General features: G+C 29.7%; 89 protein-coding genes and 1 tRNA gene. 52 read left to right on the top strand and 38 right to left on the bottom strand.

The features are described from left to right. Nucleotides 1–51: 51 nt before the first annotated feature. Genes FGQ49_RS01890 through hslO form a run of 3 tightly spaced genes read right to left on the bottom strand, consistent with a single transcriptional unit; the run spans nucleotide 52 to nucleotide 2356 of the window. Nucleotides 52–636, bottom strand: coding sequence for a hypothetical protein (locus tag FGQ49_RS01890; RefSeq protein ID WP_138268234.1), 585 nt, complete (start codon nucleotides 634–636; stop codon nucleotides 52–54). Nucleotides 637–660: 24 nt separating this feature from the next. Further along, nucleotides 661–1479, bottom strand: a complete 819-nt coding sequence (locus FGQ49_RS01885; RefSeq protein ID WP_138268233.1) for a PHP domain-containing protein — start codon at nucleotides 1477–1479, stop codon at nucleotides 661–663. A 1-nt stretch (nucleotide 1480) separates the two neighbouring features. Continuing rightward, entirely contained in the window at nucleotides 1481–2356 is an 876-nt protein-coding gene (gene hslO, locus FGQ49_RS01880; protein WP_138268232.1) for an Hsp33 family molecular chaperone HslO, read from the bottom strand. Nucleotides 2357–2517: 161 nt separating this feature from the next. Between hslO and FGQ49_RS01875 the strand changes: the two genes are divergently transcribed. Further along, a complete protein-coding gene (locus FGQ49_RS01875) occupies nucleotides 2518–3513 on the top strand; it encodes a dipeptidase (protein ID WP_138268231.1) in 996 nt (331 codons plus the stop codon). A 26-nt stretch (nucleotides 3514–3539) separates the two neighbouring features. Here the strand turns inward: FGQ49_RS01875 and FGQ49_RS01870 are convergent, their stop codons facing one another. The 4 genes from FGQ49_RS01870 to ftsE all read right to left on the bottom strand — a co-directional run bounded on the left by FGQ49_RS01870 (nucleotide 3540) and on the right by ftsE (nucleotide 7617). Further along, nucleotides 3540–4781: a murein hydrolase activator EnvC family protein gene (locus FGQ49_RS01870; RefSeq protein WP_138268230.1), complete on the bottom strand. Its 1242-nt coding sequence runs from the start codon at nucleotides 4779–4781 to the stop codon at nucleotides 3540–3542. An 85-nt stretch (nucleotides 4782–4866) separates the two neighbouring features. Beyond that, a complete protein-coding gene (locus FGQ49_RS01865) occupies nucleotides 4867–6027 on the bottom strand; it encodes a murein hydrolase activator EnvC family protein (RefSeq protein WP_138268229.1) in 1161 nt (386 codons plus the stop codon). 11 nt (nucleotides 6028–6038) lie between these two features. Then, complete coding sequence (gene ftsX / locus FGQ49_RS01860) at nucleotides 6039–6968, bottom strand: permease-like cell division protein FtsX (protein WP_138268228.1); 930 nt, start codon at nucleotides 6966–6968, stop codon at nucleotides 6039–6041. Then, nucleotides 6937–7617: a cell division ATP-binding protein FtsE gene (gene ftsE / locus FGQ49_RS01855; RefSeq protein ID WP_138268227.1), complete on the bottom strand. Its 681-nt coding sequence runs from the start codon at nucleotides 7615–7617 to the stop codon at nucleotides 6937–6939. The genes ftsX and ftsE overlap by 32 nt, the downstream gene beginning before the upstream one ends. Nucleotides 7618–7935: 318 nt before the next feature. On the opposite strand from ftsE, the gene FGQ49_RS01850 reads away from it, so the two are divergent. Continuing rightward, complete coding sequence (locus FGQ49_RS01850; RefSeq protein WP_138268226.1) at nucleotides 7936–8637, top strand: response regulator transcription factor; 702 nt, start codon at nucleotides 7936–7938, stop codon at nucleotides 8635–8637. After that, on the top strand, nucleotides 8612–10648 hold the full coding sequence (locus tag FGQ49_RS01845) for a sensor histidine kinase (RefSeq protein ID WP_138268225.1): 2037 nt from the start codon (nucleotides 8612–8614) through the stop codon (nucleotides 10646–10648). Before FGQ49_RS01850 ends, FGQ49_RS01845 begins: the two co-directional genes overlap by 26 nt. 27 nt (nucleotides 10649–10675) lie before the next feature. Here the strand turns inward: FGQ49_RS01845 and FGQ49_RS01840 are convergent, their stop codons facing one another. The 6 genes from FGQ49_RS01840 to glmU form a co-directional block, all read right to left on the bottom strand. Beyond that, complete coding sequence (locus FGQ49_RS01840; RefSeq protein ID WP_138268224.1) at nucleotides 10676–12280, bottom strand: CTP synthase; 1605 nt, start codon at nucleotides 12278–12280, stop codon at nucleotides 10676–10678. Nucleotides 12281–12290: 10 nt separating this feature from the next. After that, nucleotides 12291–12962, bottom strand: a complete 672-nt coding sequence (locus FGQ49_RS01835) for a TVP38/TMEM64 family protein (protein ID WP_138268223.1) — start codon at nucleotides 12960–12962, stop codon at nucleotides 12291–12293. Beyond that, nucleotides 12962–13897, bottom strand: a complete 936-nt coding sequence (locus FGQ49_RS01830; protein ID WP_138268222.1) for a transketolase family protein — start codon at nucleotides 13895–13897, stop codon at nucleotides 12962–12964. The genes FGQ49_RS01835 and FGQ49_RS01830 overlap by 1 nt, the downstream gene beginning before the upstream one ends. Continuing rightward, nucleotides 13897–14733 carry a transketolase gene (locus tag FGQ49_RS01825; RefSeq protein WP_279222100.1) on the bottom strand — a complete coding sequence of 279 codons (837 nt, stop codon included), beginning with the start codon at nucleotides 14731–14733 and terminating at the stop codon, nucleotides 13897–13899. The genes FGQ49_RS01830 and FGQ49_RS01825 overlap by 1 nt, the downstream gene beginning before the upstream one ends. A gap of 5 nt (nucleotides 14734–14738) precedes the next feature. Next, nucleotides 14739–15692 (bottom strand): ribose-phosphate diphosphokinase, encoded by a 954-nt coding sequence (locus FGQ49_RS01820; protein WP_138268220.1) that lies wholly within the window; start codon nucleotides 15690–15692, stop codon nucleotides 14739–14741. 104 nt (nucleotides 15693–15796) lie between these two features. Continuing rightward, complete coding sequence (gene glmU, locus FGQ49_RS01815) at nucleotides 15797–17158, bottom strand: bifunctional UDP-N-acetylglucosamine diphosphorylase/glucosamine-1-phosphate N-acetyltransferase GlmU (RefSeq protein WP_138268219.1); 1362 nt, start codon at nucleotides 17156–17158, stop codon at nucleotides 15797–15799. A gap of 113 nt (nucleotides 17159–17271) precedes the next feature. Between glmU and FGQ49_RS01810 the strand changes: the two genes are divergently transcribed. From FGQ49_RS01810 to FGQ49_RS01800, 3 genes are all read left to right on the top strand, one after another. Next, a complete protein-coding gene (locus tag FGQ49_RS01810) occupies nucleotides 17272–17763 on the top strand; it encodes a peptidylprolyl isomerase (protein ID WP_138268218.1) in 492 nt (163 codons plus the stop codon). Nucleotides 17764–17794: 31 nt separating this feature from the next. Then, nucleotides 17795–18484, top strand: a complete 690-nt coding sequence (locus FGQ49_RS01805) for a formate/nitrite transporter family protein (RefSeq protein ID WP_256476328.1) — start codon at nucleotides 17795–17797, stop codon at nucleotides 18482–18484. A gap of 101 nt (nucleotides 18485–18585) precedes the next feature. Beyond that, nucleotides 18586–18756, top strand: a complete 171-nt coding sequence (locus FGQ49_RS01800) for a YjzC family protein (protein WP_138268216.1) — start codon at nucleotides 18586–18588, stop codon at nucleotides 18754–18756. Nucleotides 18757–18892: 136 nt separating this feature from the next. Here FGQ49_RS01800 and prmC read toward each other — a convergent pair whose 3' ends face one another. Then, a complete protein-coding gene (gene prmC, locus FGQ49_RS01795) occupies nucleotides 18893–19729 on the bottom strand; it encodes a peptide chain release factor N(5)-glutamine methyltransferase (protein ID WP_138268215.1) in 837 nt (278 codons plus the stop codon). A 1-nt stretch (nucleotide 19730) separates the two neighbouring features. Then, nucleotides 19731–20864: a THUMP domain-containing class I SAM-dependent RNA methyltransferase gene (locus FGQ49_RS01790; RefSeq protein WP_138268214.1), complete on the bottom strand. Its 1134-nt coding sequence runs from the start codon at nucleotides 20862–20864 to the stop codon at nucleotides 19731–19733. Between the two features lie 184 nt (nucleotides 20865–21048). Here FGQ49_RS01790 and FGQ49_RS01785 point away from each other — a divergent pair, with 184 nt between their 5' ends. Genes FGQ49_RS01785 through FGQ49_RS01770 form a run of 4 tightly spaced genes read left to right on the top strand, consistent with a single transcriptional unit; the run spans nucleotide 21049 to nucleotide 24271 of the window. Then, on the top strand, nucleotides 21049–22263 hold the full coding sequence (locus FGQ49_RS01785) for a S41 family peptidase (RefSeq protein WP_138268213.1): 1215 nt from the start codon (nucleotides 21049–21051) through the stop codon (nucleotides 22261–22263). A 16-nt stretch (nucleotides 22264–22279) separates the two neighbouring features. Next, nucleotides 22280–22927 (top strand): HAD-IA family hydrolase, encoded by a 648-nt coding sequence (locus FGQ49_RS01780; protein WP_138268212.1) that lies wholly within the window; start codon nucleotides 22280–22282, stop codon nucleotides 22925–22927. Between the two features lie 23 nt (nucleotides 22928–22950). After that, the gene (locus FGQ49_RS01775) at nucleotides 22951–23598 is read left to right on the top strand and encodes an HAD-IA family hydrolase (protein ID WP_138268211.1); all 648 of its coding nucleotides are present in this window, start codon (nucleotides 22951–22953) and stop codon (nucleotides 23596–23598) included. Between the two features lie 16 nt (nucleotides 23599–23614). Beyond that, on the top strand, nucleotides 23615–24271 hold the full coding sequence (locus FGQ49_RS01770; RefSeq protein ID WP_138268210.1) for an HAD-IA family hydrolase: 657 nt from the start codon (nucleotides 23615–23617) through the stop codon (nucleotides 24269–24271). Nucleotides 24272–24283: 12 nt separating this feature from the next. Here FGQ49_RS01770 and FGQ49_RS01765 read toward each other — a convergent pair whose 3' ends face one another. The 6 genes from FGQ49_RS01765 to lspA all read right to left on the bottom strand — a co-directional run bounded on the left by FGQ49_RS01765 (nucleotide 24284) and on the right by lspA (nucleotide 28846). After that, nucleotides 24284–25060, bottom strand: a complete 777-nt coding sequence (locus FGQ49_RS01765; protein WP_138268209.1) for a TatD family hydrolase — start codon at nucleotides 25058–25060, stop codon at nucleotides 24284–24286. After that, nucleotides 25053–25424, bottom strand: coding sequence for an FtsB family cell division protein (locus FGQ49_RS01760; protein ID WP_138268208.1), 372 nt, complete (start codon nucleotides 25422–25424; stop codon nucleotides 25053–25055). Before FGQ49_RS01760 ends, FGQ49_RS01765 begins: the two co-directional genes overlap by 8 nt. Further along, entirely contained in the window at nucleotides 25333–25908 is a 576-nt protein-coding gene (gene yabQ, locus FGQ49_RS10780) for a spore cortex biosynthesis protein YabQ (protein ID WP_138268207.1), read from the bottom strand. Before yabQ ends, FGQ49_RS01760 begins: the two co-directional genes overlap by 92 nt. Next, the gene (gene yabP / locus FGQ49_RS01750) at nucleotides 25908–26189 is read right to left on the bottom strand and encodes a sporulation protein YabP (RefSeq protein ID WP_138268206.1); all 282 of its coding nucleotides are present in this window, start codon (nucleotides 26187–26189) and stop codon (nucleotides 25908–25910) included. Before yabP ends, yabQ begins: the two co-directional genes overlap by 1 nt. An 80-nt stretch (nucleotides 26190–26269) precedes the next feature. Further along, nucleotides 26270–28258, bottom strand: a complete 1989-nt coding sequence (gene uvrB / locus FGQ49_RS01745; RefSeq protein ID WP_138268205.1) for an excinuclease ABC subunit UvrB — start codon at nucleotides 28256–28258, stop codon at nucleotides 26270–26272. Nucleotides 28259–28384: 126 nt separating this feature from the next. Continuing rightward, the gene (gene lspA, locus FGQ49_RS01740) at nucleotides 28385–28846 is read right to left on the bottom strand and encodes a signal peptidase II (RefSeq protein WP_138268204.1); all 462 of its coding nucleotides are present in this window, start codon (nucleotides 28844–28846) and stop codon (nucleotides 28385–28387) included. Nucleotides 28847–28979: 133 nt separating this feature from the next. Here lspA and FGQ49_RS01735 point away from each other — a divergent pair, with 133 nt between their 5' ends. Then, complete coding sequence (locus FGQ49_RS01735; protein ID WP_138268203.1) at nucleotides 28980–30188, top strand: AI-2E family transporter; 1209 nt, start codon at nucleotides 28980–28982, stop codon at nucleotides 30186–30188. 7 nt (nucleotides 30189–30195) lie between these two features. Here the strand turns inward: FGQ49_RS01735 and FGQ49_RS01730 are convergent, their stop codons facing one another. Then, nucleotides 30196–31509: a CCA tRNA nucleotidyltransferase gene (locus FGQ49_RS01730; protein ID WP_138268202.1), complete on the bottom strand. Its 1314-nt coding sequence runs from the start codon at nucleotides 31507–31509 to the stop codon at nucleotides 30196–30198. A 157-nt stretch (nucleotides 31510–31666) separates the two neighbouring features. Here FGQ49_RS01730 and FGQ49_RS01725 point away from each other — a divergent pair, with 157 nt between their 5' ends. From FGQ49_RS01725 to FGQ49_RS01660, 14 genes are all read left to right on the top strand, one after another. Beyond that, nucleotides 31667–32686 carry an alcohol dehydrogenase catalytic domain-containing protein gene (locus tag FGQ49_RS01725; protein ID WP_138268236.1) on the top strand — a complete coding sequence of 340 codons (1020 nt, stop codon included), beginning with the start codon at nucleotides 31667–31669 and terminating at the stop codon, nucleotides 32684–32686. Between the two features lie 165 nt (nucleotides 32687–32851). Next, a complete protein-coding gene (locus FGQ49_RS01720; RefSeq protein ID WP_138268201.1) occupies nucleotides 32852–33160 on the top strand; it encodes a hypothetical protein in 309 nt (102 codons plus the stop codon). 45 nt (nucleotides 33161–33205) lie between these two features. Next, nucleotides 33206–33991 carry a glutamate 5-kinase gene (proB, locus tag FGQ49_RS01715; protein WP_138268200.1) on the top strand — a complete coding sequence of 262 codons (786 nt, stop codon included), beginning with the start codon at nucleotides 33206–33208 and terminating at the stop codon, nucleotides 33989–33991. Between the two features lie 5 nt (nucleotides 33992–33996). Further along, on the top strand, nucleotides 33997–35250 hold the full coding sequence (locus FGQ49_RS01710; RefSeq protein ID WP_171020556.1) for a glutamate-5-semialdehyde dehydrogenase: 1254 nt from the start codon (nucleotides 33997–33999) through the stop codon (nucleotides 35248–35250). A 166-nt stretch (nucleotides 35251–35416) separates the two neighbouring features. After that, nucleotides 35417–38842 carry a pyruvate carboxylase gene (locus tag FGQ49_RS01705; protein WP_138268199.1) on the top strand — a complete coding sequence of 1142 codons (3426 nt, stop codon included), beginning with the start codon at nucleotides 35417–35419 and terminating at the stop codon, nucleotides 38840–38842. 124 nt (nucleotides 38843–38966) lie between these two features. Continuing rightward, nucleotides 38967–39434: a tRNA (adenosine(37)-N6)-threonylcarbamoyltransferase complex ATPase subunit type 1 TsaE gene (gene tsaE / locus FGQ49_RS01700; protein WP_138268198.1), complete on the top strand. Its 468-nt coding sequence runs from the start codon at nucleotides 38967–38969 to the stop codon at nucleotides 39432–39434. Continuing rightward, nucleotides 39427–40137 carry a tRNA (adenosine(37)-N6)-threonylcarbamoyltransferase complex dimerization subunit type 1 TsaB gene (tsaB, locus tag FGQ49_RS01695; protein WP_138268197.1) on the top strand — a complete coding sequence of 237 codons (711 nt, stop codon included), beginning with the start codon at nucleotides 39427–39429 and terminating at the stop codon, nucleotides 40135–40137. The genes tsaE and tsaB overlap by 8 nt, the downstream gene beginning before the upstream one ends. A gap of 1 nt (nucleotide 40138) precedes the next feature. Further along, a complete protein-coding gene (rimI, locus tag FGQ49_RS01690) occupies nucleotides 40139–40582 on the top strand; it encodes a ribosomal protein S18-alanine N-acetyltransferase (protein WP_138268196.1) in 444 nt (147 codons plus the stop codon). A gap of 15 nt (nucleotides 40583–40597) precedes the next feature. Then, nucleotides 40598–41998 carry a hypothetical protein gene (locus FGQ49_RS01685; protein WP_138268195.1) on the top strand — a complete coding sequence of 467 codons (1401 nt, stop codon included), beginning with the start codon at nucleotides 40598–40600 and terminating at the stop codon, nucleotides 41996–41998. After that, entirely contained in the window at nucleotides 41991–42995 is a 1005-nt protein-coding gene (tsaD, locus tag FGQ49_RS01680; protein ID WP_138268194.1) for a tRNA (adenosine(37)-N6)-threonylcarbamoyltransferase complex transferase subunit TsaD, read from the top strand. Before FGQ49_RS01685 ends, tsaD begins: the two co-directional genes overlap by 8 nt. 274 nt (nucleotides 42996–43269) lie before the next feature. Continuing rightward, complete coding sequence (gene alr, locus FGQ49_RS01675; RefSeq protein WP_138268193.1) at nucleotides 43270–44397, top strand: alanine racemase; 1128 nt, start codon at nucleotides 43270–43272, stop codon at nucleotides 44395–44397. Between the two features lie 196 nt (nucleotides 44398–44593). Next, entirely contained in the window at nucleotides 44594–44878 is a 285-nt protein-coding gene (gene groES, locus FGQ49_RS01670) for a co-chaperone GroES (RefSeq protein WP_138268192.1), read from the top strand. A gap of 36 nt (nucleotides 44879–44914) precedes the next feature. Continuing rightward, nucleotides 44915–46528 carry a chaperonin GroEL gene (groL, locus tag FGQ49_RS01665; RefSeq protein ID WP_138268191.1) on the top strand — a complete coding sequence of 538 codons (1614 nt, stop codon included), beginning with the start codon at nucleotides 44915–44917 and terminating at the stop codon, nucleotides 46526–46528. A 131-nt stretch (nucleotides 46529–46659) separates the two neighbouring features. Beyond that, nucleotides 46660–47364, top strand: coding sequence for a metallophosphoesterase (locus FGQ49_RS01660; RefSeq protein ID WP_138268190.1), 705 nt, complete (start codon nucleotides 46660–46662; stop codon nucleotides 47362–47364). Between the two features lie 109 nt (nucleotides 47365–47473). Here FGQ49_RS01660 and FGQ49_RS01655 read toward each other — a convergent pair whose 3' ends face one another. Then, nucleotides 47474–48331, bottom strand: coding sequence for a putative manganese transporter (locus FGQ49_RS01655; protein WP_138268189.1), 858 nt, complete (start codon nucleotides 48329–48331; stop codon nucleotides 47474–47476). 190 nt (nucleotides 48332–48521) lie between these two features. On the opposite strand from FGQ49_RS01655, the gene nadA reads away from it, so the two are divergent. From nadA to FGQ49_RS01635, 4 genes are read left to right on the top strand one after another with little or no spacing between them, the layout of a single operon-like run. After that, nucleotides 48522–49433 (top strand): quinolinate synthase NadA, encoded by a 912-nt coding sequence (gene nadA / locus FGQ49_RS01650; protein WP_138268188.1) that lies wholly within the window; start codon nucleotides 48522–48524, stop codon nucleotides 49431–49433. A gap of 10 nt (nucleotides 49434–49443) precedes the next feature. Continuing rightward, on the top strand, nucleotides 49444–50733 hold the full coding sequence (locus tag FGQ49_RS01645; RefSeq protein ID WP_138268187.1) for an L-aspartate oxidase: 1290 nt from the start codon (nucleotides 49444–49446) through the stop codon (nucleotides 50731–50733). Then, complete coding sequence (gene nadC, locus FGQ49_RS01640) at nucleotides 50717–51571, top strand: carboxylating nicotinate-nucleotide diphosphorylase (RefSeq protein WP_138268186.1); 855 nt, start codon at nucleotides 50717–50719, stop codon at nucleotides 51569–51571. Before FGQ49_RS01645 ends, nadC begins: the two co-directional genes overlap by 17 nt. Before the next feature lie 11 nt (nucleotides 51572–51582). Then, a complete protein-coding gene (locus FGQ49_RS01635; RefSeq protein WP_138268185.1) occupies nucleotides 51583–52101 on the top strand; it encodes a transcription repressor NadR in 519 nt (172 codons plus the stop codon). A 12-nt stretch (nucleotides 52102–52113) separates the two neighbouring features. Here FGQ49_RS01635 and FGQ49_RS01630 read toward each other — a convergent pair whose 3' ends face one another. The 7 genes from FGQ49_RS01630 to thiS all read right to left on the bottom strand — a co-directional run bounded on the left by FGQ49_RS01630 (nucleotide 52114) and on the right by thiS (nucleotide 57408). Beyond that, nucleotides 52114–52935, bottom strand: coding sequence for an SDR family oxidoreductase (locus FGQ49_RS01630; RefSeq protein WP_138268184.1), 822 nt, complete (start codon nucleotides 52933–52935; stop codon nucleotides 52114–52116). Between the two features lie 112 nt (nucleotides 52936–53047). Next, the gene (locus tag FGQ49_RS01625) at nucleotides 53048–53917 is read right to left on the bottom strand and encodes a LysR family transcriptional regulator (RefSeq protein WP_138268183.1); all 870 of its coding nucleotides are present in this window, start codon (nucleotides 53915–53917) and stop codon (nucleotides 53048–53050) included. Between the two features lie 127 nt (nucleotides 53918–54044). Then, on the bottom strand, nucleotides 54045–54614 hold the full coding sequence (locus FGQ49_RS01620; RefSeq protein WP_138268182.1) for a thiamine phosphate synthase: 570 nt from the start codon (nucleotides 54612–54614) through the stop codon (nucleotides 54045–54047). Continuing rightward, nucleotides 54598–55773, bottom strand: coding sequence for a 2-iminoacetate synthase ThiH (thiH, locus tag FGQ49_RS01615; RefSeq protein ID WP_138268181.1), 1176 nt, complete (start codon nucleotides 55771–55773; stop codon nucleotides 54598–54600). Before thiH ends, FGQ49_RS01620 begins: the two co-directional genes overlap by 17 nt. A gap of 10 nt (nucleotides 55774–55783) precedes the next feature. Beyond that, nucleotides 55784–56560 (bottom strand): thiazole synthase, encoded by a 777-nt coding sequence (locus FGQ49_RS01610; RefSeq protein WP_138268180.1) that lies wholly within the window; start codon nucleotides 56558–56560, stop codon nucleotides 55784–55786. A gap of 12 nt (nucleotides 56561–56572) precedes the next feature. Next, entirely contained in the window at nucleotides 56573–57214 is a 642-nt protein-coding gene (gene thiF / locus FGQ49_RS01605; RefSeq protein ID WP_138268179.1) for a sulfur carrier protein ThiS adenylyltransferase ThiF, read from the bottom strand. Then, complete coding sequence (gene thiS / locus FGQ49_RS01600; protein WP_138268178.1) at nucleotides 57214–57408, bottom strand: sulfur carrier protein ThiS; 195 nt, start codon at nucleotides 57406–57408, stop codon at nucleotides 57214–57216. The genes thiF and thiS overlap by 1 nt, the downstream gene beginning before the upstream one ends. A gap of 208 nt (nucleotides 57409–57616) precedes the next feature. Here thiS and FGQ49_RS01595 point away from each other — a divergent pair, with 208 nt between their 5' ends. The 13 genes from FGQ49_RS01595 to FGQ49_RS01535 all read left to right on the top strand — a co-directional run bounded on the left by FGQ49_RS01595 (nucleotide 57617) and on the right by FGQ49_RS01535 (nucleotide 71468). Continuing rightward, nucleotides 57617–58048: a MarR family winged helix-turn-helix transcriptional regulator gene (locus FGQ49_RS01595; RefSeq protein WP_138268177.1), complete on the top strand. Its 432-nt coding sequence runs from the start codon at nucleotides 57617–57619 to the stop codon at nucleotides 58046–58048. Nucleotides 58049–58064: 16 nt separating this feature from the next. Beyond that, nucleotides 58065–59900: an ATP-dependent zinc metalloprotease FtsH gene (gene ftsH / locus FGQ49_RS01590; protein WP_138268176.1), complete on the top strand. Its 1836-nt coding sequence runs from the start codon at nucleotides 58065–58067 to the stop codon at nucleotides 59898–59900. A 71-nt stretch (nucleotides 59901–59971) separates the two neighbouring features. Beyond that, nucleotides 59972–60661, top strand: coding sequence for a hypothetical protein (locus FGQ49_RS01585; protein WP_138268175.1), 690 nt, complete (start codon nucleotides 59972–59974; stop codon nucleotides 60659–60661). Between the two features lie 12 nt (nucleotides 60662–60673). Further along, nucleotides 60674–61519 (top strand): aldo/keto reductase, encoded by an 846-nt coding sequence (locus FGQ49_RS01580; RefSeq protein WP_138268174.1) that lies wholly within the window; start codon nucleotides 60674–60676, stop codon nucleotides 61517–61519. A 14-nt stretch (nucleotides 61520–61533) separates the two neighbouring features. Then, nucleotides 61534–62013, top strand: a complete 480-nt coding sequence (locus FGQ49_RS01575; RefSeq protein WP_138268173.1) for a DNA-deoxyinosine glycosylase — start codon at nucleotides 61534–61536, stop codon at nucleotides 62011–62013. Nucleotides 62014–62067: 54 nt separating this feature from the next. After that, complete coding sequence (sigK, locus tag FGQ49_RS01570) at nucleotides 62068–62766, top strand: RNA polymerase sporulation sigma factor SigK (protein WP_138268172.1); 699 nt, start codon at nucleotides 62068–62070, stop codon at nucleotides 62764–62766. A gap of 196 nt (nucleotides 62767–62962) precedes the next feature. Next, entirely contained in the window at nucleotides 62963–63982 is a 1020-nt protein-coding gene (locus FGQ49_RS01565; protein WP_138268171.1) for a methionine ABC transporter ATP-binding protein, read from the top strand. Nucleotide 63983: 1 nt separating this feature from the next. Continuing rightward, nucleotides 63984–64643 (top strand): methionine ABC transporter permease, encoded by a 660-nt coding sequence (locus FGQ49_RS01560; RefSeq protein WP_138268170.1) that lies wholly within the window; start codon nucleotides 63984–63986, stop codon nucleotides 64641–64643. A gap of 26 nt (nucleotides 64644–64669) precedes the next feature. After that, nucleotides 64670–65488, top strand: coding sequence for a MetQ/NlpA family ABC transporter substrate-binding protein (locus FGQ49_RS01555; protein WP_138268169.1), 819 nt, complete (start codon nucleotides 64670–64672; stop codon nucleotides 65486–65488). A gap of 78 nt (nucleotides 65489–65566) precedes the next feature. Further along, nucleotides 65567–66436, top strand: coding sequence for a methylenetetrahydrofolate reductase [NAD(P)H] (gene metF / locus FGQ49_RS01550; protein ID WP_138268168.1), 870 nt, complete (start codon nucleotides 65567–65569; stop codon nucleotides 66434–66436). Nucleotides 66437–66444: 8 nt separating this feature from the next. After that, nucleotides 66445–67092 carry a vitamin B12 dependent-methionine synthase activation domain-containing protein gene (locus FGQ49_RS01545; RefSeq protein WP_138268167.1) on the top strand — a complete coding sequence of 216 codons (648 nt, stop codon included), beginning with the start codon at nucleotides 66445–66447 and terminating at the stop codon, nucleotides 67090–67092. Nucleotides 67093–67096: 4 nt separating this feature from the next. Then, nucleotides 67097–69478 (top strand): homocysteine S-methyltransferase family protein, encoded by a 2382-nt coding sequence (locus FGQ49_RS01540; protein ID WP_138268166.1) that lies wholly within the window; start codon nucleotides 67097–67099, stop codon nucleotides 69476–69478. A 403-nt stretch (nucleotides 69479–69881) separates the two neighbouring features. Then, nucleotides 69882–71468 (top strand): hypothetical protein, encoded by a 1587-nt coding sequence (locus FGQ49_RS01535; protein WP_138268165.1) that lies wholly within the window; start codon nucleotides 69882–69884, stop codon nucleotides 71466–71468. 50 nt (nucleotides 71469–71518) lie between these two features. On the opposite strand, the gene thiC is transcribed toward FGQ49_RS01535, so the two are convergent. Continuing rightward, nucleotides 71519–72826: a phosphomethylpyrimidine synthase ThiC gene (gene thiC / locus FGQ49_RS01530; protein WP_138268164.1), complete on the bottom strand. Its 1308-nt coding sequence runs from the start codon at nucleotides 72824–72826 to the stop codon at nucleotides 71519–71521. Between the two features lie 211 nt (nucleotides 72827–73037). Then, a complete protein-coding gene (locus FGQ49_RS01525) occupies nucleotides 73038–73409 on the bottom strand; it encodes a PH domain-containing protein (protein ID WP_138268163.1) in 372 nt (123 codons plus the stop codon). Between the two features lie 453 nt (nucleotides 73410–73862). Here FGQ49_RS01525 and hisS point away from each other — a divergent pair, with 453 nt between their 5' ends. The 4 genes from hisS (at nucleotide 73863) to FGQ49_RS01505 (ending at nucleotide 79551) form a co-directional block, all read left to right on the top strand. Continuing rightward, nucleotides 73863–75137, top strand: a complete 1275-nt coding sequence (gene hisS / locus FGQ49_RS01520) for a histidine--tRNA ligase (RefSeq protein ID WP_138268162.1) — start codon at nucleotides 73863–73865, stop codon at nucleotides 75135–75137. 1 nt (nucleotide 75138) lies between these two features. Further along, nucleotides 75139–76926, top strand: a complete 1788-nt coding sequence (gene aspS / locus FGQ49_RS01515; protein WP_138268161.1) for an aspartate--tRNA ligase — start codon at nucleotides 75139–75141, stop codon at nucleotides 76924–76926. Then, nucleotides 76926–77144 (top strand): DUF896 domain-containing protein, encoded by a 219-nt coding sequence (locus FGQ49_RS01510; RefSeq protein ID WP_138268160.1) that lies wholly within the window; start codon nucleotides 76926–76928, stop codon nucleotides 77142–77144. The genes aspS and FGQ49_RS01510 overlap by 1 nt, the downstream gene beginning before the upstream one ends. A gap of 199 nt (nucleotides 77145–77343) precedes the next feature. Beyond that, the gene (locus tag FGQ49_RS01505; protein ID WP_171020555.1) at nucleotides 77344–79551 is read left to right on the top strand and encodes a leucine-rich repeat protein; all 2208 of its coding nucleotides are present in this window, start codon (nucleotides 77344–77346) and stop codon (nucleotides 79549–79551) included. A 66-nt stretch (nucleotides 79552–79617) separates the two neighbouring features. Here FGQ49_RS01505 and FGQ49_RS01500 read toward each other — a convergent pair. From FGQ49_RS01500 to FGQ49_RS01480, 5 genes are all read right to left on the bottom strand, one after another. Beyond that, a tRNA-Ser gene (locus tag FGQ49_RS01500) sits at nucleotides 79618–79710 on the bottom strand. A 124-nt stretch (nucleotides 79711–79834) separates the two neighbouring features. Then, nucleotides 79835–80395 (bottom strand): elongation factor P, encoded by a 561-nt coding sequence (gene efp / locus FGQ49_RS01495; protein WP_138268158.1) that lies wholly within the window; start codon nucleotides 80393–80395, stop codon nucleotides 79835–79837. A 71-nt stretch (nucleotides 80396–80466) separates the two neighbouring features. Continuing rightward, entirely contained in the window at nucleotides 80467–81132 is a 666-nt protein-coding gene (locus tag FGQ49_RS01490; protein WP_171020554.1) for a TIGR03936 family radical SAM-associated protein, read from the bottom strand. Beyond that, on the bottom strand, nucleotides 81122–82906 hold the full coding sequence (locus tag FGQ49_RS01485; protein ID WP_138268156.1) for a TIGR03960 family B12-binding radical SAM protein: 1785 nt from the start codon (nucleotides 82904–82906) through the stop codon (nucleotides 81122–81124). The genes FGQ49_RS01490 and FGQ49_RS01485 overlap by 11 nt, the downstream gene beginning before the upstream one ends. A 105-nt stretch (nucleotides 82907–83011) precedes the next feature. Then, complete coding sequence (locus FGQ49_RS01480; RefSeq protein ID WP_138268155.1) at nucleotides 83012–83227, bottom strand: helix-turn-helix domain-containing protein; 216 nt, start codon at nucleotides 83225–83227, stop codon at nucleotides 83012–83014. 336 nt (nucleotides 83228–83563) lie between these two features. Here FGQ49_RS01480 and FGQ49_RS01475 point away from each other — a divergent pair, with 336 nt between their 5' ends. Continuing rightward, the gene (locus FGQ49_RS01475) at nucleotides 83564–85480 is read left to right on the top strand and encodes an aconitate hydratase (protein WP_138268154.1); all 1917 of its coding nucleotides are present in this window, start codon (nucleotides 83564–83566) and stop codon (nucleotides 85478–85480) included. Nucleotides 85481–85560: 80 nt separating this feature from the next. Next, nucleotides 85561–86190, top strand: coding sequence for a hypothetical protein (locus tag FGQ49_RS01470; RefSeq protein WP_138268153.1), 630 nt, complete (start codon nucleotides 85561–85563; stop codon nucleotides 86188–86190). A 132-nt stretch (nucleotides 86191–86322) separates the two neighbouring features. On the opposite strand, the gene FGQ49_RS01465 is transcribed toward FGQ49_RS01470, so the two are convergent. Continuing rightward, complete coding sequence (locus FGQ49_RS01465) at nucleotides 86323–87288, bottom strand: NAD(P)H-dependent glycerol-3-phosphate dehydrogenase (protein ID WP_138268152.1); 966 nt, start codon at nucleotides 87286–87288, stop codon at nucleotides 86323–86325. Between the two features lie 218 nt (nucleotides 87289–87506). Here FGQ49_RS01465 and FGQ49_RS01460 point away from each other — a divergent pair, with 218 nt between their 5' ends. From FGQ49_RS01460 to FGQ49_RS01445, 4 genes are all read left to right on the top strand, one after another. Next, nucleotides 87507–87758, top strand: a complete 252-nt coding sequence (locus FGQ49_RS01460) for a putative signal transducing protein (RefSeq protein ID WP_138268151.1) — start codon at nucleotides 87507–87509, stop codon at nucleotides 87756–87758. A 12-nt stretch (nucleotides 87759–87770) separates the two neighbouring features. Next, nucleotides 87771–89015 carry a glutamate-cysteine ligase family protein gene (locus FGQ49_RS01455; RefSeq protein ID WP_138268150.1) on the top strand — a complete coding sequence of 415 codons (1245 nt, stop codon included), beginning with the start codon at nucleotides 87771–87773 and terminating at the stop codon, nucleotides 89013–89015. A gap of 1 nt (nucleotide 89016) precedes the next feature. Next, nucleotides 89017–90345, top strand: a complete 1329-nt coding sequence (locus FGQ49_RS01450; protein WP_138268149.1) for a glutathionylspermidine synthase family protein — start codon at nucleotides 89017–89019, stop codon at nucleotides 90343–90345. A 98-nt stretch (nucleotides 90346–90443) separates the two neighbouring features. Next, nucleotides 90444–90859 (top strand): helix-turn-helix transcriptional regulator (locus FGQ49_RS01445; RefSeq protein ID WP_138268148.1); only part of this gene is annotated, 416 nt, incomplete at its 3' end.

The raw sequence follows: 90859 nt of genomic DNA, 5'->3' as shown, positions 1-90859 counted from the left end.
ATACTAAAAATAATATCATTAAAATAAATAAGAACTTTTTCATTGTTTTACCTAAAAGAAATATATATATCTTTCTTTACTTTCCAAAAACATTTCTTCATATTGTCCCATTATATTATTGGAGAAAAGTTCTATTGCATCAATTATTTCATCTGTATTTCTTAAAATTAAAGGAGTAGAAAGTGTATATTTTTTATTCACATAAATACCTGATACATCTAAAAATTCTATATTTTCAGGATTATTTACTTCAACATTTTCCTTTTTAATATTGTCAAGTTCATTTTTAATGGCTTTTGCAAGAATTATTGAAGCATCTTTAGGTGCTAATTTTTTTAATGTATATTCATTTGCTATGTCTTTAAATAATTCCTCAAAAATGGTTTCACATTCGTTTTTTGAATAATTAAAGTCGTTTAATTCTTCTTCCCATAATGTGTTTTTTAACCAAAGTCCTAAAAAGACTTCAACAGGCAATAAAGATTTATCTTTTTTTGCAATATATATATTTACTCCGCTGCCATATCCTTCATTTGATATATATGTTATTCTTTTTACTTTTAAATTTTTAGCTTTAATAAAAGCATTAATGATAAACTCCTTATTCTTATCTATGTTTCTTAATTCATTTAACATTATTTTTCTCCTTATTAAAATAAATTAAATATTATTATGGTAATTTATTATTTGATTTAAATATTTATCAGTAAGATACGCACTGGCAAGTTTATTTTTACCTTTCATTTTAAGACCGTGAAAATCACTACCTCCGCTTATTAGAAGGTTGTTTTTTATTGCTAAATCATAAAAAAACTGACGTTGTTTTTCAGAGTGTTTAGGATAGAATACTTCTATTCCTTCTATGCCATACTTTAGAATTTCTTCATAACTTTCCATATCTTTTATTAATCCAGGATGAGCTAAAAAGCTTATACCTCCGGCATTTTTAATTAAATTAACGGCTTCTTCTATGGTAAGTTTTTCGTTTCTAACAAAACAGGGAGAATCATCTCCTATATATTTTTCAAAAGCATCTGCAATATTTTTGACATAATGTTTTTCAAAAAGTTCTTTTGCTATATGAACTCTTCCAATGGCACTTTTAGGATTTTTTCTCTTTATTTCTTCATAATCTATATTTATTTTCTCAATTTCTTTCAGCTTTTCAACCATTCTTTTTGCTCTTGTTTTCCTTTTTTCTCTAAGAAATTTTAGTTTTTCGTTTAAAGCTTTATCTTCAGGATTAATATAGTATCCCAAAATATGCACGCTCTTATTGTCAAAGGTTGTGGAGAGTTCAATACCGTTTATTATGTTTATATCATATGAAGAAGGGATATTTTGTAAGGCTTTTGTAGTGTCATGGTCAGTGATTGCTATAGTTGTGATACCTCTTTTTTTGCACATTTTTATAAGCTCTTCTACAGTATGCATACCGTCTGACATTATTGTATGGACGTGTAAATCAGCTTTATTCATGTTAAGCCTCGTTTAATAAATTATTTAATTCTTCTTCTGATAAAGTATATTCCTTGCCGCAGAAATGACATTTTAAAGTTATTTTATGATCTGTTGCGATAATGTCTTCAAGTTCTTTTTTCCCAAGCGCTATTACAACTTTTTCTATTTTTTCTCTTGAACAGTTACAAAAATAAACAACATCTTGTTTGTCTGTTATTTCAATTTCTTCATCACTGAAAATTTCTTTAATAATGTCTTCGGGAGTTTTTCCTTCGCTTAAGAGTGTAGTCATATATTTTAAATGAGAAACTTTTTCTTCAAGATATTCAATATCTTCCTCTGTATTACCGGGAAGCAATTGCATTATAAGCCCTCCCGCGTGTATTATGTCAAATTTTTCTTTATCAACTAATACACCTAAAGATACAACACTTGGGGTTTGTTCACTCATTGCAAAATAGTAAGTGTAGTCCTGCGCAATTTCACCGCTTACAATATCTGTTTCTCCTACGTAAGGTTCTCTTAAACCTATATCTTTTATTACCCTTAAAGTCCCGTTACCAACGACTTTTTTTACATCTAACTTTCCAAGTTCATTTAAATATATATTTGTTTTTGGATTTATTATGTCGCATTTTACCTGTCCTTTGTTGTTTGCTGTGCAAGTAACTTTTCCAATTTCTCCGTCACAGTTTAAAATTGTAGTAACTATATCGTCATCATTTTTCATTGTATATCCGATTAAAGCCGTTGCCATTAAACTTCTTCCTGCACAGGCAGAAGCGTTAGGCATTGCCTCGTGTATTTGTCTCATTTTTTCTATTGTATCTTTTGCAGAAATAACAAAAAATCTTATTGGTCTATTTTTTAAATTTCCTCTTATCATGTAGTCCATATAATCACCTCGTTAGATTTAGTATACTATTTTTAATAATTTTTTTCAAATCATCTTGTGTTTTGATAATGTAATTATTTGTGTTTTATGTGAGATATAATGATATAATATATAAGCATATATTTCAATAAAAATATAATATATATTAAAAAGGTGGTTATATGAAGTTAATAGATTTGCATTGTGATACTTTTTCTAAAATGTATTATGAAAATATTTTAGATTTTGATAGTAATAATTTACATATTGATTTAAATAAACTTAAAAAGGCTGATTCTTTTATTCAGGTATTTGCATTATTTGATGAAAAAGAAAAATCTGATTATAAAATTGATAACTATAAAAAGTTAATAGATTTTTCTCATAGAATGATAAAAGATAATGAAGAAAAAATAAACTTTATAAAAGATATAAAACACATAAATGACAATAAGCAGAATATAATACTCTCAAATGAAGATATGGGTAGTGTAGATAATAGTTTTGATAATATTAAATATTATTATGAGTGTGGAATTAGAATGGCTGCTCTTACATGGAATTATGAAAACTGTATAGGTTATCCAAATACAATGGAGCAAAGCTTAGGGCTTAAAAGATTTGGCAGGGAAGCAGTAGAATATATGAACGAACTGGGTATGATTGTAGATGTATCTCACTTAAACGATGGAGGATTTTATGATGTATATGATATAAGCAAACATCCTTTTATAGCTTCTCATTCCTGTGCCAGAAGTTTATGCAATAATTCAAGGAATTTAACAGATGATATGATAAGAAAAATTGCAGATAAAGGGGGAGTAATAGGGATAAATTTTTATAGTTTATTTTTAAGGGATATAGATGAAGAAACTAAAAAAAGTTTATTTTCTCTTTTAAATAAAAAAGACTATGATGCTTTGGATAAATTAATGTCAACTTTTGAAAGCAAAAACGAAGATATTGTAAGACATATTGAATATATAAAAAATGTTGGAGGAAGCGATGTTATTGCTCTTGGAAGTGATTTTGACGGCATAAGCTGTAAACTTGAAATGAAAGATTGTTCAGGTGTTCCAATACTTATTCCTATTCTTGAAAAAAGAGGATTTAATATATACGAAATAGAAAAATTATTTTATAGGAATGCACTTAGAGTTTTTAACGATGTGTTATAAAAAAAAGAGGTTTTAAACCTCTTTTTTTATAACCAATTTCTTGGATTTTGAACTACTCCATTGGCATGAACTTCAAAATGACAATGAGGACCTGTTGCCCATCCTGTTGCACCTCCGTATGCAACAACTTGTCCTTTTTTTACTGTTTGCCCAACAGATACTGCGGCTCTTGAGTTATGAGCTAATAAAATAGTAACATGTTTTCCGTTTATTTTCCCGCAGTCAATAGATATTGCAATTCCATATCCATCGCCATAATCAGAAGCTCTTGTTATTTTTCCACTTGCGGGAGCAACTACTTTATCACCATAGCTTAAACCTATATCCATTCCTGAATGGTATTTTTCATATCCGAATATTGGATGAATTCTCCAGCCTTGTTCGCTTGTTACAGTGTAATTTCCTGGTGTAGGCCATAAAAGCTTGCTGCTTGAACTGCTTGAAGAACTTCCTGAACTGCTTGAACTTCCGCTTGAAGAACTTCCCGAAGAACTGGAACCATCATTTTTATTACTGTTTGTATTTTCTTCATAAACAGTATCTGTATCTGTTGCGCTGTCGGCAGATAATTGATTACTATAAGATTCCTGTTTTGCTTCAAGGTTTTCAATTTCTTTCTTTAAGCTGTTTATATCACCATTTACATTTTGTAAATCTGCATTTTTAGCAACTTTAACCAAGTTCATTGTTTGCTTGTTTTTTTCTAAATTAGAAACTAATGTGTCAAGTTCTTTTTTATCAGATGCAACTTGATTTGTCTTTGTATTTATTTCACTTTCAATCTTTTCAAGTTCAGAAATAATATTTTGGTCATAACTTACAAGAGATTGTATTGTTATGATTCTGCTTATTAAATCAGAAAAACTCGTTGAAGAAAATATTAATTCAAGATATCCGGTATTTCCGTACATGTACATTGTTTCCATTCTTTCAGAAAATAAATCTTGATATTTTACTTTCTTATCTTTTGCTTTTTTTAAGTCTTCTTGTAATGTTTTAAGCTCCTTTTCAAGACTTGTTTGTTTTTCTTCTTGTGCATTAATTGTTGTTGTAAGCTCGCTTATTGCAGTTTCATAATCACCAATTTCTGTTATCAAAATATTAGCGGTATCTTCTTTAGAATTTAGCGTTCTCTTTTTCTTGTCGATTTGTTCTTCAACTTCATCTAATTTTTCTTGTGTAGTTTTAGCACTTACATTATTTGGTAAAAATGTAACAGAAACTATTATTGATAAAATTAGTGCAAAAGAAATAAATTTTTTTAACATTTTTCCCCTCCGCTTTTAAAGGCGTTTTAAGGGGTAATGAATTTATTCAAAACCCCTTTTTATTTTTATTTTTATATTTATAATTTTAAATGTCTACGTAATTAAGTGGATCAACTGCATAACCGTTACAATATACGGCAAAATGTAAATGCGGTCCTGTCGAAATACCTGTACTTCCGCTATATGCAACTACTTGACCTCTTGAAACTTTTTGTCCTGTCGATACTGCCAAAGAACTGTTATGTGCAAGTAGAACTGTAATATGATCTCCTCCTATATTTCCGCAGTCTATTGATACTGCATAACCATATCCGCCGTTCCATCCTGAATATGTAACGACTCCATTTCCAGGTGATAATACAGGGGTTCCCGTACTTACTCCAATATCAACCGCGCCGTGATTTGTACTGGCACCTGCGGTAGGCTGATCTCTATATCCGAAATAACTGGTTATATAATAATTCCCCGGTGTTGGCCATCCGAGGGCCCCTTTTCCGGTTCCAGAGTTATAATTATTGTTTGATGATGAACCGCTTTGAGCAGCAATTTTATTGTCAAGTTCTGATTTCTTTTTTTCAAGTTTTGCAATTTCAGCATTTAAATCATCAATATCTCCATTGACATTTGTAAGTTCTGCATTTTTTGCAACCCTTAATGTATCTAAGCTTTCTTTATTTTCTGTTAAGTCAGCAATGACTTTTTCCAACTCTTCTTTGTTTTTTGCGATTTTTTCTGTTTTAGTATTTATTTCATTTTCAACTTCTTGAAGTTCTTTTACTATGCTTTGATCATAGCTTACAAGTGATTTCACTGTTGAAACTTTACTTATTAAATCAGAAAAACTTTTAGAAGAGAATATTAAATCAAGATAACCGGTATCTCCATACATATACATTACTTCCATTCTTTCTGAAAGTAAGTCTTGATACTCTTTTCTTTGTTCTTTCGCTTTTCTAAGCTCTTTTTGAGCTTTTTCAAGTTCTTTTTCTATATTTTCTTTATTTTTTTCTTGTTCATTAATTTTTTCTGTTAACTTAGCAATTTTTGTATCATAACTTTCAATTTGATTTTCTAAATCGCTGGCAGTATTTTCTTTTTCTTCCAATGAATCTTTTTTTGTATCAAGTTCATCTTCAACTTCATTTAGTTGTTGTTTTGTGGTTTTTGCATTTATTATATTTGGTGAAAATACCAAAGTAGTAATAAAAGCCATTACCAAAATTAAGGGAATTATCTTCTTTTTCATGTCTATCTCCTTTATACGTCTAAGAATTTTCTAATTGAAAAAGCGCTTCCTGCAGCTCCTATTATAATTCCATATACTATAAAAAGAATTGTAACTTCCCCCATAATAAATCCAGGAGGTGCTATGCTGCTTCCTATAGGAAGTCCCGTACCACCGCCTTGAATAAAACCTACCACATAATAATAAATATTTCTTATAATTAAAATTGATATACTTGAACCTAATAATCCAAGAATACTTCCTTCTATTAAGAATGGAAATCTTATGAACCAGTCTGTTGCACCAACGTATTTCATAACGGTAATGTCATTTCTTCTTGCATAAACGGTCAGTTTGATTGTGTTATAAATAATAAAAATACTTACAATACTTAAAACTATAAAAATAATTATGCATACTATACTTGCCATGTCGTTGAATTTAAGCAAATTATCAACAACTTCTTCGCCGTAAACAACATCTTTTACGCCTTCTATATTTTTTGAATATTCATACATATCTTTTAGTCTTGTAGAGTCTGTAACTTTTACTATATAAGATGCAGGTAATGGATTATTTTTGCCCTCATATCCATTTAACAGATATGATTTATCTCCAAAGTCTTGCTTGAAATTAGTTAGAGCATCATTTTTTGATTCATAAGTTACACTTTTGCAAAGTTTACTGCTTTCAAGCTGTGTTTTTATTTGACTTAATTGAGTATCATTTAAGTTGTCATTAAGATAAACTTTTATTTCAAGGTTATCTTCAATGCCTTGTGTCATATAATTTAAATTAAGTGCAAATACTAAAAATACACCGATTATTATAAGTGCGGCAACTACTGATAATATAGAAGCAACACTCATTAATGAATTTCTTTTTATATTTTGAAAGGAATCTCTTATAAAAACCTTTAAAGTTGATGGTTTAATGGCCGTATCCTCCTTTTCTGTCTCCAATTACTACTCCGTCTTTTAATGCTATAACTCTTCTTTGCATAGCATCAACGATAGTTTTATCATGTGTTGCAACAAGTAGAGTTGTACCTCTTTTATTAATATCATGAAGAAGTTTCATAATACCAATTGAGGTTTGTGGGTCTAAGTTCCCTGTAGGTTCATCACAAATAAGTATTTTAGGATTGTTTATAATACTTCTTGCAATTGCAACTCTTTGTTGCTCTCCACCTGATAATTGGTTGGGATATTTTCTAGCTTTATCTTTAAGTCCTACCATTCTAAGAACGTTTGGAACTCTTTTTTGTATTTTACTTTGTTTATGTTGCATAACTTCCATTGCAAAAGCTACATTTTCATAAACTGTTCTGTTTTCAAGAAGTCTGTAATCTTGGAATACAACTCCAACATGACGTCTTAAAAATGGAACTTGTTTGCTTTTAAGTTTATTTAAATCGTAACCTGCAACTGTAATTTCACCTGTTGTAGGTGCAATTTCTTTTAAAATTAACTTTATTAATGAAGATTTTCCTGCACCACTCTTACCTATAACAAAAATAAATTCGCCTTTGTCAATGTTGATATTAACATCTTTAAGAGCAGGGTTCTCTCCGCCTTCATATATCAACGATACGTCTTTTAAAGTAATCATGTTTACTCCTGTCTTGTTTTTTTTGAATACCAAAAATACACATCTAATTTTTAAAGAAGTTTTATTAGACGTTTATTAAAATATTATAGCATAATTTGTTACATTATCAATTAAATTGTCGAATTTTAATAATTTTACAATGGTAATATATACCATAAATAATTCAAATTGAAATAAAGCTGAAAAGTAAAAAAAATTAAAGTGAATTAAAATTGAACTTAAAATTATAAAATATTAATAAAATATTAATATTTTTCCATAATTAATATTAAAAATTTTGTTTTATAATCTTATTAAGATTTTATTAGGAGATAGAAAATGGACAGATATAATATTTTAGTTGTAGATGACGATAAAGAAATTGTAAAAGCAATAAATATATATCTTTCAAATGAAGGTTATAACATATTTGAAGCATATGATGGGTATTCTGCTTTGGAAATAGTAAAGAACGAAGAAATTCATTTGATTGTATTGGATATAATGATGCCAAAATTAGACGGAATATCAACACTAACAAAATTAAGAAAAGAAAAAAATGTTCCAGTTATTTTTCTTTCCGCAAAGTCAGAGGATACTGACAAGATAATAGGACTAAATATAGGTGCCGATGATTATGTTACAAAACCTTTTAATCCATTGGAGCTTATTGCAAGAGTTAAATCATTAATAAGAAGATATACGGTTTTAGGTAATATGACAAAAGCTGAAACGAGCAATATTTTAACTACGGGAGGTTTAAGTTTAAATACAGAAACAGCGCAGGTTTTTATTGATGGGGAAGAGGTTAAACTTACCAGTACAGAATATAAAATTTTAAAATTACTTATGAATAGACCTAATAAAGTTTTCTCAATCGAAGAAATTTATGAAAGCGTATGGGGTGAAATTTCTTATATGACAGATAATACCGTTGCGGTTCATATTAGACATATAAGAGAAAAAATAGAAATAGACCCTAAAAATCCAAAATATTTAAAGGTGGTGTGGGGAATTGGATATAAAATTGAAAAATATTAGAAAAGATAAAACATTATTTAGCCAGGTTTCTATATGTTTAATAATGTTTTTATCAGTGTTGATAATGATAAATTCTTTTGCTGATATAATTAGTAATCGTTCCTATGAGGTAGTAAATTCAAATGGATATTTGAATTCTTCCGAATATGCATCTCAGCTTGATAATCTTCATGCAAATTTAAATAACAGTATTTATTATCAGTATTATCAAGTATATGTTGATAATTCCGTAAAAGATAAAAATGCTGAAATAAAAAAATTATCCACGACCCTAAGGTCTTCAATAAAACTTAACACAATTGAAAACTACGGGGCAGAGGTTTTATATTTTATTGTTGATAATAATAACGGAGAAATTTATACAAATACTACTTTAGCATCACTTGAAACCTTTGAAAGTAATTATAAGAAAAAGGGATATACTTTCATAAATACTACCAATAATGCAACAGATGTTTATATAAATAATGTCCAAAAGTATATAAGTGTATCATATAATCTTTCAAATAATTTTGATATGAATAATGCAGATAATTATTTTCTAAGAGATGTTGTAAAACCTCCTACCGTTTATGTTGCCATAAGCCATGATTTTAGTGAAGACGGATACTTTGGTTCAAGTTTAAACGATTATAGAAAAAATGCCTATATGAACATATCTAACTTTATTTTCTTTTTGATACTTTCAATTGTTTTATTTAAAGTTATAAAAGATAAATTTGGGTTAAAGGAAACTTTTGAAGTTTTAGGTAATTTATTTAATGATATATTTATTGAAATAAGAATATTAATTTTACTTTTTGTTTTAATGAATATAAATGCTTTTGAATTTAAAATAGTACTTATTATTTTTGCAATTCTTACACTTTGTGCTGTTAAATATGATTATACAAATATTATATCTTGTAGTTTATATAAATATATAACAAGTTCATATAAAACAACTAGGGTTAGAGCAAATTTCAGTAAAAAAGTACGTTCAAAAATGATAGGTTCTATAACACGATGTGTTATATCGGGAGGACTATCTTTTATAATATTAATTTTGCTTATTGCAGGAATGGGATATTATAGCGATTTAATGACAGGATTTTTCTTTGCCTGTTTAATATATTTATTATATTCCATTGTTAAGTTATATGTTTATTCTATAAAAAGCGTTAGAGATATAGATGAAGTTTATTATTATATAAAAAGCCTAGGGGATGGAAGTTTGTATAGTGATATACATTTGAATGATGAGAGTTATTATAAAGAAATTGAATATAGTTTAAATAGTCTTAAAGATCATATTAAAACTACTGTTGAGGAACAAGTTAAAAGCGAAAAAATGAAAAGTGAACTTGTTACAAATGTTTCTCATGATTTAAAAACTCCTTTAACATCTATAATAAACTATGTGGACTTAATGAAAAGAGAGGATATTAAGCCTGATAAAGCAAAAGAATATTTAGAAATTTTGGATAGTAAATCTCAAAAATTAAAAAAACTGGTAGAAGATATTTTTGAAATATCAAAAGCTTCCAGCGGAAACATTAAATTAAACAATAGTGATATAAATTTAAAAAGCATAATAAACCAAAGTATTGGAGAATTTAGTGATAAAATCGAAGAAAATGGATTAACAGTTAAAGTTGATTTTGAAGATGACTTTGTTGTTAATGCAGATGGTGAAAAACTTGGAAGAATTCTTGAAAATTTAATTCAAAATGCAGTTAAATATTCTCTAACAGGATCAAGAATATATATAGATCTTAAAAGGGAAGAGGATAAACCTTGTATAATCATAAGTAATGTTTCAAATTATGAAATGAATTTTACGAGTGAAGAGATTTTAACAAGGTTTGCAAGAGCCGATAAAGCCAGAGATTTGGAAGGATTTGGACTTGGTTTATCAATCGTACAGAGCTTTACAGATTTAATGAATATTGATTTTTCTATATCCATTGATAAAGATTTATTTAAAGCAAAATTAGTATTTAATGATGAAAATATGAAAAAGACCGTTTAATGTTATATTAAACGGTCTTTGATTTTATTACTTTACACTATTGTTTAGTGCATGTTTGACAAATTCTCTGAATAAAGGATGAGGTCTGTTAGGTCTGCTTTTAAATTCAGGATGAGCTTGTGTTGCTACATACCAAGGATGATCTTTAAGTTCTACCATTTCAACTAATAGTCTGTTTGGTGATTGACCGGAAATAATCATTCCTGCTTCTTCCAATCTGTCTTTATATTCGTTATTTACTTCATATCTATGACGGTGTCTTTCTGAGATATGTTCTTCTCCATATGCTTCATAAGCTTTTGTACCTTCTTTTAAATCACAAGGATAAGAGCCAAGTCTCATTGTGCCGCCTTTTTTATCAACATCTTTTTGTTCAGGCATTAAATCTATTACAGGATTTTTTGTGTTTTCATCAAATTCTGAGCTTGTTGCATCTTTTATGCCAAGAACGTTTCTTGCAAATTCAATAACAGCAACTTGCATTCCTAGACAAAGTCCAAGGAAAGGTACTTTGTTTTCTCTTGCATATTTACATGCAAGCATTTTGCCTTCAATTCCTCTTGTTCCAAATCCACCGGGAACAATAATTCCGTTTGCATCTTTAAGTATATCATTAACGTTTGATTCATTAATTTCTTCTGAATCTATCCAGTCTATTTCAACTTCTGTCCCATTTTCTATTCCGCCATGATATAAAGCTTCCGCAACAGATAAATAAGCATCTCTTAAGCTTACGTATTTACCTACAAGAGCAATTTTAACTTTCTTGTTCATTGATTTAACTTTATCTACTACTTTTTCCCATTCACTTAAATCAAGCTCTTTCGCTGGAATATTTAAGCATTTTATGACGTAATCTGCAAGACCTTCATCTTCAAGTGACATTGGTACTTCGTATAAAGTTTCAGCATCATAGTTAGGAATAACAGCTTCTTTTGGAACATCGCAGAATAAAGCAATTTTTTCTTTGATTGATTCGCTTACAGGAAGTTCGCTTCTTGGAACAATGATATTTGGTTGAATACCTATGCTTCTAAGTTCTTTTACAGAATGTTGTGTAGGTTTTGTTTTAAGCTCCATTGCTTTTCCAAGATATGGAAGAAGAGTAACATGAATATATAATACTCTTCCCGGGCAATCACTTTTCATTTGTCTGATTGCTTCAAGGAAAGGCTGGCTTTCTATATCTCCAACCGTACCGCCGATTTCACTAATAACAACATCAGCACCTGATTCTTCTCCTGCTGCTTTAATAAAATCTTTAATTTCGTTTGTAATATGAGGTATAACTTGTACTGTTCCACCAAGGAAATCTCCTTTTCTTTCTTTAGAGATTATTGACCAGTATATTTTACCTGTAGTAATATTACTCTTATTTGAACAATTAATGTCTATAAATCTTTCATAATGTCCAAGGTCTAAGTCAGTTTCGGCACCATCTTCTGTTACAAATACTTCCCCATGTTGGAAAGGAGACATTGTACCAGGGTCAAAGTTTAGATATGGGTCAAGTTTTTGAATAAAAACATTAATTCCCCTTGCTTTTAAAAGTCTACCTAAGCTTGCTGCTGTGATGCCTTTTCCTAGTGATGAAACTACTCCACCTGTTACAAAAATATAATACGGTTGCATACTTTACTCCTTACTCATCTTTTATATCATCTTTTATTATTTTGTTTCTAAAAAAATATATTATAAATAATATAATACCATAAACAATACTTATTGCAACTAACAATTTATAATCTTTTCCCATTATTCCTGCACCAAGAAAAGTTGGGAAAATTATTCCCGGAGTTCTTCCTAAAAATAAAAAAATAAGAAACTCTTTATATGTTAAATTACTGCTTCCGGCAATTAAACATAAAGCATCGTCTGGGAAAAAGGGTAATAAAAATGCAATAAATAATGTAAGTTTACCTTTTTTACCGGACACTATTTCTAAGTAGTGATCATAGGTTTCTTGTTTTACAAACTTTAACGCAACTTTTTCACTAAAATGTTTTCCAAGCATAAACATTACAATGCTACCCAAATAAATGGCACTTGAATTAAGCAAAAAGCTGTTAACATGACCAAACAAACCTCCTCCCACCACTCCAAGAACATTTCCCGGAATGAAGGCCATAATAACCTGTAAAAACTGCAAACTAAAAAAAACAAAAGGTGCCCATATGCCAAAGCCGGAAATGAACTCCTTTAGTTTTGTAGGGTCGGTAAAGAAACCGTACCCTACTTTGTCTATAACGAATATACATAAAGCGATAATAATCAAAGTTATTATGGATACTTTAGTAATCCGTTTTTTGTCCATTATTTTCTACCAACAGCTTTTTTAGCAGCTTCGATAATATCTGGAGTATCAATGTGGTATTTAGCAAGTAATGCATCTGGTGTACCACTTTCTCCAAATGTATCTTTTACTGCAACGTATTCCATAGGAACTGGGCATTCGTTACTTAAAGCTTGAGAAACAACGCTTCCAAGACCACCATAGATAGAGTGTTCTTCACATGTTACGATAGCACCTGTTTCTTTAGCAGCTTTGATTACAGCATCTTTATCAAGAGGTTTGATAGTAGCCATATTGATTACTCTTGCGTTGATTCCTTCTTTAGCAAGTTCATCAGCAGCTTCTAATGCTTTTTGAACCATGATACCGCAAGCGATTAATGTAACATCGTTACCTTCTTTAATTGTTGCAGCTTTACCAATTTCAAATTTATAGTCATCGCCGAATACTACTGGAGTAGCAGCTCTTGCAAATCTCATGAATACAGGTCCGTCAATTTCAACAGCAGCTTTTACAACTTGTTTAGCTTCTGTATCATCAGCTGGAACGATAACTGTCATGTTTGGAAGAGCATTCATTAAAGCGATATCTTCTAACATTTGGTGAGTAGCACCGTCTTCACCAACTGTTAAACCAGCATGAGTTAAAGCAAGTTTAACATTTAATTTTGGATAACATACAGCGTTTCTTACAGCATCATAAGCTCTACCTGTACCGAATACGGCAAATGTAGAAACGAATGGGATTTTTCCTGCAAGAGATAAACCTGCAGCTAAGCAAACCATATCTGTTTCAGCAATACCAGCATTAAAATGTCTTTCTGGGAAAGCTTTTTTGAATACGCCTGATTTTGTTGCACCTGCTAAGTCAGCATCTAATACAACGATATTAGGATTTTCTTTACCAAGTTCTGTTACAGCGTTTCCGTAAGATTCTCTTGTAGCAATTTTACTCATTATTTCCAACCTCCTAATTCTTCAATAGCTTGTTTAGCTTGTTCTTCACTAGGAGCTTTTCCATGCCAACCAACTTGGTTTTCCATGAATGAAACACCTTTACCTTTTACTGTTTTACAAACAATTACGCTAGGTTTTCCTTTACAAGCTTTAGCTTTTTCGTTTGCTTCTCTAAGTTGATCAAAATCATGACCGTCTTCTACATTGATTACATTGAAACCAAATGCAGCAAATTTTTCATCAATTGGATATGGAGACATAACATCTGTTATAGGTCCATCAATTTGTAAGTTGTTGTTGTCTACATATAAGATTAAGTTATCTAATTTGTAGTGGCTTGCAGCCATAGCAGCTTCCCAAATTGAACCTTCTTGGATTTCACCATCACCACATAAGCAGTAAACTGTTGAATCTTTTCCGTCAATTTTGTTACCAAGAGCAAGACCAACAGCAACAGGGAAACCTAAACCTAAAGAACCTGCAGTCATATCAACGCCTGGACATTTATGAATAGCTGGATGTCCTTGAAGTCTTGTGTTGATTTTTCTAAATGTTTTAAGTTCATCTCTTTCGATGATTCCTTTTTCTGCAAGAGCAGCATATAAAACAGGTGATGCATGTCCTTTACTTAAAATAAATTTGTCTCTGTTTGGATCATCAAGATTATCTTTATTGATGTTCATAGCTTCAAAATAAAGATATGTAACGATATCAGCACTTGATAAAGATCCGCCTGGATGTCCACTTTGTGCAGCGGCTACTTCTGTAATAATGCCAACTCTGACATTACTAGCAATTGTTTTTAAATCCATAATTTTTATTTCCTTTCGTTTTATATTTTTTATGAAAAAATTGAACTGATAGATTTACCTGTATGTATAATCTTAATTGCTTTTGCTAACAGCGGTGCAACAGATAATACGGTAATCTTGTCAATTTTCTTATCAGATGTTAATGGGATAGTATTTGTTGCTATTAATTTGTCAATAGCAGAATTTTCAATCCTTTCCACAGCTGGTCCTGATAAAACAGGATGTGTACAAGCACAAATTATTCTGTCTGCTCCAAGTTGTTCTAAAGCATTTGCAGCTCCAACTATAGTTCCTCCCGTATCTATCATATCATCAATCATTATAACTTTTTTGCCTCTTACTTCACCGATAACATTCATTACTTCCGCAACATTGTCTTTAGGTCTTCTTTTATCGATGATTGCCAAAGGTACGTTTAAATCTTCAGCTAATTTTCTTGAACGTTTTACGCTTCCTGCATCAGGTGATACAACGACTACATTTTCCATTGATTCATTTTGAGATTGAATGTAATTTGCAATGATTGGTCTGCCGAATAACCTATCAAAAGGTATATTAAAGAATCCTTGAATTTGATCAGCATGTAAATCAATTGATATTACTCTGTCTGCTCCTGCTGTTGTAAGCATATCTGCAACAAGTCTTGCGGTAATAGGAACTCTTCCTTTTTCCTTTCTGTCTTGTCTTGCATAAGCATAGTATGGCATAACAACAGTTATTCTTCCTGCCGAAGCTCTTTTTAATGCATCAATGATAATTAATAATTCCATTAAATTATCGTTAACCGGCGAACAAACCGATTGAATAACAAAAACGTCCCTTCCCCTTACAGATTCATTAATTGTAACATTAATTTCTCCGTCAGAGAATTTTCCGATTTTTGCTGAACATAGAGGTAATGCTAAATTGTCTGCTATTTCTTGTGCTAAAGCCTTATTTGAATTACCTGCAAGTAAACAAATGTCTGAAAAAGATTCTATCATTTTCTACTCCCCATAAATTATATTTATTTAAAATAGTTTTAAACTATTTATAAACACATTATAACAAAATTTTATATGTTTTTAAATTGTAAATCTAAAATTTATTATTTTTTATAATCTTTTTTTATAGTCTGTCTGCTTCTTGCAATGGCAAGAGAGTTCTTTTCCACATCATCTGTTAAGGTAGAACCTGCAGCTATATATACATTGTCTTCTATTGTTATAGGAGCAACAAGATTTACATTACATCCTACAAAACAGTTGTTTCCTACTTTTGTTTTATACTTGTTTTTACCGTCATAATTTACAAATACGACACCGCATCCTACGTTAGTGTTTTCTCCGATTTCACCATCTCCAACATATGTTAAATGGCTTACTTTTGTGCCATTTCCGATTGTTGAGTTTTTAACTTCAACAAAGTTGCCAAGTCTTGTACCGTCTTTTATATCGGCATTTGGTCTTAAATGTACATAAGGACCTATTTGGTTTTGGTTACTTACCTTTGCATCTGTTATTACGCAGTTATCTATTTTATTTTCGTCTCCAATACAGCTGTTTTCTATTCTTGAAGCATATATTTCGTTTCTTTCACCGATGATACTTCCTTTTTTAATTATTGTATTTGGATAAATTACTGTATCAACACCGATTTTAACGTTTCTGTCAATGTAAGTTGCTTTTGGATTTATAATTGTAACCCCTTCAAGCATATGTTGTTTATTTATTTCTTCTCTTAAAAGTTCCTCACATTTTGAAAGCTCATATCTGTTGTTTGCTGCTTCAACTATACTGCTTTCTTTTGCGGCAAATGCATCAACGTTATAACCGTTGTTTTTGAATATTTCAATCATATCTGTAATGTAATATTCTTTTTGAGCATTGTTTGTTGAAAGTTCATCCAAATGTTTTAATAGTTTTTCTACATCAAAAATGTAAGTACCTGAATTAACTTCCTTTATATTTGCTTGTTCTTCATTTGCATCTTTTAGTTCTACGATTTTTTCAAGTCTATCGTCTTTTCTAACTATTCTTCCATAGCTTTTTGCATCATCTAATATTGCAGTTAGAACGCAAAGATCCAAGCTGTTTTCATCTGTATAATTTATAAAATCATTTATTACGTTTTTATTGATTAAAGGAGCATCTCCGCAAAGAACAAGGATTTTACCTTTCTTGTTTTTTAGAAAGTCTTTTGCCATCATTACTGCATGACCTGTTCCAAGTTGTTCTTCTTGAAGATAATAACTGTATTTTTCTCCAGTAACTTCTTTAACCATATCGGCTTTGTATCCTACTACTACACCTATATCGTCAATATTTGCTTCTTCAACGTTTAAAATTACGTGTTTAAGTAAAGTTTCACCGCATATTTCATGTAAAACTTTTGGTTTTTCTGATTTCATTCTTGTGCCTAATCCTCCTGCAAGGATTAAAGCAGATACATTATTATTTTTCTTTTCCATATAATCACCCAACCAACATTATAATAAAGAAGTTGAAAAAAGTACACAAAAATTTTAAATTTGTTTTATTTATTTAATATATATGGTAAAATACTCCTTACAAAAAGAAAGGAATGGTTATTATGACAAAAGCTAAAATAGAAATGGAAAACGGCGGAGTAATGGTTGTTGAATTATATGAAAATATTGCTCCTATAACATGTGAAAATTTTATTAATTTGGTAAAAGATGGATTTTATAACGGATTAATCTTTCATAGAGTAATAGAAGGTTTTATGATTCAAGGAGGATGTCCAAACGGTAATGGAATGGGTGGCCCTGGGCATACAATTAAAGGTGAATTTGCTTCAAACGGAGTTGAAAATAATTTAAAACATGAAAGAGGCGTTATATCTATGGCAAGAAGCATGGATAAAAACTCTGCAGGAAGTCAGTTCTTTATAATGCACCAAAATGCACCTCACTTAGATGGTGAATATGCTGCTTTTGGTAAACTTACTGAAGGTTTTGATGTTCTTGATGAAATTGCAAAAACTCCTACAGATTATATGGATAAACCTCTTGAAGAAAGAAAAATAAAGAAAATAGAAATAATAGAAGAATAATTAACAAAGTTCAGTGATATTTCACTGAACTTTGTTTTGCAAAAATAAAGAGGTAAAAATGAGTAAAAGTAGATTAGTTGTATTTATATATGCAGTTTTAGCAGGAATTATGATAGGAATTGGTGGATGTGCTTATTTATCTATGGAAAACCATGTAATAGGTGCGTTTCTCTTTTCCGTTGGACTTTTTAGTGTTTGTACTTTTGAGCTTAACTTATTTACTGGAAAAGTTTTGTATTTATTTGAAAATGATAAAAAGTATGCTTTTAATTTAATAATTGTTTGGATTGGCAATTTTATTGGAGCATTTTTGCTTGCTAATATGATTAAACTTACAAGATTTTTTAATACTCCTGGCTCAACTGTCAATCTTTATGAGAGTGCCGTAAATCTTTGTAATACAAAGTTAAGCGGGAATTTGCTTAGCTTATTTATTCTTGCAATACTTTGTAATATTCTTATTTACATAGCAGTTGACGGTTATAAAAGCAATAAAACGGAAATAGGTAAATATTTAGGGCTTATATTTGGAGTTATGGGTTTTATACTATGTGGCTTTGAACATAGTATTGCCGATATGTTCTATTTTTCTGTTGCCGGAATATGGAATGTTAATACTTTTATTTCAATTTTAGTAATAACTTTGGGTAATAGTATTGGCGGACTTATTTTTCCCGTTTGTAAAATAATAAAAGAAAAAAGTGAAAGGAAGATATCTTAAGGATATCTTTTTTTTTGTAAATTTTAACATCATATTTTTTGAATAATTAACAAAAATTGATGAAAAATAATATCGAGAATAAATTATGAAAGGAAAAGATTATGAGTAATTTATATAAACCCGGTACTGATGATTTACCTGCAGGTGAATACAGAGAAGTAGAAAAAGACGGTTCTTATATTGAAAATGGAAGAATAGTCAATATAGAACAAGGGGATAGACTTCCACCGACAGGCAAAAAAGGCAGACGTTGGATGAAAGAAGAAAACTAATAATGTGTTTGTTTTATTATTTATATTTTTCTGAAAAGAATAAGATTAAAAATATCACTATAAATTTAAGAAAGTTTTTTATTAATATAAGTGTTATGTTTTGTGATATTTTAAAAAGACAGCATTTAGCTGTCTTTTATTTTTTTGCAATTATTGTTCTGTCAAAACCTGCAAGATCTTTGATTATTTCTATTTCTTTGAATTGTTTTTTTTCTAAAAGTGTTTTTACATCTTCACCTTGGTCGTAACCTATTTCAAAAATAATGTAGGAATTATCTTTTAAAAATTTATCTGCATCATTTATTATTTTTTTATAAAAGTAAAGCCCGTCATTTCCTCCATCCAAAGCTAAAATCGGTTCGTATTTTTTTACGTCATCTTCAAGGGTTTTAATAACATCGCTTTTGATGTAAGGTGGATTTGAAATTATAATATCGAATTTTCCTTTTACATTTTCATATAAGTCGCTTTTTATAAAATTAACTTTATTTTCTACATTATTATATTTAATATTTTTGTTGGCAACTTCAATTGCTTTTTCATTTATATCTACGCCTAAAATATTTACATTACTTAAATATTTTGCTATGGATATGCTTATGCATCCGCTTCCAACACCAATTTCTAAAATATCAAGTTTTTTATCTTTAAAATTATTTATAACATATTCTGTTATAATTTCTGTTTCTGGACGAGGTATTAAAGTTTGATTATTTACAAAAAATTCAAGTCCCATGAATTCCTTTACTCCTGTAATATAGCTGAAAGGAACATGTTTACATCTTTTGTTAACCAGTTCTTTATATTTTTTTAGCTCATCGTCATTTAAAGATTTATCTAAATTTGTAATAAAGTATATATCATCTTTTTTTAGTAGAAATTTTAAAAGATATTTTGCTTCGTTTAGTGAACCTGGAATATTATTTTCTTCAAGTTTTTTACTTGCTTTCATAAGAGCTTCTTTTATTATCATTTTACTTATTTCCTTTATTTGGATAATATTGATATAGGTAACAAAGCATGTTGCCGTTAAACAGTTTTCTGTTTTTATCCGCTTTTTTCCCAAAGTGCTTTTGGAAAAGAGGATGTGCGCAAAGTACAAATAATTTCCAATCTTCCAAGTTTTCATATACTTTGCCAAAATCTTTATATAATTTTATTACTTCTTTTTCTTCTCCGATTCTTTCGGCATAAGGAGGATTTACAATCATTGTTCCGTTTTTCTTCTTTGATCTGAATTCTCTCATATCCATTTTTTGAAATGCCACGGCATCATCAACACCTGCTTTTTTTGCATTTTCATTTGCTACTTTTATTGCTTTGTAATCTATGTCGTTCCCAAGTAGCCTTATAGGAGCAGGTACAATATTTTCTTTTGCCTGTAATTTAATTAGATCAAATTCTTTTTTATTAAAGTCTTTCCAGTTTTCAAAGGCAAAATGTCTGTTAAGTCCCGGAGCAATGTTTTTTGCTTTCATTGCTGCTTCTATTATTATTGTTCCGCTTCCGCACATTATATCGCTAAATGGTCGGTCTCCTCTATATCCGCTTAGTTCTATTATTCCGCTTGCCAATGTTTCTTTTAAAGGAGCTTTTAGTGCGTTTTCTCTGTATCCTCTTTTATGAAGACCTTCTCCGGAAGTATTTAAAAATAAACTTACTTTATCTTTTTTTATGTTTACGATTATTTGATAATATGCTCCTTCTTCGCTTAGTCTTTTTGTATGATATTTATTTTTCAGTCTTTCTACTATTGCTTTTTTTATTATTTTTTGTATGTCTCTTTTTGAATAAAGTTTTGATTTTACCGTTGTTATTTTTGTAGGATTAAATCCTGCATTTTTATCAAAAATGTTTTCCCAAGGGTAATCTTTTGTTTTGTCAAAAAGTTCATCAAAAGAAAAAGCATCAAAGCTTGTAAGGAAAATAAGAACTCTGTCGGCACATCTAAGATGAAGATTTGCTTTCATCATGTCATTGCGGTTTCCTTTAAAATATATTTTCCCATCTTCAACTTTATCTATATCATATCCTAAATCTATAATTTCTCTTTTTAATGCTCTTTCAAGCCCAAAAGTGCATGTAGCAACTATATTTAATTTATCCATTTGAAATTTCCTTTTTTATAAATTATCAAAATAAAGTGTATCAGAAAAAAATAAATTTTTAAAGTGATAAAATGATTATTGTATATTTCAAAAATTAAAAATCAGGTTTTTATTTTTAAATGTTGATATTAAAAAAGTGATGACATATAATATAGTAGTTAAATAGACATAAAGGAAAGTAAATATGGAAAACAAAAAAAATAAAGGTAAAATTATTGTAATAGCCGTTGTTATGAGTTTGCTTATTATAACAAACCTTCTAACATTTCTTGTAACGGCATCATGTAATATGGCAATTGGTAATAAAGTGCTTATAAACACTCCAAGTTCTAAAAGTGCAAAAAATATCACAAAGTTGATTGCACTGGAAGAATTAATACAGGAAGATTATTATAAAGAATTAGACGAACAAGATTTATGGGATTATGCATTTAAAGGTCTTGCAAAGGGTACAGGAGACTTGTATACAAATTATTATACTGAAGAAGAGTTTGAAGAATATACTTCGGAGCTTGATAGTGAGTTTTACGGTATCGGGGTACAAATAATGAACAATGAAGACGGTGCAGTCTTGGTTGATTCCGTATTCCAAGGTTCTCCTGCCGAAGAAGCCGGAATGAAAGCCGGAGATATTATTATAAAAATTGATGACTTTGATTCATCAAACGTAAGTGTATCAGAAGCCTCAAACAAACTAAGAGGGAAAAAGGGAACAAAAGTAGATGTTGTTGTTTTAAGAAATAATAAAGAAGTAAAAATGACAATAACAAGAGATAAAGTTAAAGCAACATACGTTAGCGGAAAAATGATTGATAATATGGGATATATTAGAATCAGCGAATTCTCAAGTGATGTTGCAAAGGACTTTAGAACTTATTATGACAAATTTACAAGTGAAAATATGAAAGGTCTTATTATTGATTTAAGGGATAACCCGGGGGGCCTTGTAAATGAAGCTACTGATATAGCTAATATTTTACTTAAAAAAGATATGACAATTATATCTACGACAAATAAATCTGGGGAAACTCAAACGGAAAAGGATACTACTGACGAATATGCAAAAGTTCCTGTTGTAGTTTTAGTAAACGGAAATTCTGCATCTGCTTCAGAAATATTATCTTGTTCTTTACAGGATAATGAAATGGCTACGATTATAGGTGAAAAATCTTATGGAAAAGGAATTATCCAAGAAGTAAAACCTCTTAATGACGGTTCTGGAATTACAGTAACAATAGACGAATATTTAAGCCCAAAAGGACATCAAATTCATAAAAAAGGTATCACACCTTACGTTACAGTTAAAGCTAATAGCGACAAAGCAATAAGTAAATTAACGCTTGACGAAGATAATCAGTTACAAAAAGCGTTATCATATTTAAAACAACAAATAAAATAATAAAAGGAGAAGTAATATGGGATACAAATACGTAATATTTGATCTTGACGGAACAATCGTAGATTCACAACTTGGCAGTTGTAAGGGGTTCCAAGGTGCACTTAAAGCATACGGAGTAGAAGAAAGTTTGGAAAATATAAAGAAACTTTTAGGTCCTCCTTTATCTAAAACAATTATAACAAAATACGGTTTTAGCGAAGAAGACGGAAAAGCAGCAATGAAACTTCATATGAATTATCTTAAAACAAAAGGTATTTACGATGCTCAGTATTATGATGGAATGTTTGAAATGCTTGATAAGCTAAAAGAAAACGGCATTAAAATAGCCATTGCTACAAATAAACCTGAAGAAATTTCAATAAAACAACTTGAACATTTAAAACTAAAAGATTATTTTGATTTTATAGTTGGTAATAATGAAGAACAAACAAGAGGAACAAAAGCAGAATTTATAAAAATGGCTATGGACGCTATTGGCGTTAAGGATAAAAAAGAAGCTGTTATGGTAGGAGACAGATACAATGACCTTGAAGGCGGCGTTGAAAATGGACTTGACACAATTGGTGTAACTTATGGATATGGTTCAAAAGAGGAAATAGAAAATTGTAAACCTACTTACATTGCAAACACACCTCTTGAAATAGCAGATATTGTATTAAACTAATAAACATTAAATGAGGTAATAAAATGAGATATAAATATGTAGTATTCGATTTAGACGGAACAATTTTAGATTCACATGAAGGTATTTGTAAGTGTTTCCAAAAAGCACTTAAAGCATACGGAGTTGAAGAAAGCGTTGATAATATTAAAAAACTTTTAGGTCCTCCACTTTCAAGAACAATCATAACAAAGTATGGTTTTAGTGAAGAAGACGGTGCAGCTGCAATGAAAATACATATGAAGAGACTTAAGGAAAAAGGTATTTATGAATGTAAAATATATGATGAAATTCCTGAAATGTTAAAGACTTTGTATGATAATGGCGTAAAAATGGCAATTGCTACTAATAAACCTGAAGAAGCATCTGTTTTACAATTAGAACATTTAAAACTTGCAAAATATTTTGATATTATTGTTGGTAATAACTGGACTCAAACCAGAGGTTCAAAAGGCGATTTTATAAGAATGGCTATGGACCATATGGGTGTAGAGGATAAAAGTGAAGTTTGCATGGTAGGGGACAGATACAACGACCTTGAAGGTGGTGTTGAAAATGGACTTGATACAATTGGTGTAACTTACGGATATGGCTCTGAAGAAGAAATTGTTAATTGCAAACCTACTCATATTGCAAAAAAACCTTCTGATATTGCTGATATTGTATTAAATTAATAAAATATATGATAATATGAAATTTAAATATCTGATATTTGATTTGGATGGAACTATTTTGGATTCACATGAAGGTCTTTGCAGGTCATTTCAATCAGCACTTAAGGCTTATGGCATAGAAGAAAGCATTGGCAATATAAAAAATCATTTAGGTCCTCTTTTATCTGAGACGATAGTAAAAGTTTACGGTTTAAGTAAAGAAGATGGAATTGAAGCTATGAAACTTCATAGAAAAAGACTTATGGAAAAAGGTATTTATGAATGCAGTGTATATGAAGGAATTCCTGAAATGTTAAAAACTTTAAAGGATTATAATGTAAAACTTGCTATAGCTACAAATAAACCTGAAGAGGCTTCTGTTTCTCAGTTAAAATATTTTGATCTTATAAAATATTTTGATGTTGTTGTTGGAAATAACTGGGATGAAAATAGAGGAACAAAAGGTGAATTTATCAAAATGGCAATGATGGAAATGAAAGTAAATGATATAAGCAGGGTATGTATGGTAGGAGACAGATACAATGATATTGAGGGAGGTAAAGAAAATGGACTAAGTACCATTGGTCTTACTTACGGATATGGTTCAAGGGCTGAACTTGAAAAATATAAACCTGACTATATAGTTTCTTCTCCTATGGAAATATGTGATATCGTATTAAAAAAAGGAATGTAAAACATTCCTTTTTTATTTTATTCTAAATAATTCTTTTGCATTATTATTTGTAATTTCAACTAATTCTTCATAACTTACGTCATTAATCTCTGCAAGTTGTTTTGCAGTGTGTTTTACATAGGAAGGGTCGTTTCTTTTTCCCCTATGAGGTACCGGAGTAAGATAAGGACAGTCTGTTTCAATAAGAAGTCTGTTTAAAGGCACAGCTCTTGCCGCATTTCTTACATTTTCAGCATTTTTAAATGTAACGCTTCCGGAAAAAGATATATAAAGCCCAAGTTTTAAATATTCTTTTACCATTTCCGCAGAAGCCGAACAAGAATGAATGATTCCTGTATTATTACCTAAATATTCTTTTAAAATATCATATGTATCTTTTACGGCGTCTCTCGAATGTACTATGATAGGTTTATTTAATTTATTTGCAGCTTTGATTTGTTTTATAAATACTTCTTTTTGAATATCTCTTGGAGAATTGTCATAATAATAATCAAGTCCTATTTCTCCATAAGCAACTACTTTTTCATTTTCTTTTATAAGCTTAATAAATTCATTTTCAAGAATTTCGTTATAGTCTTTGCTGTCATGAGGGTGAAGCCCTACCGATGCATAGAAAAAATCGTATTGTTTACTAAGCTCAATGGCTTTTACTGACGATTCAAGATCATAACCGACATTCACAACCCCATCCATATTTTCATTTTGTAATTTTTTTATTACATCTGTTAAGTCTTTATCAAAAGCTTCATCGTTAAGATGTGCATGTGTGTCAAATAAAAAACTACTCACTTTTATTGTCCCCTTCGTTTGTTACGTATACTTTTTCATCGGGATATATAAGTCCCAAATATTTTTTTGCAAGGTATTCTATATATGATTTGCTGTTTGAATTCTCAAGTTCTTCACTTAATTCTTTTGACTTTAAATTTTCTTCTTCTATTTGTTGAGAAAGTTCTTCTTTTGTTTTGTTTAAAGTATAATATTTATACTCAAGCGTAAGCATTCTGCCCGCAAAAAGAACAAAGGTAACAATTAGAATTAAAGTTATAACTCTTTTTTTCTTACCCGCACGTCTTTTTTTTCTTTTTACTATTCTTCTTTTTGCGTCTATGCTGTTGTTGGTATTTTGTAAAGAATAATTTTCTCTTCTCATTAATACCTATTCCTTCTTTTTTATATATTCTGAATGTATTATAACTTATTTTTATTTTTAATGGAATAGATAAAATATGTTTTAATAAAGTTTTAATTTTTATTATTGGACCTTTGTATTTATTTTTTATTCTATTTTTTTTCATGTTTATTTTTCTTTTTATTTTTTTGTTTGTACGTCCTATTTTTGAAGTAATAAAAAATAAAAGTTTTTTATAAATAGGGGATATTATAAAGTAATAAGCTACAAATCCCATAATAAAACTTACAATACTATAATATCGTAATTCAAAATATGTGGTTTTAAAGAATAAGTCAATGGTAAATACTGCTCCTACAAGGCAAAAACATAAATCCGATAAATTTATTTTTTTTGTTATGGCATAAACTATTATAGTTATTGTGTGATACATGATTCCTAAAATAAAACCTCCGTAAAAGGTTTCAAAAAGGATAAGGTATTGAGAATAAATAGTATCAGTCATTATTTGAATATCTTGGAAAATAATCCTGAGGATTTTTCCATAAATGTTATGTCATCATCATAATTTAGAGCATATATATTTCCGTTTAATGCAATTTCTCCTTCTTCTAAATTTAGTTTTTCAATTTTTAATTCTTCTCCGTTTATGGTAAGAATTCCAAGAGATGTTTCAAGAACCACCGTTTCGTCATTAAAGTTATGAACATCAAGACAATCATTTATTTTTAAATTGCCTCTGTTGTATAATTCAAGTCTTTGATCTGTTATATTTTTGTTGTCCATAGTTTTTCTCCTAAAAATATTATTTATTAATATATATTGGCTTTATAAAAAAATAGAACAAAAAAACTCCCTTATGGAGTTTATTTTGTTTTTAATTTTTTTAATTGTTCAATTTCATCTCTGACTTTTGCAGCAAGTTCAAATTCAAGATTTTTAGCATATAATTTCATTTGTTTTGTAAGAAGTTCAATTTCTTCATCAATATCTTTGTTAAAGTCTTTTTTATTTCTCTTTTGGATTTTAGCTGATTTTTTATCTTCGATATCTTCCATTGACAGTGCAGACATAGCATTATCCGTAGATTTTACTATTCCTTTAGGCGTAATGTTATGGTCTTTGTTATATTTTGTTTGTATTTTTCTTCTTCTTTGAGTTTCTTTTATGGCTTTATCCATGGAAGCTGTTATTGTGTCTGCATACATTACAACTTCGCCGTCTAAATGTCTTGCGGCTCTTCCTATTGTTTGAATAAGTGATGTTTCACTTCTTAAAAATCCTTCTTTATCGGCATCTAAAATAGCAACTAAGGATACTTCCGGTATATCAAGTCCTTCTCTTAAAAGGTTTATACCTACCAAAACATCAAAAACATCATCTCTTAAGTCTTTAATAAGCTTCATTCTTTCTATTGTGTCTACATCAGAGTGAAGATACTCAACTCTTATTCCCACTTCACTTAAATATGTTGTTAAATCTTCTGCCATTCTTTTTGTAAGAGTTGTTACAAGAACTTTTTCTTTTTTAGCAGTTTTTTCTTTTATTCTTCCTATTAAATCTTCAATTTGCCCTTTTGTTTCCTTAACGGTAATTTTAGGGTCAATAAGACCTGTTGGACGAACAATACATTCTGCTATTGTTGTTGATAAGTCTTTTTCATAATCATTAGGGGTTGCAGATACATAGACTAATTGATTCATTCTTTCTTCAAATTCTTCAAAGTTTAGAGGTCTGTTATCTAAAGCTGAAGGAAGTCTGAATCCATAATCAACAAGATTCATTTTTCTTGCTCTGTCTCCTGCATACATTCCTCTTATTTGAGGGACGGTAACATGGGATTCGTCTATGAAAGTTACATAATTTTTAGGGAAGTAGTCTAAAAGAGTATAAGGAGGTGCTCCCGCAGGAAGATTGTTTATATGTCTTGAATAGTTTTCTATTCCTTTGCAAGAACCAATTTCTCTTAACATTTCAATATCATAATTGGTTCTTTCCCTTATTCTTTGTGCTTCCAATAATTTCCCATTATCTTCAAATTCTTTTGCTCTAATTTTTAACTCTTCGCTTATTGATTTTATTGCCCTGTTTATGTTTTCTTCGTTTGTAACATAGTGGCTTGCAGGATAAATAAAAGCATGTTTTAAACTTCTTAAAATTTCTCCGGTAATAGAGTTTATTTCAACGATTCTGTCTATTTCATCATCAAAAAATTCCACTCTTATTGCTTCTTCACTGCTGTTTGCAGGGAATATTTCAACGCTATCTCCTCTTACTCTGAAAGTTCCTCTGTGAAAATCAATATCATTTCTTGTATATTGTATATCAATTAACTTTCTTATTACATCATCTCGTTCTTTTATCATTCCGGGTCTTAATGATAAAACCATTTCCTTATAGTCAATTGGGCTACCAAGTCCGTATATACAGCTTACAGATGCAATGATTATTACGTCATCTCTTTCAAATAATGCAGATGTTGCTGAGTGACGAAGTTTATCTATATCATCGTTTATGCTTGAGTCTTTTGCTATATATAAATCTCTACCGGGAACATATGCTTCCGGTTGATAATAATCGTAGTAGCTTACAAAATATTCTACCGCATTTTCAGGAAAGAAACTTCTAAACTCATTTGCAAGTTGAGCTGCTAATGTTTTGTTATGTGCCATTATGAGAGCAGGACGTTGAACTTTTTCTATTATTTTTGCCATAATATAAGTTTTCCCGCAGCCTGTAACACCAAGAAGTGTTTGATCTCTTTCGTTGTTTAATATGCTGTTAGATAATTTTTCTATTACTTCAGGCTGTCCTCCTGAAGGTTCAAAAGGTGAATGTACTTTAAATTTTGGCATTTTTTCTCCTTTTTAAAAATATTTTATTAACATATTTTATCATATAGTGTTTATAAAGTATATAACAAAATGAACATTTGTTCTTTTATTATTAAAATAAAAAGAATAAACTTTTGTCTATTCTTTTTAAAATATTTTTTCGTCTTTTGTAAAAATAACATATATACAAAATAGTATTGCCCCGATTGTAATAAATATATCTGCTACATTAAAAATAGCAAAATTTATAAGTCTAAAATCAAAGAAGTCTGTAACAAAACCATGGAAGAATCTATCTATGAAATTTCCAATTGCTCCTCCTAATATAAAAGCAAGACCGAAAGACATGATTTTTGATGTTTTTCCCTTTTTGATGCTTTTTAATAAAAAGAAAAATACTAGAAAAATAAATACTAAACTTACTACTGTTAACACTGCTGTGTTTTTTGAAAACATACTAAAAGCGGCTCCGGTATTTTCACAGTAAGTAAGATGGAAAACATTTTCTATTATAGGTATGCTTCCAATCGGCTTTAAATTATTTATAACAATATATTTACTTATTTGGTCTATAATTATACATAAAATTACAATTAAATAATAAATCATTTCAACCTCTTTTAAAATTATTAAAATTTTTTTAATTATATCATAAATTATATTTAAAAATAGGATTTTTAAATATTTTAATTAATATGTATGGTATAATATTATCCATAAATATTTAAAAGAGAGTGGTTTAATGAAAAAATTTAGAAACATAGACAAAAAATATAAAGAATATGCAATTCTGTTTACTCTTTCAGCTTGTTTCATTATAGCTTTTTATTTTGGAATTCAAAACATATCTTCTTTTCTTGAAGAATTAAAAGATATATGGAATATATTTTATATTCCGTTAAAGCCCGTTTTAATAGGTTTTATTATTGCCTTTTTCTTATATCAGCCGGTTGATAAATTACATGATATCTTAGAAAAAAGGACAAACATAAAAAAAGATGGAGCAAAAAGAGTTTTATCTTCTCTTATTGTAATGATTATAGCTCTTTTGATAATTACTTTAATTGTTTATATAGTTTTACCGAGTACCATTACAAGTATAAGTTCTCTTATAGCTTCTGTTCAGGAAAACATGGGGCAGATTGAAGGTTTTATCACAAGGTTAGCAAATCATCCTGTGTTTGTTAGTATTTGTAATATATTCAATATAGACATATCTACCTCAAATGGAATGAATGCTACAATACTCGATACTTTAAGTTTCTTTAAAACTTGGGTTGAAGGACTTGGTGCAAATTTATTTAATGCCACAATGAGCCTTGGTAAAACAATATATAATGTTTTTATAGCAATTTTTATAGCTTTATATATGCTTATAGACAAAGAAATTCTATTAAGTCAATTAAAAAGATTTACTCAAGCTATTTTGTCTGAAAGAATGTATGGAAGAGCTTCTTATGTTCTGGGACTTATGGATTATATGTTTTTTAAATTTTTATCCGGTAAAGCTATTTGTTCTTTAATAGTTGGGGCATTAGGTCTTGCTCTTGCAACATTATTTAAAATTAAATATGCAACATTAATTGCTTTTATAATAACCATAACAAATATGATTCCGTTGTTTGGTCCTATTTTCAGCGTAATACCTTGTTCTATTTTTGCCATGATTTCCGGTGGACCTGTTCAGGGGATTATAATGGTATTAATCATTATATTTATACAACAAATAGATCAAAATGTTCTTGCTCCGAATATTCTTGGTGATGTGGTTGGACTTAACGGTTTCTGGGTTATTGTATCCATTATTTTCTGTGGAAGTCTGTTTGGCGTTGTGGGTATGGTTATAGGTATTCCTATATTTGCAGTTCTTAAGATTTTGATTTCTCAGTGGCTTAGTGATAGAAAAGATGAAAACAAACCGCCATTACTTGAAAATAAAAAGCCTGAATAACAGGCTTTTATTTTTTTATTATTAACTTTTTTAACGTTTCTTTTTTATTTAAAGATGGAGCTTCAATTATTTTACTTAATAAATAATTTAATTTTTCTCCAATTTCTTTGCCTTCATATCCAAGTTCTATAAGGTCTTTGCCTGAAATATCAAGGTCTTTAATACTATAAGGTTGTTTTTCTTTTATGATTTTTTTTGTAAGAGTTAAAGTTTCATTGAAAATCTTTATATTGTTTTTAACCAATTCTTGATTCTTTGCACTGTCGTCTGCAATTCTTACTTTAATTAAATCAAAAAACAAATCTTCGCCTATTTTGTTTAACATTTTTTTTATATATTTAGGATCAGGTGCCATATACTTATCATGATTTTCTATTAATGTAAGTATTTTATGTTTTGTGTTATTGTCGAATTTAAATTCATTTAGAATTATTTTTGACTTTTCCCGGGAAATATCTGCATGATTGTAGAAATGGTCAACATTGTTTTGATCTGTCGTTTTCGTGTCAACTTTTCCTATATCATGTAGAAGCATGGTCATTTTTAAATGAAATACATTATCTATATTGTTAAATGTATTGTAAATATGTTCTCCAACACTACTCATATGATATTTATTATTTTGATAGGTATTAAAACAATCTTTTATTACAGGGAATAAAGTTGTAATAAATTCCATTTTGTTAATATCCATACCGCTTTCAAATATTTCTTTAAGCTCAGGTATGATTCTTTCTTTTGCAATGTTATTAAGTAAATTCATGTTTTTTAACATTGCATTTTTTGTTTCTTCTTCTATTTTCCAATCATATCTTCCTGCGAATCTATATGCTCTTAAAATTCTAATTGCATCTTCTTCAAATTTTTTATCCTTGTTTCCAATTGCTCTTATAATACCTTTTTGTATATCATTTACGCCACCGTATAAATCTATTAGTTTTTTATCATTATTATAAGCCATGGAATTTATTGTAAAATCTCTTCTGTATAAGTCTTCTTCTATTGAAGATAAAAATATAACACTTTTTGGTTTTCTGTTGTTTATATATTCTTGTTCTTTTCTATATGTGGTTATTTCAAAAGGTATCTTATCTATTAAAACAGTAACGGTTCCGTATTTTATTCCCGTTAATATTGTTTTATGGTCTTTGAATGTTTCTATTATTTTCTCTGGCTTTGCGTTTGTTGTTATGTCATAGTCCTTTGGTGTTTTTCCTAAAATTAAATCTCTGACACATCCACCGACAATAAAACCTTCAAATCCGTTTTCTTTTAATTTATTTAAAATGTATTCCGCTTTTGTATCTATCCTTAAATTCATAATATCCACCTAAATGTATTTTAACATTTAGCCTAAACATTTTAACAGTAGTTTTGTAAAATTTAATAAATTTATTTCTTGATGAATGATACCGTTTAATGATAAACTATGAATAGCATATTAATTTAAAGAGAGGTACGTTAAATTGAGAAAAGTAATGTTGCATGAACCGGGGGATTTAAGAATTATCGAATGTGAAAAGCCAAAACCTGGAAAGGGCGAAGTTTTAATTAAAAACGAAGTTTCTCTTACTTGTGGTTCTGATGTAAAAAGTTATTTAAGAGGATATGCAAAACATACACCTCCTTATAATATTGGACATGAAGCAAGCGGTATTGTTGATAGTGTAGGTGAAGGGGTTACTAAGTTTAAAGTTGGAGATAGAGTTGTTGCTCACAATTCTGCACCATGTAATGAATGTTATTATTGCAAAAAAGGTATTCATTGTATGTGTGAAGATTTCCTTGCAAATCAGTTGAAAAATGGTGCTTTTAGTGAATATCAACTTATTCCTGAAAGAATTGTTAAACAAAATATGTTCCATATTCCAGATGATATGAGTTTTAAACAAGCAGCTTTATTAGAACCTTTTGCATGTAGCGTATATGGAGTTTCTCAAGTTCCTGTTGAACAAGGAGATTATGTTGCAGTTAACGGATGTGGACCTTCAGGTCTTATGTTTATAAGACTTCTATATTTAAAAGGTGCGAGAGTTATAGCTTGTGACAGAAGTAAAGTTAGACTTGAAACAGCAAAAAAACTTGGTGCTTATGATGTGATTAATATAGATGAAGTTGAAGATCAAGTTAAAGCAGTAAAAGATCTTACACCTGAAGGAAGAGGTGTTGATGCAGCAATTGAAGCGGCAGGAAGCGTAAAAGTTTGGGAAATGTCAATTAATATGGTTCGTCCCGGAGGTTTTGTTTTATTATACGGCGGAACAAAAGCAGGAGAGGTTCTAACTGTTGACACAAAACTTCTTCATTATTCACAAGTTACAATAAAAGGTCTTTACCATACTACTCCTTTATACGTAAATCAAGCATTTGAACTTTTGAAAATGAAAGTAATAGATGAAAAAGATTTTGTATATAATGAATATAAGCTTGAAGATGTAAAAGAAGCTTTAATGAATCATCATGAAGGAAACGTAATAAAAAATTACATAACATATTAAAAACTTGGCTTTGCCAAGTTTTTATTTTATTTTTTCTTGCTTTACTTTATTAGGGAATTTTTATATAATAAATAAAAATCTGTATGACTATATTTAAACCGTATTTGTTTTAAAGTTTATAATAAATAACATATTAATTTTTGATTTTTAGTAAAGGGAAAAGCAATGGAAAAATTTATTACATTTATTCTTATTGGTATTATTCTTTTAGTATGCGGTATATTAAATATAAGGGGAAATATTTCCACTATTCATAGTTATAACAGAAGAAAAGTTGTAAAAGCTGATATTCCTAAATATGGTAAATGTATGGGGGTTGGAAGTTTAATAATAGGGTTCTCTTTTGTCGTTTGTGCTATTTTTGAACTTGTTTTTAAAACTGACATAATTGAGCACTTAGTTGTATTAGGGATAATAATTGGGCTAGTTATCATGCTTTACGGACAGTTTAAATACAATAAAGGTATTTTCTAGTTTATCAATAATAAAATTAATATAAAATAAAAATAAGGACATAATATGGAAAACGTAGTAAAAGCAAAAAAAATCGTAATTAAAATCGGAACATCCACTTTGACTCACAAAACGGGGAATATAAACATAAGAAGAGTGGAACATTTGGTAAAGATTATTTCTGACCTTAAAAATTCAGGAAAAGAAATTGTATTGGTTTCTTCAGGTGCTGTTGGGGTTGGAATGGGGAAACTTGGTCTTGATAAAAAGCCCAAAACAATATCAAAAAGACAGGCTCTTGCGGCAATCGGACAATGTGAATTAATGTATCTGTATGATAAGTTGTTTGGTGAATATAACCACAATGTAGCGCAGGTTCTTTTGACAAATGACGTTGTTGGTGAAAATGCTGATATTTCAAATATATATAATACTTTTGAACAGCTTTTAAAATATAATGTAATTCCAATAGTAAATGAAAATGACACTGTTAGTACGGAAGAGTTGGAGTTTGGTGATAATGATACTTTATCTGCCGTTGTAAGTTCAATAATAGGAGCAGACCTTCTTGTTATTCTTACGGATATTGATGGACTTTATACTGATAATCCAAAGAAAAATAAAAATGCAAAACGAATTGAAGTTGTCGAAGAAATTACCGATGAGATTATAGATTGTTGTGGTGGCGCTGTGAATAATCTTGGTACGGGCGGAATGATTACAAAAATAAAAGCAGGGCAAATTGCTTTTGAAAATAATTTTGATATGGTTATTCTTTCATCAAAAAATCCAAATGATTTATATAATTTATTCGACGGTGAAAACAAAGGAACATTATTTAAGGTGAGGTGATTTTAATGTTTAATATGGCAAGTTTGGGAAAGAAAGCAAAAATTGCAAGCAGAAGTCTTATGGATTTGAATACTGATAAAAAGAACGAGGCTTTAAGAAGCATTAAAGAAGAACTTATTCTTCATATGAAAGAAATAATAAAAGCTAATACAGAAGATATTTCTGCTGCGAAAATCAACGGAATAAAGGAGTCTATGGTGGATAGACTTATGCTTAACGAAGACAGAATAAAAGCAATTGCAGGCTCTATTGATAAAGTTATAAATTTAAGCGACCCTGTTGGGATTGTTTCCGGAGGCTCAAAAAGGCCTAATGGAATGGAAATCGTAATAAAAAGAGTTCCTTATGGAGTAGTTGGAATTATTTTTGAGTCTCGTCCTAATGTTACGGTTGATGCCGGATGTTTATGCTTAAAATCGGGTAATGCTTGTATTTTAAGAGGTGGCAAAGAAGCTATAAACACAAATACAAAGCTTGTGGAAATTATGAGAGGAGCAATAAGAAAAGCAGGGCTTAATCATGACATTATACAGCTTGTTACAGATACTGACAGAAAATATGTTTCTCAAATGGCGAAATTAACAGATTATATAGATGTTTTAATTCCAAGAGGAAGTGCAGGACTTATAAAATCGATAAAAGACATTGCAACAGTTCCTTTTATTGAAACAGGAGCGGGAAACTGCCATATATATATAGATGAATTTGCCGATAATGAAATGGCTGTGAATTTAACAGATAACGGGAAAACTCAACGTCCAAGTGTATGTAATGCTCTTGAAACATTACTTGTTCATGAAAAGAAAGCAAAAGAAGTTCTTCCTTTAATATATAATAGATTAAAAGAGCATAATGTTGAATTCAGGGGAGACGAAAAGACAATAAAAATCCTTGGAAGCAAGGCTGTTAAAAAAGCAACTGAAGATGATTATAAAACAGAATACAATGATTATATTATTGCTGTAAAGGTTGTTGAAAGTATTGAAGAAGCAATAAATCATATAAATAAATATTCTACAAAACATTCAGAATGTATAGTTACAAATGATATTTCAAGAATGAATATGTTCACATCAAAAATAGACAGTGCTTGTGTTTATGTAAATGTATCTACAAGATTTACCGACGGAGAAGAGTTTGGCTTTGGAAGTGAGATTGGAATAGCAACACAAAGAACTCTTCCAAGAGGTCCTATGGGATTAAATGAACTTACAACAATTAAGTATATTATTACCGGTAATGGACAAATTAGAAAATAAAAGAGCAGCTTTAAGCTGCTTTTTTTATATAATTTAGATAATTTATGCATAAATATTACAAAAAATTAATAAATATATATTTTTTTATAATAATGGTATAAAAAGTCTTTTAAAAATTAAGAAAATTTAGTATAATATTTAGAATATATGGAAAGAGGAGGGCATGATGAAAAATTTTAAAAGAGTTTTAATCGCAAACCGTGGTGAAATTGCAATTAGAATAATAAGAGCGGTACAAGAACTTGGAATGAAAGCTATTTGTATTTACTGCGAAGAAGACAAATTATCACTTTTTAGAAGTAAAGCAGATGAGGCTTATCTAATTAAAGGTACCAATTCACCAACGGACGCCTATTTAAACATAGAAGCAATAATTGAACTTGCAAAGGCTAAAAATATTGATGCAATACATCCAGGATATGGATTTTTATCAGAAAATCCTGAATTTGCGGCAGAATGTGAAAAGGCCGGTATTAAATTTATCGGACCAAATTCAAAAGTTATCGAACTTCTTGGAAATAAAGTTAATGCCAAAAATGCAGCGATAGAAGCCGGAGTTAGTGTTCTTGATGGTATAAAAGTAGATACGGTTGAAGAAGCAAAAGACATTAGTGCAAAAATCGGATACCCTGTTATAATAAAAGCCAGTGCCGGCGGCGGTGGAAGAGGTATGAGAGTTTGTGAAAGGGAAGAAGATTTAAAAGGTCAATTTGAATCTGCCGTAAGAGAAGCAAAAAAAGCTTTTAACAATGGAGAAGTTTTTATTGAAAAATATGTTCGTTCTCCAAGACACGTTGAAGCTCAAATCTTAGCCGATGAATACGGGCATATTGTTCATCTTTTTGAAAGAGACTGTTCTATTCAAAGAAGACATCAAAAAATTATTGAATTTTCACCTTCACAATCAATTAGTGAAGAAACAAGAAGAGCAATTTGTGAAGAATCAGTAAACCTTGCAAAACACGTTGGATATACAAATGCAGGTACAGTTGAATTCTTGGTTGATGAAAATGAAAAACATTATTTTATGGAAGTTAACCCAAGAATCCAAGTTGAACATACTGTTACAGAACTTGTAACAAATGTAGACTTGGTTCAAGCTCAAATTTTAATTGCCGAAGGATATAAACTTACAGATGAAGAAATAAACATTCAATCTCAAGATGATATAAAAATGAGTGGTGCGGCAATTGAATGTAGGGTTACAACAGAAAATGTATTAAATAACTTTATGCCAGATACAGGTAAAATTACAATATACAAAACAGGTGCAGGTCCAGGGGTAAGACTTGACGGTGGTAATGGTTTTGCCGGTTCTGAAATAACACCTTACTTTGACAGTCTTCTTGTTAAAACAACAACATATGCAAGAGACTTTGACAAAGCAAGAAAGAAAATGATAAGAACTTTAAAGGAACACGAAATCGAAGGTGTTTCTACAAACAAAGACTTCCTTATCAATGTTTTAAAACATCCTGACTTTAAGAAAGGAATATGTAATACAAACTTTATTGAAGATCATCCTGAACTTTTCAATATTGAAAAATTTGATGATCAACTTGCAAAAGTTCTTACATATTTATCTGAAACAACATTAAAACATGATAATCAAAATAAAGAAATTATACCAAAAATAGAAGTTCCTAGATTTAAAGACATGCCTGCTCTTAGAGGAACAAAACAAATTCTTGATGAACAAGGTCCTGACGGACTTGTAAAATGGATAAAAGATCAAAAACAGCTTTTATTCATGGATACAACTATGCGTGATGCGCAACAATCTTTATTTGCAACAAGAATGAGAACCGTTGATTTCTTGAAAATAGCAGAAAGCGTAAGCCGCTATGAAAAAGATGTTTATGCTCTTGAAGTATGGGGTGGAGCAACATTTGATACATCTTATCGTTTCTTAAAAGAATCTCCATGGGCAAGACTGGAATTATTAAGAGAAATGATTCCAAATATCTTATTCCAAATGCTTCTTAGAGGTTCAAACGCCGTAGGATATAAAAACTATCCTGATAATGTAATTAAAGAATTTATCAAACAAAGTGCAAAAAGCGGTGTTGATGTATTTAGAGTGTTTGATGCTCTTAACTGGTTAGATCAAATTAAACCTTCTGTTGAAGAAGTATTAAAACTTGGAAAAGTTGCAGAAGTTGCAATTTGTTATTCTGGAGATATATTAGATAAAAACAAAACTAAATATACATTGGATTACTACATTAAAAAAGCAAAAGAAGTTGAAGCAATGGGTGCGCATATTCTTGCAATTAAGGATATGTCAGGCTTATTAAAACCTGCTGCAGCAATGAAACTTGCAAAAGCATTAAAAGATGAAGTAAATATTCCAATTCATTTCCATACTCATGATACAGCAGGAAACGGTGTTTCAAGTATGTTAATGGCAAGTGCCGCAGGAGTAGATATTGTAGAAGGTGCTCTTTCTTCAATGAGTGGAACTACATCACAACCTTCTCTTGAAGCAATAGTTGCAGGTCTTGAATATACTCCAAGACAAAGTAATATTAATTTAGATGAAATTCAAATCGTAAGTGACTACTATGAAAAAGCAAGAAAATACTATACAGGATTTGAATCAGGCTTAAAAACAGGAACAACTCAAATTTATAAATATGAAGTTCCCGGAGGACAATACAGTAACCTTAAATCTCAAGTTGAAAGTTTCGGACTTGGACATAGATTTACAGATGTTCTTGAAAAATATAAACAAGCAAATGAACTTCTTGGTGATATAATCAAAGTAACTCCAACATCAAAAGTTGTAGGTGACTTTGCAATTTTTATGCTACAAAATGATTTAGATAAAGAAAATATCTATGAAAAAGGAAAAGACTTAGCATTCCCAGACAGTGTTGTAGATTTCTTTAAAGGAATGATTGGTCAACCTGAATGGGGCTTTGATGAAAAATTAAGAGAAGTTGTTCTTAAAGGTGCAGAATATATTACAAAACGTCCAGGTGAACTTCTTCCAGATGAAGACTTCGATAAGATAAGAGAAGAATTTAGAGAAGAATTCGGTATGGAATTAAATGAAAAACAAGTTCTTTCTGCAGCACTTTATAAAAAAGTTTATAAAGATTATCTAAAATTCAAAGAAGATTATGGTGATTTAACTTATATGCCTTCAGATGCTTTCTTTACAGGGCTAGCACTAGGCGAAGAAACAGAAATATTCTTTGGTGAAGGTAAGAGTCATGTAATTAAACTTGTAAGAATCGGTAATACTCATCCTGACGGAACAAGAAGAATGGTTTATGAAGTTGACGGCTTCAGAAGAGTTTTATATGTAAATGATCCAAACTTTGTGGTTAATCAAACAACTGATAAAATAATTGAAATGGCTGATCCTAAAAATGAAAAACATATAGGTTCTCCAATTCCTGGTTCTGTAATTAAAGTAAATGTTGCAATCGGAGAAGAAGTTAAGAAAAACCAATCTGTATGTGTTGTTGAAGCAATGAAGATGGAAACTGAAGTTGTTGCTCCATGTGACGGTGTAATAAAAGACGTATTGGTTCAAGAACTTGACAATGTAAAAGCCGGTCAATTATTAATAGAATTTGAATAAAATATCAATTTAAAGAAGCGGTTAACCGCTTCTTTTTTATTTATGAAATATGCGTTATATATTTATTAATATATTATTTTTTGATATAATATACTTTAAGTTTAAAATAGAATAGGAAAAGTTTATGAATTTAGTAACAAAAAATGATATTGAAACTACGAAACTTGGAGAAAATATAGGGAAACTTTTAAAGGATAATACGACTGTTTATTTGATTGGAGAAATGGCAAGCGGTAAAACTCAGCTTAGCAAAGGTATTGCTAAAAGTCTTGGATTAATATCAGAATTTTCTTCTCCAACATATACCATAATAAACGAATATAAAGATGGCGTTAATATTCTTTATCATATGGATGCTTATAGAATTGAAGATATAAGCGAACTTGATTATATAGGATTTTATGATATTTATAAAAAACATAAAATGATAATTGAGTGGGCAGACATGATAATGGATGAACTTGATTATAGCGGTATTATTGTAAATATAGAAAAATCAACAAATGATTTTAATGAAAGAAATATAAATATAAAAGCTTTAGATGAAGAGTCTAAAGATATTATAGATAAATTGGAGGAAATGTATGTGTAGAATACTTGCAATAGATACTTCAACGGTTGCGGCAAGCGTTGCAATTTTGGAAGATGATAGAATACTTGGAGAAGAATATACTGCGTATAAACTTAAACATTCTGAAAAACTTCTTCCTATGATAAAACATCTTCTTGAAGACGTAAGACTTACTATTGATGATATTGATTATTTTGCTGTAGGCAATGGTCCTGGGTCTTTTACGGGACTTAGAATAGCGGCAGCTACAGTTAAGGCATTTTCTCAAACAAAAAATAAGCCTATTATTTCTGTTTCTTCTTTGGAAGCTTGTGCAAACAATGTAAAAGGACTAAATGATGTTATTTTTGTTATTTTTGATGCACAAAGAAATGATACTTATTTTAATATGTTTATTGAAAAAGATTCTAAATTATCAGCTAAGTATGAAGATGGAATAAAAAATATTGAAGAGGTTATTTCAAAGGCAGAAGACTTTGATAGGGTTTTATTTGCTGGAGACGGGATAATAAAATATAAAGATAAAATTAAGGAAAAACTTAAAGATAAAGCTATATTTGCCACTACTTATAATTATCTTCCAAAGGCAAGCGGTGTTTGTATAGTAGCAAAAGAACATTTAAAGGAAAATAAAAAAATTTACCGTTATGACAATTTCTTGCCGAATTATATAAGACCTTCTGCAGCTGAAGAACAAAGATTGGAAAAGAATAAAAGAGTATAATATGAGTATTTTGGTAAGAGAAGCGGTAATTACCGATATAGAAGATATAATTGAGTTTGAAAAAGGTTGTTTTGCAAATCCATGGTCTGATAATTCTATTTTTTCAGAGCTTATAAACGATAAAAGTTATTATATAGTTTTTTATGATAAAGATGAGCTTATAGCTTTTGGAGGTTATCAGGATATTGTCGGGCAAGGGCATATTACGACAATGGGTATAAAGGAAAACAGAAGAGGAAAAGGGTATGGAAAGGATCTTTTGCTTATCCTTATAAAGCACGCATTAAAAAAAGGCATTAATGAAATGACTTTGGAAGTTAGGGAATCTAATGAGCCTGCAATAAATTTATATGAAAGTGCTGGATTTAAAATTTACGGAAAAAGAAAAAATTATTATGCGGATAATCATGAAGATGCTTATATAATGTGGCGATTTGAAGAATAATTTTGGGGAGATATAATGACAAAAAAATTTAAGAATAAGATAAATATTTTTATATTAATTATATTGGTACTTTGTATGGTGCCTTCATTTATTCTTGCTGCATCAAAAACTGATGGGACAGAAGAAAAAAAAACAAATACAACAAGAACCTTTTTTTCATTAAATAAAAAAGATACATATGATAAATCCATTTTTATGGGAGTTTATACAAATATAGTAAATGAAGGAAAGATAAACGGTAATGTAATAGCACTTACAAGCAATATGGAAAATAAGGGATACATTGATGGAAGTGTTATATCATTTTCACCTGAATTTAATTCTACAGGTACAATCAATAAAGATTTAATAGGCTTTTATAATAATTTATATCTAAATAATGCTACAATAAACGGTGATTTAATTGTATATGGAGATAAATTAATTACAAACGAAAAAACATTTATAAAAGAAGATGTAAATGTATTTGTGGATGATGTTCTTTTAAAAGGAACTGTTAACGGAAATGTTTTTATTGTTGGGGATAGCGTAACAATTAACAGTAAAATAAATGGTGATGTTAAGGTTGGATGTAATGAACTTGTAATAGGAAAAGAAGCTGAGATAGAAGGTAAACTTATATATGAAAGTGAAAATCCTATAGTTAAGACAAAAGAAAGCAAGATAAAAGGAGGAGTAGAAAAAAAAGATTTAGGTCTTAATATTCCTCAAAGCATTACGACTTCTGATAGCAGTGTGTTTGCAGATTTTCTTGGATATTATAATAATTTAAGCAAGATAACAATTTTAATCATAGGCTTAATTCTTATAAAATTATTCCCTATAAGTGCTTTAAAAGTAGAGATATTTGCAAGAAGAAATATTTTAAAATGTTTAAGCATGGGGGCTCTTACAATGCTTGTAATAACTCCTCTTATGTTTATATTAATAATGACAGTTGTCGGCATTCCGGTTGCGCTTCATTTGTTAAGTTTATATTTTAACTTAACTTATATTGCAACTATTCCAACGGCTCTTGTTATTGGCGGACTTTTTGTAAAAGGTCAAAAATTATCTAGTAAAATGCTTACTGGTGTGTTTATTCTGCTTGCATTGGAATTTTTGTCTATAGGTATATTAAGTTCACTTATTATATTTGTATTTAATTTAATAGGAATAGGAAGCATTGTAATGCTTGTTTCACTATATTTGCGTTTCCAAATGAAAAGGGAAAAGACAGAATATATAACACTAATGAGTATTAATGACAGCAGAGAAGATATAATCAGAACTAAACAAAAATTTGAACAAATGAAAAGCAGAAAATTTGAAGAAGCAATGAGAAAAAGAGAAGAAACTCTAAAAGAAAATGATGATAATGAAAAACAAGAAGAAACTGAAGATATAAATAAAAAAGAGGATAAAGAAGATGAGTAGTATTTTAACTTTAGCGATTGAAACTTCCTGTGACGAAACAAGTGTTGCAGTTGTTGAAGACGGTATAAAAGTTAGGTCAAACGTAATTCATACACAAATTGATATTCATAAAGTTTACGGAGGGGTTGTTCCGGAAATTGCATCTAGAAATCATTTAATGAAGATTTCAAGTGTTGTAGATAAAGCACTATCAGATGCAGGTGTAACTTTTGATGATATTGATTTTATAAGCGTTACCACAGGACCAGGGCTTGTTGGAGCTTTACTTATAGGTTTATCTTATGCAAAAGCTCTTGCTTTTAGTTTAAATAAAGACTTAGTTGGTGTAAACCATATGGCAGGGCATATAAGCGCAAGTTTTCTTATGGGTGCAAAACCTCCTTTTGTATGTTTAACGGCAAGCGGAGGACACACAAATATAACAAAGGTTAATAGCTATACTGATTTCGAACTTCTTGGTTCTACTAAAGATGATGCTGCGGGGGAAGCTTTTGATAAGGTTGCAAGAAGCCTTGGACTTTCTTATCCGGGAGGAGTTCAAATAGATAAGCATGCAAAACAAGGAGATGAACACAGCATTGATTTTCCTATTGTTATGATGGGTAAGGATAATCTTGATTTTAGTTTTAGTGGACTAAAAAGTGCGGTACTTAACTATTTAAATAGTAAGAAAATGAAAAATGAAGAGATTAACATAGACAATGTTTGTGCAAGCTTTAACAGATGTGTTGTAGATACAATAGTAAATAAAACAATGTTAGCACTGAAAAAAGAAAATATGAAGACACTTTGTGTCGGTGGTGGAGTTCTTTGTAACGATATGCTGAGAAATGAACTAAAAAAACGATGCGAAGAAGAAGGCATAGAATTATTTATTCCTGATAAAGTTTATTGTACGGACAATGCTGCAATGATTGGATGTAGTGGATATTTTAATTATATAAATAACAAAAAAGACAGTCTGATTTTAAATGCAAATCCTGACTTAAAATTGTAATATATAGTTAAAAAGTTAATAAAAATGTAATAAAAATTATCAACATTTTTTGTGGATTTTTAAACATCATCAATGTAAAATATAATAAAATTGTTGATAATTCATGTGTATAAAATAGACAAAATCCCTTAAAATAAGTACTTTTAAATGTGAATAATTGTGGAAAACTGTGGATAAGTCTGTTGATATGTGTATAAATTTGTAGAAAAGATAACAAATTCATTATATTTTGTAAAATTTTATCAAAAAATGAATATTATGGAGTAATTTGAAAATGGAAAGATTTCAAACGGGTGTAAAGATAAATTTAGATAATTTAATTAATAATTACAGAGTAATAAAAAATAAAGTTGGAGATAAAAAAGTAATACCTGTAATTAAAGCTGATGCATACGGACACGGTGCAGAAATATGTGCAAAAGTTCTAATGGAAGAAGGAGCTGATTTATTTGCTGTTTCCAGTGTGTATGAAGCTATGTGTCTAAGAGAGTATGGTATTGACAGTGATATATTAATACTTGGTTATGTTCCGGATAGAAAGATTAATAAAATTTTAGAAAATAATATTATTCCTGCAATATACAATCTTGATTTTGCAAAGAAATTAAATGAAGAAGCTTTAAAAAACAATACAAAAGCAAGGGTACATATTAAAATTAATACAGGCATGAACAGACTTGGATTTAAAAAGCATGAAATTGACAGTGCTTTTGCCGCTTTAAAGGAGCTTACAAATCTTGAATTTGAAGGAATTTTTTCTCATTTTGCAACAAGTGACGAAGTTGATAAAACTTATAGCAAAATGCAATATGAAATATTTGAATATGCAATAAATAAAGCTAAAGAATATGGCTTTGACATAAAAATAAAACACATAGCAAATTCTGCCGCGATAACTGATTTAGATGAATATTATCTTGATGGTGTAAGAGCTGGTATTGTTCTTTATGGAATTTATCCTTCAGAGATTAAACCCGAGATTAATCCTTATAAACCTGTTATGTCTTTTCACACAAGCATAAGCAATATTTTTACAGTGGAAAAAGGAGAAACCATAGGTTATGGAAGAACTTTTACAGCTGATAAAAAAACAAGAGTTGCCGTAATGTGTGTAGGGTATGCAGACGGATATAACAGAAAGCTTTCAAACAAAGGAAAGGTTCTTGTTAATGGTAAATATGAATGTAGTGTAATAGGAAACGTATGTATGGATATGACAATGCTTGAAATTCCTATGGATGCAGACATAAACATAGGAGATAGCGTTGAAATATTTGGAGAAAATATAAGTGTTTCAGATTTAGCTATATTATGTGAAACAATTCCTTATGAGCTTTTATGTTGTATAAACAAAAGAGTAAAAAGAGAATATATTTTAAATTCAGAGCCGAGAGAATTTTAATTTCTCGGTTCTTTTTTTATAATTATCTTTAACATTAAATTAGAGAAAAATTTTAAAAGATAATTAATTTTTTTTATAAATACTATTGACAATATATATAAGTGTGCTAAAATACTATTAGCACTCAGAGAAGAGGAGTGCTAACGAGATTGATTATAACTAATATAAAATATATTTTAGGAGGCGTGAGTTAATCATGAAATTACAACCACTTGGCGACAAAGTCGTAATAAAAGTAAAAGAAGAAGAAAATAAAACAGCAACAGGTATCATTTTACCTGATACAGCAAAAGAAAAACCTGTTATGGGTGAAGTAATCGCTGTTGGTACAGGTGAAATCGTAGATGGTAAAAAAGTTGCTTTAGACGTAAAAGAAGGAGATACTGTTATTTATTCAAAATATGCAGGCTCAGAAGTAAAATTAGAAGGCGAAGAATATCTTATTTTAAGACAAAACGATATTTTAGCTATTGTTAAATAATTTTAATAATTAGTAGATAAGGAAAGGTGATATAAAATGGCAAAAGAAATTAAATACGGAATTGAAGCAAGAGAAGGTTTAAAAGCCGGAGTTGATAAATTAGCTGATACAGTTAAAGTAACATTAGGACCAAGAGGAAGAAATGTTGTTCTTGGTAAAAGCTTTGGTTCTCCAATCATTACAAATGATGGTGTAACAATTGCAAGAGAAATCGAACTTGAAGATAACTTTGAAAATATGGGTGCACAACTTGTAAAAGAAGTTGCAACAAACACAAACGATGCAGCAGGGGACGGAACAACAACAGCAACTGTACTTGCTCAAGCAATTATCGGAGAAGGTCTTAAAAACGTTGCAGCAGGAGCAAACCCAATGGTACTTAAAAAAGGTATCGAAAAAGCAGTAGATAAATTCGTTGAAGAACTTAAGAAAATTTCTAAACCTGTTGAAGGTAAAAAAGCTATTGCTCAAGTAGCAGCTATTTCTTCAGCTGATGAAACAGTAGGTGAACTTATTTCAGAAGCTATGGAAAAAGTTGGTAATGACGGTGTTATTACAATCGAAGAAGGAAAGTCAATGAAAGTTGAACTTGAATTCACAGAAGGTATGCAATTTGACAGAGGTTATTTATCAGCATACATGGCAACAGATGTAGAAAAAATGGAATGTGTATATGACAAACCATACATCTTATTAACAGATAAAAAAATCAGCAATATGCAAGAAATCTTACCTTTATTAACAGAATTACAACAAGCTGCAGGTAACTTACTTATCATTGCTGATGATATCGAAGGCGAAGCTCTTTCTACATTAATTGTAAATAAACTTAGAGGCGTAATTAACTGTGTAGCAGTAAAAGCTCCTGGATTTGGTGATAGAAGAAAAGCTATGCTTGATGATTTAGCAATTTTAACAGGTGGTACAGTAATAAGTGATGATTTAGGTATGGATCTTAAATCTACAACTCTTGATATGCTTGGTAGAGCAACACAAATCAGAGTTGATAAAGAAAACACAATCATCGTTGAAGGTCATGGGGACCCAGAAAAAATCGAAGACAGAAGAAATCAAATTAAAGCTCAAATTCCTGAAACAACTTCAGAATATGACAAAGAAAAATTACAAGAAAGACTTGCTAAACTTTCTGGCGGTGTAGCAGTAATTCAAGTAGGTGCTGCAACAGAAACAGAAATGAAAGAAAAGAAATACAGAATCGAAGATGCTCTTAATGCTACAAGAGCAGCTGTAGAAGAAGGTATCGTTCCTGGTGGTGGTAGCGCAATGATTTCTACAATTCCAGCATTAGACGAACTTGTAAACTCTCTAGAAGGAGATGAAAAAACAGGTGCTGCAATTATCAGAAAAGCTGTTGAAGCTCCACTTAGACAAATCGCATTTAACGCAGGTGTTGAAGGTAGTGTAGTAGTTGATAAATTATTAAATGAAGAAAAAGGTAAAGGTTTCGATGCATTTAACTTTGAATATAAAGACATGGTTGAAGCAGGTATCGTAGACCCAACTAAAGTAACAAGATCAGCTATGCAAAATGCTGCAAGTGTAAGTGCTATGTTCCTTACAACAGAAGCTAGTGTTGCTGATATTAAATCAGAAGACAACGCTCCTCAAATGACACCTCCAATGATGTAATTTAAGTGAAGCGAAATTAAAACACCCTTTATTAAGGGTGTTTTTTTATTAAAAAAAATTAATATTATAAAACATTATAAATTTATATTTTATGATAAAATTACTATATAAAATAAAATCAGAGGGTTTTTATGAGATATATAATAAGTGATATACATGGTTGTTATGATGAGTACATGGATTTAATTAATAAAATAAACTTGAAAGAGAAAGATACATTATATATTTTAGGTGATGTGGTGGACAGAGGACCCAAACCAATGGATGTATTTAAAGATATAATGAATAGGAAAAATGTTGTTTATCTTCTAGGAAATCATGATTTTCTTTTTTATGAAATGATAAAAAAATTTGACAATGATTTAAAAGATAAAGATAAGAAAAGCTTATCTTCTGCGGATATTGATTTATATTTTGCATGGAGCGAAAGCGGCGGGAAAATAACAATGAATGAATTTAAAAAGATGAGTAAAGAAGAAAAGATAGCATTGGCTCATTATATAGAAAATGCAAGTTTATATGAAGAAATATATCATAACAATAAACATTATATTCTTACTCATGCCGGACTTGAAAATTTTGATAAAGATAAAGAAATCGGTGAATATGAAATATTTGATTATATAGAAGGAAGAAGTGACTATTCAAAAAGATATCTTGAAGATGAAAATACTTTTTTTATAAGCGGACATACTCCGACTATGTTAATTAATGATGACAGAAAACCTCATATATACAAACAAAATGGGCATATTGCCATAGATTGCGGTTGTGTATATGGAGGAAAGTTGGCGGCATATTGCATAGAAACACAAGAAGAATTCTACAGCGATTAATATATATTCTTTTAGCTCTTTCTTTTGTTTTTTACTGAAGTTGCAATAACACAGAAATTTATATTTACACTATAAAAATAAAAAGGTATATCAATTTGATATACCTTTTTTATATAAAGTTTGAAAATAAATCAATTATTATCCCGCAAATTGAACCTATTAGATAGAGAAGGATAAGAATTTTAATATTTTCTTTTCTGTCCTTGTTAACCTTAAATAAAACCAAAAGACCAACTCCTGCACTTACCAGTAATCCTGCCATCATGGCTCCAAAGCCGAGTCCTCCACTTAAATATAAATTTGTTATTATTACTGAACCTGCACAGTTAGGTATAAGTCCTACAATTCCTGCTATTAATGAACCTATTACAGGTTTATTTAAAATAATGTTTGAAAGATTTTCTTCTCCAATAAATTCAATAAAAATATTTAGTACAAATGTAAATATAAATATGAAAATAAAAATATTTATAGTGTGTTTAATTGCAGAAAACAAAAAACTTTCTTCTTCTTTGCAATCATCATGCATATGGTTATCACTGTGTCCCATATTGACTTTATGGTCTATGTCTGATTTTCTAAGTAGTATATCTATTATTAACCCAAAAAATATTCCGATTATCACTTTTGAAAAAATTATCTTAAGTATTAAAGAAATAGGAGCAGCACTTGCAATCATTATAGGAAGCATTTCATCTGATGTTGATAAAAAGATTGCAATTAAGGTACCAAGGGAAATTATTCTTCCTGCGTAAAAATTTGATGCGGCAGTTGAAAATCCACATTGTGGTATTGCTCCAAGCAAAGCTCCTAAAATTGGGCCGAATATACCTGCTTTTTCAATTATCTTATTAAATTTATCTTCTGTTTTATGTTCAATAAATTCAAGTATTATATATGTAATAAGTAAAAACGGAAATATTTTAATGCTGTCGGTAAAAGCATGTTCCAAAGAATGTAATAGCATATAACTCTCCTTAAATTGTATTATGTTAGCCTATGGTAACATATTTTAATATAAAAAGTCTACCATAATTATATAATAAAATTTGTTTTTTTCTAATAGTAATAAAGTATTTTTAATATTATTTACAACTGTCTTGTCATATGTAAAGTTTAGTGCTATAATATGTGACAAGTCAATTAAGGAGTATAAAATGGGAGATACAGTTATTAGTAAAATCGAGAAATTAAAAAAAGAAAAAAATGCAGTTATATTGGCACATTATTATGTGGATGATGAAATACAAAAAATAGCAGATTATGTTGGAGATTCATTTTATCTTGCAAAAGTGGCAACAAAAATAAAAGAAGATGTAATAGTATTCTGCGGAGTATCTTTTATGGGAGAGAGTGCAAAGATACTTAATCCAAATAAAAAGGTTTTAATGCCTGATGAAAGTGCAGATTGTCCAATGGCACATATGGCAAGTGTAGAAAAAATAGAACAAATGAAAAAGGAATACGATGATTTAGCAGTTGTATGTTATGTAAACTCAAGTGCAAAATTAAAATCACACTCTGATGTATGCGTAACATCTTCAAATGCATTAAAAATTGTTGAAAGTTTGCCAAATAAAAATATTTTCTTTATCCCTGATGAAAATTTAGGAAGATATGTATCAGAAAAAGTAAAAGATAAAAACATTATTTTAAATGACGGATATTGTCCTATACATAAAAAAATGGATAAAGAAAGTTTATTAAAGGCAAAAGAGCTTCATGAAAATGCTGAAGTTTTGGTTCATCCTGAATGTACAGAAGATGTATTAAAACTTGCTGATTACATAGGCAGTACAGCCGGTATTATTGATTATGCCACAAATTCTTCATGTAATGAATTTATTGTAGTAACAGAAACCGGTGTTTTATATGAGTTAAAAGAAAAGAATAAAGATAAAAAATTCTATACTATTTCATGTGAACAGATTTGTCCTGATATGAAAAAAATTACTCTTGATAAAATACTTAACTGTCTTGAAAATGGCAGTGGTGAAGTAGTATTAGATGAAAATTTAATGAAGGAAGCATATTTACCTTTGGAAAAAATGCTTGAACTTGGGAAATAAGGAAGAGATAATGAAAACAGATATAGTAATTGTGGGTACAGGTGCGGCAGGACTTTTTGCCGCACTTAATTTACCTAAAGAAAAAAATATAATTATAATAACTAAAGATGAAGCGAAAAACAGTGATTCATTTTTGGCTCAAGGCGGAATGTGTGTTTTAAAAAGTGAAGATGATTATGACAATTATTTTGAAGATACAATGAAAGCCGGGCACTATGAAAATGATAAAAGGTCCGTTGATATAATGATAAGATCTTCTGTTGATATATTAAAAGATTTGGAAAAATATAATGTAGATTTTGCAAAAGAAGGTAATAATTATATATATACAAGAGAAGGGGCTCATTCTTCCAAAAGAATATTATTTCATGAAGACACAACGGGAAAAGAAATTACATCTAAGCTGCTTTTAGAAGCAGAAAAGAGAGATAACATAACAATAATGGAACATGTTATGATGGTTGATATAATTTCAAAAGATAATGTATGTTATGGCATTGTTGCAAGAAATGAAGAAAATGAAGTTTTTCTTATAAATGCAGATTATACTATATTTGCATGTGGCGGAATTGGCGGACTTTATGATAATTCTACAAATTTTCCACATATTACAGCAGATGCTATAGCAATCGCAATAAATAGAGGAATAGAACTTAAAAATATAGATTATATTCAAATTCATCCAACAACTCTTTATTCAAAGAAGAAGGGAAGAAGATTTTTAATTTCCGAATCAGTTAGGGGAGAGGGGGCAATTCTTTTAAATAAGAATATGGAAAGATTTGCTAATGAACTTCTACCTAGAGATTTACTTACAAAAGAAATATTAAAACAGATGAAAAAAGATAATATGCCTTATGTATGGCTTTCAATGAAGCCTATAGATGAAAAAGTAATAAAGCATCATTTCCCTAATATATATAAACACTGTCTTGAAGAAGGATATGACGTTACAAAAGAACCTATTCCTGTTGTTCCTTCTCAGCATTATTTTATGGGCGGAATAAAGGTAGATTACAGTTCAAAAACATCTATGGAACATTTATATGCAGTAGGTGAAACAAGCTGTAATGGCGTTCACGGTAAAAACAGACTGGCAAGTAATTCTTTACTTGAAAGTTTAGTATTTGCAAAAAGAGCTGCAAAGGAAATAACTGATAAAGATGAAAAATTAAATAAAATTGATATAAATATTAATTTAGATGAATATAAAGATTATACTTCTCTAAAAGAAAAATATAAGAAAGAAGTTCTTAAAGAAGTTGAAAGGAACAAGGAAGAACATGAAAGAGCAAATTAGTATGAAATTAAATATGGATAATCTTATCATGCAGGCTTTAAGAGAAGACATTACAAGTGAAGACATAACAACAAATGCCGTAATGAAAGAATATAAAAAAGGTGAAGTTGAACTTATATGTAAGGAAGATGGCATCATAGCCGGTCTTGATGTATTTAAAAGAACATTTGAGCTTTTGGATGAAGATACCAAAGTTGAATTTTATGTAAAAGACGGACAAGAAGTAAAGAATAAACAACTTATAGGTAAAATTACGGGAGATATAAGAGTTCTTCTTTCAGGGGAGAGGACAGCACTTAATTATCTTCAAAGAATGAGTGGTATTGCAACTTATACAAATAAAGTTGCATCAATGCTTAAAGGAACAAAAACAAAGCTTTTAGACACTAGAAAGACAACCCCAAATATGAGAATATTTGAAAAATATTCAGTTAAAGTAGGGGGTGGATATAATCACAGATACAATCTTTCAGATGGTATACTTTTAAAGGATAATCATATCGCTGCTGCGGGAGGGGTTAAAGAAGCCGTAAAAATGGCAAAAGAATATGCTCCTTTTGTAAGAAAAATCGAAGTTGAAGTTGAAAATTTGGAAATGTTAAAAGATGCACTTGATGCAGGGGCTGATATTATAATGCTTGATAATATGAAAAAAGAAGATATGATAGAAGCTGTAAAAATGTGTAAGGGAAAAGCTCAAACTGAGTGTTCTGGAAATGTAACAAAAGAAAATATAAAAAATTTAACTGATATTGGAGTGGATTATATTTCAAGCGGTGCACTTACTCATTCAGCAAAAATTCTTGATTTATCTATGAAAAATTTAAAAACTTTGTAGGGTAAAGTATAATGGATGCAAAAAGCAGAAGAAAAGAGATATTAAATATAATAAAATATAATATGGAACCTGTTTCAGGAAGTTCTCTTGCAAAAAAATTAAATGTAAGCAGGCAGATTATAGTCCAAGATATAGCACTTCTTAGAGCCGAAAATAACGATATTATTTCTACACATAAGGGATATATTCTTAATGGAAAAAATACTTTTAAAAGAGTTTTTAAGGTTTATCATAATGATGATGAAATAGTAGATGAATTAAATACTATTGTAGATTTAGGGGCTAGAGTTATAGATGTATTTGTAAACCATAAGGTTTATGGTAAACTTACTGCGAAACTTGATGTTTCATCTAGAAGAGATGTGTTAAATCTTGTTGATGGAATAAAAAAAGGGAAGTCTACACCTCTAAAAAATACTACTTCTAATTATCATTATCATACTGTAGAAAGTGAAAGTGAAGAAATTTTGGATCTTGTTGAAAAAGCATTAAAAGAAAAAAATTATTTAATAGAAAAAACAGCTGAATAATCAGCTGTTTTTTTATTGTTTTAAAGGTCCATAAAAATATGATGCGGTTGCTCCTCCATCAACTAAAAAGTCACTTCCTGTAATAAATGCACCTTCATCGCTTAAAAGAAGTTTAGCTATATTTGCAATTTCATCTGCTGTTCCAGGACGTCTTGCAGGGCAGTTTTTAAACATGTTTTTATAAAATTCTCCTCTTTCACCATTGAATTCATCAATTGCTAAAGGAGTGACTATTATTCCTGGTGAAATTGAATTTATTCTGGCATTTCTTTCTCCCCATTTTACAGCTTCTGCCATAACTCTTTTTACATTACATCGTTTTGCCATTTGGTATGCATGAAGTGTATCTTTTATATTTTTAAATATATCTAAATTTAATAATTCTTCAGTAGGTGTTGTTGCAAGTAGCTCATCTTCTTCTTTTGTTAATGCTGGTAGTCTGTGTCCAGATTGAGAGGATATTGTTACCCCACATCCACCTTGTTTTATTTCTTTCCCAACTTCTTCTAATAACACGGCGGTTCCGTATAAATCTACTTTTAAAATTGTTTCTATTGATGCTTGAGAAGGGGATACTCCTGCGGCATTAATAAGCATAGTTATTTCACCAAATGATTTCGCATAATTAATAATATCAATAATAGAACTTCTTAAAGCTAAATCCATTTGTTTTGATACAGTATCAAAACCTGCATTATTCATTATGTTTGATATATTATCAGCATTTTTTTTATTTTTGTCAGCAATAATTATTTTCTTTCCAAAGCCTACTCTTCTTGCAATTGCCATACCTATTTGACCGGCACCAGTTAAAATAACAACATCTTTTTTCATTTTCTTCATCTCCTTTAATAATATTTTATATTTTTATTATTAAAGGAGCAATTCAAGTTTTATATCACCATCATAAGTAAAACTTATGTGAACATATGATTCGTATTACGATTTAGTTAAGTAGCATTTTTGCAAAATCTTCAATTAAATCATACTTTTTATTGTCTTTTTTCCAGAAAGCATAATATTTTATTTCCATTTGTTTATTATCTTTAAACAGTGGAATTGTTTTTAAATTATTATTTTCTTTATTTTCTTTTTCACATAACCTAAAACCTCTATTGGCGGATATAAATAGTTTGCTTTCATCTTTATTCTTTGCAAATATAGTTTCTCCCTTAAAATTAAGAATATCTTTATAAAAAAGCTGCTCGTTATTTTCCTGCTTTTGAGATGAAATTATAATACAGGTATAAGGTTTTAAATCTTGCATTGTTACAAATTCATTATTTGATAAAGGATGTGTTTTAGAAACTTCAATAAAATATTTGTTTGAAAATAAATATTGATTTACATAGTTATCACTAAAAGCTCTTCTTTGATCATTTAATACTATATCAACTTTACCATCCCTTAAATTTTCATATAAATCTTCATGGTTTCCGCTTATTAAATTTAAATCAGTGTTAGGATAAATTGATGTAAATTTAATAATTGCTTTTTTTAATCTGTCACCTTCATAATTATTTAGATACCCGAAATTTATATAGTTTCTCTTATTTTTTGCAATAGCTATAGTTTCTTGTTTTATTTCTTCAGCTTTTTCTAGAAGGATAAGTCCTTCTTTATAGAAGTATTTTCCAGCACTTGTTAAAGAAAAACCTCTGTTTTTTCTTTTTAAAAGTTCAACTCCTAGTTCTGATTCTAAAGCTTTAATTTGTTGAGATATTGCAGACTGAGATATATAGCATTCTTCTGCTGCTAAAGTAAAGCTTCCAGTTTGAACAATTTTTGTAAAATAATATATTTGTTTAAGTAACATCTTAATCACCTTATTTTTTTACATTATAATATTAATTTATCAATTTTATTATTTATTATAATTGATATAACTAAAATAATAAATTAAAGTGTTATAAATAATAAAAAAACTGTCTAAAAAGACAGTTTTATATTTTCCCTTCCATAAATCCAGACATTATACAAGCACCTTTTGCCCCCATATCAATAACTTTATCAATATTTTCTTTATTAATTCCACCTATTGCATATACTGGAATATCGACACATTCCGTTACTTCTTTTAAAAAGTCTAGCCCTCTACCTTTAAGACCTTTTTTACAGTCCGTTTCAAAAATATGTCCTGCTGTTATATAGGTTGCGCCAAGATTTTTAGCTTCTATTGCTTCATTAGTGCTGTGTGTTGAAATTCCAATAACATCAAAATATTTAAGCTTTTCTTTTTCCTCTTTTGCTTTCCAAAGAGGAAGATGTATTTTCTTTTGATTTAAGGATATTGCTGTATCAATGAAATTATGAAGTATTATATCTGTGCTGTATTTATCACATATTTTTATTACTTCCATAGCAAGTATTTTATATTCATCTTCTTTTAAGTCTTTTTCCCTTAAAACTATAGCTTTAGGATTTTTTTTACATATTTGTTCTATTCTCTTATAAAAATCTATATTGCATAAATGTCTGTTTGTGATACATATTAAATTATGATAAGTATACATAATCATTCATTACGGGTTGAAGACCTCTATTTTTAATTGCGTCTAAAACTTCATCAAGAGTTCTAGCATCGCTGATTTCAAATTGGTCGTCTCCTTCTTCTTCTACTTCATCAGTATGACTTCCAATTCCCGTACTTACTCCTGCCGATATTTTTGTTGCACACATTCCAAGAACATTATCCCTAAATCCTGCTCTTTCTCTTGTTGAGATAGTTAGTCCTGCAAAAGGCATAAATAATCTATATGCACACATAACTTGAAGAAGTTGTGGTTCGTGTACGTCTTTTGGATTTATTTTGTCGTTGTTTATTATAGGTCTAAGTCTAGGACATGAGAAAGATATTTCTGCATGAGGATATTTTCTTTGTAGATAATATGCATGAAGTCCTGTTGCAAGAGCGTCTTTTCTAAAATCATCAAGACCAAGCAATGCCGCAAAGGCAACTCCTCTCATTCCACCCATTAAGGCTCTTTCCTGTGCATTAAATCTATAAGGGAAAATTCTTTTATGCCCCATTAAATGAAGTGTTTCATATTTATCTGAATTGTATGTTTCTTGGAATACCGTTACAAAATCTGCACCGTGTTCGTGTAAGTATTTGTATTCATCGCTATTCATAGGATAAACTTCAATACCTACGTTTTTAAAGTATTTTTTTGCTATTTCGCAGGCTTTACCTATGTATTCAACATCAGACATTTTTCTGCTTTCGCCTGTTAGTATAAGTATTTCTTCTATACCTGTTTTACTTATTGCTTCCATTTCTTTTTCAATATCTTCATATGGAAGTTTTGCTCTCTTAATTTTATTGTAGCAGTTAAATCCACAGTATATACAATAGTTTTCACAGTAGTTTGATATATAAAGAGGAGTAAAAAGATATATTGAGTTCCCAAAATGTTTTCTTGTTTCTTTTGTAGCAGCTTTTGCCATGTCTTCAAGGAAAGGCAGAGCTTCAGGGGATAATAAAGCCTTAAAATCTTCTATTGATTTTTCGTCTTTGTTTAAAGCTCTTATTACATCTTCTTTTGTATATATATCAAAATTTGTATTTTCTATTTCGTTTATTACTTTATCCATAATGTCTGAAGGTATTTGTTCCATATCTTCCATATATTCCATATGACTTACTTTTCTCATTTCTTCGATGCTTTTCATTTCTGCCTCCTTAGTCTCTTAAAAATCCTGTTAGCGGAGAAGATGAAACTGCTCCGTCTTCTATAACTCTTCCAAGACCTGCAAGATAAGCATTTCTGCCGGCATTTATTGCATCTTTAAATGCTTTTGCCATTAGAGGAATATCTTTTGCTGTTGCTACTGCAGTATTTACCATTACCGCATCTGCTCCCATTTCCATTACTTCACAAGCTTCACTTGGTCTTCCAAGACCTGCATCAACTATTACCGGAACATCTATTTCGTTTATAAGTACTCTTATAAATTCTTTTGTAGAAAGTCCTTTGTTTGAACCAATAGGGGATGCTAATGGCATTACACATGCTGCTCCTGCATTTACCATATCCCTTGCTGCGTTTAAGTCAGGATACATATAAGGCATTACAATAAATCCTTCTTTTGCTAACTCTTCTGTTGCTTTTATTGTTTCGTAATTATCAGGTAAAAGATATTTTGATTCATGTATAACTTCTATTTTAATAAAGTCTCCACATCCAAGTTCTCTTGCAAGCTTTGCTATTCTTACGGCTTCTTTTGCGTTTCTTGCTCCTGATGTGTTTGGTAGAAGGGTTACTCCTTTTGGAATAAAATCAAGAATATTTTCTCCTTTTACAGTGTTTGCTCTTCTTAAAGCAAGGGTTATTATTTGTGCGTCGGCATATTTAATTGCCGCATCAATTAAGTTTAAGTCGTATTTTCCTGAACCTAGGATAAATCTTGAAGAAAATTCTTTTCCTCCGATTATAAGTTTGTCTTCTTTGTTTTGCATTGTTTTTCTCCTTTACACTTCTTCTTTTCCTAAAATAAGTCTTATTGCCATGTTTGCTTGATGTGCTGCACATATGTTTACTCTTGGCGCCATAAGTCCGATACCATTATTTATATCGCTTTTCTCATCACCGCAAATATATAAGGTTTTCATTTTTTTTGTAGTTTTTATTAAGTTTGAACTGTCAAATCCAGCCATACCGTTTCCTGAAATAATTTTTTTGTCTTTATATTCACTTAGAATAGCAGTTATTAGCATAGCTTTATTTTTTGCATCGTCAAAAGCTTCACATATTATATCGTCATCTTTAAATATTTGTGCTGCATTTGTTTCGTTTATCTTTATATCGTCAGCTTTAATATTTAAATATGGATTTACTTCTTTTAATATATCTATTGTCGCTTTTGTTTTTTTCATGCCAAGGTGTTTTATATAATAATTTTGTCTGTTTAAATTGCTTAAGTCTACTTTGTCGAAATCGACTATATGAATATTTTCTATTCCGCTTCTTGCAAGCATTACGGCTATATTTGAACCAAGTCCTCCAAGTCCTGCCACTGCGACTTTTGCGTTTTTTAGCTTTTCATGTATTTCATTTGAAAATCTTATATCTATTATTTGGTTTATTTCTTCTTTTTTAGGTACTTTATTCATCAGCCTCCTCCTACAAAACTTACTACTTCTATTTTGTCGTTGTCTTTTATTTTGATCTTATCAAAATCTTTTTTGCTTATTATTTCTTCATTAAGTTCCACTGCTACTTTTTCACTATCAAAATTGCATTTTTCCAGCAGTTCTTTTAAAGAAATATCAGATAATTTTGTGTCTTGACCGTTTATCTTTATCATATTTCCTCCTTTTTCGTAAAAAAAATACCACAAGAAGAATCTACACCCGCGGTGGTGTACCCCTTCTTGTGGTAATCACAATCTAAATATATTATATTAAGTTATATTTTGTTTGTCAATTAAAATTACATTAGAATTCTTTAGAATTATTGACTTTATTCATACATTAGATTAAAATATGTAGCATATTACATAAAAAGGGAAGATTATGAAAGAAGAAAACTTAGAATTTTATTTTAAAAGAATAAATGACGCACTAATATCTTATGTAAACAATGAACTTAAAGAATTAGATTTGACTTTCTCCCAAATGGAAGTTTTACAGTTTTTATGTGAAAGAAAAAATGAAGAAATATATCAAAAGGATATTGAAAAACATTTTAACCTTTCTCATCCAACAGTAATAGGTATATTAAAAAGACTACAATCAAAAGATTTAATCATAATTAAAAGAAGTGAAAAGGATAAAAGGAAAAGAAATATTATTCTTACAAAAAAAGTAACAGATTCGGAAGAAAAAATGTATGCGAAAAAAAATGAAATAGAAGAGCATATAAAAAGTTTATTATCAGATGAAGAAATATCTGAGCTTGAAAGACTTCTTAAAATTTTATGTGAAAATATTATATATAAATTATAGATAACAGGAGAAAATTATGAAAAAAATGGATAATGGAACAAAACGTACTTTAAAAATTTATGGTGCAATACTTATCTTCATTATTTTAATGAATATGTTTGTAATTCCTTCTTTAAGTGCAAAACAGATTAAAGAAGTTGATTACAGTACATTTATTACTATGACTGAAGAAAAACAAATTGACGAAGTAGAAATTACATCAAATAAAATATTATTTACAGATAAGTCTGAACCAAAGCATATTTATAAAACAGGTATCATAAGTTCTGATACTCAACTTGTTCAAAGATTACAAGAAAGTGGTGCAAAGTTTGGTAGTGAAATTGTAGAACAAAATTCTGCTTTTTCTAACTTCTTTATTTGGTTTATATTGCCAATAATAATATTTACAGTATTCTTTAGTTTTATAAATAAAAAAATGACAAAACGAATGGGTTCCGGTGGATTTGGTCCAATGCAGTTTGGAAAAAGCAATGCAAAAGTATACGTTAAGTCAACTGACGGAGTAAAATTTAAGGATGTTGCGGGAGAAGATGAAGCAAAAGAAGCTTTAACAGAGATAGTAGATTTTCTACATAATCCCGGCAGATACCAACAAATCGGAGCGAAGATTCCAAAGGGCGCATTACTTGTAGGGCCTCCTGGAACAGGTAAAACACTTCTTGCCAAAGCTGTGGCAGGTGAAGCAAACGTACCATTTTTCTCAATTTCCGGTTCGGAATTTGTAGAAATGTTTGTAGGTATGGGTGCTGCAAAAGTAAGAGATTTGTTTAAACAGGCAAATGAAAAGGCTCCTTGCATAGTGTTCATCGATGAAATAGATACTATAGGAAAGAAAAGAGGAAATGCCAATATAGGCGGTAATGATGAAAGAGAACAGACTCTTAATCAGTTGCTTACAGAAATGGACGGTTTTGATTCTTCAAAAGGTGTAATCATATTGGCAGCATCAAACAGACCTGACTCTCTTGATCCTGCACTATTAAGACCCGGAAGATTTGATAGAAGAATTCCTGTTGAGCTTCCAGATTTAAAAGGCAGGGAAGCGATACTTAAAGTTCATGCTAAAAATATCAAGATAGCAAAAAATGTTGATTTTGAAGTTATTGCAAGAACCGCTGCAGGTGCAAGCGGGGCAGAACTTGCAAACATAATAAATGAAGCTGCACTTCATGCGGTTAGAAACGGAAGAAGCGAAGTTACACAACAAGACTTGGAAGAAAGTATTGAAACTGTAATTGCAGGATATCAAAAAAAGAATAAAGTACTTTCTGACAAAGAAAAACTTATTGTTGCTTACCATGAAGTAGGGCATGCACTTGTTGCTGCGAAACAAACAAATTCTGCTCCTGTAACAAAAATCACTATAATACCAAGAACTTCAGGGGCTCTTGGTTATACACTTCAAGTTGATGAGGGAGAACATAACTTAATGAGCAAAGAAGAACTTGAAAATAAAATTGCAACTTTTACAGGTGGAAGAGCCAGTGAAGAGATTATATTTAATTCAATAACAACCGGTGCTTCAAATGATATCGAACAAGCAACAAAGCTTGCAAGAGCGATGATTACAAGATTTGGTATGAGTGAAGAATTTGGTATGGTTGCTTTAGAGACACAAAACAATATGTATCTTGGTGGAGATACTTCCCTTGCTTGTTCAAACGAAACAGCAAGAGAAATTGACAAAAAAGTCGTTGAAGTAATTAATAAACAATATGAAAAAGCAAAAGGAATCCTTAACGACAATATTATGAAACTTCATGAAATCGCAAAATATTTATATGAACATGAAACAATTACAGGTGAAGAATTTATGAAGATTTTAAATGATGAAAAAACTATGGAATAATCCATAGTTTTTTTATTGTATTTTTATTTTTTGTAGTAAAATAATGTATATAAAATCATAAGGATAAAAAAATGAAAATAAATAATAAAATTAAATTGTTTATGATGCTTGGCATTTTATTTTTAATATTAATATTTCCATTTTCATGGATACCTCTTGTAGTATTTCTATATTTTTATTTAAAGAAAAGCGATGATGATAATAAATTAAAAAACAAGAGAAGTATATTGATTATTTTATGTATTTTGGTATGTTTTGTAATTAATATTTTTGTTATTTTTACTCCAAAAATTAACTCGATAAAAATGTCTTCCAATGTAAAAAAAATGAATATTAATTCTACTTATCAAATAAATGTGGATATTTCACCTGATACTTTTTTCAAAGATGATATAAAGTTTTATTCTTCAAATGAAGATGTTGCCACTATATATAAACAGGCGGATAAATTTTATATAAAAAGTTATGAAGAAGGAAATGCAATTTTAAAAATAATTTCTAAAAATAGTAAAATACAAAGTAATGAAATAAACATAAAAGTTATTGATGAGAATAGTAAAGAAAAAAGTGAAGATGTAAAAGAAGATGTTAATTATAATAATGCCAATGATTCCAGCGAAGAAAAAACATATGTTTATATTTCAAAGTCTGGAAGTAAATATCATTCTAAAGCAGATTGTTCAAATATGAAAAATGCAGAAAAAATTACTTTAAAAGAAGCAAAGGAAAAAGGACTTGCTCCTTGTAAAAGGTGTTATTAAAGGGAGAGGAAAATGGAAAACTTTAAATTAACAAACGCAATTACAATACCAAAAATTGGATTTGGAACCTATAAAGCAGGAAATGGAAACTGTGAAAAGGCAGTTATTGATGCAATAAATTCGGGATATACTTACTTTGATACTGCTGCTTTTTACAAAAATGAAAGTGATATTGCAAAAGCGATAAAAAACTCAAACGTAAAAAGAGAAGATTTAATAATAGCTTCAAAAGTATGGAGAGAAGACCTTGGATATGATGAAACAATGAAAGCCTTTGAGAAATCATTAAAAGAATTAAATACCGATTATTTAGATGTTTATTTAATTCATTGGCCAAAAGAAAATCCTAACGATATAAATTGGAAACAAAAGAATATAGAAACTTGGAAAGCAATGGAAGAATTATATAAATTAGGTCGTATTAAAGTAATAGGCGTAAGTAACTATCTTCCACACCATCTTATAAATTTAATGGATACCTGTGAGATAAAACCTATGGTAAATCAGATAGAGTTACATATAGGTTATTTACAAAAAACCGCATTGGATTTTTGTGTTAAAAATGATATCTTGGTTCAGGCGTGGTCACCTCTTGGCAGGGGAAGAGTTTTAAATGAAGAATCATTAAAAGAAATGGCAGAGAAATATGGTAAAACAGTGCCACAGCTTTGTATTAGATTTTTATATCAATTAGGAATAATGCCAATAATAAAATCTTCATCTATATGTAGAATGAAAGAAAATTTAGATATATTTGATTTTAGTATTGAAAGAGACGATATGTATTATTTAATGTGTCTTCCTCAAATAGGATGGTCAGGAGAACATCCTGACAGACAAAGAGTTTATTTTGATTGATTTAAGGAGTTAAAATGGAATTTCATAATATAAAACCTGTATATAATAAAGATTCAAAAATACTTATTTTAGGTTCTTTCCCTTCTGTAAAGTCAAGGGAAGAGGAATTCTTTTATGCACATCCTCAAAACAGGTTTTGGAAGGTTATAAGTACTATTACAAATTATCCACTTCCTAAAACTGTAAAAGAAAAGAAAGAAATGTTATTAAATAGTCATATAGCTGTTTTTGATGTAATAGAGTCTTGTGATATTGTAGGTTCTTCTGACAGTTCAATAAAAAATGTTAAGGCAAATGATTTAAAAGTTATTATTGATAATTCAAAAATAAAAAATATATTTTTAAATGGAGGAACAGCTTTTAATCTTTATAAAAAATATAATAAGGATATTGATATAAGCTATAAAAAATTACCTTCCACAAGTCCTGCAAATGCAAGATATTCTCTTGAGATGCTTTTAGATGAATGGATGGAGATAAAAAAATATATATAAAAGTACAAGCAAATTTATTTTTTACCCTCATATATTTTATGGGGGTGATTTTTTATGTTAGGATTTTTAGGTATTCTTGATTTACTTCAACAAGTCCTTGTTTTTCTTGGTTATTTATCTTCAAATGAATCTTTTCCAAAACCGCTTAAAAAAGATGAGGAGCTTAAGTATTTCAAACAGTTTAAGGAAGAGAACAATAAAGAAGCAAAAGAAAAACTTATTAATCATAATTTAAGGTTAGTAGCACATGTAAGTAAAAAATATTCTTCATCAAATATTCCAAAAGACGACCTTATTTCCATTGGAATAATAGGTCTCATTAAAGGAATAAATTCTTTCGATTATGGCAAAGGAACAAAGTTTGCGACATATGCATCAAGGTGCATAGATAATGAAATATTAATGGCACTTAGAAGTGAAAGCAAAATATCATCAAATGTTTTCTTAGAAGATTACATAAGTTTTGATGAAGAGGGAAATAATATATCCCTTATAGATATTTTGTCAACCGATGAAGATGATGTTAATTCTAAAGTAAATTTAAAAGTAGAAAGTGAAAGGTTATATAATATTATAGATGAAGTTTTAACTAAAAGAGAAAAGGAAATTATATATTTAAGATATGGCTTAAAAGGAAGTAAAAATTATACACAAAGAGAAATAGCTAAGAAGTATAATATTTCAAGGTCGTATGTTTCGAGAATAGAAAAAAAGGCAATAGGGAAAATAGCAAATAAGTTTATAGAATATTAAAACGCCAAAAGGCGTTTTTTTATTATATAACTTTTAGCTATAACAAGATATAAAAAACAAGAATTATCATATAATAAAAAGTTGTGTTATACTATAAGAAATTACCGATAAGGTTTTTTTATTTTTAAAATAAAATTGAAAAATTTTATGGTATAATATAGCGCGTATTTAATAAAAAAATGAGGAATTGGAAGATATGGAGTTAGAAAAAAATAATAGTCCGATTATAAAAATCGAAAACTTACATAAGACTTTTTATTCCAAAGACGGAGAAGTAAATGCCTTAAAAGATATTAACCTTGAAATAAACAAAGGTGATATATATGGAATAATTGGTATGAGTGGTGCAGGAAAAAGTACCCTTGTAAGATGTATAAACTATCTTGAAAAACCTACAAAAGGAAGAGTTTATATTTCAGGTAAAGATTTATCAAAGTTAAGTGATAAAGAACTTAGAGAAACAAGACATCATGTTGGAATGATTTTTCAACAATTTAATCTTTTGATGCAAGAAACAGTAATAAAAAATGTTATGTTTCCTCTTGAAATTGTAGGAGTAAAAAAAGAGGATGCAAAGAAGAGAGCTTTAGAACTTCTTGAAATGGTAGGTTTAAGTGAAAAAGAAAATGCTTATCCTGCAAAATTAAGTGGTGGTCAAAAACAAAGAGTTGCAATAGCAAGAGCTCTTGCATCAAATCCGGAAGTGTTACTTTGTGACGAAGCAACATCAGCTCTTGACCCGAATACAACAAAGTCAATTTTGGATTTGCTTAAGGACATAAATAAAAAACTTGGTATAACAATAGTTATAATAACTCATGAAATGAGTGTTGTTGAAGAAATTTGTACTCATGTTGCTGTAATCGAAAATTCAATGATTACAGAAACAGGAAGTGTTGAAGAAATATTCACACATCCAAAAAGTAACTGGGCTAAAAATACAATTAATCCTGACAGTAAAAAAATGAGTCAAGATTTGAAGAATAATTCTCTTAGAATTGTATTTGACGGAAGCACAACACATGAACCGGTTATATCAAACATGATTTTAGATACAGGAGTTAAGGTTTCTATTCTTTATGCAAACGTAAAAGATATAGAAGGAAAAGCTCTTGGACAAATTGTTATAGAAATTCCAAAAGACGAAGAAGAGAAAAGAAAAGTTATGGAATATCTTGAAGGTAAAAATTTAGTAGTGGAAAGGATGGAAGATTAATATGTTAGGCAGTGCTGAATGGCAAATGATAGGTGTCGGTATTCTTCAAACACTATATATGACCATTGTTTCCACATTTTTAGGATATATTATAGGTCTTCCAATGGGAGTGTTGCTTGTAACTTCCGCAAAAGGAGGAATAAAAGAAAACAAGGTTATATTTAAGATACTTGACGTTGTTACAAATGTTTTAAGAAGTGTTCCGTTTTTGATTTTACTTGTAGTTTTAATTCCTTTTACAAGATTAATCGTTGGAACAACAATAGGTTCAACAGCAACAATCGTTCCTCTTGTTATAGGAGCGGCACCATTTATTGCAAGAATGGTTGAATCTTCACTTAAGGAGGTTGATAGAGGGGTTATAGAAGCCTCACTTTCAATGGGTGCATCAGTTTACCAAATAGTAACAAAGGTTTTAATTAAAGAAGCAATGCCTTCTTTAATGGTAGGATTTTCAATTTCTATAACAACCATACTTAGTTACTCTGCTCTTGCTGGTTTTGTAGGAGGCGGTGGACTTGGTGATATAGCAATACGTTACGGATATTACAGATATGAATCAACAATAATGATTATTACCGTTGTATTGTTAGTTTTAATAGTTCAAGTTCTTCAGGCAATGGGAACAATTATTGCAAGGAAGATTGATAAAAGAATATAAAATTAAAAAGAAAAGGGAGAAAAGATATGAAAAAATTATTTGCGGTATTATTAACCGGGGCTTTAGTATTCGGCTTATTTGCTGGATGCGGAAGTAGTTCAAGTTCAGATGACAAAGTTATTAAAGTAGGAGCAACAGCAGTTCCTCATGCAGAAATTTTAAATGCAGTTAAAGAAGATTTAGCAAAAGAAGGCTATACACTAGAAATTACAGAATTTACTGATTATGTACAACCAAACAAAGCCGTTGAAGATGGTTCTTTGGATGCAAACTTCTTCCAACATAAACCATACATGGATTCTTTCAATGAAGAACAAGGTACAAATCTTGTATCTGTGGGAACAGTTCACTATGAACCTCTTGGGATTTATCCTGGAAAATCTAAAGATTTAAAAAATATTCCTGATGGTGCAACAATAGCAGTTCCAAACGATACAACAAATGAAGCAAGAGCATTACTTCTTCTTGAAAAAAATGGTGTAATCACACTTAAAAAAGATGCTGGATTAAATGCAACAGCTAAAGATATTGAAAGCAATCCTCACAATGTAAAAATTCAAGAATTAGAAGCTGCTCAAATTCCAAAGAGTTTACAAGATGTTGACTTTGCTGTAATTAACGGTAACTATGCAATGGAAGCTGGTTTAAGCGTAAATAAAGATGCTATCGCAATTGAAACAGCTGACAGTGAAGCTGCTAAAACATATGCTAACATTCTTTGCGTAAAAGCAGGAAACGAAGAAACTGACAAAACAAAAGCTTTACTTAAAGCTCTTCAATCAGATACAGTTAAAAATTTTATTGATGAAAAATATGATGGTAGTGTAGTATCTATTTTTGAATAAAATAACTTGTTGAATAAAGCGGTATGTTATCATATCGCTTTTTATTTATTAATTTTATAAAATATATAGGAGAAAAATATGAAAATAAAAGATACTCTTTCTAAAAATACACCTCATATCTCTTTTGAAATTTTTCCTCCTAAAACAGATGCAGGCATTGAAGATGTTATGAATGCAGTAGATGAAATTGCAAAACTTCATCCTTCGTTTATAAGTGTAACATATGGTGCAGGTGGGGGAACAAGCAAGAATACTATAAATATTGCTTCAAAAATACAAAGAGAAATGAATGTGATAAGTCTTGCTCATTTAACGTGTGTATCATCTACCAAAGAAACTATAAAGGGAATACTTAAAACATTAAAACATGAAGGTATAGACAATATTCTTGCCCTTAGAGGTGATATCCCAAAGGATAGTAATTTTCCTCTTCCAAATCATTATCATTATGCAAGCGAACTTATTGAAGATATAAGAAAAAGCGGAGATTTTTGTATAGGTGCGGCTTGTTATCCTGAAGGACATGTGGAAATGGAGCATAAAAAAGATGATATAGACAATCTTAAACATAAAGTAGACTGTGGAGTGGATTTTCTTACTACTCAGATGTTTTTTGATAACAATATACTATATAATTTTTTATACAGAATAAGAGAAAAGGGAATAACAATTCCTGTTTTACCCGGAATAATGCCTGTAACAAACGGAAAACAGATGAAGAGAATATGCGAACTTTCCGGAACAGTACTTCCTCAGCGTTTTCTTGCAATCGTTGATAAGTTTGGCGATAATCCAAAAGCAATGCAACAAGCCGGTATAGCCTATGCAACTGATCAAATTATTGATTTAATTGCAAATGGTATTAATAATATTCATGTATACTCAATGAATAAACCGGAAGTTGCTAAGGCTATTATGGAAAATTTATCTTATATAATTAAAGGTTAGGAATATTAATGGATATAATAACAAAAGAAACCATAAGATATCTTGGGTATAAAAATAATATTGTAGATAATGAAACTTTACATTTAATAGAAGAATCTTTAGAAGAATTAAATGGAATCGTATCAAAAAAAATTATATACCGTAATTTTAATTTAAGTTTTCATAATGAATATATAAGTATTGGACAAATGCAAATAAAAAGTAATAATTTAATGAAAAACTTATCAGGTTGTGATGAAGTTATAGTTATAGGAGCTACTCTGGGTATACAGGTAGATTTTCTTATAAGACGTTATTCTAATACTCAAATGTCAAAAGCTGTAGTTTTACAAGCTTGTGCTGCGGCTATTCTTGAGGAGTATTTAGACAAGTGGCAAAAAGAGAAAGAAATAGAATATGAAAGAGAAAAAAGATATTTAAAACCAAGATTTAGTCCTGGGTATGGGGATTTTGATATATGTCATCAACAAATGCTTCTTAGAATGTTAGATAGTGCGAAAACAATAGGTCTTACAATGACGCAAGGCTACATGTTAACCCCTTCAAAATCTGTTACTGCAGTTATTGGTATAGGAAAAGATAAAAATGTTTGTATGGACAGAGGGTGTAAAACTTGTAATAAAAAAGATTGTGAATTTAGAAAAATAAAGGAGTAATTTTATGTTATTGGAACGTTTGGGAAAAGAGTTGTTATTCCTTGACGGAGGAATGGGGACAATGCTTCAAGAAAGAGGATTGAAACCCGGTGAACTTCCTGAAATATGGAATATAGAGCATAGAGAAGAAATAATAGATATTCATAGAAGTTATTTTGAGGCTGGAAGTGACATAGTTTTAAGTAATACATTTGGTGCAAATGCGCTTAAATTTAAAGATAATAAGTACGATTTGGAGAAAATAGTACGTTTTGGGATTTCAAATGTAAAAGAAGCAATAAAACTAGGAGTAAAAGATAATAGAGAAGTTTATGTAGGTTTAGATATTGGGCCTACCGGTAAACTTTTAAAACCTATGGGAGATTTAAGCTTTGAAGATGCTTATAAAGTTTATTCTCAAGTTGTTCAAATAGGTCAAGATAGTGGAGCGGATTTAATTCATATTGAAACAATGGGAGATACTTATGAATTAAAAGCAGCTGTGCTTGCAGCAAAAGAATGTACTTCTCTTCCTGTATTTGCAACTGTTATTTTTGATGAAAAAGGTAAATTATTAACAGGTGGAGATATCCCTTGTGTTGTTTCAATGCTTGAAGGTTTAGGGGTTGATGCACTTGGTATTAACTGTGGGCTTGGTCCTAAACAAATGATACCACTACTTAAAGAAATTTTAGAGTATGCTTCAATTCCTGTTATCGTAAAACCTAATGCTGGACTACCAAAACAAAAAGACGGTAATGTTTATTATGATGTAACAAAAGAAGAATTTGGCGAGATAATGAAAGAAATTGTTCAGTTAGGTGCTTGTGTGATTGGTGGCTGTTGTGGGACTACACCTAGCCATATAAAAGAAATGGTAGAGAATAATAAAGATAGAAATCTTGTAAAAAGAAAGAAAAATGAACGCACTATTGTTTCTTCTTATGGACATGCAGTAGAAATAGGCACTAAACCAATAATTATTGGAGAAAGAATAAACCCAACGGGGAAAAAGAGACTAAAAGAAGCGCTGAAATCCAACGATTTAGATTATATATTAAAAGAAGCTCTTTTGCAGCAAGATGCCGGAGCCGATATTTTGGATGTAAATGTAGGTCTTCCTGATATAGATGAAGTTGAAATGATGAAAAAAGTTATTTTTGAATTACAAAGTGTTACTAGCCTTCCGCTGCAAATTGATACAGTAAATACAAATGCACTTGAACAATCAATGAGAATCTATAATGGTAAACCTATGATAAATTCGGTAAATGGAAAACAAGAATCAATGGATGAGATTTTTCCTCTTGTAAAAAAATATGGAGGAGTCGTTATTGGGCTTACTCTTGATGAAAATGGAATACCGAATGATGCAAGGGGAAGAGTTGAAATTGCAAGAAAAATAATTAATGAAGCAAAAAAATATGGAATAGATAAGAAAGATATTGTAATAGACGTTTTGGCAATGACTATAAGTTCCGATCCAAGAGGAGCCATAACCACATTAGAGGCATTAAAAGGTGTTAAAGAAGAACTTGGAGTTAAGACAGTACTGGGTGTTTCTAATATTTCTTTTGGGCTTCCTTTAAGACCTATAATAAATTCAAATTTTTATACAATGGCAATGCAAAGCGGGCTTGATCTTGGGATAATAAATCCACTTTCAGAAGACATGATGCGTTCTTATTATGGTTTTTGTGCTTTGATGAATCATGATGAGAATTTTGAAAATTATATAAAAAAATATTCAGATACTAAAAAAGAAGAAAAAGTATCAAAAGAAGAAATAATTTCATTAAAAAATGCAATAGAAAAGGGATTAAAAGAAGAAGCTGTAAAAGGAACAAAAAATCTTCTAAATGAAAAAGAGCCTTTGAATATAATAAATGAATATCTTGTTCCTGCACTTGATAAGGTTGGTAAGAGATTTGAAAAAGGAACTTTGTTTTTACCTCAGCTATTAATGAGTGCGGATGCGGCAAAAGCTGCATTTGAAATAATAAAAGACGAGATTTTAAAAGAAGGCAAAGAAGAAGAGAAAAAAGAAAAAATAGTTATTGCAACAGTAAAAGGAGATATACACGATATAGGTAAAAATATATTAAAAGTTCTTCTTGAAAATTATAATTTTGATGTAATAGATTTAGGAAAAGATGTAGATCCTGAAATAATTGTAGAAACGGCTGTAAAAGAAGATGTTAAACTTGTTGGGCTTTCTGCCTTAATGACAACAACAGTTGTAAGCATGGAGGAAACAATTAAATTGTTAAGAGAAAAAAGTCCAAAGTGCAGGGTAATGGTTGGAGGCGCTGTTTTAAATCAAGAATACGCAGATATGATAAATGCTGATTTTTACGGTAAAGATGCAATGCAGTCGGTATATTATGCAAAAGAATTATTTGATTAAAATAATATTACTGTATTATAATACGATTATATTTAGGTATACAAATAAGGATAGTTTTTTCTGTAATATATATTTTTGTTGTTTTTTTATATTATAAAAAAATAATTTAAATAAAATTATGTAAATTTTTTTTAATTTTTATATATAATTAATGTAAAAAAAAGGATAATAATCTTGAATATTTCGTAAAAATATGATATAAATGAAATAAGACTTTTGTAGCTACAGAAAATACAATATAAAGATTTGGTTTTATGTAATGAATTTATAAAATTATAAGAGAAATACTAATATATATTTATTTTCATAGTTACAAAAATATACCTTTTTATATAAAAGAAAGGTATTAATACGGGAAGGGGCGCAGAAAATCTTCCCGATAAAAAAAAGGGAGGATATTTAAATGTTAAAGAAAAAAATTTTTTCTGTACTTGTTGCCATGCTAATGGTAATGGCAATGTTACCTTCGGGTGTTTTTGCTGCAACGAATGTATCTACACAAGATGAATTGATAGATGCTGTTGAAAAAGGTGGAGAGGTTGTATTAAGTAATAATATAACATTATATAAATCTTTGAAAATAGATAATAATGTTACATTAGATTTAAATGGTTATACATTAACTTATGATGCGATTAAAGATACTGAAGATGCAGGTCTTATTGATATATATGGTAGTGCAGATGTTACAATTAAAGGTAATGGGACAATAACATATAATTCAGATGAAAATAGTGGATATATGAATAGTAATTACTCTTTAGGTTATGCTATAAGAGTAGATGGAAACAGTAAAGTTGTTCTTGAAGATAATGTATATCATGCAGGTCTTACATGTGTACAAGCAGGGAGTGATTCTTCTGTTATAATAAATGGAGGGACATTTAAAGCAGATGTAATGTATAGTGGAACATATTGGCATCTAAATCTTATTGATAATTCAAATGCATCAATCACAGTTAAAGGTGGAACATTTGAAAATTTTGATCCTTCAAATAGTTTAACGGAAAATCCGACAAAAAACTTTTTAGCTGAAGATGCAATTTCTTTTAAAGATGGTAATACTTATAATGTATATAAGTTACAACATTTCCCTGCAAAAGTTGCTAATTGCACACAAGATGGAAATAAGGAATATTGGTATATAGAAGCTTTAGATAAATATTTTTTAGATAAAAATTGTACAAAAGAAACAACAAAAAGCGATGTTACAATACCAGCTACAGGTCATAATTATATAGATGGAGTTTGTAGTATATGTAATGAGAAAATACAAATAGAATCTCCTTCTATAGATACATCTAAACCATCTCAAAATATGCAAATAGGAATAGATAAAAATGATACGAATATCGTATTAGATACAATTTCAGATATTGTAAATAAAATAGAAAACGGCGATTCTGATAAGATTACTTCTATAGATAAAGATACTGTTAAAAAATTAGAAAGTGCAATATCTGATGGAGCAGATATTTCAGTTGAGGTAGTTGTTGATGATAAAATAAATGCTACGGCTGAGGAAAAAGAATTAGTTGAAAGTACATTAGACGAAAAAGATTTAATTGGACAATATTTTGATTTGTCAATTGTAATAAAAGCAGATAATGAAATAATTGGAAAGATAAATAATTTAAATAAATCTGCAGATTTTAACATAGTAATTCCTCAAGATTTACTTAAAGAAGGTAGAGAATTCTTCATTGTTAGAATACATGATGGTGTTGCTGAAAAATTGGATTCTGTAACAAAAGATGATGTAATTACTTTTAGTACTTCTAAATTCTCAACATACGCTTTAGGATATAATGATAAAAGTGTTTCATCAAACACTGGATCTGTTGATGATAATTTAAATGAAACAACTAATACAACATTAAATCCTCAAACAAGTGACAACAATCAATTATTCTTATGGAGTGCAATTCTTTGTTCTGCAAGTGTTTGTATTTTAGGTTTATTAGTATATGTAAAAAGAAAAATTAAATAAAAAAGACAATAAAAAAGACAGTTTTTAAACTGTCTTTTTTTTTATTCATTTTATTCATCAAAGATACTTACGATTTCGCCTTCCAAAATTCTGTTTGTATTTTTAACTGCACAGAAGTTACCGCACATTGAACATGTATCTTCTTTTTCCGGCTTTGATTCTTCTCTGTATCTTCTTGCTTTTTCAGGATCCATACAAAGTTCAAACATTTTCTCCCAATCAAGTTTCTTTCTTGCTGTACTCATTTCGTTATCCCAGTCAGCTGCATGAGGAACGCCCTTTGCAATATCAGCTGCGTGAGCTGCAATTTTTGTTGCGATGATTCCTTCTTTAACATCATCTAAGTTAGGAAGTCTTAAATGTTCTGCAGGGGTTACGTAGCAAAGGAAACTTGCTCCGTATGTAGCCGCGATTGCTCCACCGATTGCAGATGTTATATGGTCATATCCAGGAGCTACGTCGGTTACTATAGGTCCTAGTACATAGAAAGGTGCACCGTGACAAAGTGTTTTTTGTATTTCCATATTTGCTGCTATTTGGTTTAGAGGCATATGTCCAGGGCCTTCAATCATTACTTGAACATCTTTTTCCCATGCTCTTTTTGTAAGTTCTCCAAGAGTTATAAGTTCTTCGATTTGAGCTGCGTCTGTTCCGTCTGCTATTGAACCTGGACGGCAAGCATCACCAAGACTCATAGTTACATCATATTCTCTACAAATATCTAAAACTTCATCATAATATTCATAGAATGGGTTTTCTTCTCCTGTCATTTCCATCCATGCAAAGATGATTGAACCACCTCTTGATACGATATTTGTAAGTCTTTTGTTTCTTTTAAATTTAGTTATTGTTTCTTTATTAATTCCGCAGTGTATTGTCATAAAGTCAACACCGTCTTCTGCATGCATTCTTACAATATCAAGCCATTCTTTTGCAGTAATTTTTATAAGAGGTTTATGATAGTATACAACCGCATCGTAAATTGGCACAGTTCCTATCATTGCAGGGCATTCACTTGTAAGTCTTCTTCTGAATTTTCTTGTATCTCCATAAGAAGATAAGTCCATGATTGATTCTGCACCCATTTTTACAGCATTGTTTACTTTTTCAACTTCAAGGTCCATATCTTTAAAGTCTCTCGATACTCCAAGATTTACATTGATTTTTGTTGTAAGCATAGAACCTACACCGTTTGGGTCAATGCACTTGTGGTTTTTATTGCATGGGATTATAACTTTTCCCTCAGCCACAAGCTTAACCAATTTGTCAATATCCATATGTTCTTTTTTTGCGACGATTTCCATTTCTTTTGTAATGATACCTTTTTTTGCCGCATCCATTTGTGTTGTGTAATTCATTTTTCTCTCCTTTAATAAAAAAAGCTTATCCAAATGGATAAGCTTAAAATTTACAGTGTTATGAGCATACATATCATGGCATTATCCATACGACGTTAAGGGTCAAAATTCGATCGTTTTTTTTCTCAGCCTACGCGTAAGCTCCCCTGCTATTTATTATTTTATTAAATATTATCATTATAATAAAATATTGTCAATAAACATAAAAAAATTATTTTAGAATAGCATTTGATATTAATTTGTCAAATTTTCTTATGTCCACACCTTTTCTTAAGTTTACTTTTATATGTCCAACTTTTGTCCATGATTCAACTTCGGCTGTAGCGTCTAAAAATCCTCCAGCGTTTTCTGTACTCCACATTTCTATTGATGTATAAGGAAGAGAATATATTTCTACTTTTTTCCCTTTAAGCCCTTGAGCATCTCTTACAATAAGTCTTTTTGTTGTAAAAATAGCGCTGTCTCTTATTGTTTTATATGCAGCTACCGGCTGTTCTCCTTCTACAAGTAATTCTTGTACATCTGCAGGCATAGGGCATTCTGCCGCAAATGTCCATATTAAAACTTCGTTTACTTCTGGCATAATAATTTCCCCCTTTATTATTTTTTTAATTATATCATATTTGCATTTAAACGTTTAAATATATAATAAAAAAATATAAAATTTATGTAATATATAAAATAGAAAAGATTTTGATAATTATTAAATGAAGTTTTAAAAGTTATAAATAAAAAATATAAAATAACTGTATATTTTTAATCTTATTTGTTGACAATAGGGCTTAATAAAATTATAATAGAAATACTTGATTATAAGCGGTAAGAAGAGTAGATTTAACATCATATCAGGGAGAAAATGCCGTGACTGGAAGCATTTTTTATGCTCTGTTACTTTGAAAAACAACTTACACATACGCTTAACAATTTAATAAAAAGCGGGTATTATACCAATTGGGGTGGCACCGCGGGAAATGAATTCTCGTCCCTGACATAATTTTTATGTCAGGGGCTTATTTTATATAGAAAGGGAAATAAAATGGGAAGTAAGATATTTGCACCTAAAGGAACAAGAGACCTTTTACCTGATGAAGTAAAAGCATGGGAAATGGTTGAAGGTAAAATAAAAGAAATATGCAAAACATTTAACTATAAGCAAATTAGAGTGCCTGATTTTGAACATTATGCACTTTTTGACAGAGGGGTAGGAGAAAGCACTGACATTGTAAGTAAAGAAATGTATACGCTAAATCATAGAGGAAAAGATGTATTTGCTCTTAAACCAGAAGGAACAAGTTCAGTAATAAGAGCTTATATTGAACATGGTATGTCAAGCGGGATTACACCTACAAAACTATATTACATTACATCGTGTTTTAGAAGTGAAAGACCTCAAAAAGGAAGACAAAGACAATTCCATCAATTTGGTATTGAAGCAATAGGCTCATATTCTGCAAGTATGGATGCTGAAGTAATAATGCTTGTAAGTACTTTATTTAATAAACTTGGAATAAAAGGCTTAGAACTTAGAATAAACAGTGTAGGCTGTCCAAAATGCAGAAGCGCATATTATGAAAAGTTAAAAGAATATGTAAAACCATTTGAAAATGAACTTTGTGAAGACTGCAGGGATAGACTTAATAAAAATCCAATGAGAATTTTAGACTGTAAAAACGAACATTGCAAAACACTTCTTAAAGATGCACCTTTAATGGTTGATTATTTATGTGAAGAATGTAATGAACATTTTGAAAGTGTAAAAGATTATCTTTCAAATGCTGAAATTGAGTTTGTTGTAGATCCTAAAATAGTAAGAGGACTTGATTATTACACTCAAACGGCTTTTGAGTTTGTTTCTACCGATTTAGGCTCACAAGGAACAGTATGCGGCGGAGGAAGATATAACGGTCTTGTTAAGATGATAGGCGGTCCTGATACTCCCGGAGTTGGATTTGGGCTTGGTCTTGAAAGATTAATGCTTATTATGGAAGAACAAGGACTTTTAAATGACTTAGAAGATGATGAGATTGATGTATATTTGGCTCCTGTTGGAAAAGAAGCTTCAAAAGTTGCTTTTAAGACATTTAAGAAACTTACAGATAGCGGTATTAAAGCAAGTATTGATGTTATGGATAGAAGTTTAAAGGCTCAAATGAAATATGCAAATAAAGTTAATACAAAATATACTGCAATTTTAGGTGAAGATGAACTTCAAAAAGGAGTTTATACTCTAAGAGATATGCGCTCTAAAGAACAAGAAGAAGTTAATATAGAAAATTTATTTGAATATATAAAAGAAAAATTAGGAGAGTAAGATGAAGAGAAAAACAAGTTATAGAACATGTATGTGTGCTGAAATAACAAAAGAAGATTTAGGTAAAACAGTTACCCTTGCAGGATGGGTACAAAGAAGAAGAGACCTTGGAGGGGTTATTTTCATTCATTTAAGAGACAGAAGCGGTATTATGCAATTAGTTGCAAACAGTGAACTTAATAAAGAAGTATTTGAAAAAGCAGAACACATTAGAAATGAATATGTACTTAAAGTAACAGGGGAAGTTGTTTTAAGAGATGAAGAAAACTTCAATCCAAATATTGAAACAGGTGAACTTGAGCTTAAACTTGATACAATGGAAGTTCTTGATACAGCAAATACACCACCTATTTACATTGATGAAACAGATAATGCAAATGAAGCAACAAGACTTGAATATAGATTCTTAGACCTTAGAAAAGATAAAATAAAAAATAATCTTATTACAAGAGCAAAAACATGTTCTGTTGTAAGAAATTTCTTAGATAGTGAAGGATTTTTGGAAATTGAAACTCCTTTCCTTGGAAAACCTACACCAGAAGGTGCAAGGGACTTCCTTGTTCCAAGTAGAGTAAGAAAAGGTAAATTCTTTGGTCTTCCTCAATCACCTCAATTATTTAAACAAATTTTAATGGTTGCAGGAATGGATAGATATTATCAAATAGTTAAATGCTTTAGAGATGAAGACTTAAGACAAGACAGACAACCGGAATTTACTCAAATTGACCTTGAAATGAGTTTTGTTGATGTTGATGATGTAATTGACGTAAACGAAAGACTTGTTAAAAAGATTTTCAAAGACATAATTGATTATGATATTGAAACTCCTATTATGAGAATGGAATATCAAGAAGCAATGGATAGATTTGGTTCTGATAAACCTGATACAAGATTTGGAATGGAACTTTTTGATTTAAGTGACCTATTAAAAGATTGTAAATTTAATGTATTTGCAGGTCCAATCAAAAATGGCGGAAGCGTAAGAGCAATAAATGCAAAAGGTCTTGCAAGTTTCTTCTCTAGAAGAGATATTGACGCATTAGTTGATTATGTTAAAACATATGGTGCAAAAGGTCTTGCTTGGATTGCTGTAAATGAAGACGGTTCAATTAAATCTCAAATTACAAAATTCTTAAGTGAAGAAGAAACAAATGGTATTTTAGAAAGAGCTAAAGCAGAAAACGGAGATATCGTATTTATCGTTGCAGATAAAAATAAGGTTGTTTACGATTCTTTAGGAAACTTAAGACTTCATATTGCTAAAAAAGCAGATGTGAAAATGGATGAAGGATTCAATTTCTTATGGGTTACAAACTTCCCAATGTTTGAATATGATGAAAATGAAAAGAGATTTAAAGCAATGCATCATCCTTTCACAGCTCCTATGGATGAAGATCTTGATAAACTTGAAAGTGATCCTGCAAGTGTAAGAGCAAAAGCTTATGACCTTGTAGTAAATGGAGTTGAAATGGGTGGAGGAAGTATCAGAATCCATTCAGGTGATGTACAACAAAGAGTATTCAATGTTCTTGGTTTCTCTGATGAAGAAGCTGAAAATAAATTCGGTTTCTTGTTAAAAGCTTTAAAATACGGAACACCTCCACATGGTGGATTAGCATTTGGTTTAGATAGAATGATCATGCTTTTAGTTGGAACAGAAAACATAAGAGACGTTATTGCATTCCCTAAAACTCAAAACCACTCTTGCTTAATGTCAGATGCTCCAAGTATCGTAAGTGAAGAACAACTTGAAGAACTTGGTATTGAAGTTGTTGATGAGGAAGAATAATGGATAAAAAACAAATTGATAGAATAAATGAACTAGCAAAAAAGAAGAAAACTGTTGGTCTTAGTGAAGAAGAATTAAAAGAACAACAGGAGCTATATAAAATTTATCTTGGTAATATAAGAAGAAATTTCAAAAATACCGTTGATAATATTGTTGTTGAAAGAGAAGACGGAAGCACTATTCCATTAAAAGAATTTAACAGAAGAAAAAAACAATAAAAAAGAGCTTTTATAAGCTCTTTTTTTTTGTAGAAATACATTTTAATTTATAACCTTTTATTAAATTATTTTATTAGAAATAATTATTAAATTTTAAATGGTATATATTTTTGCCCATTTTTAATAAAAAATGGGTAGTATACAAATGATTAGTAAATATGATAAAATAATTATAACGTTAAAATTAAAGGAGAAAGCCATGAAGAAGAAATTACTCAAATGTTTATGTATGCTTGCTATATGTTTTGCCTTTATATTCCTTTTTATTCCAAAGGAAAGCTTTGCTGCATCAGACGACTGGACGTATAATGCACAAAACCAAACATTAACAAACAGTGAAAATACTCAATTAGTAATAAATAATGTAACGGCTGACGGAAATAGTTTAACCATAGGAGCAAATCAAAAAGGAAGTTTTACAACTCTTGATTTAACGGGAGAAATAAGAGACGGGAATGGAACAGAGTATGCGATTACCGAAATCGATAGTCAAGGTTTTTATGCTTGTTCCTCATTAACAAATATAGAACTTCCAAACACTCTTACACATATTGGAGACTCTGCTTTTGAAAGTTGTGAAGCGTTAAAGGAAATAGTAATTCCAGACAGTGTAACTTCAATGGGAGGATGGGTGTTTAAATATTGTTATGGACTTGAAAACGTAACATTATCTAATAATTTAACATCAATCAAAGACAGTACTTTTCAGTTATGTGAGGCATTAACTGAAATAACCATACCAGATAGTGTAACATCGATTGAGACAAATGCATTTGCAAACTGCTCTTCATTAACTAAAATAAATATACCTAACGGAGTAAGTAGAATAAACGAAAATACATTTTACAAATGCTACTCATTAAGTGAAATAACCATACCGGATAGCGTGACATCAATAGGTACTTTATCATTTTTCGGGTGTAGAGCTTTAAGTGAAATAACAATACCTGAAAATGTAACCTCTATTGAGGAAAGTGCATTTCAAGGGTGTATCTTATTAAATGAAATAACAATACCTAAGGGGGTAACCTCTATTAGTAATTATGCATTTTTTGAGTGTAAAGCCTTAAGTAAAGTAAACATTTTAGGTAATGTAACGAAAATAGGCGATTATGCATTTCAATCATGCGAAGCACTAGAAGAAATAAATATACCAGATAGTGTAACATCAATAGGTACATTTGCATTTAAAAATTGCTATTCATTAACAAATATAAACATACCGGATGGAGTGACATCAATTAATAATTATACATTTGATGGGTGTAAATCATTAAGTGAAATAGTAATTCCAAGCAGTGTGACAACAATAGGAAGTTCTGCCTTTGAAGATTGTTATTCATTAAGCAAGGTAACTATGTCAGATGGAATTACATCAATTAATGGGTCTGCCTTTAAAGGATGTAGATCTTTAAGTGAAATAACCATTCCAGATACTGTAACAACATTAGGAAGTTCTGTATTTTCAGGCTGTACTTTATTAACAAAGGTAAATATACCAGGTGGAGTAACATCAATCAGCAGTTATCTATTTAGAGAATGCAGTTCATTAAGTGAAGTAATCATTCCGGATAAAGTAACAAAAATAGGAAGTTCTGCCTTTGAAGGATGCAGTTCCTTAAAGGAAATAACAATTCCAAATAATGTAACATCAATAGGAGAGTACGCTTTTGAAGACTGCTCTTCATTAACAAATATAAACATACCGGATGGAGTGACATCAATTAGTAAATATACTTTTGATGGATGTAGTTCTTTAAGTGAAATAACAATTCCAAAGAATGTTACATCAATAGAAAGATATGCATTTGAAAATTGTACTTTGCTTAAAAAGGTTTATTTATTGAGTGAAACTCCTGTATCTATTGGAGATGATATTTTTTATAATTGTAATAGTCTTTCTGTTATTTATGTTCCTTCTGCTTTGGTTGAAGAATATAAAAGTTCAAATGACTGGATCAATTATAAAGATATAATCAAAGGAATATATAAATTAACCGTTGAAAATGGAAGTGGAAGCGGTAATTTTGGAGAAGGTGAAATAGTAAGCATAAAAGCAAATGATAATAATAAGAACGGACATTTTACTTCATGGAGCATAACGAGCGGAAACGATATTGTTTTTTCTAATATAAATGAAGTAGAAACTACATTTACAATGCCAAATAGTGATGTTATAATTACTGCTGTATTTGAAGCTCATAATTATGTAAACGGGAAATGCAGTGTTTGTGGATACGAAGACCCTGATTATATTATCTCAAACGGTGATAGAAACGATAAGACAACAGCTTCTTTAGTTAATACATCAGATGAGAATAATGTTATAGCTTATGTTACTTTGCTTTTAATATCTTTAATGGCAATAGGAAGTTTATATATTTATAAAAATAAAAAAGACTGTTAAGAATTCTTAACAGTCTTTTCTTATGTTTTTATGATAAATAAAAAAAGCTCTAAGGCTTATAAATTATGGCGGAGTGGGTGGGATTCGAACCCACGGTACCCCGATAAGAGTACAATTGATTTCCAATCAATCCCGTTATGACCACTTCGATACCACTCCTAATTATTTACTTATTAATAATATCTAAAAAGGTCTATAAAATCAAGTAAATTGTTTTTTATTATCTTTAAATGGTAATTTCTTTAATTAAAAAAGACCGCATATTGCGGTCTTATATTTTTTACTATTTAACTCTTTCCATGTATTCACCAGTTCTTGTATCGATTCTGATGATATCTCCTTCTTCAACGAATAAAGGAACGTTAACTTGAGCGCCTGTTTCTACAGTTGCAGGTTTTGTTGCACCTTGAGCTGTATCACCTTTAAAACCAGGTTCTGTTTGAGTTATTTCTAATTCAACAAATAATGGAGGTGCCACGCTGAAAGCTTCTCCCGCATGGAATCTGATTGTAGCATTATCATTTTCTTTTAAGTAGATAATAGCATCTGCTACTTGGTCGTAGTTAAGTGGAATTTGGTCAAAAGTTTCACCATCCATGAAATAGTATAATTCACCATCGTTGTATAAATATTGCATTTCTTTTGTTGTAATTTCTGCTTTTGGATATTTTTCGTTTGGTGAAAATGTTTTTTCTACAGTTGAACCTGTTTTAATGTTTTTTATTTTTGCTCTTACGAAAGCGCTTCCTTTTCCTGGTTTTACATGTTGAAATTGAACAATTGTAAATACGTCTCCGTCCATTTCAAATGTTACACCATTTCTAAAATCGCCTGCTGAAATCATAAATTATATACCTCCATATATTTTGTAACCTATTATTTTTCACATATTCAATTTATTATAGCATACATATTTTAGTTTGGAAATAGTATTGTATCTTTTTTTTCCAACTTTACTTTGTTTGCTTTTTCAATTTCTTCAAAGTTTTCTCTTAAAAGTTTTAATAAATCATTTGGTGATAAAATTTCATTTATTCTTAAAGAAAGAGTAGTGTTTATGATTAATACATTATTTTCTTGTTCACATGTAAAATCAAATATATTTGGTTTTATGTCTCTTGTTACTTCTCTTCCTTTTTTATTTATTTTTGTTATATTTAATTCAATGGAATTTTTTATAAAGTCATTTATTTTATCATCAAGATTATTATTTTCTTCACTTATATATATTTTTATTTGATATATGGCACTGTCAAGAACTTTCCCGAGTGTTTTTGAACCTTCTTCAAGTTTTTCTGCCTTTATTATTTGAAGATTATCAGGAAGAGCATTGTTTAATCTTTCCATTAGTTCATTAGTTTCATAATCTTCTTTAGTTTCAACATCCATATATTCTCCCTTAGAAGATGTAAATAAAGGCAGCGGTGGGGCAAAGTGTACTTTTGGATGAGGGTTAAAACCTTTTGAATGTTCAAGATCCATTCCTGCTCTTCTAAATGATCTTTGTACTACATTTAGTATATCAAGATGAGATATAAAAACGAGATTATCTACTTTTATATATTTAAGTCTATACTTCAAATTTACACCTCCCATATGCTTTGCTTATCCCACAAGCCGAGCATTGTTTATGACAAGGCGGGGTTGTGGTTTCTTTTTTTGCTTTTTCATTTTCCCTTATTAAGAATTCTTTATCTACATGATAATCGAATTTATCCCAAGGAAGTTCATCTTCATAACTAAGCTTTCTTGATGCATATTCCTGTGCATCTATTCCCATCTCTTTTAAGGCTTTTATCCAGCCTTCATAGTTGAAATGATCAAACCATGAGTCAAATACACATCCGTTATTATATGCGTTTATTATCGCCTGTGACAAGCTCCTGTCTCCCTTTGCAAGCACTGCTTCAAGCATTGAAAGCTTACTGTCATGATAATTATATGTTACTTGCTTTGGCATTACAGATTTTAGATATTGTTGTTTTCTGTGAAATTCTTCCATTGTGTTTTGAGGGAACCACTGAAATGCCGTAAAAGGTTTTGGAACAAAACACGATGTGCTTACAGTAAGTTTAAATGGTTTTGCTCTTTTCTTTTTATCTATGCTGTAATATACATCAATTATTTTTTGTGCAAGGTCTGCAATACCTTTTATATCTTCATCTGTTTCGTATGGTAGGCCTATCATAAAATAAAGTTTTATTTTTGAGTATCCTGTTTCAAATACTTGTTTTATTGTTGATAAGATTTCTTCTTCGGTTAAGTTTTTATTTATTATATTTCTCATTCTTTGGCTTCCTGCTTCAGGGGCAAAAGTAAGAGAACCTTTCTTTTGATTTCCAAGTTCTTCAGATAATTCAAGAGAGAATTGATCCATTCTAAGAGATGGAAGAGAAATATTTACTTTCTTATCTTTATAAGTTGAAACAAGATGTTTTATTAAATCCATACAATGAAAATGGTCTGTTGTGCTAAGGCTTGAAAGAGACATTTCTTCATACCCTGTATTTTCTATTAAAGCTTTTGCTTCCTTTTGTAAGTTTTCTAGAGATTTTTGTCTTACGGGACGATATATCATTCCTGCTTGGCAAAATCTACATCCTCTGAAACATCCACGCATCACTTCAAGTGTTATTCTGTCATGTACTGCCGGAGTGTATGGAACAACCGGTTTTTTTATTGTGTATACGTTGTTCATACTTTCAATAATAGATTTTTCTACTTTTTCTTGTTTTATTTCTTTAAGGTTTGGAATATATACTCCCGTAACTTCACTGGCTTTTATAAGGAAATCTTTTTTTGAAGAAGAATTCTTATATAATTCCATTAAGTGAGGTAATACTTCTTCTCCTTCTCCAAGCATCATCAAATCAAAAAAGTCTGCAAATGGTTCTGGATTACATGTGCAAGGACCTCCGCAAACAACAAGAGGATCATCTTCAGTTCTGTCTTTTGCAAGGAATGGAATCCCTGCAAGATCAAGCATTAACAGAACTGTTGTAAGGCACATTTCAAATTGTATTGTAAAACCTACAAAATCACTGTCTGATACTTTTGAGAAACTTTCCAAAGTATATAATGGGAAGTTGTGTTCTCTCATAAGGTTAACCATGTCCATGTTTGGAGCAAATACTCTTTCACACATTACATCATCCATATTATTTAATACTTCATAAAGTATTTTCATTCCAAGGTGTGACATTCCTATTTCATATATATCAGGGAAACAAAAAGCAAATCTAACCGCAGGATTTTCCTTTGGCTTTTCGCTGTTAAATTCATCTCCGATATATCTTGATGGTTTTTCTACGTAAGGTAAAATATTTTCAAATAAATAATTTTTTAAATCTTTCATATTCTTTCCTCATATATGTTTTGATGGTTTATTATAGCATGTTTAAACGATTTTTAAAAGATGTTGATATCTTACAGTAAATAAAAAAACTCCATAAGGAGTTTTTTATTCGTTTTTGTTTTCTTCATCATCGATTAACAAATCTTCAATTTTGCAGTCAAATACTTTTAACAGTCTTTCAAGCATATCGAAAGTAATTTTTGTAGTCTCGTTTTCAACGAGTTTGTTTACAGTTGTGTAGTTACTGTTTAACTGCTTCATTAACCAATATCTTGTTTTGTTTTCTTTTTGTAGTAAATACTTTAAATTTAGCCTAATCATGACAAACTTCCTTTTTTTAATTATTCATTATATTTTAAACAAATCTTATTTAAAATATAAGTAGTTTAAAAATAAGATATTTTTAAGAAACTTATTTATAAATAATATATATACTTGTTTTATTTTATAAATTTATAATTACATATATTAATTTTTATACATATGGTATCTTATATAAAAATAAATTCTCATTTAAAAATCCCTATTATATATAATTATTATTTTATTATTTTTGCATAAATATACGTTTTCATGTTTATATATTTCTATTATTTATTGAAAATTCCAAATTTTTTTGATAATATAGATTAAATGAAATTTTAAGGAGATAAATTTATGAAAAAGACTCTTACATATAAAATACTTGAAAGTCATCTTGTAAGTGGGAACATGGTAGCCGGAGAAGGTATTTCAATAAGAATAGATAATACACTTACTCAAGACTCAACTGGAACAATGGCTTATTTACAATATGAAGCAATAAGTGATGATAAAGTAAAGACAAAACGTTCTGTTGCTTATATTGACCATAATATGCTTCAAACAGGTCCTGAAAATATGGATGACCATATATATATTCAAACAGTAACAGATAAAATCGGGGTTATTTATTCTCGTCCCGGAAATGGAATATGTCATAGACTTAACCTTGAAAGATTTTCTATGCCAGGTGAAACACTTCTTGGTTCAGACTCTCATACTCCTACTTGCGGTGGTGTAGGTATGATTGCTATTGGCGCCGGTGGTCTTGATATTGCAGCAGCTATGGCAGGAAGTGAATATTATCTAACAATGCCTAAAGTTGTAGGGGTAAAACTTACAGGAAAACTTGATAAAGGCGTTAGTGCAAAAGACGTAATTCTTGAAGTTTTAAGAAGACTTTCTGTAAAAGGTGGAGTTGGTAAAGTTATAGAATACTATGGTGAAGGAGTTAAATCTCTAACAGTATCACAAAGAGGCTCTATTACAAATATGGGTGCGGAACTTGGTGCTACAACATCAATTTTCCCTTCAGACGAAGTAACTCTTAAATTTTTTAAAGCACAACACAGAGAAGAAGATTATAAACCTTTATGTGCTGATGAAGGCTGTGAATATGATGAAAATCTTGAAATTAATTTAAGCGAACTAAAACCTCTTGCTGCTTGTCCTCATTCACCAGATAATGTAAAAAGCGTAAAAGAGCTTGAAGGAACAAAAATAACTCAAGTATCAATCGGAAGTTGTACAAACTCTTCTTATGAAGATTTAATGACAGCAGCTAAAATACTTAAGGGAAAAACAATTGCAGATAACGTATCTCTTACAATAGCTCCTGGTTCAAGACAAGTTCTTGATATGCTTTCAAGAGACGGCGGACTTTCTGATTTAATAAATGCAGGTGCAAGAATACTTGAATGTGGTTGTGGTCCTTGTATTGGTATGGGACAAAGCCCTAACTCTGGCGGGGTATCTCTAAGAACATTTAACAGAAACTTTAAAGGTAGAAGTGGGACTGTAGATGCAAATGTATACCTTGTATCTCCTGAAGTTGCTGCTTATTCTGCAATAAAAGGTGAAATTGCCGATCCTTACGGAAAAATTGACTTTGTTGTTGAAGAACCAAGTGAATATATTATCAACGATAATATGTTTATTATGCCAAAACCTGATAAAAACAAAGTCAGTGTAAAAGGTCCAAATATTAAACCTTTCCCTAAAGCAAGCGTTATATATAATGATTTTGAATTAAAAGCAGTAACAAAACTTGGTGATAATATTACAACTGATGATATTATGCCTTCAAATGCTAAACTTCTTCCATTTAGATCAAATATTGAATATTTAAGTGAATTCTGCTTAAGACCTGTTGATGAAAACTTTGCTACAAAAGCAAAAGCAGAAGAAAAAGGTTCAATTATCGTTGCAGGAGATAACTACGGACAAGGTTCAAGTAGAGAACATGCTGCTCTAGCGCCTTTATACCTTGGTGTAAAAGTTGTTATAGCAAAATCATTTGCAAGAATTCATAAAAATAATTTAATCAACAACGGTATCGTTCCTTTAACATTTATAGATGAGGCTGATTATGATACTATAGACATTGATGACGTTTTAAGTGCAAAAGATGTATTAAAGCAACTTGATACAGATGAAGTCATAATTAAAAATGAAACTAAAAATAAAGAATATAAATTAAGACTTATTGTATCAGACAGAGAAAGAATGTTACTTAAAAACGGCGGACTTATAAATTATTTAAAAACCAAATAGTTTTTCATAAAAATTTTCTGGGATGTTAGTGTTTTTAAAAATTTAATTTTATATTTTATAACATAAAAGGGGAAAATGACATGGATATTTCAAGAAAAGAAAAAAAAATATTGAAAGAGCAAAGACGTCAAGAAGAAGAGGAAAAGAGAAGAGAGGAAGAATTATTCGGTATTGAGTCAAAAAAATCATTTAACAAAAAACCTTTGATTATTATAACAGTGTGTGCTTTTATTATTGCGCTTTTAATATCTATGGTTATGTTATGGGGTATGTTTTTTAAAAACGACAATACATTAGGTAAAGAGCTGAAAGTAACTGACAGTGCATATATGCAAATACCTAAAGAATGGGAAGATTATGAGATGGATTATAATTCTGGCGGAACTTCTTTTTCAAACAGTCAGGATATAAACAAAAATTATTATTTTTATTTTGATACAAACGAATATAAAGATAATATAGAAAATAATATTGATAATTGGATATCTTTTCAAAAAGAAAGTGTTGAAATAAAAAATAAGATAGATTTAAATATTGATGATAGAGAAGCTATAATGATTGAGTATGAAGATGATATGGGAGAAGGTTATTCTACTTATTCAAGATATTATGCGATACAAAACGGAGATAATGTTGTTTATATACTTTTTACTACAGACAAAAACGATTTTAGTGAGTTGGAAAAAGCATTGGAAACTTTTCATTTTTAAGAATGAATTGCTCTATATGCTATGTTAATTAAATAGAAATAATGTTGGTAATATAAAACATATCGGTTTGTTGTTTATTTAAAACCGATATGTTTTTATTGTAGATTTGATTATTTGTTTTATACAAATATTTTAATAAAATTCTTTTTTTACGCTTCTGAGAAACATATCTTTTAACATTTTATGAGGATTTACTTCTTCTTTGAGAACGGCATTTACTCCGGAGGTTATTGGCATATCTATATTATATTTTTTGCTTAATTTAACAAGTGCCTCTGCTGTTGTCACTCCTTCTGCAAGATAGTTGTCACTATTTGTGCCTTTTACGAAGTTTTCTCCGTATTTTCTGTTGTTTGAGAATTCGCTGAACAGTGTTGCTTCATAGTCTCCCAGGTGACAAAGTCCATAAGCAGTGATTTCTCGTCCTCCCATAGCCTTTATCAGTCTTGAAACTTCTCTTGCTCCTCTTGCCATTAATGCACCTTTTAGTGAAGCGTATCCCACAGCATCAAGCATGCCCGCTGCGATACCAATTACATTTTTTGCAGCAGCTCCTATTTCATCTCCGATTAAATCGTCTCCTATATAAAGTCTTATTAGGTCGCTTGAAAATTCTTTAACTACTTTATTTGTTATTTCTTCGCATTTGCTGTCTATAACCATACAATTAGGAATTCTTTTTACAAAACTTTGAACATGTCCAGGTCCAACCCATACTGCAACGTTTGTATTTTCGCCAAGAACTTCTTCCACAACTTGCGTAAGTCTGTCACCTGTAGCTATTTCGATGCCTTTCATACAAAGAATAAAAATTTTATCTTTATAATCAAATTCTTTTATATTCTTTAATAGATTTCTTAGTTGTTGTGAGGAAATTGAAATTATAATTATCTCATTACTTTCAACAGCTTCTTTTAAATTGGTTGTTAGCTTTGTGTTTTCACTTAAATATAAATATTTGTTTTTTCTTGTATTTATTAATTCTTTTAAATTATTGGAATTTTCTCTTCCCCATATTGTTACATCATGACCTATTTTGTCACTATACCAACCTAAAAAAGTTCCCCATCTACCACATCCAAGTACAGATACCTTCATAATTTACCTCTTTAAATTTATTTTGATATAATTATTTTACATTTTAAATATTTATTATTCAATATTAAAATACATTTAAAATTTTATTCAAAATATGGGTATTTATAAAAAATTTATTATTTATTGTCAAAAATATTTTTAAACTATTGAATTGTGTTATTATAAAATATATTTGTAAAAATTTTACAATAGGTTATAATAAAACCGAGGTATTTAGTATGAAAATAAAAGAAAATTATAATATGAAGTTTTTAATGGAAGTAAATAACGATGTTGAAGCCTGTGTTGTAGAAGGGCTTCTTGATTCTTGCAATATAAAAGTAAAGTTAAAATATGACACAGATATTGGCGGAGCAAAGGTTATAATTGGAAAAAGTGCAATGCCTGTTAATATATATGTAAATAAAGAAGATTATGAGCTTGCAAAAGAAATAATAAACAGTGAATTTGAAGAGAGTAAAGAAGATTAAGAAGGTAACACTATGAATTATTATGACATAAATTTAAAGAAGTTTGTGGACTATTTTAAAAATGGAATAAAACAAAAAGAAGATAAAACTCTAGGTGTTGAACTTGAGCATTTTATTGTTAAAGAGAATATGGAAAGTGTAGATTATTATGAAGAACATGGTGTAAGATATATTCTCGAAAAATTAAGTCCATTTTTTGATGAGAAGGTATATAAAGACGGTAATCTTATTGGACTTTCGAAGAATAAATCAAATATTTCCTTAGAGCCTGCAAGTCAGCTTGAAATAAGCATTGGCCCTTTTATAAAAGTAGCCGATATATTGGAAGAATACAGTTATTTTCTTTTAAACATAACTCCGATTTTAAAAGAACTAAATTATAAACTTGTATACTCAGGATATCAACCTAAGTCGAAAGTTGATAATCTTAATTTAATACCTAAAAAACGTTATGAATATATGCTTGATTATTTTTCATCGGTAGGTAACCATGGTAAGAACATGATGAAAGGTTCTGCTTCAACTCAAGTAAGTGTTGATTATTTTAGTGAAGAGGATTTTAAAAATAAGTTCCGTCTTGCAAATATTTTTTCACCTTTAATTTCTTTAATGACAGATAATACATTTATATTTGAGGGAGAAGAATATAAGAAAAATTGTATTAGGGTAGAAATATGGAATGATGTAGACAAAGATAGAAGCATGGTTGTAAAAGATGCTTTAAATAATGATTTTGGATTTGAAGATTATGCAAAATATATTTTAGATGCTCCTGCAATTTTAATTGAAGACGAACAAGGTAACAGTATTTATACAAAAGATAAAAAAATAAAGGATATATATAAAAATAGAGAAATAACTAAAAAGGATATAGAACATTTAATATCGATGTTTTTCCCTGATGTAAGGCTTAAGAATTATGTGGAAATAAGAATGGCAGATTGTATGCCAATGTATTATGCTCTTTCTTATGCGGCAATAATAAAGGGAATATTTTATAATGAAGAAACAATAAAATATTTTTTAGATAAATTTAGTTTTGTAAGAAACGAAGATGTTATAAAAGCAAAAGAAGAAATTATACAAAATGGATATGAAGCTAAAGTTTATGGAATGTATGCTTCTGACATAATAATGGAAATGATAGAAGTTGCAAAAGAAAAACTTCATGAAGAAGAAAAAGAAAGTGTTGATTTATTTTATCAGCTTGCAAAAAACAAACTTACTTTAAAAATGAAAAAAGAAAGAGGAGAGTAAGATGAAAGTAAGAGAACTTACGGAGGAATATTTAGATTTAATAAATGAAGATTTGGAATATTCAAAGGAAAATTATAATAAGGCTTTTGATTATATAAATTCTTCTACTGCGATTTATCATGGAAGCCCAATAAGATTTCCATATGTTCCAAAACTTTATACAAATGAAGTAATAGAGTATTTTGAATATGTAGCAAAAACTACACATACTATTCTTTGCAAAATAATTAATAAATACATGGAAGATGAGAATTACAGAAAACTATTCCCTTTTTCAAAAGAACTTGAAGAACTTATTCTTTGTGACAATGGATATTCTCAGCCTCTTCCAATAGCGAGAATAGATTTATTTTTTAATGAAGATGATTTTTCTTTTAAGTTTTGTGAGTTTAATGCCGACGGTGCAAGTGCCATGAATGAAGATAGAGAACTTAACAATGCTTATAAAGATGACAAATTATTTTTAAAATTTTGTGAAAGATACAATGTAAGACATTTTGAACTTTTCGATACATGGGTTGATGAATTTATGAATATTTACTCAGATTTTGAATATAAGGTAGATAACCCAACTGTTGCTATTGTTGATTTTATGGAAAGTGCAACGAATGAAGAGTTTAAAATATTTAAACAAAGATTTGAGAAAAAAGGTTATAAGACTTTAATAGAAGATATAACAACGTTAAAATATGATAACGGATTATATTCAAAAGACGGAGTAAAGATTGATGCTGTATACAGAAGAGCCGTAACAAGCGAACTTATGGAAAAGATCGATAAAGCTCCTGCTTTTATTGAAGCTATAAAAGACAAAAAGACTTGTATAATCGGTTCAATAAGAACACAGGTTATACATAATAAGATAATATATAAAATTATGCATCAAAAAGAAACTTTTGAATTTTTAACAGAGGAAGAAATTCAATTTATTAAAGAACACATTCCTGCAACAAGCTGGTTGAAAGACGGAGAATTTAACAGAGATGAAGTTGTAAACAATAAGGATAAATGGATAATAAAACCTGATGATTTATATGGAGCAAGGGGAGTATATGCCGGAGTTGATTATTCAAAGGAAGAATTTGAAAAACTTGTTGATGAAAATACAAATAAAGGATATCTCCTTCAAGAATACGCACCTATGTATAAAACAAAGAATTTCTTAAAAGAAAAAAGTGGGGAATTTGTGTTTGATGAATTTAACAATATGCCCGGACTTTTCCTTTATAATGGAAAATTTGCAGGAGTGTATTCAAGAGCGGGAAGACAAGGAATAATATGCGAAGATGCAGGCGGAGTTGCAATTTGTTCTATGAATGTGGATATTTAGTTTTACATGAATTTAAAGGAGGCTTGCCTCCTTTTGTTTTTTTATATTTTTGTAGTATCATAATATAAAGTAAACATAAAAGAGGTAATATTACATATATGAAAATAGACAGACTTGTTAGTATTGTTATAACATTAATTGAAGAAGATAAAGTTACGGTTTCATCTTTAGCAAAAAAATTAAATGTTTCAATCAGAACAATAAATAGAGATATACTGGAGTTATCTAATGCAGGAATTCCTATTACTACCGTTAAAGGAAAAAACGGTGGAGTAATGATAGATAAAGAATATAAAACTCAAAATAATATTTTAAATACAGATAATGCCGATACGATATACTCAGGACTTAGGAGTCTTGATAACATGACAAACAATGTCAGATATAAAATTTTACTTGATAAGTTTAAAGAACATCCAGATAGTGAAAATAATATAAATTTATCAAATTATTTTAATAATTCTTTATCTGATAAAATAGATAAAATAAATGATTCAATTTCAAAAAATAAAGT

The sequence above is a fragment of the Anaerofustis stercorihominis genome, assembly GCF_005844425.1.
GTDB lineage: Bacteria > Bacillota > Clostridia > Eubacteriales > Anaerofustaceae > Anaerofustis > Anaerofustis butyriciformans.
This window is presented reverse-complemented; position numbering and strand designations above follow the sequence as displayed.

Bases quoted from the DNA above. Each gene is read 5' to 3' on its own strand.
- thiC (WP_138268164.1), bottom strand. From the start codon at position 72,826: ATGAATTACACAACACAAATGGATGCGGCAAAAAAAGGTATCATTACA.
- ftsH (WP_138268176.1), top strand. From the start codon at position 58,065: ATGAAAAAAATGGATAATGGAACAAAACGTACTTTAAAAATTTATGGT.
- yabP (WP_138268206.1), bottom strand. From the start codon at position 26,189: ATGGACAACAAAAATATAACAGATCAAAGACTTGAATTATACAACAGA.
- FGQ49_RS01625 (WP_138268183.1), bottom strand. From the start codon at position 53,917: ATGTTACTTAAACAAATATATTATTTTACAAAAATTGTTCAAACTGGA.
- FGQ49_RS01870 (WP_138268230.1), bottom strand. From the start codon at position 4,781: ATGTTAAAAAAATTTATTTCTTTTGCACTAATTTTATCAATAATAGTT.
- tsaB (WP_138268197.1), top strand. From the start codon at position 39,427: ATGTGTAGAATACTTGCAATAGATACTTCAACGGTTGCGGCAAGCGTT.
- glmU (WP_138268219.1), bottom strand. From the start codon at position 17,158: ATGGAAAAGAAAAATAATAATGTATCTGCTTTAATCCTTGCAGGAGGA.
- FGQ49_RS01840 (WP_138268224.1), bottom strand. From the start codon at position 12,280: ATGCAACCGTATTATATTTTTGTAACAGGTGGAGTAGTTTCATCACTA.
- FGQ49_RS01580 (WP_138268174.1), top strand. From the start codon at position 60,674: ATGGAAAACTTTAAATTAACAAACGCAATTACAATACCAAAAATTGGA.
- prmC (WP_138268215.1), bottom strand. From the start codon at position 19,729: ATGATAATAAAAGAAGCTCTTATGAAAGCAAGTAAAAAACTTGAAGAA.
- tsaD (WP_138268194.1), top strand. From the start codon at position 41,991: ATGAGTAGTATTTTAACTTTAGCGATTGAAACTTCCTGTGACGAAACA.
- groL (WP_138268191.1), top strand. From the start codon at position 44,915: ATGGCAAAAGAAATTAAATACGGAATTGAAGCAAGAGAAGGTTTAAAA.
- FGQ49_RS01470 (WP_138268153.1), top strand. From the start codon at position 85,561: ATGGATATTTCAAGAAAAGAAAAAAAAATATTGAAAGAGCAAAGACGT.
- FGQ49_RS01705 (WP_138268199.1), top strand. From the start codon at position 35,417: ATGAAAAATTTTAAAAGAGTTTTAATCGCAAACCGTGGTGAAATTGCA.
- FGQ49_RS01535 (WP_138268165.1), top strand. From the start codon at position 69,882: ATGTTAAAGAAAAAAATTTTTTCTGTACTTGTTGCCATGCTAATGGTA.
- FGQ49_RS01635 (WP_138268185.1), top strand. From the start codon at position 51,583: ATGGATGCAAAAAGCAGAAGAAAAGAGATATTAAATATAATAAAATAT.
- FGQ49_RS01835 (WP_138268223.1), bottom strand. From the start codon at position 12,962: ATGGACAAAAAACGGATTACTAAAGTATCCATAATAACTTTGATTATT.
- FGQ49_RS01565 (WP_138268171.1), top strand. From the start codon at position 62,963: ATGGAGTTAGAAAAAAATAATAGTCCGATTATAAAAATCGAAAACTTA.
- sigK (WP_138268172.1), top strand. From the start codon at position 62,068: ATGTTAGGATTTTTAGGTATTCTTGATTTACTTCAACAAGTCCTTGTT.
- nadC (WP_138268186.1), top strand. From the start codon at position 50,717: ATGAAAGAGCAAATTAGTATGAAATTAAATATGGATAATCTTATCATG.
- FGQ49_RS01620 (WP_138268182.1), bottom strand. From the start codon at position 54,614: ATGTATACTTATCATAATTTAATATGTATCACAAACAGACATTTATGC.
- FGQ49_RS01865 (WP_138268229.1), bottom strand. From the start codon at position 6,027: ATGAAAAAGAAGATAATTCCCTTAATTTTGGTAATGGCTTTTATTACT.
- hslO (WP_138268232.1), bottom strand. From the start codon at position 2,356: ATGGACTACATGATAAGAGGAAATTTAAAAAATAGACCAATAAGATTT.
- FGQ49_RS01820 (WP_138268220.1), bottom strand. From the start codon at position 15,692: ATGATAGAATCTTTTTCAGACATTTGTTTACTTGCAGGTAATTCAAAT.
- FGQ49_RS01730 (WP_138268202.1), bottom strand. From the start codon at position 31,509: ATGAATTTAAGGATAGATACAAAAGCGGAATACATTTTAAATAAATTA.
- FGQ49_RS01810 (WP_138268218.1), top strand. From the start codon at position 17,272: ATGGTTATTATGACAAAAGCTAAAATAGAAATGGAAAACGGCGGAGTA.
- FGQ49_RS01450 (WP_138268149.1), top strand. From the start codon at position 89,017: ATGAAAGTAAGAGAACTTACGGAGGAATATTTAGATTTAATAAATGAA.
- FGQ49_RS01455 (WP_138268150.1), top strand. From the start codon at position 87,771: ATGAATTATTATGACATAAATTTAAAGAAGTTTGTGGACTATTTTAAA.
- uvrB (WP_138268205.1), bottom strand. From the start codon at position 28,258: ATGCCAAAATTTAAAGTACATTCACCTTTTGAACCTTCAGGAGGACAG.
- FGQ49_RS01850 (WP_138268226.1), top strand. From the start codon at position 7,936: ATGGACAGATATAATATTTTAGTTGTAGATGACGATAAAGAAATTGTA.
- FGQ49_RS01875 (WP_138268231.1), top strand. From the start codon at position 2,518: ATGAAGTTAATAGATTTGCATTGTGATACTTTTTCTAAAATGTATTAT.
- FGQ49_RS01575 (WP_138268173.1), top strand. From the start codon at position 61,534: ATGGAATTTCATAATATAAAACCTGTATATAATAAAGATTCAAAAATA.
- FGQ49_RS01465 (WP_138268152.1), bottom strand. From the start codon at position 87,288: ATGAAGGTATCTGTACTTGGATGTGGTAGATGGGGAACTTTTTTAGGT.
- FGQ49_RS01885 (WP_138268233.1), bottom strand. From the start codon at position 1,479: ATGAATAAAGCTGATTTACACGTCCATACAATAATGTCAGACGGTATG.
- FGQ49_RS01770 (WP_138268210.1), top strand. From the start codon at position 23,615: ATGAAATTTAAATATCTGATATTTGATTTGGATGGAACTATTTTGGAT.
- FGQ49_RS01685 (WP_138268195.1), top strand. From the start codon at position 40,598: ATGACAAAAAAATTTAAGAATAAGATAAATATTTTTATATTAATTATA.
- FGQ49_RS01775 (WP_138268211.1), top strand. From the start codon at position 22,951: ATGAGATATAAATATGTAGTATTCGATTTAGACGGAACAATTTTAGAT.
- thiS (WP_138268178.1), bottom strand. From the start codon at position 57,408: ATGATAAAGATAAACGGTCAAGACACAAAATTATCTGATATTTCTTTA.
- FGQ49_RS01560 (WP_138268170.1), top strand. From the start codon at position 63,984: ATGTTAGGCAGTGCTGAATGGCAAATGATAGGTGTCGGTATTCTTCAA.
- thiF (WP_138268179.1), bottom strand. From the start codon at position 57,214: ATGAATAAAGTACCTAAAAAAGAAGAAATAAACCAAATAATAGATATA.
- FGQ49_RS01595 (WP_138268177.1), top strand. From the start codon at position 57,617: ATGAAAGAAGAAAACTTAGAATTTTATTTTAAAAGAATAAATGACGCA.
- hisS (WP_138268162.1), top strand. From the start codon at position 73,863: ATGGGAAGTAAGATATTTGCACCTAAAGGAACAAGAGACCTTTTACCT.
- yabQ (WP_138268207.1), bottom strand. From the start codon at position 25,908: ATGACTGATACTATTTATTCTCAATACCTTATCCTTTTTGAAACCTTT.
- aspS (WP_138268161.1), top strand. From the start codon at position 75,139: ATGAAGAGAAAAACAAGTTATAGAACATGTATGTGTGCTGAAATAACA.
- FGQ49_RS01540 (WP_138268166.1), top strand. From the start codon at position 67,097: ATGTTATTGGAACGTTTGGGAAAAGAGTTGTTATTCCTTGACGGAGGA.
- lspA (WP_138268204.1), bottom strand. From the start codon at position 28,846: ATGATTTATTATTTAATTGTAATTTTATGTATAATTATAGACCAAATA.
- FGQ49_RS01655 (WP_138268189.1), bottom strand. From the start codon at position 48,331: ATGCTATTACATTCTTTGGAACATGCTTTTACCGACAGCATTAAAATA.
- FGQ49_RS01485 (WP_138268156.1), bottom strand. From the start codon at position 82,906: ATGAAAGATTTAAAAAATTATTTATTTGAAAATATTTTACCTTACGTA.
- efp (WP_138268158.1), bottom strand. From the start codon at position 80,395: ATGATTTCAGCAGGCGATTTTAGAAATGGTGTAACATTTGAAATGGAC.
- ftsE (WP_138268227.1), bottom strand. From the start codon at position 7,617: ATGATTACTTTAAAAGACGTATCGTTGATATATGAAGGCGGAGAGAAC.
- FGQ49_RS01710 (WP_171020556.1), top strand. From the start codon at position 33,997: ATGTTTAATATGGCAAGTTTGGGAAAGAAAGCAAAAATTGCAAGCAGA.
- FGQ49_RS01780 (WP_138268212.1), top strand. From the start codon at position 22,280: ATGGGATACAAATACGTAATATTTGATCTTGACGGAACAATCGTAGAT.
- FGQ49_RS01830 (WP_138268222.1), bottom strand. From the start codon at position 13,897: ATGAGTAAAATTGCTACAAGAGAATCTTACGGAAACGCTGTAACAGAA.
- FGQ49_RS01630 (WP_138268184.1), bottom strand. From the start codon at position 52,935: ATGAAAAAAGATGTTGTTATTTTAACTGGTGCCGGTCAAATAGGTATG.
- FGQ49_RS01545 (WP_138268167.1), top strand. From the start codon at position 66,445: ATGGATATAATAACAAAAGAAACCATAAGATATCTTGGGTATAAAAAT.
- FGQ49_RS01720 (WP_138268201.1), top strand. From the start codon at position 32,852: ATGGAAAAATTTATTACATTTATTCTTATTGGTATTATTCTTTTAGTA.
- nadA (WP_138268188.1), top strand. From the start codon at position 48,522: ATGGGAGATACAGTTATTAGTAAAATCGAGAAATTAAAAAAAGAAAAA.
- thiH (WP_138268181.1), bottom strand. From the start codon at position 55,773: ATGAAAAGCATCGAAGAAATGAGAAAAGTAAGTCATATGGAATATATG.
- FGQ49_RS01555 (WP_138268169.1), top strand. From the start codon at position 64,670: ATGAAAAAATTATTTGCGGTATTATTAACCGGGGCTTTAGTATTCGGC.
- FGQ49_RS01735 (WP_138268203.1), top strand. From the start codon at position 28,980: ATGAAAAAATTTAGAAACATAGACAAAAAATATAAAGAATATGCAATT.
- FGQ49_RS01475 (WP_138268154.1), top strand. From the start codon at position 83,564: ATGAAAAAGACTCTTACATATAAAATACTTGAAAGTCATCTTGTAAGT.
- FGQ49_RS01725 (WP_138268236.1), top strand. From the start codon at position 31,667: ATGTTGCATGAACCGGGGGATTTAAGAATTATCGAATGTGAAAAGCCA.
- metF (WP_138268168.1), top strand. From the start codon at position 65,567: ATGAAAATAAAAGATACTCTTTCTAAAAATACACCTCATATCTCTTTT.
- rimI (WP_138268196.1), top strand. From the start codon at position 40,139: ATGAGTATTTTGGTAAGAGAAGCGGTAATTACCGATATAGAAGATATA.
- groES (WP_138268192.1), top strand. From the start codon at position 44,594: ATGAAATTACAACCACTTGGCGACAAAGTCGTAATAAAAGTAAAAGAA.
- FGQ49_RS01760 (WP_138268208.1), bottom strand. From the start codon at position 25,424: ATGAGAAGAGAAAATTATTCTTTACAAAATACCAACAACAGCATAGAC.
- FGQ49_RS01785 (WP_138268213.1), top strand. From the start codon at position 21,049: ATGGAAAACAAAAAAAATAAAGGTAAAATTATTGTAATAGCCGTTGTT.
- FGQ49_RS01660 (WP_138268190.1), top strand. From the start codon at position 46,660: ATGAGATATATAATAAGTGATATACATGGTTGTTATGATGAGTACATG.
- tsaE (WP_138268198.1), top strand. From the start codon at position 38,967: ATGAATTTAGTAACAAAAAATGATATTGAAACTACGAAACTTGGAGAA.
- FGQ49_RS01505 (WP_171020555.1), top strand. From the start codon at position 77,344: ATGAAGAAGAAATTACTCAAATGTTTATGTATGCTTGCTATATGTTTT.
- FGQ49_RS01645 (WP_138268187.1), top strand. From the start codon at position 49,444: ATGAAAACAGATATAGTAATTGTGGGTACAGGTGCGGCAGGACTTTTT.
- alr (WP_138268193.1), top strand. From the start codon at position 43,270: ATGGAAAGATTTCAAACGGGTGTAAAGATAAATTTAGATAATTTAATT.
- FGQ49_RS01510 (WP_138268160.1), top strand. From the start codon at position 76,926: ATGGATAAAAAACAAATTGATAGAATAAATGAACTAGCAAAAAAGAAG.
- FGQ49_RS01890 (WP_138268234.1), bottom strand. From the start codon at position 636: ATGTTAAATGAATTAAGAAACATAGATAAGAATAAGGAGTTTATCATT.
- FGQ49_RS01460 (WP_138268151.1), top strand. From the start codon at position 87,507: ATGAAAATAAAAGAAAATTATAATATGAAGTTTTTAATGGAAGTAAAT.
- proB (WP_138268200.1), top strand. From the start codon at position 33,206: ATGGAAAACGTAGTAAAAGCAAAAAAAATCGTAATTAAAATCGGAACA.
- FGQ49_RS01585 (WP_138268175.1), top strand. From the start codon at position 59,972: ATGAAAATAAATAATAAAATTAAATTGTTTATGATGCTTGGCATTTTA.
- FGQ49_RS01480 (WP_138268155.1), bottom strand. From the start codon at position 83,227: ATGATTAGGCTAAATTTAAAGTATTTACTACAAAAAGAAAACAAAACA.
- FGQ49_RS01800 (WP_138268216.1), top strand. From the start codon at position 18,586: ATGAGTAATTTATATAAACCCGGTACTGATGATTTACCTGCAGGTGAA.
- FGQ49_RS01525 (WP_138268163.1), bottom strand. From the start codon at position 73,409: ATGCCAGAAGTAAACGAAGTTTTAATATGGACATTTGCGGCAGAATGC.
- FGQ49_RS01610 (WP_138268180.1), bottom strand. From the start codon at position 56,560: ATGCAAAACAAAGAAGACAAACTTATAATCGGAGGAAAAGAATTTTCT.
- FGQ49_RS01790 (WP_138268214.1), bottom strand. From the start codon at position 20,864: ATGGATAAATTAAATATAGTTGCTACATGCACTTTTGGGCTTGAAAGA.